The sequence below is a fragment of the Geobacter sp. SVR genome, assembly GCF_016865365.1.
Lineage (GTDB): Bacteria > Desulfobacterota > Desulfuromonadia > Geobacterales > Pseudopelobacteraceae > Pelotalea.
Window position 1 is genome coordinate 1,021,024 of the sequence record NZ_AP024469.1, and the last position, 115,343, is coordinate 1,136,366.

A 115,343-nucleotide genomic window follows, 5' to 3' on the forward strand; every position below is an offset into this window, starting at 1 on the left:
AGCGAAGCATGGGTGACAAAATATGGATCATGTATTTAGACCTTACCTTGGCATTAGCTGGGAGTGTATCCGCAGTGGAACAACCAGACGGAATTGGGACGCCCTCCTCGCTCTCAGAGATTGAACACTACGCGCGACTTTGCTACAAATATTTCGATTTCGGTTGGGAGATATTTCATCCTTTTGAGTGGCTGACAATATATCTTTGCCGGCATCGTGGACTTTCAGCTATTCAGCCAGATACACTTCTATCTGCGGCAGAGGCAGCCGAAACGCTGGGACACGACTTCTCAATATTTCCCTAAAATGCTAACATTCTATCCCCTATGCAAGCAAACCTTGGTAATCAAAGAGACAGACTAAACCGTGTGCGGTTGCTTTGTCACAGGCATACCCTATGAGGAACTGAAGCAGATTTTCGACCTTATCGAAAGTTCCACCCGTACTGAATCGCGTTACAACGTTGCACTTTACTCAGCAGGTTACAGTTGTCCGCAGTATGGAGAAGGCAGATACCCTCTAACGCGACCTTTTTTCAATTCCATTCAAGTCACAACAGCGGATTAAACCAGGAGAGTCTATGATTAAAATCACGCGAGTCAATAGCATAAACCAGCCATATATTTTCTGTGATATATGTGGCGAGAAAATCACTGTAGCCGGTATGGGCACGGCTTTGAATGAATATGACGAAAAAGGCAATTCAGTGGTTGAAGTTATGTATGCGCATAAGGGCAATTGCTTTAAGGAAGCTGAGAAAAGGCTTACTGCTAAATATGGCTCTATTCCGCAATGGCATGAACTTGATAAATTTTTGACCTGGTTACTACAAAATTCAGGCATTTCGCCGGAGCGCTTGCGTGAATTGGCACAGGACGACATGTGACCTTGCGTTTGTAGCAACCTGATAGACTATTTGCGGTAATCTACGTGGATCTTATGCTTGGCAACCGGACGGGTTTAGTAGAGTCGTTTTAGAAACTATCAGACAATCCATTCTTTCCAATGATCTTGAGATGGTCAAGATTTCGGTCTTCTATTTGCTTGAAGCAGTAACGAATCCTGAGATCATTTCCTGCCTCTCGAATATCTATGCAATCATGCTTGAACACTTTTTGACCTCCTACGACGACTTTATCCGCAGCCTTATGGAAAATATCCGTATGTGTCTTGAGGTTCCAACCGGCATATCTATAATTACTATTGACGAGCAAATGGACATGATAACGATCCGGAAATTCGATACTAGGGTGCTCTTCAAAAAAGGCATAACCTTCCATATGGTCATCTCGTTTTAAGTAATCCGGTCCAAAGATCATCTTGTTGTGTTTTTTGATAAATCGACTGGTGTATTTGCATCTGTGAAAATAGGACATAGTTAAAGGAAAAGTCAGGGTCATAAACAAGTAATACGGCCTATCCCTATAAACCAGTTCCTTATATGCCTGCGTCATCTTTTTGTAGGGGTTTGCCTGATCTGCTTCAGTAAATATTTGATCTCGATAACATGGCATCTGGATGTTGAATCGCTGAAAGCCCACCTTAGCTCGCACATCACTCTGTGTCTCTGATTTTAGCTTAAGCTGTTTTGCCATGTTACAACCCTCTCTTAAAATGGTGTGTAGGTACACAAAGCAACAGTTTATCCAGTTAGTTAGGCAGTTAAATATCTAAACTAAAATTCAGTTGGTCTAATGGTAGCTGGTTGTATTACTCTCCATTGTCATCATGACTTTTAAGTTTATATGTTTAAATGCCTAATTAACTAATTGATCTAAAATATTGAACGAAAGTGATTATTTAATGGCATATGGTTAAATGTGTAATGACTGATTTATAGTGACCTATTGGCAATATTCTTCTATCTAGAAAGCATATTTTTTGCTTTCTAGTGGTACTATTTGACCCGTGGATGAATAAATGAATGCTACACGATGGTAAGACAACATTTATTGGTTACACCCTTATGTATAATACTATTTACAGAACTACCTTCTAGTTGCTAGCCACTTATAAATTATTATTATCAGAATTTTACTCACCAGCGCATTGCAGGTTCAAAATGTGACTTGAAATGACTCGCATTCCTATTGTTCTATGCGGTCTTCGATCCAGCGCTCGATATCAGAACGCCTATACCCTATCGAATGCCGAGTAAGGCGAATCTTTTGAACAAATTTCCCCTCCTGTTCGAGCCGCCAGATTGTAGTCCTTGATAATCCAGTAAATTTTTGCAGGTCGCGTGGACGAATTATTTCACCAAGAGCATACGCCCTATGAATTTCTCTCGACATATAAACCTCACTGATTAGTTTCATATGTACATTATTACAGAAGTCATTTTGATGCCTCGAAATGGGACATTTAAATTGCAAATTGAATGATAGATGAGGCAAAAGGCAAAAATCAGGCGTTAAATATATGAACCGTAAAATTACTGAATAAAATATATGCAGAGTGATTTTATACAAAATTTCACATTTATATTTTTTCGGAACTTAAACATATGAACCGCATATATTATGTGTTATGTGATTTCCTATGAAAAAAATTGACGCCAGAAAGCTGAATCCTGAAGCCCAACAAAAATTACGCAAACGACTCATTCGTCTTCGGGAAAAAGGTATGAGCAACCAGCTTGCAGCTCAAACGGTTGGGATCAGCGAGACCAGAGCTAGCTCGATTTGGCAACTCTATTGGAAGGGTGAAAGCGATATTCTCAAGGTAAAACATCGAGGTCGAAAGCTTGGAGAGCATAGACTGTTGACTCCAAAAGAGGAGAGAACAGTCCAAAAAATTCTGCTGAACAAGACACCTGACCAGCTTGATTTGGGTTGTAATTTGTGGACAAGAGAAGCAATCCGCTTGACTATTACTCAGGAGGCTGGCGTCGAAGTATCACTCCGAGCAATTACAGAATATCTGGAACGTTGGGGCTTTACACCTCAGATGCCTACAAAGGGCATAAACAAGCTGAGTAGGAGAGAATTGCTGAAATGGCGCAAAACGGAATACCCAAGCATTGTGGATAAATCTCAGGAAGAAGGGGCAGAAATTCACTGGCTCGATTTTGACAGGATATGCATCGGCAGCAAAGATCAAATAGCTGAAGCTGAAATCAATACAGCCAAAGGGAATATTTACAGAATATCTTCCCTAACCAATCGGAAAACAGGCCGTTTCATGCTGTATCAGGAGGAAATGACCATAAGCCTTTTACGCAACTTTCTATCAAGATTGTTTAAGGATCGTAATCGAAAAATATTTCTTATCTCATACAACCACCACGTGCTCCATAAAGTACTTCCCATTCGTGGTGTAGGAAATTTTACCAATAAGTATGAGCTTTTCTGTCTGCCATCGACGTTGCCGGAGCACAATCCGGAATAAAATGTGAGCCTTAGATTGAAATGCTATACCAGGATTTAACCATGCAGAGCCTTCATAGCAGTTTCCGGTTCACGGTCAAATATAGTCAGAAGCGCAGCTGCCGCACCGGTAGGGCTACGCCGGTGCTGCTCCCAATTTTGCAAGGTTTTTACCTTCACACCAATCATTGCGGCGAACATGGCTTGTGACAGCCCCGTTTTTTCGCGCACGGCCTTCACGTCAGGTGACTCGACAGTGAATACTCTTGATGGCATCATTTCGCCTTTGGCAATCGCAACGGCTTCTTTCATACTTTTGTGTAATTGGTCAAATAATTCTTTATCCATGACGTTCCAACTCCTTCACTAATGACTTGAGTATGGCTACCTGCTCCGGCTCAAGATTCTCTTTCTTTGCCTTGGCGTATGCCAGCAGCATGTAAATTTTATCCCTGGATGTCTGCCAATAGTAAATGAGGCGGGCACCGCCCCGCTTGCCCGTGCCGGGCAGCGCGAAGCGAAGCTTACGAATCCCACCGCCGCCTTGAATCAAGTCGCCTAATTGCGGGTTCTTAGCAATATCGTCTTGGAGAAGGCGGTAATCATCATCGGGCAACATAGTTGCTATCAGCTTTGTGAATACTGGGGTCTCGATAAATTCCATGCTTATTCTATTATCCGCCATTGGCGGATAAAGTCAAGTTCGTTTTCTATTTTGCTTTGTCAAGATTGACTGGCATCAGCTTGGGGTTCTGTGACTGTAACGATGCTTATCAGCTTTTGCTCCCACATTTCAAGAGCCTTCTGTTTTTCTTTGTCATAACGATACAGATTATAAACCTTAATAATTCCCTGTTTTGAGTGGTTCAGGACAGCATCAATCACTTCATCCATTTCGCCCGATTCGGCCATGAAGCTTGCAGCCGTCCGCCTAAGATCATGGGGGGTGAATGTAGTGATTCCCAGTGTAGTCAAACCATCCTCTGATTCATTGCGCTTTAATGCCTTACTGAAAGAATGGCGCTCAATTGGCTTATCCTTTTTGAGGTGTGGGCATGGAAATATGTAGCCGCAATATTCCTTCTCCTCTGATACCTTTCTCGAAATATTGTCTTCCCGAGCTTTTCTAGCCTCAGCTCTTTTTTGAGCTGCCTTAGCCTCCACAATGGCCTTGGCAATGATTTCACGAGCGAGGGGAGACAAATATACTCGGTGCGCTTTCTTATTCTTCGATCTGTCGGCAGGGATAGTCCACCAGTTACCGTCAATCTCCTTGGTATGCATTCCAGAGACCTCGCCGGGCCTTTGTGCTGTTAACAGAATTAATTTGATTGCGTGGCGAACTTCAACGGTCATCGAAGCATCAGGGTTATCAAGCGAGTTCCAGAAGGTTTTGATTTCTGCTGCACTTAGAACGCGGTCTTTTGCTGTGATTGCGGCAGGCGCCTTTACCCCAAGGCATGGGGATATTTTTAATCGATCCTTTTCGACTGCCCAATTGAACATCTTGCGGATGATCTTGAATATGTTGTTTGCGGTCTGAGGGCTGCCACGATCAACAACTTTATCCAATAGATCGTTAACGTGCCTTTTCGTTATGTCCTGAGCTTTCCTCTTTCCCCATGCGGGATAAACCTCTTTCTCAAGAATGCGCTGATCTTCCAGCCAGCTCTTTTTATTTGCCATGGCATGACGTTCAATATATTCTTCGGCAAGTTTTTTGACCGTAGGAGCAGCCTCAAGTTCGATCTTTTTATCTTCTTCAACTGTTGCCGGGTTTTTACCGCTGGCGAACACTTGCCAATGCCTTTCAAGTTCTCTTGACGCGTCGGCAAGACTCATGGTCGGATACTTCCCCAGGGGGAGAAAGCACCGCTTTCCTTCAAAGCGATAAATGAAAAACCAGCTCTTCGTGCCGGATGGGTATTTCTGGCTTGCCGGGTATACGCAAATTGCGAAGCCATGCCTGCCGTTACTCATATCTCCGTGAATATAATATTTAGAATCCCGAGGCTTCAGGTTCTTTATGGCAGTGTCAGTCAACTTCATGTCCAGACAAGACCCAAGTCACTTTCTGTAAAAAGTGACTTCAAAAGTGACTTCAATGGCCTGGATTCGGACGGAATCAACAGGAGTTATTTGAAACAACATTACGACATAATGTGCTGTTTTTCAATATAAATTACGATACTTAAGCGATATGATTGAAACCGGTTTGGAATACATGAAACAGTAAATACATTTAACTCCTAAGGAAGGGGTCGGACGTTCGAATCGTCTCGGGGACGCCAACCTTTATTGAAATTGAGTACCTCGTGAGGGGTACTCAATTTCTTTTTTTGGGCCGCAAGTTTCACAGCCCCTGCCAGCGGCACACGCCCACCCGTTATCTTCACGTGGTCCTCGTTCAACACAATCTTGCTCACGAGCAGTTGCAGTAATTCTTTGGTGGTGGAGCGCGACGTGTCCAGCAATTGCTGCCGAAGCAGCGAGCAGAACGTGGCGATCTCCGCCTTGTCGATGGAATCCGTCAGCGCTTGGGGCGATTGCTCATAGACGGCGATGCGGCTTGTTATGTCCGACTCTTGCTGCTTGAGTTTGGCCAGGTTCTCCCGGAACACATCATCCAACTCAATGCCGTTTTCGATGGCTCTATAGACATTGGCCAGCCGGAAGCGCACTGCTTCCAGCTGTTTTGTCAGGTCCGACAGTGTTGCCCCTTTCCCATTGTTTTGTCGCCGTTCGGCCAAATGTGCCGCCACCCGTTCCGGCGTAAAGACGCGATCAGCCAGCATCTCAAGGATAGCTTGATCCAGTTTTTCCATTGGTGCCGGACGGGATGTGCATAGGTCCAGGTGTTTTTTGATGCGGGTGGAGCATTTGTAATAGTGATACAAGTTCCGTTTACCTGTTGCTGCGATCATTCGGGCGCCGCACACACCGCACTTCAGAATCGAGGTCAGCAACCGAGGGGACGACACCAGGCGGGGATGGGACATTGCCGGGCTGCGCTGCTTCAGCTTCTTTACCGCCAAATCAAACACATCCGGGTCAATGATCGCCTCGATAGTTGTCCGCACCCACTCTCCCTCTGGCTTCTCCGTGCCGCTTTTCCAGTGGATCTGATTGAAGAGCCGTTCTCCACGGTAGATAGGGTTGGTTAGGACATGATGGATCGTGGTCGTGCTCCAGGCGTGGTCCCGGCGCAGCACTTGCCGACCGTTCAGCTGTGACGCCACGCCCTTGAGCCCGCCGCTCCCCTCGATATACAGAGAGAAAATGGACCGCACCACCTCCGCCTCTTTCTGATTCACCACCAACCGCTTTTTGGGCTTCTTGTGCCCGATGATTTCCACCTCTTCCACGTCGAAACCGAAAGGGGGCTGCGATCCATTGTGGAATCCCTGCTTGGCGTTTTCCCGCATCGCCCGCAGAGTGTGCTTCGAATTCTCCAGGCTCGAAAACTCGTCGAACATGGCGATCACCCGCCTAGTCAACTCGCCGCTGTGGTCATCGGCAGTGAGTTGAGTGATGGAGATCAGGACGACAGCGTTTTTGCGCAGTTTCCGCTCATAGCTGCACAAACTGATCTGATCGCGGAAAAACCTGGATAGGCTATGGACGATGATAGCGTCGTAGGGCCTGTGGGAGTCGCACGCTTCGCCGATCATCTCTTGGAACTCCGGGCGGCGGTCATCCATGGCACTGGCCCCCGGCTCAATGAACTCCCGCACCACTTCATATCCGTTTTGCTCACACCAAGAGCGCATGGAACTCAACTGGTCGGGGATCGACAGATCGGCCTGGGCCTGCTTCCCCGTCGACACGCGAGCGTAAAGGGCGGCTTTCTTCATTGTTCTTCCTCCTTCCTACGGTCCGCTGTGGCGGCCCGATCACGTAGCAAATCATCAATACAGCGGCGCACAATGGACAGTTCGGTTAAAGAGATGTAGCGGTCAAGATGGTCCAATCCTTCAACTATCAACACATACTCGCCCTGCGACTTGCTGCTGGGCCTGTTTGTTTTAACCTTCATAACTGGAGTCCTGTTCCGCGACAGGTTCCAGTTAAAGTGATATGGAGTACCGCCCCCCGATGGGACAGCCCCTATGTCGAACTCAATCTACACTGAATAAAGGTTCATTGGAATTTTGGGACGAATGGCATGCCTGGTGGCACATGAACATTGATTGTACTGCTCCATGATAGAGGATCATTGGCCAGGAAAAGAGTAGGATATATCTGTTGGTATAATCCAAACTAGGACCTCCTTCGGCAATTCTGGCCGACGGTATTATAGTTTAGAAATTGATGATTTATGAATTTTGGGATGCTGGATTTTGAGGCGGGAAGGGAGGCGCTAAAAACGCCTGTATCTCTGCGGATTGATAGATCACTATTATGACATGGCGTTCGATGAACCTGTCGCGTGACATGGACGCCATGTGCTCACAAAATCACCAGATTGTCTGGCTGGTCCCCCGAAGGGTTCCGCAACGCTGGGCTGCGGTTGAATGATACGAATCGCACCCTATCCCCGTCAAAACCAAAAAGCAATAGCAAAAGCGAACTTCGGTTATTTTTTTAAAAATTGTCACCCGTTAAGTTGACGAGTCATTGTAATAGGCCTATTGGCCCCTGCGGGGGGGGGGCGTCGTTGGTGTTTTTAAGATCTAAAGGTGCAATTCATTTGCGCGTCCAGTCAATTTTGCCAGTTAACCAGAGGGTCGACCAACATTGTTGAAAAGTAAGGTTACTGGTACATACTGCAAAAGGTAATCCTACCACGAGCGCTGCGCCACCAGCAATTCGGATCATCCAGAACACTACTGTCCGGTAGGCTTCCCATGCCGGTGTATGGACATGAAGGGTAGCTATTGCCAGTCCCATGAGAAGGATAGCTGCTATCCCCGCCCCAAGTATTGTCTTAACCATTCTGTTCATCTTTCCCCCTCTTATTCTTCGTACCAGATATTTCCGGGGAATCTGCTGAATATGGGATCAAGGTAAATGTTGAATTTGTCGTTGTCTTCGGAGTGGGTAGCCCGTGCTTTCCCTTCCATGCGAGTATACGGTGTGGTAACGGCCAAGAGGATGCCCCCGACGATGACCAGCGCGAATACCCCGGCAACCACTCCTGCAAGCGCGTCGCTGAAGGTGAATGCTGCGAACCCGCCGAAAAGAACCGCTGCGGTGATCGTTCCAAGTATTGTTTTAAAAGTTCTATTCATTTCCGATCCTCTTGATGTTCAAGTGGCTTTATCTCCATTTATTGTAGGCGTGTTGAATTTGTACCATATATTATACGTAAAGTAAAGATATTTACGTCTATATATACGTTTAAATCCCTTCAATTGCCAGCCATCTTGTGCTGGGAGGGATGTGCATGCAGACGGTAAATGAGATGTTGGGGCTACGGATTCGGGAGCAACGAAAAAGAAAGGGCCTGAATCAGGAACAACTGGCGGAAAAACTTGGGATTGACCAAAAACATATGAGCAAAATCGAGCTCGGGAAAAGCTATCCTTCCCTCGATAGGCTGATTAGAATAAGCGAAGTACTGCAAGTTCCTTTGCCCCGCCTCTTCGAGTTTCAGCACTTGGCCGATGCTGGAGATTTAGAAAAACAGATCTGTGACATGGTACAGATGCTGAGCGAAACCGATCAGCGTCGGCTATACAAAATCGTGAAGGCGTTTTTGGACTGAATGTTCCCCCCGCAAAGTCCCTAACAGCCTCTATTCAAAGGCAGTATCTTCAGCCAACGCAAACGTTCTCCAAAACCTCAGCAGTTCAGGTGGTTGGCTGCGGTGGCATCATATTTCCCCATTGTTGTCAATAGTGAAAGCAGCGATATATTATATAGTTATGTAAAAAACCGCTGGACATTCCCCCTTGGGCATGGTATCCATCATGCATCTCCATCTATCCCGAAAGGGAACTGCCGCTTGCGGCATCCAGCCTGTCTCCAGGCTTCCAAGTTCTCGTTTAGTACGTTCATCTTGAACGCAAGGTGTTACTTTATCCGATGATCCCCTGTCAGGCGCCTTAAGCGCTTGGACTCCTCCGACTCACCTGTCCTCCATTTTTCGCATCTACCATCTCAGCGCAGGAAATGTTTTGATGTGGATTTGGGGCGTCTCTTGATTCAAGCCGTAAGGCTTAGCAGAAGACGAACCCCGTTCGCCCTTGTCCGCCGCGCACTGGACGACTTCTTCCGCATTCAGATAGATCGTGGCGATCTCAAAGACGAATGAAAACGGCACCTCGACGGTGCCGTTTCATGGCTTTTCATAGCTTGTTCAGGTATTCGAAGGTGGACGCTGCCCTTTCTCATGAAGTTCAAATTTTTTCTCGTTAGTAAAACTCCCTCTTGATTATCGATATAAATAGGTATTTATTTCAGTAAGATACAGAATCGCGAACTTATATATAAGAATTTGGTCGCGAAGCGTCCATGCAGTGGTTGTATTTGGGTGCGCAGCACCCATGCCTTGAATTCAGTCTTCTTGGTTTTTGATGATAAAGGGTCTTCCCGCCTGAAGCATTTAATCCCTTGCTAACAAAATGTGTGTGTACAGCCACAATCACCCGGATCTAGCCAATCAGGGAAAAGATGTGGTGCATGGTCGTTACTACCGGGTTGCCAACCTGGCACATAGACCATGCGGGTGTCGCGCAGTGCAACGAGAGTTGCTCGCTGCGTGGCGATGGGGGCTGTCCTCTGTAATGGGGGCTTCTACCCACTGGTAAAGCTGTGTCTGGGCGACGCGGAAATTGTGCCTCGGCGGCTAGTTCGAGGTGCACGACATATGCGAAGCGGTGTAAATCCGCTCTGCGGGACGTGGGTAACCACGTAACGCCAGACCTGGCGGGGGAGCTTGAAATAAGTAATTATTTCAAGTAAATAGCTCAACCCGTTAAGGCCCGTGCCAATGCTGCACGGCCAAAGCGCCCATGAGGGTGCAACCAGGTGAGACGACAGGAAGAGGTTAGGCCAAACCGCGATGAAATTCACGAGTATCCCAAATTTGCCGGGATTGTCGGCAAAAAGTAAGGGGGGACTTCCAGATTCGCCCCCGTGCCTCGCGGCACACAATCGTGAATGGAGCAGCCTGATCCTGCCGTTGACGCATATGTCTAACGCGGAAAAGACCGACCGGGTCATCGAAAGATGGCTGCGAGGTCTGATTAGCGCGAATCAGTACCTTTGAAGGGAACGGGCAGGGCAGTCCGTTCCCGTTGTCCTGCCGAGTGGCATCGGCAGCAGTAAGGACGAGGGAAAGTTCGCACCTTTGTACACACATGTTTTGGGGCTTGGCCGCCCCTCCGTGTCCGCGAGCCGCTTGGTTCGTGAATAGGGAGGTGCGGCCTAACTTGGGCCGGAAGGCTCACGTCGACCGTGCCGCATTCCAACCGGGAGGTGATGGTATGCGGTATCAAGCGGCAGACTGGCAGGGATACGTACAACAGATTGTTAATTTGATGGGACACGGATATCAGGATTACTGTCTCGTCAAACTGCCAATGAAGAAACAGGCGGAATGGGGGACAATTGACCAGAGAATCGCGGGGAAGTACTGTGCTGATTTGGGGAAGGACAAACGGTACCGGCGGCAGTTGAAAGGACTGGCGAACTATGCGTATCTACGGTGGGAAGATGCCGCCGTGATTCTACGTACGAATGGCGAGCCATTGCCAACCACGGACCGCTTTGTATCTCTCCACGATAAACCGTTACAAGTCCGCGTTGGGGAATCAACCGTCCTTAAAGTCGTCCCGGCATCACACAAGGGGCGCAAGGTCACGGTGTACCTCGCTAAGGACAAGTATCGGGAAATCAAGGCCGGACTTCTGGATAACGTTCGACATCGGCAACTGGATGTCCTGCATGGAGCGTTCTCGCGCCTTGACGGTTTACCACCATACGCCGGTATCGTGCGCCAGAAGGCAGAGCTTGTAACGGCCATAGTTTTGGAAGGCAAGCGTCATGGTCTGAAACTGTGCCGCAAGGATTTTCCGTTTCGGACCAAGCGTCGCAATAAGCCGGTGTTTGCCGAAGATCAATGTGGCCAGGCACAAGCTTCCGCCGGCACATGACGGGAGATGTGCGTCCTTTTCATAAAACAAGACCCGCTTTTCTGGGGGGGGGGTGTTATTGTCCCGCAAAGTCCATTGGCGTTAAGATGTTTGTGACCCGAAAGGGTCATCAAAGAGATAGGCCATGGCGACAAAGACAAATTGGGCCATTACTGCCAGATGAACCTGAAAATAAAAGAACCCCCCGACGGAATTGATGCCGCCAGGGGGTTTTCTGTTTCTAGGGTGGAGGTCGTGCCGGCAGATGGCGGTGCTAAGCTGACGCGCTACGCTTGTCTCCTGGACCTTTTAATGCAACGATGAAGCTATTGAATTAAAGGTCCAGGGGTATCTGAAATTGAGACACTACCCCACGACAGACAATATTGATAAATTATGCCGCTTTTTTTGGTTGCAGCGTTGACAAGCTGATGGAGTACGTGCCGGATGAGGAGGTTGCCGGGCGGACAATCGACTAATCATTTCTAATGAATATTTTTTAGAAAAATTAAATAGTTAGCCCATACATTTTATTGACATCTAATAGTCAATTTGTTACTCAAGGTAATGCATTTTTAATGTGCCGCCCCCTGGAGGGATGATGTATGGTCTTGAGTAGGAATAATTGAATGCCCCGCATTCCGGTAACGGAATCCGGGGTTTTTGCGTTCAGGACCGAATATTCGAAGATGCGATCCCAACCACAAAATAGGACCGGCCAAGCCGGTCAATTCAGTCACCGTTGATGAGGTTATGTAATTGAGCGATTCCACCGAGGCCGATCACCGCGCGCGCTCCAACTTTGTTCAAGGATGTGTGCAGCAATCACCTGATTCCGATGTCGCGTCATCCGTATTCCCCAGAAAGCCGCCCAAGAGAATCGTACAGTTTTGGAACGACCTGGACCGTTTGCCTGGAGACGTTAGAGATTGTCTCGAATCATGGAGAACGGTTGAGGAGCAAGGCTTTGAATTAGTCTTATTCGACGAGAGCAAAGCAGGAGAGTTTATTCACCGAAAACTGGGGCCCCGTTACAAGAACGCGTACGACAAATGCTATCATCCAGCAATGCAGTCTGACTTTTTTCGGCTCTGCTATATCCTCGTGGAGGGTGGGTGCTATGTGGATGCGGACGATGTTTATCATGGCCATGCTATCCAACATCTCTTCAACGATGGGCGACTAAAAATTCAGCCTCTATGCTACGACATGTCAACACATGGAATGGTGTCGCCATCAGCATTCACTAAACCGGGGGTAAACGACCCGAACTGGATATTTTACTTTAATAACAACCCACTTATTGCAGGTCGAGCACACCCCATCATAGAACTGGCACTTGCAAGAGCTACGTTAGCTCTTGAGCGTGATATTGCGGACGAGCTGCCAGACATCCAGTCGACAACCGGACCCGGAAACCTGACCAAAACAATTTTCGATACTGCAATAAAGAACGACGAGACAAGGAAAACTTTGGTTGTCCTCTGCGATTGGGAAAATATTGCTACCAGCAAATGGCCTCTCAGCTATAGGAACGACGAAAGGAACTGGAGACTCTCGGACCGAAGGGAATATCGACGATCTATCCTACAAAACGACAAGGGAGATGCATGAACCTCAGCAGACCCTTACTAGCACCTTCGAAACTTCTGTATGGAATCGCTATGAGATGTCGAAGGCTACTGCCAAGGCAAATCTCTCGGACATTCGGCTTCTCCAGCCCAGGGGAAGGACCTAAGATTGAGCGGATCTATGTCATCAATCTAGATCGCCAGCCAGCTCGTTTGGCCGAGATGGAACAGGAGCTAAGACACGTTTTGAATTGGTCTGGAGTTGAACTTTGGAACCTTACTGAGCGATCTGCTGCCGTCGATGCTAATCACTTTATGCTGGAACCGCTAAAAGATGCCGACATCGATCCAAGTTACACTCTCGGTGAACAGCTCTTCGTCGAGCCCCAACCGCTAGCTCTCCCCACCCGACTAGAACTCAATTCTCCGATCCAAATGAGTCGACCTGAGATTGCAGTCGCTCGCTCACACATCAACGTCTGGCGACAGGTGGCGGCGAGTAATCATGAGTACGCTCTCGTCCTAGAGGACGATGTGTGGTTTCGATCCGGGTTTGCCTCACATCTGGACCAGGCGTGGGGTGAAATCGAGGCCAAAGGCGACAGGAAAAGCAATTTCGACATTCTCTATTTGTCTTACGAGGAGGTAAAACACGGCGCCCCGAAGACCTTCCTCTCAAGTAATGTGTTCCGCCCACTGCGCGGGCTCTGGCATCTGTCCGGGTACGTTATTTCGCGCGAAGGCGCTGAGAAGCTCCTTCGACTCCTCCCTTGTCGGGGACCAGTGGATCTATGGATAAATCACCAGTTCAAAGTTCTGGATGTACACGCGACAAGACGGTCTATCATCAGCCAGCGACGAGATTTTAGCTCCACTAACTCATATTCAATACTTCCCTCACTCACGAAAATTGGCGCTATCACCAGTGAGGGTGCATCCTTGTTCCACGTTCGCCCAAGTGAGCGGCCTGTGTTTGCATTTGGGCCAGGAAGTTCTGGCCTTTCATCACTTGCAATGGCCCTGTCAATGCTCGGATACAGATGTTGCAGCGATCTCCAAACGCTCCCAAGTCCTGAATTTGAGATGCTCCTTACAGGAAGAGGTGATCGAGTTTTTGATGCATATGTTAACATCGGGTCTTTGAGGGGGGAGGTCCGGGCCCTCAGAGAGCGTTACCCTCAGGCTAAATTCATTGTCACCACTAGCAAGATTGAAGTTACAGATGAAGACGATTTTAAAATTCTAGATGATCTCAATGGTGCTGATATCGCCGTACTTCATTTAGAGTCATTCAATAAATGGCAGATTGTTTGCGAGCACCTCAGAAGCGCACCGCCAGCTTGTGCCTTCCCTGAGTTTGCTGACCTTGGACAGAGACAGCTCCTCTGCGGAACCATTGAAGCGGACGCGGTCCTGAACTGCGAGACGCCTAAACGTGATAAGTCGCCATGGGTTGTTGAGCCACGTCAGTGGTGGCAAGGTATTCGTTCCGTCCCGATAGAAGGGGGATCACCTATCACTACAGCTCCCGTTAGAGCAAGCGACTGTTTAAAATTTCTCGATACAAGACTTTGGCTTCTTCGAAATGATACCTTCACGGGCAATCTGGCGTTGTTTCGTCCCTCAAACATCGAATTCCGTTCTGGGCTCGGGGCTGCGCTCAATATCAAAAAGGAATCCTTAGGTGTTCGAGAATATAGCGCTGCATCGTTAACCAGTCGCGACCGATACCTATTCGGAAGATTTGAGGCAACCATTAAGGCGTCGAACGTACCTGGTGTGGTTACCGGTTTTTTTCTCCATCGCGATTCACCGAGGCAGGAAATTGATATTGAAATTGCGGGAAATCGAACAGATCGTCTCTTGGTCAATGTCTTTTACAATCCTGGTGACGAAGGCGCGAAGTTTGACTATGGATATAGAGGTGCACCAAGCTATATCGACCTTGGCTTTGACGCAGCTGAATCTTACCATCGGTTCGCTATAGAATGGGGTCCGTGCGAGATTCGCTGGTATGTTGACAATCGTCTGGTTCATAGGCGCGCTGATTGGGAACCCACGCCAATTCCCCACCTTCCAATGGCCCTCCATGTAAACGCTTGGCCATCTCGTTCCAAAGAACTTGCTGGTAGGCTAACCAACCGACGACTCCCAACAACAACTTTCATAAGATCAATCACGCTGGAAGCGAATCGACACCGGAGGTCTCTATCATTATGAATATTCTCTCCTATAACCCCGGTCATGACGGTGCAATCGCCTACCTGAAGGATGCTCAATTGCTGTTTTCTATTGAGGCAGAGAAGAACTCGAACTACCGATACTCACCTATATCCAGTCCTGACGTGTTCAACGCTCTTGGTGAACTCGACGAAATCCCCGACGTCATTTGTACAGGTGGTTGGTGGCCACGCGACCACTACGACTATTTACACGGGTCGAATGTTCATGTCGGGTACCGCGGCATGACGAAGAGCGACGTCATCGTAGACAAACGGCGCCTATTAGGAAGGCCAGTCCACTATTTCTCGTCTTCTCACGAGCGGTCGCACTTACTTTGCGCTTTCGGCATGTCAAGTCTACCGAAAGGGACTCCATGCTATGCGTTGGTATGGGAAGGGGCGATAGGCGCTTTCTACGAGATCGATTCCGAACTGAACATAACACTGCTTGCCGATGTCCTGAATCAAGTGGGGAATCGCTATGCCCTACTCTACGGCTTAGCCGATCCAACCTTTCCTAAGGATGGACCCTATCCTTGCTTCGAGTACGCAGGTAAGCTCATGGCCTTGGCCTCATTTTCAAATCGCAACACGCCTTCAGCCGAAGAAAGGAAACTTCTCGATTTTCTACTGGACAGTCCGTACCGAGAACTGAGCGCGTACGAAGGCCTTGAAAGTTCGAGATACTACAACGTGGGGGTGGATGATCCGGAATTTCGCAACTTCGCTGGTATTTTTAGCGACAAGATCTTTGATGTTTTTTATCAATTCGCGAAAACGAACATGAAAAAAAGAATGCCGCTAATCATCGCAGGTGGGTGTGGCCTAAATTGTGACTGGAATACCAAATGGAAGGAATCAGGCCTTTTCCCCGAGGTTTTCGTGCCGCCTGTTGCAAATGATTCAGGTTCTGCGATCGGGACGGCGATCGACGCCCAGTTCCACTTTACTGGAAACCCAAAGATCGATTGGAACGTCTATTCAGGGCTTGGCTTCGATACGGCAGGAGCTTTCGATATGGCGATGTATGATCTCTGCGAGGCTGATAATGAAAGGATTGCCGACATGTTAGCCAATGACCTAATTCTGGGATGGGTGAGCGGCAAATATGAAATCGGCCCTCGGGCATTGGGCAACCGTTCAATTCTCGCCGCACCATTCCAAGAAAGCACCAGAACGCGGTTGAATGAGATAAAGCAGCGCGAGCAATTCCGTCCGATTGCTCCTGTTTGCTTGGAAGAAGATGCTGCGCGGTGGTTTGGCTGCGACCACGCGAGTCCGCATATGCTTTATACATATAGAGCAAGAACGGATGCGCTAGCGGCTGTTACTCACGTGAATAAGACTGCCCGCATTCAGACAGTGTCATCTGCGACCAACCGAAGCTTGTACAACTTGCTCATCGCATTCAAGGCGCGTACTGGTTACGGCGTCTTGTGCAATACCTCGCTGAACTTCAATGGTAAAGGATTTATAAACAAGATAGATGATCTTTCATCATATGTCGTAAAGCATAATTTGGATGGCTTTGTTGTTGAAGGGCGAAGCTATATCTTGAAGTCGTCGAGGCGTTATCAGGCATACTTAGGCATGAGCAGCCTTTAGGGGGCGCCCTTCATATATTCACATTTGAGGAAGAGAGAGATTCAAGTGATTAATCCATTTACTGTTGACGGGGGCTAATGTGGGAATCTTGAGCTTTCTATTCGGCCAAAAGAACGTCCAAGACGGGGCTAGCAAGGTGGCTACAGGTCATGCGGGAAACAAAGACATTTCATTTATAGGTGGCATTGCTGAAATCAAGTCTATTGATTTCATGGGGGAATATCAAAAGTCTCCTTCTGGAGAATGGGTAATCTGTTGGGCAGATTCTGATAGAGAGGACTCCCGAGGAGGTTATCGGGATAGCGGGTATGGCTCATTCGTACTCTACAACTTCGTTGAGAACAGGATATTCGCCAAGGGAAGATTGGAGCGACCGAATCACGGCTCCGTTTCGGATAAGGGCACTTTCTCGCTGGAGGATTGGCTATTTGGTGGTGGTCTGAATGGCGTCTTCTGTGCCTTTACTCCTACAGGAGAAATCATATGCAAAAAGAAATTTGAGGCCAATCTGTTAAATAGTGCCATTTCAAACGATGGTACCATGGCAATTTGTCAAACAGCGAATAACCCCAAGGGAGATGACGGAAACTTGCTCACGGCTTTCGACCTGGAAAGAAAGACCGAATTGTTTTCGATTCACCCTGAAACAGGTTGGGCCAACGAGTATGAGTTTAATGAGAAGGAGAAACAGTTCATCATTGTTCAGAAGGATATCGGTAAATTCTCCTACGACAAGACGGGAAATCTTCTCGATAAAGACCACTTTGAGACCACTAGGTTGACCTGCAAGAAATATGACATGATTCTGTTCACTGCAGAGGATGTACTGAAGCGGGAAACCGTACCGAAGGAACACGTTGAGTTGGTTCTTAAATCTATTCTCAATGCTAGAAATCTAGGAGCTGATAAGGATCATGGATGGAAGGCGATGGCCCTTAAACTTCAAGGGATTGCCCTTGAGGCGTTAGGTAGGAATAAAGAAGCGCTTGAGGTGTACGACGAAGCTTTGAGCATCAATCCAAAGGTTGGGGTAAAACGCAAAGCTGACAGTATTAGGAAAAAAGTCATTTAAATAATAATCGTATCGAATGCTTTAAACGTGAAGTCGCAAGAGAATTTCGGTTTAATGTGCTTAATGATATCGGTCCAGCTCTCGCTGACGTATCAGTATATAAAGCAGACCAATTATTCAACATGCGATGCATGTGCTTTTGGCAATGCTCGAAATTGAACCGAAATACAACCTGGTATAGAGATGAGGGTCTAAGTAATAGAGGTAGATATTGTGGAATTACAGTTTGGAAAGCTCTTGATGAAATTCGTATCAGGCTTGAAGATGAAGAAGACTGTAAAAACAATGCCATATGCGGAGGTGAGCAATTAATTGAAATACATACCATTATATAAGGACTTAACTGAAGAATCTGAAATTTGTCACTTCTGTAAAAGACCTTTGAGGTCATTAAAGGTATGGGTTCTTCAGGAGTCAATTTCTAAAGTGATTGTTTACTCAGGGCCGAACTGTGCAGAAAAGAATATTGATCCTGCCACAACCCTTAAGGATTTGCCTGATCTGACAAAGTTTACATCTTCGGCAGCTGGCGGCCCTGGGGGAAGTGGCGGAAGTGGTAGTTCTGGTAGCCATGCTTCTGATAGGAAAAGGGCTATTGAATATCTTGTGTTACGTGAAGAGAAGCTTGTCAGTAGCTTTAATACTAGTTACACCGTGTTAAAAGCTTATTATAACAAAATGCAAACCACTGAGCTCACTGATGAGGAAATCAAACACATAAATATTATCGAGTCCCATGCTCCTCAAGCCCTGAAGCTTACACAACTGCAGAAGTGTTACAATTACAACTTTTGGTTAGAGGTTGGTATCAAACGACTTGGCCCCCAGGATAATGGTTATCTAAAAGGTATCCGTGACATTCTCATAAAAAATCACGATATTCCAGCTGATAAATTGAAAGCCACGAACAAGTGGCTGAAGAACATTGATGGCGTCCCGCAACTAAAATAGGATTAATGTATTGAGAAGCGGACTCTTGAGCTTGACTCGTGAGGACTGACAAAGGCATGACTTATAAGATAATTATGCAAGTTGTAGAGGAAACTCAGGCGGGATTTCATCGCGGACGCAAAAAATAATTATAAAGTCACCTATGCTGGAGAGAAAGGTAAACCTTTAGATTGGCCCAAAAACTGGCCGGCCTGCTTTGTGACGTTGTGGAGTTGGGGTGTGGTTACCTTTTATGGCGTTAGTAATTCAACGTGTGAGGTGTGCGATGTCGAATAAACTTCTGATAGTGTTTTTACCATTTTTTCTGCTGGTCTCAAGTGCAATCGCAGAAGATGCAACTGGCAAAGTAACGCCTGAAATCTTGAGATGCGTGGTTAAGCTGGAAACCAATCCTGACGCAAGTGGAAAATACGAACGTGGCACAGGCTTTTTCGTTTCAGAATCAGTTTCACGGGGAGGCAAGCAAACTCGTAGAACATTTTTAGTGACCAACAAACATATGGTGGGTGACTGGACGTGGAGCTCTCCAGTTATTAAAAATTACAAGGATTATATAAATGCTATTGTATACACAGTCCACCCTATTGAAGGGAAATATTACAAAAAGCTTAGAGTCAATATAAAGGAAAGGGATAATAATTTAAATCATATATTAAGAATACATCCCAACCCTAATATAGATGTTGTTATTTTTGACTTGACAGAAGAAATAGATAAAACAGATGATTTAAATATAAGATCGTTTGATGTTAGCTATTTGATGCCATTTTATAGTATCAGCGATCAACTTATCGGTATTGGAGATCAAGTTTTTGCATTAGGTTACCCATTTGGCATATCGTCGGTTAAACATAATTTTCCCATAGCTAAATCCGGATATATAGCTTCAATTCCTAGTGAACCCTTTTACTCACAAGTCTTAATTGATGAAGATTCTGATCAACCTGTAATAAAACGCGTTGCTGCAGATATTACAGTAATCGATGGGCTTATCGTTCCAGGGAACAGTGGCGGTCCAGTCATTTTAGCGAATGAATTGAAATCACGTAGAGATCCGAAAACAAACCAAGTACAATTTTCTTCAAAGCAAACTGAAAATTATATTATTGGCATAGTTTCGTACGGGTTTAGCGGGTCCGGGCTCAGTTTTGTATTTAGCACAGATTACATCCGCTCCTTGATAGAGACATACATAGAAGAAAAGTTTCCTGTACCCAGACTAAAACTCATAAATGACCCTAGCAATTTAAGTAATCGTGATGACTAAATGGTTGACCGGAGAAATGTAGCGAAGTCGGAGCGTCTGACTGGATGAGGTTTTCAGGTAGCTCCAGCAGACTCGAAGGCTCGCTAAGTGAGGTAAAGATGGAATTACGAGAATGGGAAATTTGGCATACGTATTCTAGCACCTTGAGAGCTCGTGAGATCCATCTAGAATCCTTAGCCGAAATGCTTGTTCATGAAGGCGTGGCCCAGACAGTTCTTCATCGAGATGGACTTACATTTTGGCGTGGGAATGAGAGAGTGGGAAGAGGTACGACTGATGTAAATATTAATTCTACTGGAGTAATGGCAGAGATTAAATTTCAACCAGAGAACGATCAACAGCCTGAACTTTCCGGGTTTGCTCGGGAAGCCTGGTATCAAGCATCCCATTTTAGATTTAATGAAAAGCGAATCTTTCACCCCGATTCCGATTTGCCACCTCCATATGTCAGAGTTTATCTTGGGCAGTGTAATCTCGTGAACGAAGAAGAAGATACGTGCATTCGTATTTATCCAGTAGTTGTTATCTATGAAACGGGTGTAATTCTAGTCGAATTCCGAACAATTTCGCCTGACCGCGCCATTGAGGTGTCAGATTTCATTAGTGGCGCTATAAATCTGTTTCAGTATGGCTTTCAAAGAATCGAATGTTCTCCTGGTCTTGTGCGACTCGCCTCAAGAGTTTGGTACCACTCTCACCCACGTTGGCGTCTATATCATCGCGCAACGTTACTTTTTCTTGAACGAGGACATGATATCGCGGTCAAACACAATTCGAGAATTGACGATGAAGGTGATTTTGAGTTCGAGTTGGCTCCACTTCCAAATGCAGGTGAGGAAGAACGTTTAGATTCATTTGCCTTAACGATAATGCACGTGATTGCATACCTGGCAATTATGCCTCGCAAAGGATTCAGCTTTCTTTTCCGCGGACAGAAAGCGCTTCCGGGAATTGGAGATTACTGGGTCGGAAGGCCTCACATTTATCTAATAGATTTCGAAGGACAGAAAGAAACATCAGAAGAAAATCTTAAGGCTCACCATAAAGTTTTTGCTTCAATACTGGCACGAATCGAATTTCAGGACCACGAGATACCAGACCATCTTATGCCGGAAGACAGTAGGATTTTTTCAGACTACAATGCCTTCATTAACAAGGAAGCGTCGCTTTGGGTGTGGTCCCTTAGCGGGAAGCGGCGCCAGGGACAATGGGCAGATCAGAATCGTGGACACCTAATCTATGAACGTCAAGCGACGATGGAATTGCTGGAATACGGTTACATGTTGCATCACCGTGTCTTGGAAAAGGCGATGGAACTTTCGCGCTCTATGGATGTCTTGGACGCTCGCGAGGATCTTCTCGCTTTGGATGCCCGTATAGACCGTATCAGCGCGTTTGGAGAAATACGCCAACTTCTTTCGACAGGATGGAGTCGGTTTGGGGTGAAGGGGATTAGAAGGCAAATTAACGAAGCCCTGGCTGTCAGGGGACAGAAGGCGGCAACCAAGGAGCAAGTTATTGCTCAAGCACTTACGACTCGGCTGGCAATTGTCTTCGGTCTGGTCGCGGTGCCCGCTTTAGCAAGTCAGGTGCTGGAGCCATTGTGGGGGTGGTTGGACTTACCTCGCCCTGCAGACAAAAGTGCATTTATGACTATGTTAAATTTACTCGCTCTTACCGGTGTAGGTGCCATAGTTTCTGTTTCTTTTAGGAGACGGAGCTTCAATTAGATGGTTTACGGAATCCCTCAAGGAAATGTAAGTGAGATTCGGAGAATTGGAGGGAAACCCGATCGGATAGTGAAACACACAGGGGCCTGCCCTTGGCATGAGACAATGTTCCACTGCAACAGATATGCTCTAAACTACTAACCTATTAAATTAACATCAATTTCCCAGTACTCATTTTTATTTGCGCTGGGACGCCAGATTTCAAAAAGGTCACTTTTCTGCAGAGAAGTGGCCTTTTCCTTTAGTGCATCGTTTGAATCTACAATGATATCAAAGTGTTTTCTGAAAATAGGCGCCAGTTCACCACCCACTCAAAAAAGGTTCGAGTACACCGAATTGAGCAATCTGCGTTTTTCGGCCGGGTTTCTGTGCGGAGTAAAGACTAGCTGTTAGGGAGCTACGCACGGTTCTCAAGGGCAAGATCGGCGTATATTCGCTTGAGACGGCTCATTTCCGCTTCCATCTCCTTCATCCGCTTGAGATCGGAAGTCTCCATGCCGCTGTACTTCGACTTCCAGTTGTTAATAAGTGGCGTTGCTGATTCCTGCTTGCGGCAAACATCTTTGCCCTGCATGCCGGGCTCGGTGAAACGGGCTTTCTGTATTGGGCAACCTCCTGGCGCTTTAGAATGCCAGAAAGCCCCACTTTTTTTCATGTCTCATTATTGGGGAAGCTTACGACTCCATTTCCGATACGCGATAAGATCCTGCACTGTAACCACCGGAAGACCGTGGTGCCGTGCAAATTTCATGATCTCGGGCAGTCGGGCCATGCTGCCGTCAGGATTGGTCAGTTCACACAGCACACCGTACGGTTTCAGCCCTGCCAGCCGCATCAGGTCCACCGTCGCCTCGGTGTGTCCGGGGCGTTCCAGCACACCGCCGGGACGGGCTCGGAGCGGGAAGACGTGTCCCGGACGGCGCAGGTCTGAGGGACTGGCATGGTCGGCCACAGCGGCCGCGATCGTTGCCACTCGATCCGCAGCGGAGACACCGGTTGTGACCCCTTCTGCCGCCTCGATAGAAACGGTAAAGGCCGTCTGGAACCGGCTGTTGTTCTCCTCTACCATCATGGGGAGCTCCAGTGCCCTGACCTTTTCATCAGTCAGACAGAGACAGACGATGCCGCTGCAGTCGCGAATCAGCATGGCCATCTGGGCCGTGGTGAGGGATTCGGCGGCAAAGATCAGGTCACCTTCGTTCTCCCGCTCCTCGTCATCGGTTACGAGGACGCCGTTGCCGCCGCACAGGGAAGCAAGCGCCCGCTCAACTCGTTCAAGTGAGTGTGCTGCAAGAGGGTGATGCATGGTAGAGCCTCCAGAAGATTGAAGTGGCTTACCGACATCAGGGCGGACGGACGCTCCGCGCACGGATGTGCGCAGAGCGCCGGACAGGGGAATGGTTCCAGAGGGAAAAACCGCTGTCCTATCCTCTTTCATCCGGACTGTACCGTCGGCTCCGGCATTTCACCGGATCTGCTGGCCTTTCCCATACCGGGAAAGCGCTTGCGGGCTCTCCGGCGCACGCCGGAATACCGCCGGTGGGGAATTGCACCCCGCCCCGAGGATAAGTAGCCCCATCTATAGATGAACCGCATGAAGCTGTCAAGCAGCCGCTCTGAAAGAGCACGGCGGATCGGATGGAAAGCGGGGTGTCAACGCCTAGGGTAACTTGCCAAATCAACGCCTGAGAACAAGATTCGGCTGAGAAGAAAGGAGTCCTTGGAGAGTAGCAAGAATCAACGGCCGTTGACGGATGTTCAGCCGGACTTTGTTTTTCTGAAACGAGAGTTGGCACATCAAGATATCGGCAGGGCTAAGGCTAAGTGGCGGGGATCGGTATGGCAAGATTTGCTTGTTCGTTGTCATTGCATGGGAGACAGTGATCTGCCAATATCCTAGATAATTTACTTATCTGGGACAGCCCCAAATAAAATGACCTCGCCGCCCCCTCAGCCAAGAACTGCTGCAGCAGCTACCACATTCCTGATTCCGCTCCGAGTAAAAAGCGCTCTCGTCTCCTAATACCTGTCACTACTCAAAGTAATATTTTTCCAGCCGTCAAATTTCAACATCAACTACTATAGTTGTTTTTGCAGTCTCTCAGTAACCACGTATCCGTTGCCGTGGCATATATCACATCATCCATGCCCCGGAGGGGGGTGTCAGCATGTGGGGTATGGAACGTTGAGCCGAAAGTTCGAAGTGCGTTGACTAGGGGACGCCAGTAAAATCAAAGGGTTCAGCGTATATAAAAGCTGAACCCTTTTTACGTGACCCTTTGCGTGACCCCTTTTTCGGACATGCCACTTTTTTGGGTCAACTGGTGGTTCACCATGCGAACTTTCTGTGGCGATCCTTCATCCAATATTCCGGCGCAATGGTATTTAATTACTTCCGCGTAGATATCCCCAACGACCTATCCCATTACTTCCCTGTATCCGAAATCAAACGATCCCTGAAAACAAAAGACCTTGATGCTGCCAAGAAGAGGGAGATACGGAAAGCGATACTCGTTTTTTCTTATGCTCGTGCCGTTGCCAGTCTGAGGCAGGTCCCCCATGAGCGGCGGCGCGCTGACACCAACTGCGAGGAGGCCAACATCTCCCCTTAAATTGTAACGTGTCTTGTTGTCGTTATACTTAATAGCGGGATTTTTCGATGCCCGAACTTTCAAGGGAAGCAAAGATGATAATTATATTGGACCTGACTATTGTCTCAGCTATCAGAGATGCCACCAAGATAATCAAGATCGCTCGGTAATCGTATCCTGGAAATTTGGTCACTCAGACGGCGCCACCAGCTGCCTTTTTCCTGATTCTGATTGCCATGGTGCTGGCCTACCTGCTCGCGGTAGAAGGGATGAAGCGGGGGTTCTTCCATCACTTTGCCCTGGAGTGAAGTATCATCATATGACGAACAATCGACAAGGCATACATGGATCCATCGTTCGTCTGTTTAGCTTCTTACGGCGGGTGGCGCATGGATTTTTCCGTAATCAGGGGCTCTTGTTGTCCGGTGCCGTTGCCTATTACACCCTGTTGTCAATTGTGCCGTTGTCTATTCTCTCCCTCATTGTGCTGACGCATTTCATAGAAGAGCAACAGTTGATTCAAACCTTGTCCATCTACCTGGAGATGGTTATTCCCGGCTATGCGGCAACCTTGGCTGAACAGGTGCGGGAATTTCTCAAGCACCGCAATGTGGTCGGCATCCTAGGCTTCCTTGTCATGCTTTTTTTCAGTTCTACAGCGTTTACCACTCTCGAGAACTCCATGGCGGTGATCTTTTTTAAACAAGTAAGGATCAAACGCAGAAACTTTCTTATCTCCGCAATTATTCCGTATGCGTACATGCTATCAATGGGGCTGGGTATCGTGCTGGTGTCGGTTATTGTCGGCGCCATTGAGACGCTGGAAAGCAGGCATTTGACGATACTAGGCTGGAGCCTGAACCTTGACGGCGCTACCGGGGTGGCGCTGTACGTCCTGGGTATAGTTGGCGAGACGCTGATACTTACTTCCATCTATCTGGTGATGCCGCCGGTGCGCGTCCGGTTTCGCCACGCGCTCATCGGTGGAACAGTCACAACCGTTTTATGGGAGATCTCCCGCCGCGTCCTGATCTGGTATTACGCGGCCATCTCCATGGTAAATGTGATTTACGGTTCAATCGCCACTACAGTGGTGGCCCTTCTCAGCATAGAGGTCGTTGCGGGGATCCTGCTGCTGGGCGCACAGATCATTGTTGAGCTCGAGGACAAATGCACAGAGAAAGAGAAGTCTGGATTCAGGAGATGATTTTCACTTGCTTTGGCAGGGTTACGGTTCGTGAGCGCACTTTCGGTCGGGCGATATCATGTTAAAATTGACATTAAATCCGTCCGCTCGAAGAGACTCAAATGAAGATTCTACTCGTATATCCAAAATATCCAGATACGTACTGGAGCTTCCAATATGCATTGCCGTTCATAGGCAAAAGAGCGGTTTTTCCGCCGCTCGGACTCCTCACGGTGGCAGCTATGCTCCCGGCTCATTGGGAAATGAGGCTCATCGATCTGAACATCGGCTCGCTTTCGGACAGCGACTTGTTGTGGGCCGACTATGTTTTCGTAAGCGCGATGACGGTTCAAAGGGAGTCGACACAGGAGGTTCTGGGCAGATGCCGCGATCTGTCGGTCAAGACCGTGGCGGGCGGCCCGCTTTTCACTACTTGCCATGACGAATTCCCGGAGGTGAACCACCTCATTCTCGGTGAGGCGGAGAACACCTTGCCTCAGTTTCTGCAGGATCTTGAAGATAATGCACCGCAACGGCTATACCTGCCTGCCGGTCGCCCCGATATTTCAGCCACACCACTTCCCCGCTGGTCGCTCATCGACCTGAGGCAGTACGCTTCCATGAATATTCAATACTCCCGGGGATGTCCTTTCGACTGCGAGTTCTGTGACATTACTCAGCTGTTCGGCCAGCAACCCAGAACAAAAACGCCAGGCCAGGTGATCGCCGAGCTTGAAGCGCTCTATTCCAGGGGCTGGCGAGGTGGGGTCTTTTTCGTTGATGATAACTTCATCGGCGATAAACCGAAGCTCAAAGAGGACGTTCTTCCGGCCATGATCGCCTGGATGAAAGAGCGTGGTCATCCTTTCTTCTTTTATACCGAGGCCTCAATCAATCTTGCGGACGACCCTCTTTTAATGGAGTTGACGGTGGCAGCCGGGTTCCGGGAGGTGTTCATCGGCATTGAAAGCCCTGAAGAGAATTCGCTGCGGGAGACAGGCAAAGTCCAAAACCGGAACCGCGACCTTGTGGCATCGGTGTGGCGCATCCAGCGGGCAGGGCTGCAAGTGCAGGGCGGCTTTATCGTCGGTTTCGACAGTGATTCTCCGTCCATTTTCGATAAGCAGATCGACTTTATTCAAGAAAGCGGCATTGTCACCGCGATGGTGGGGATATTGATGGTCCTGCGGGGTACGAAGCTGCACGCCAGGCTCTCCAGCGAGGGAAGAATCATCGGCAGTTCCAACGGGAATAACACCGACACCTCGCTTAATTACGTTCCGCTGATGAACCCTCATGCCCTGATAACAGGGTATCAGCGCCTGGTCCGAACAATCTATTCCCCCGACCATTTCTATGCCCGTCTGTTGGCTTTCCTTAAAGAGTACCGGCTTTCGGGCCCATCGCCATTCGCCATGCTGCAGCGTCGGGACATCAGGGCTTTTTTCCATTCGATTTTTTATCTCGGAATTGTGGGGAAAGAGCGGCTGCATTACTGGAAGATCTTCTTCTGGTCACTCCTAAGGAAACCACGACTGCTCCCGCTGGCGATCACCATGACGATCTACGGTTTCCATTTTCGAACCGTTGCCGATCAAATATGCTCATCGGCCCCTGGCGGGCTGGATGAGATATGTCAAGTTGATAGCGGGGTTGCGCAACCAGAACAAAGCCAAAATTATCGACCTGAAAGGAGCAGAACATATGAAGAGCTGGTTGATTTTACCGATAATTCTGCTGGCGACAACTACCGCGTTTAGCGCTGAAACGTCGGATATTCTGGGTTTGTGGAAAACGGAAAAAGGCGATGTGCATCTGGAATTTTACCCCTGCGATCACTACTGTCCGGTTAATAATTGAATAAGTTCAACTGGTTATAGTCGAGAGTGCCAGCTTTCTGCTTGAGACCCTCTGTAACCAGTGATGAAATGGGCTTTTTCTCGAATAAGTTGACCTCAAGAATCTGTAGAAAAGTGTATAGCGAGCACGGAATACCGAGTCGTTTTTTGGCGATAGCCACGAGCAGGTACATGCAGAGCCCGACCCATATCTGGCTTTTAACAGCATTTTCGGATGTTCCGTAAAACTTCTTGAATCGCAGGTGCTGCTTGATCCACTTGAAGAACAGCTCCACCTGCCACCTCTGCTTGTAGACGTCAGCAACTGTCTTTGCCGGGATGTCAAAGTTGTTGGTTAGAAATACCAGACGTTTGTTTCGCTCTTTGTCAACATAGCTGACCCGGCGTAGCCGTTCTGGATATCCCTTCTTCGATTTTATCGTTACCAAGGTGATAACCTGGTCGGCCCGTATACCTGTTTCCTTATCTTTTGGTGCAGAGTAGAGGCGCTTGAATTTCAGGTTGTCTTTGGCCCTTATGACGAAGAATGCGCCCTGCTTATGAATTGCGAACAAGCGTGCATAATCAACATAGCCGCGATCCATGGTATAGATGGCATCTTCTTGAACCGGCATTCTGTCCAGCAACTTTACATCATTCACTTTGCCGGTGGTAATTGCTACGAATGTCGGGATTATTCCACGCAGGTCAATCAGCGTGTGCATCTTGACCGCTGCCTTGGTTTTCCGGAATTCGGCCCACGGAAACAACGTCAGGCAGAGATCAATAGTCGTAGAGTCAAAAGCAAATAGTGGTTGCTTCAATTCGATGGCAAGCGGATCACCCTTGTAAAGCTCTTGGGCAAGACCGATCAGGATCTGGCCAAAATCCTGAAAGATCCGCCAATCCCTGCGCTCGTTCGCATCGGCAAGCGTCGTGCGGGAGACATCACCACGAAATCCAATGTGGTAGAGTTTCTCCTGATGAGAGTTCAGACAGGTTTCAATGTCCCGCAAACTCTCACGCCCGGTCATCTGGGCATACGCCAGACAAAGAAACTGGTCGAATGTGGAAAAACTCTTGGCCCAGTACTCACCGCGATATCGGTGAACGCAGACATTGAACTCATGTCGTGGAAGATACTGAAGCAGTTGCCGAAAGACGGTATGGCCAGAGTTCATTGGTACCCTCCTGAGCTGTCAGGAAGGTACCACCCCGGAGCCCCGGGATGAATTCAAATCGAAAAAAGAACAATCGTGTCAAAGAACATTAATAATCAGGTGGTTAAGCCAGTACATTCGAAATTAACCGGACAGTAGTGCCCTGCGATGAGAAAATCTGCGGGAAGATAGTCTGGCTGAAGGAACCTGTCTATCTCGACAGCAAGGAGGGACCCGTAGGTACTGCTAAAGTAGATCAGAAAAATCCTGATCCGGCGCTCAGAAACCGTCCCATACTTGGGCTGGAGGTGATGAAACATGTCGCTCCTGCAGGTGAGGACATGTGGGAGGGGGGAGCCTGCTATGATCCTCAAAGCGGCAAAAGCTACAAGTGCAAGATGACACTGGTGCCACCTGATCGGCTCGAGATGCGGGGTTTTGTCGGCATTTCCCTGTTCGGAAGGGACTACGTCCTAGTCCGCTAGCTGATTCGGCCGGAAGGAGAACTGCATGGAAGGAGAAGCTGCTAACGAGCAGGTTTCAACCGGAATCCCGGGGCTTGACAATATCCTACGGTGGGACTGACAGTGGGTAAGCCGGCGCCCCCGGATCCGGAAAAACAACCTCGGCACTCCAATTTCTGGAGGAGCGAAAATATCATTGCAAAACTAATCGCGCTGAGGCAAGGGGAGACCATGCGCGAGCTGTGCAACGCCAAGGCGTGACATGATAACCGTTGCCCCTGGCATCAATCACAAAAACTGAATGAGCTTGACCATAGCCATGTTAGTGATTTTTGTCTGTAATCACTTGAAATTAAAACTTATTTCCCAGTTATCGGATTCATCGTCTCGGGGACGCCACTATCATAACTAGCTGATTCTGCTAGGCAAAAATAGAGCCATTCAACGCTAGGTATACAACTAGGTATACAGGAGTTGAGTGGCTTTGTCATATCCTACACACCTCATAAAGGTCAATAGCCGGTTTTACTACAAGATCAAAGTGCCGGCGGACCTGTCCCATCTGTTCCCCTGTAAGTTCATCAAGAAGGCATTACATATCAGCCGGTTACATGCGGCCAAAACTATGCTGACGAGCTATGAGTTCAAGACTCATATCCCGGAGTGAACTTTCCGCCATAAACAAAGCCCCTCTGAATCATCTTTTATGAATCAGGAGAGTTTAGGAAAACTAGGGGCGATTCAAAGTACTAATTTGCTAAGTTTTGCCACATTTGTGACACATGCCACAATGAAGTTTCGTTTCCTACAGAACATTCAAACTCAAAAAAAGCCTCCACTAGAATCCATTGCCCACAACACGTTGCCAGCTTACACCCATAGGGATAGTCACATTTGTGGCATTGCGCTCATGCACTTTTTTTGTCGGCTCTTTGATTGTAAGTTATCGTAATTACGATATTATTTTGTTTTTTCATGCTTCGGCATGCTTGCTGCTAACTATCGTTGCATATGACAGCGGGAAAAGCCGTACGGCATCACATAAGGAAATAATTAATAATTTCATACTCAAGCAGGGAGGAACATGCGGATGGCAAAGACGATCATGACAGCAGATGACTCAGCCAGTGTCAGACAGATGGTGAGTTTTGTTCTGAAACAGGCAGGATACGATGTGATCGAAGCGGTCGATGGCCGCGATGCTCTCAGCAAACTGGCTGGCACAAAGGTGGATATGATCATCACCGACCTGAACATGCCCAACCTCGACGGCATCAATCTGATCAAGGGAGCCCGGGCGCTTCCCTCCTGCAAATTCATACCGATCATCATGCTGACCACCGAATCACAGGATGCCAAAAAGCAGGAAGGCAAGGCTGCCGGAGCCACCGGCTGGATCGTCAAGCCGTTCAAGCCGGAACAGCTTCTAGCTGTGGTGAAGAAGGTGCTGTGACATTTGCTGAATTAAAGAACCATCAATGGAAATAAGGGGATATGTCATGGCTAGACACATTGCATTCGCGAATGAACTTACCATCAGCACCATCGGGGATATGGCCAACAGCATGCTGCATGCCCTGCAAGGGGGCCAGGAGGTAACGGTAAGCCTCACCGAAGTGGAGCGGATCGATTGCGCCGCACTTCAGGTCTTGGTGGCGGCAATGAAAGAGGCGGGAAAGAACGGCGTCACCATGACCTGTTCGATTCCGGCCTTCATAAAAACATATGCGGCATCGGTCGGAGTTGCCCTTTAAGGAAGTCAGGCCTGATACGGGCCTGTCTCCAGAGTTTGGCAACCGATGACGGGCGCCACAGATTATCCGTAGGAGGGGTTATGGATCTCAGAAGATTTCATGCGGCATTTATAGAAGAAGCGTCGGAACACATCGAGATCGTGGAAAACGGACTCATGCAACTGGAAAAAGCTCCTGACGATGCCGAGCTGTTGAATTCCATCTTCCGATCCGCTCATACCATCAAAGGATCGAGCGGCACTGTCGGATTGCCGGATATTTCCCGCTTCACCCACATCATGGAAGAGATTCTCGAATCCATGCGCGCGGGGGAGCTCAGGCCAGCCAGGGAGATGATCAGCACTCTGCTGGAGGCACTGGACATGATCAAGGAGATGGTCGCCGCCGTTGCCTCCGAAGAGCAGTTCCCCTTTGAGCGCTGCCACGATCTGATGTCTCGCATGAATGCCCTGCGAGGTTTGTCCCCGGCCGATGTTTCGGTAGAACAGGCGCCTGTTGCTGTTGTTGCTGGCGGCAGCAGAAACAGGTTCCTTATAAGGTTTACCCCACCGCAGAACCTCTTTCAGTGCGGCATGGATCCGGTCAAGTTTTTCGATGAGCTGCAGGAAATGGGTGAAATCAGCGAATTGACCTGCGAAACAGAACATGTCCCCCGGTTGTCAGAACTAAACTACGAAGAGCTTTACCTCAGATGGACATTCAGATTGACCACAGACCGCGGCGAACAGGCAATCCGGGAGGTTTTCGAGTTCATCGAGGATGACAGTGAGATCTCCGTTACCCCATTGCCGGAATCGGATCAGGATATCCCTCTGCTCGGCAAATTGCTGGTAGATGAGGGAGTGGTGGATGCCGAAGATGTCAGGGAGGCGCTCACCCAACAGAAGAAACTCGGCGAAATTCTGGTGGAGCAGGGTAAAACCAGCAGCGCAAAAGTTAACGGAGTATTGGACAAACAAGCTGCCCGCCAAGCTGATTCCTTCAAGAAAGCTGTTTCCACAAGCATCCGGGTCGATCTGAAAAAATTGGACCATCTGGTCAATCTGGTCGGGGAGATGGTGATCATCCATTCCATGTTCCATCAGGTGATGTACGGCCAGGCCGGTCAGGAGGACGAGCTCAGGGGTAACAATGCGGAGCGGATCGACACTATTTTTTCCCAGCTGCAGCGCATCGGCAAGGATATCCAGGAAGGGGCCATGGCTCTGCGCATGTTACCGGTCGGCGAGGTGTTCCAGCGTTTCACCAGGCTGGTCCGCGAACTGTCGTCAAGCAAGGGGAAGGATATCGAGCTGATCATCAGCGGTGAGGAAACCGAACTTGATAAAGGGGTGCTGGAAAAGATTGCCGACCCGCTGGTGCACCTGATCCGCAATTCCGTGGATCACGGGATCGAACCCCCCGATGAACGTGCCGCCGCCGGAAAACCCCGCCAGGCAACGGTGTATCTCATGGCCTATCAGATGGGGGATGCGGTTTATATTGATGTAAAGGACGACGGACGCGGTCTGGACAAGGAAAAGATCATCGCCAAGGCATTGGAGAAAGGTGTCATTCAAACTGCGGTGGGACTCTCTGATGATGATGCCCACAACCTGATCATGCTTCCCGGCTTCTCCACTGCCGACAGGATCACCGACATATCGGGACGCGGCGTGGGCATGGACGTGGTCAAGAAGAACATTGAAGCCTTGAACGGCACCGTTCAGATCAGGACCCGCAAGGGAGTCGGCACGACCATCTCCATCAGGCTGCCGCTCACTCTGGCCATCATCGATGGTCTGACCGTCGGGATCGGGGAAGAAGTCTACATCATTCCGATCACCTCAGTCATCGAATCCCTGCGCCCCGACCGAAAGGACGTCAATTCCGTCAGCGAGCAGGGAACAGTCGTCAACGTACGGGGCGAGTGCATTCCGCTGATCCGGCTGCACCGACTCCTTGATATATCCTGCCGCAAAACGGACCCTCGTGAGGGAATCGTGGTGGTCACCCAGCACGACAATAACAAGTATGGCTTTCTGGTGGACGAATTGCTGGGAGAACAGCAGATCGTCCTGAAAAATCTGGGTTCGGCTACCCCCAAGGTACGGGACATTGCCGGCGGCACTATCATGGGTGACGGCCGGGTAGCCCTGGTGCTCGATGTGGTGGGGATCGTCGCTGCAGCCCAACAGCAGCTACCGGTCCGGGGATCAGAGAAATAGAGAAGCAGACGGAGAAGGTACCTACACTGAAAACACAGAGGAGGGGAACATGAAACTGGGAATCGAAGGCAAATTGATAGCGGCATTTTTGGTGGCGAGCGCCATTACCCTGATCGTCGGCGTCACCGGTTTTTGGGGAGCCGGCAGGCTCGGAAGCTCTCTGGAGGAGGTGGCGGGCAACCGCACCCCGAGTATCCGGGGACTGGGCATCATGAATGAGGCACAGACATCGGTACTGCGAGCGGAGCGTTCACTGCTGCTCGAGGCTCCGGCCGATGTCCGGGAGCGGCTGCAAAAGCGGCTGGCCGATGCCTGGAAAAATGCCGACAAGGGGTGGAAGATCTACGAACCGCTACCTCAGACAAAGGAAGAGGAGAAGATTTGGAAGGAGTTCGTTGTCTCCTGGGATGCCTGGAAAAAGGATCACCAGGTGGTCGCGCAGCTGATCAACGAAGGGAAGCTTCAGGAGGCAAAGGCCTTGTCCTTCGGCGCCGCCAGCAAGTCGTTCAGCGCTGCCGAGGAACTGCTCGGCAAGGTAACCGACCTGAACGACAAGTATGCGCAGGATGAGTACCAGAGCGGGAAGAAATTGGTCAGTTTTGTCAAGATCCTTGCCATATCAATTACCGTGGCAGGTTTTGTCGTGGCGGTCATCCTCGGTATCGTCATCGCCCGCGGCATCAAGCGCCAACTCGGTGGCGAGCCTGAATACGTCAGCGAGATCGTGCACGAGATATCCCAGGGGAACCTGACGGTGGACGTGAAAACCCAGGCTAATGATACCGCCAGCATGCTCTTTAACATCAGGGAGATGGTCCAGGCCCTGCGTGACATTGCCGGCCAGTCGGTGGAGGCCGCCAACCAGGTGTCCATCGCAGCGGATCAAATCTCCGAGGCCAACCAGAGCTTTTCCCAGAAGATCACCGAGCAGGCTGCCTCGGTGGAGGAAACCACCGCCGCCATGGAAGAGATGGGTGCCTCCACCCGCAGCACCGCCGAGAACGCCCGCGAGGCCAACAGCCTGGCCCGCACCAGCAGGAGCGTGGCGGAAGAGGGCACCATGGTCATGGCCGACACCATCGCCGCCATGGCGGAGATCAATAAATCCTCCGCCAAAATCGCCAACATCTCCGACGTGATCGGCGAGATTGCCTTCCAGACCAATCTGCTGGCCCTGAACGCTGCCGTGGAGGCTGCCCGGGCTGGCGAGCACGGCAAGGGCTTTGCCGTGGTTGCCGCCGAAATCAGGAGCCTGGCCCAGCGTACCACTGCCTCTGCCAAGGAGATCACCGCCCTGATCGAGGACAGCGGTGAGAAGACCGGCAAAGGTGTGCAACTAGCCGAGGAGTTGAGCAAGAAGCTGAATGAGATTGTTACTGGGATTAAGAAGGTAACGGACCTGATGGACGAGGTGGCTGCCGCGGCCCAGGAGCAGTCCTCGGGGATCAACCAGGTGAACACGGCCATGGGTCAGGTGGACCAGACCACCCAGCAGAACGCCTCCCTGGTGGAGGAGACCTCCGCCTCTGCCGAGGAACTGGCGGCCCAGGCCAAGGCACTGCTGGACGTGGTCTCCTTCTTCCGTGTCGACGACAACCGTAAAAGTGCTCCGCGGACCGCCATCCGCCAGGAGCCGACAGCCACCAGGGTACTGGTGCAGAATGCGGGGGGGACAAGGAAGCTTTCTTCTCTCCGGCCGGCCCTGGCGACCGCATCTGCGCCGATAGCTGGAGCTGGACAGGGCGACTTCGCGGAGTTCTGAAGAGGCTGTCAAGCCGGAAAAAGACATATATTTCACTATGGAGGGCCATATGGCAGAGACAATTGAGAACAGAAACAGCAACAATGCCGGCCAAGCGGATTCGGGCCAGGAGTACGTGACCTTTACCTTGAACGACGAGCTCTATGCCTTTGACGCCTTGAATGTCCAGGAGATCATCGAGCTGACCGGCGTCACCAAGGTGCCCCATCTCCCCTCGTATCTGAAGGGGGTCATCAACCTGCGGGGCACCATCATTCCGGTGGTTGACCTGAAGGAAAAGTTCGGCATGCAGAGCGGTGAATACAAGAAGCATACCTGCATCATCGTGACAGAATTCTCCCGGGGAGTCATGGGACTGATCGTGGACACTGTCTCGGACATCCTCAACATGTCGCCTCGGGACATCTCGGCCGCCCCTGATTTCGGCGCTAGCATCAACACCGAGTTCATTGCAGGCATGGGCAAGACTGGAGACAACCTGGTGCTGGTGCTGGACGTGGATAAGGTGTTGAGCGTTGATGAGGCAATAGTGCTGGAGCAGGCTATCGGCGGACAGAATTCATAGGTCACTAAATCACCCAAAATATATCGGAGGTGCATACATGAACTGGTTTGCAAATCTTAAGCTGGGAACGAAACTGATCACAAGTTATATGGTGATCGCTCTGATCGCCGCATTCATCGGGCTGTTCGGCAATTATAAGCTACATAAGCTTGATGATGCAGACACCTTTCTCTACGAAAAAATGACTGTGCCCTTGGCGTACATGGCTGAAGTAACGCAAGGTTTCGAACGGACCGCATCCAACATCGCCTATGTGGGGTACGAAAAAAACGGGAAATACCTGAGCCATGTGGACGAAGCCGTAAAGGGCGTGAACGAGCATCTTGGGCTATACAAGAAAACCCTGATTGATGCCGAGGATGAGAAAAATTATAAGGACATGCTGGACCAATGGGGGGGGTGGACCAAGTATCTGGACAGGATGAAGGGGCTGGCCCAGGCCGGTAAGTATGACGAGATGGTGGCGCTGCACAACGGTGAGGGGAGCCAGCTTCGCAAGGATGTCCGAACGATCATTGAAAAGGTCAGCGATCTGAACGAAAAAACCGCCAAGGAAACTTCCAACAAGAACAGCGCCATGGCCAGACAAACGTCTCTGATGATCAACATCATTATCGCCATAGGTGTGCTGCTTGCCGTCGGAATAGGGCTATTCATCACACGGTACATCACCCGCCAGCTCGGCGGCGAACCCGTGTACGTCAGCGAGATCGTTCACGAGGTATCCCAGGGTAACCTGACTGTTGATGTCAAGACCCAAGCCAACGACACCACCAGCATGCTCTTCAACATCAGAGAGATGGTCCAGACCCTGCGGGAGATCGCCGGCCAGTCGGTGGAGGCTGCCAACCAGGTTTCCATTGCCGCGGACCAGATCTCCGAGGCCAACCAGAGCTTCTCCCAAAAAATCACCGAACAGGCCGCCTCGGTTGAGGAAACCACCGCCGCCATGGAGGAAATGGGGGCCTCGACCCGCAGCACCGCCGAGAACGCCCGGGAGGCCAACAGTCTGGCCCGCACCAGTCGTAGCGTGGCGGAAGAGGGGACCGCGGTCATGGCCGACACTATCTCCGCCATGTCCGAGATCAATAAATCCTCCGCCAAGATCGCCAACATCTCCGACGTAATCGGCGAGATAGCCTTCCAGACCAACCTTCTGGCCCTGAACGCGGCGGTTGAGGCTGCCCGCGCCGGTGAGCACGGCAAGGGCTTTGCGGTGGTTGCGGCAGAGATCAGAAGCCTTGCCCAGCGTACCACCGCTTCTGCCAAGGAGATCACAGCCCTGATCGAGGACAGCGGCGAGAAGACCGGTAAAGGGGTACAGCTGGCCGAGGAGTTGAGCAAGAAGCTGAATGAGATTGTTACTGGGATTAAGAAGGTAACGGACCTGATGGACGAGGTGGCGGCCGCTGCCCAGGAACAGTCTACTGGAATCAACCAGGTCAACACCGCCATGACACAGGTGGATCAGACCACCCAGCAGAACGCCTCTCTGGTGGAGGAGACCTCGGCCTCGGCCGAGGAACTGGCAGCCCAGGCCAAGGCGCTTCTGGACGTGGTTTCATTCTTCCGGGTAGACGACAACCGCAGAGCAGCACCCCGGACCATGATCCGCCAGGAGCCGGTCGTATCCAGGACTCTGGTGCAGGGTCCCGGCGACGCCACGAGGAAGTTCACCTCTTCGCGCCCGGCTCTGTCAGCCGTACCCACGCAGGCTGCTGCACAGGGCGATTTCTCGGAGTTTTGATCGGGAGAGACCTTGGCCACAGAGGGCACTGAGATGAAAACCAGGGCAGAAGCTGAAATCTATTTTCTCTGTGCCCTCTGTGGTTAACAGATGTTGAGATTTGGCAGAGACGCTTCAACAAAGCAAGCAACAGATACCGCAACAGGTGGAGACTATGTCAGAGACAGCCGTAAACGATACCCCGCTGATGACGGATGAACTGTTCCAGCTCTTTGCCAAGTTCATCTATGACTTCGCCGGAATCCGGCTCAGCGACCAGAAGAAAACCCTGATGGTGTCCCGCTTCCAGAAACGGTTGCGGGCGCTGGGGCTCTCCAGCTATCAGGAGTATTACAAGAGGGTCAAGGCGGACGAGGATGAAACCATCATCATGCTGAACTGCATCTCTACCAACACCACCAAATTTTTCAGGGAGAATCACCACTTCGAATACCTGAGGGATACGCTGATCCCCAGACTGGTTGAAAGCCGGTGCCAGCAGCGGGAGATTCGCATCTGGAGCGCGGGCTGTTCGACCGGTGAGGAACCCTACTCCATTGCCGTTAGTGTGAGCGAGGCACTGCGGGAGCGCTTCCCCAATGCCGATCCCGATGATCCCTTTTGCGGCTGGGACGTTAAGATATTGGCCAGCGACATCTCCACCAATGTCCTCGCATCGGCCCAGCGTGGCATATACAGTATGGAGCAGCTTCCCGACCGGCTGGCGCCGGATTTTCTGAGGCGGCATTTCCTCAAGGGTACCGAAGCCCTTACCGGCGCGTTTGCGGTCAAGGATTTCCTGAAGCAGGTAGTCAGGTTCAGACGGTTGAACCTCAAGGATGCCACCTATCCGTTCACCAAGAAGTTCGACCTTATCTTCTGCAGGAATGTCATGATTTATTTCGATGATCCCATGAAAAATCACGTGCTGAACATGTTCCACAGGAATCTCAGTGACGATGGTCATCTCTTTCTCGGACATTCGGAGACGATGTTCAACAATGCTCTGTTCAAACCGGTCGGCATCACGGTCTATCGCAGATTATGAAGCGGATCATTCTGAACATAGGCGAAGTGGCCGTGTCGAGGGAACCTGTCCTGCTGGAGACCATTTTGGGATCGTGTGTGGCGGTATGCCTGTGGGATGGAGAGCGTGGTATTGGGGGGCTTAACCATTATCTGCTCCCCAGCGAGCAAACGGGAACTCAAAAGTCCACCATTTATGGCGGTACGTCCATCGACACCTTGGTGGAACAGATAGTTCATCTGGGCGCCGATATCGGTGCGCTGCAAGCCTGGATATTCGGGGGAGGGGCGGTTATTGACGCATTGGATGGCGTTTTCAATATCGGTGACGGAAATATTTTGATAGCCCGGGAACGGTTGCGAATCTACGGGATTCCCATAGTCGGTGAGCATGTGAGAGATACGAGCGGCATCCGGGTCGCACTCAGGACTGCAACGGGCGAAATAACGGTACGCCCGCTTGGAAAGGATTCACAAGCCATTGCCGTCAAGGGGGGCGCAGCGGCATATCAGCAGGTGCAGCCATGCAAGACATGCATCGTATGCGGGAGTTGTATAAAGCCGATGAATCGAAGAAAGGGAACCCTGAAGAGATGACCGGATACGACGACACTTTGTATGTGCAACAGAATTCCGCAGCCATCCTCGCCTCATGGCAGGATTCGCTGATAAACCCGAGCGTCATACTCAGAACTCTGGCCGGCACAACCGAGGACGAGTTCCTGCATATTGGTTCCCAGATGCAGAATTTTTACCAACGTTCGTCAGACATTACCGCCATGGCCAATCAGCTGGTGGATGCGGTCACCGGCCAGCAGATACGGCTACTGATCGATCGTTTTCGCCAGATAATGGCTGACATGGAGATTTATCTATCCGGTGCACGCAGCCAGAACCACAATAGCTGTGAAACACTTGAGCGCATCCCTGTCCTGCTCGAACAGGTTTCCCAGCCACTGGAGAGCTTCCGGAAGATGACCAAAACCCTGCGCATGCTGGGTATCTCAACCAAGATAGAAAGTTCCCGACTTGGCGACATGGGAAACGGTTTTCAAACCCTGGCATTGGACGTGGAAAAACTGTCCGAGCTTGTCTGCCAGAAATCGGTGAATATCCTGGAGCACCGCCATCAACTGTCAAAAACGATAGCCGCCGACCTGCAGGTGGTCCATGCCAGCGAGACGGCCCAGAACAGGGATGTGAGCGACATACTCGCAAAGACCTCGCGCAATCTTGAAGAGTTGGAGGGCGTCAACACCCGTTGCGGCACGCTCGGCAATTTGATCTCGTCGATTTCGAGAGATGTCACCGCCAACATCAGCGAGGTGGTTTCATCGTTGCAGATGCACGACATGACGCGCCAACAGGTTGAACATATAGTAGGGGCAGTTGAGCTGCTTTCGGCAAACCTACGGGATTCGACCGGCATGGCATCAACCCGGGAAATCCATCGTAAATTGATTATCGAGGCCGGTGATGTGTGCGAACTGCAGTCGGCACAACTACGCTTTGCGACATCGGAATTGTCAACTGCCGTATGTTCCATCGTGGACAATTTGCGCGACGTTGCTGCCAAACAGGCGTCGATGGCTTCAGAAATACTTTCCACAACGGGTCTGGTCGATTCCGGTGGTGGTTCCTTCATGGAAGCTATGCATCGAGGCATGGACACCGTGACGGCAGTTTTGACCAACTGCGCCGAGTCGGAACGCGGCATGTCCGCGACTCTGTCCCATGTGGCGAACACCATGCAGGAGGTCACCGGTTTTGTGACGGATATCGAGTCCATAGGATCCGAAATCGGTTTGATCGCGCTCAATGCCCAGATCAAGGCCGCGCATACAGGTCGAGACGGAGCGGCCCTAGGGGTTTTGGCTGAGGCAATAAAGCGTCTGTCTGTTGATGCCATCATCCAAACCGATACGGTATCCCAGATCCTGTTGCAGATTAACCAATTCACGCAGCATCTGTTACAGGAGGCAACCGGAGGGTCTGAGCAGCTGTCCCGAATAGCTGCCATGGAAAAGGAAATGTCCAATATTTTATTGGAGCTGGAACATATCAACAACGCCCTGATGGAGTTGTTGCCCGGGCTCGGTTCAATGATAGGCGCACTGGCCGATGACATTGAGCGGGTAACTGTGGGCATTGATGTGCATGAACGGGCTCAGGGCATGGCTGAACAGGTTGTGACATGCCTGGACACCATTGTCGCAGCGTCAAGGGAACTGGAACCTGCCAGCTCGGAATTCAAGAACAATCTTCGGCATATGGAAGAGCATTACACCATGCAGAGTGAACGGCATATCCATGAGGCCATCGCCCGCAAACGTGGTGGTGGCTCGTTTGCGCCGAGTACGTATATTCCGGAGACAGAGGCGGCGGCTTGTGATGCGTCGGAGTTTGGCGCCAATGTGGATCTATTCTGAAATGTAGCTGCTGCAAACACGCGAGGAGATTCTATGGGCAGCAAGATAAAGGTACTCGTCATAGACGACTCGGCGGTCATCAGGGCGATACTGACGGAGATATTGAATGAGGCTGACGATATAGAAGTAGTCGGTTCGGCGGCTGACCCGATTTTTGCAAAAACCAAGATTACGAGCCTGCAGCCGGACGTCATTACCCTGGATGTGGAAATGCCGCGGATGGACGGCCTGACTTTCCTTGATGAACTGATGCATACCGACCCGCTGCCGGTAGTTATGGTGAGTTCCCTGACGCAAAAATCATGCGACACGACATTGCGCGCCCTGGAACTGGGAGCGGTCGACTATGTAACAAAGCCGACTGTCGATATTTCGGAAGGGATTGCGGATCTGGCCGGCGAGATTGTCAGGAAGGTGCGGATTGCCGCAAAAGCCAGGATCAGACGGCAAGCATTGCCCATAGTGCCTCCGGCTATTCCGATTGCAAGGCCCTTTTCCGCACTCGATACCAGACGGATGGCCACAACTGACAAACTGATTGCCATTGGTGCCTCCACCGGTGGGACCCAGGCGCTCACCGAGGTTATCATGGCACTGCCGGCATCGGTACCCGGTGTTGTCATTGTCCAGCATATGCCCCCTCTGTTCACCAAGTCATTTGCCAAACGTCTGAACGAGATGGCTCGAGTTACGGTCAAAGAGGCGGAGCATGGCGATAGAATCTCCCGTGGGACCGTATATGTTGCACCGGGCGGCAAGCACATGTCTGTTAGCCGAAGTGGTGCCATGTACCATATCGAACTGTCTGATGGGCCGGCTGTGAATTTTGTGAAGCCTGCTGTTGATGTTCTGTTCAGGTCGGTTGCAAAGTATGCAGGGAAAAATGCGGTGGGGGTGATTCTAACCGGCATGGGTGAAGATGGCGCCAGGGGCCTGAAAGAGATGCGGGAGCATGGCGCATTGACCTTTGCTCAGGACGAGGCCAGTTGCGTGGTATTCGGCATGCCGAAGAAGGCGATCGAAATGGGAGCCGTGGACCGGATACTGCCGCTGAACCTGGTGACGCGCAACATCATGGATGCTGTATAGAGGAGGATGCCAGATCATGACCACCGATACTACAAACAGGCAGACGGTGCTCATCGTGGATGACACCCCAGAGGACATCCGCGTGTTGATGGAAACCTTGCGCCATGAATACTCCATCATCGTTGTCACGGGCGGTGAACGTGCACTTCAATTGGCCCATGCAGAACCGGTCCCCGATATTATTCTCTTGGATGTCACTATGTCGGGGCTGGATGGCTATGAAATCTGCACATGGCTCAAGTCCTTTGAAAAGACAAATCCTATACCTGTACTGTTTATAAACGCCAAATCCCGGGAGGACGATGAATGTACTGGTCTGGAACTGGGAGCGGCTAATTACATCCGCAAGCCGTTTTATCCTGTAGTCTTAAAAGCCAGGATCAGAAACCTTCTGAATCAGAGGGGGCATTTGGATGGAAAGCGAAACCAGAGAATTACGGCTGTCCTTGGAAATAAACTACTGCCTTGCCACCATGAACCTACGTTGAGCACTGGTCGGAATTTACATCAAGGAAAATGAAAATGAACAACATCATTCGCAAGAATAAAGTTCTTATCGTTGACGACTCCAACGTAAACGTACAAGTGCTTATGGAAACATTGCGCGACGAGTATGCCATAATCGTTGCCACGAGTGGTCACAAGGCGCTGCAGATGGCTAACCTCGAACCGCGGCCCGATATCATCCTGCTGGATATCAATATGCCCGAAATGGACGGCTATGAAGTATGCAGGAAATTGAAATCCGATAGCGCCACCGAGTCAATTCCTATTATCTTCATCACGGCCTTGTCAGAGAAGGATGACGAGAAGAAAGGTCTGGAACTGGGAGCGGTTGACTACATAATCAAGCCGTTCAGTCCGGATTTGGTGAGGGCCAGGGTGCGCAATCACCTCGAATTAAAGCGGCATCGCGATTTTTGGGAAGACCTTGTCCAGGAGCGAACGAGCGAATTGGCCCTTGTTCAGGATGCGGCCATTTATGGCCTCGGTATCCTGGCCGAATACCGCGATCCGGAGACAGGTCAGCACATCCGCCGCACCCAGCTCTACATACGACTGCTGGCTGAACGTCTGAAAGATCATCCCCGCTTCAAGGAATACTTTGATCAGCACTCCATTCGCTCTCTCTATAACTCGGCACCGCTCCATGATATCGGCAAAGTCGGCGTGCCGGATCATATTTTGCGCAAACCGGGCCCTCTTACGGCAGATGAGTTCAACCAGATGAAACTGCATACCATTTATGGCCGCGACACGGTGTCGCGTATCGGTAAGCTTATGAAAGACGACAAAATATCTTCGTTCCTCAAGTGTGCCGAAGAAATTACCTACACTCATCATGAGCGATGGGACGGCACCGGTTACCATGGTTTAGCAGGGGACGAAATACCGGTTTCCGGTCGACTGATGGCTTTGGCGGATGTGTATGACGCTCTGGTCAGCAAACGGGTCTATAAGACCGCTTATGCCCACGAACAGGCTTTTATGATCATCACGCGGGGAGATGGCCGAACATCCCCCGGTCATTTCGATCCCGACGTTTTACAGGCGTTTGTTGATGTGCATGGGGATTTTCGCGAGATATCTCTTGAATACCAAGAGAGCGCTATCAAAGCACTTTCCACCGGATTGGTTTGTTCACAATGGTAAGTGCCATGTCAGAAGGGGCTTTGAAAGCCGCCTGGACTTGTTTTTCATGTTAAAAGGTGCCCCATCTGATGAGCTCCTAACAGCCAGATGGGTTGCCGTGCTCTTCTGGTCTTCCTGCGGGAGTGTTCATTCATTCCCAGGTTAATTTTCGAGCCTGTGACTTCTGGTGCTTCGCTTCCCTGCGGGCATCTTCTCGGTCCAATTTTTCAAGAACAATGAAGGTTGTTATGACACCCGAGCTGGAGCAACGATCGAGGTATCGGTCCGGCAGTGGGAATATTCTTATGGAGGCGTTTTAGAAGTGGTCATAACACGTAGGGTTATAACTGATTGCTTGGGTGAGTTGGTTTCACTCGGAAGCAAGCTTTTCTACACTTGCTGATTGGAGCGAGCAGCAGGAATGGTGGAATCGATTCGCCAAGTTGCACAATTTTGAAACAGGTTGGCGTACCACCTACCGAGGAGATCCGCTTTATTTTGCATTAATGTTGTTCCGATTTGTTATTGAGCGAGGCAAAACAAAGTAACTCGAACTACAATGTCGTCCATGAGGGTTCTTTATGCAAGGATGAAAAAGCTGGAACACCGACAGTGCTATAGCTGATTGCTGACCTCTTTGACTGTGACAGCGTATGTCTTCCCGCTTCCAATGATAGGAAGCAATTATTGGTTGATTAATGCCTGCATAATTCCGCGGATACATCTCCGCGTATTTTCAATATCAAAATTGTCCATGTGTCTAGTAAGACTTTCAAAGGAACCTTCCAGGCTGGTTCCCCGCAGATGCTCTCCCAACTGTTTGAGCGAATCCAGTGCCTGTACCATATCCTTTTCCAGCAATGACGATATCTCATTGGCCAGGCAGGTGGCTCTGGCCGTATCAATGGGCTTGTCAGGCCGCTGCAACGACACTGGAACGGCAGAGGGCCTCCCGAATGCCGCCTCAAGGCCGTTGAGCACAATAGCAAGACGGCCTTCGAATTCCACAAGAAGTTGTTCCCACACATCATATTCATCAGCATCCAACGCTTTTTCCAGATCCGCAGAGGAAGCCATCAGATCTTCAGCGCCGACGCTGCCGGCAATGGATTTCATGGAGTGAGCCATTCTTGCAGCCCCCTCTCTGTCGCCCGCGGCAAGTTTTTCCCTGATTTTAGTGCAGGTATCTTGCTTGGTATTGAGAAAGCGGAGCAACATCTCGCGGTAGAACTCTCGGTTGTTGTTCAGGCATTTCAACCCGGTCTCCATCACAATTCCCGGCAGTGTTGCCGGCAGGCGGACGTCGTCGGCCGGCAGTTCAGTCCGTTGGGGGGGCTGTTGTTCAGTCGGTTTCGCGGCAATCCATTTGGCCAATACCATATAAAACTCACGGGGATCTATTGGCTTGCTGATGTAGTCGCTCATGCCGGCATCAAGGCAACGTTTCCGGTCGTGGGTCATGGCATGGGCGGTCATGGCAATGACCGGCAAATGGTTGCATGCCGGTTCGGCCCGGATCAGCCGGGTGGCCTCCCAGCCGTCCATCACCGGCATCTGGAGATCCATCAGCACGGCATCGAACGATCCGCTCCGCGCGAGTTCAAGGGCTTCCCTGCCGTTCCCTGCTACCGTGACCTCCGCCCCTGCCGAGTTGATGAGACCGGTCGCCACCTGCTGATTAAAATCGTTGTCCTCCACCAGGAGCAGGTGCGCTCCCCGGAAATCGACGGAGTGAGCAGCCTTGAGCACGACACCCGGAAGGGGAACCTCCTTGCCGAACGCTGTCATGATGGCATCGAAGAGCGACGACGGGGAGACCGGTTTGGCCAGGTAGCCAGCAAAACCGTCGGCCTCGCCCCTGCTGCGCACCTCATCGTTACCATAGGCCGTGACCAGGATGATGGGGGGGCAGGGCGTGAGGGAACTGTTCCTGATCAGACGCGCCGTCTCGAACCCGTCCATATCCGGCATTTTCCAGTCGAGAAGCACCAGGTTAAAGGGGCGGGTGGCGCGTGCCGATTGGAGGGCATGCAGGGCCTCGGCTCCCGACGCCGCCAGGGTGGCCTCGAAGCCGAGCTTGGTGAGCTGTTCGGCAAAGATGTCGCGGGCAGCCGCACTGTCGTCAACAACCAGGACCCGCAGCTCGGGCACAGTCTCCGGATTCCGTGCCGTAGCGGCATCGCCGATACCGAAGGCCGCGGTGAAGAAGAATTCGCTCCCTTTGCCCGGTTCGGATTCCACCCAGATCTCGCCATCCATCAACGCCACAAGCTGACTACAGATGGCCAGCCCCAGGCCGGTTCCGCCATGGCGCCTCGTGCTTGACGTGTCGACCTGGGTGAAGGGGGTGAACAGGTTCGCAAGTTGCTCGGCGGTCATGCCGATACCGGTGTCCCGGACCGAGAAACGCAGGGTGATCCGCCCGTCGGTGCGGTCAGCCTGTTTTACGGTTACCAGGACGATCTCCCCCTGCTCCGTGAACTTGACCGCATTGCTGCAGAGGTTGATCAGTACCTGGCCGAGGCGCAGGGGATCGCCCACCAGCGCAGGCGGCACGTCGGGGGCAACGCTCAGCATGAACTCCAGCTCTTTTTCGTGGGTCTTCATGCCCACGACAGTAGTGACCTTGTCCAGCACCTCCTGGAGGATGAATTCGCCCTGCTCCATCTCCAGCTTGCCGGCCTCAATCTTGGAAAAGTCCAAAATGTCGTTGATGATTCCCAAAAGCGACTCGGCGGCAAACATGGCCTTGCCCAGGTACTCCATCTGTTTGGGGGTCAGCTCCGTTTGCAGGGCCAGGTGGATCATGCCGATCACGGCGTTCATCGGGGTGCGGATCTCATGGCTCATGTTGGTTAGAAACTCGCTCTTGGCACGGTCGGCGGCCTCGGCTGCGTCCCGGGCCTGGCCCAGATCCGCGTTACTGACCTCAAGCTGGCTGGTACGTTCCCGCACCCGCTGCTCAAGCTCCGTGTTCAAAGCCTCCAACTGCTTTTGTTTGACGGCCAATCCCTCTTCAATTCGTTTACCCTCAGTAATGTCACGAACGATCTCTATGGCGCCGGTTCGCCTCCCTTGCTTGTCATAAAGAGGCGCCGCAACCTCCCAGATATGAACGTCCTGCCGGCCATTGAGAGCGGCAACGGAGGATTCGGCATAGAGCACCTCCCCTTTGGATCGGACATATGCATACTTTTCTCCTGCTTCGGGATTGCCGGCATCAAGTGCATCGATCAGAGTTGGGCGACGTTCCCCATAGAATGCCACCCCATATTCGTAGTCCCCCTTGTCAATAACCAGGTTTTTCGCTACTCCGGTCAACTCTTCGATGGCATGGTTCCAGGCTACGACTCTCCCGGCGGTATCAGTAACGAACATTGCATCAGGGATGAATTCGATGATATCGTTCAGGCGGCTGTTGAGAATCTCCAGTTCTTTGCTGTTTTTCCTGACATATACCATGACAATTACGGACATGACGAAAATCACACATGTCAACACGCTGAACGCCAAAGAGGAATACTTCAGACTGCTCAAGGCGCTGTCTTCGGTCTGTTTGGCATGTTCATCGATCAAGCGCACCAGGTGGTCGATCTGTTGCCGGTGGGCACGATAACTGCGGGCAAGCGATGTCAGTAGTATCCGTCCCGCGGTGGTGCGATCTCCTTGCAACAGTGCCGGGAAAAACACCGTGAGGGCGTCATGGTAGAATTTCATTGCCGGTTCATAACTGTCCTCAAGGAGAATTTTCCTGATCTCTCCCTTGGGTAATTCCTTTTTCCAAAACTCATGACGCTCATCGAAATCTTTTTTCAATTTTTTGAATTCATCAAAATATCGCTGTATTTCAATGGGATCTTTTGAATCAACAGCCAGCTGTGTGATCAGATACGATTCGAGTATGTACATCGGAGGGGGTAAAACATCTGCGGCAAGATCTTTGTCCTGCATGATGCTTTTATAAATGGGACCGGTTACCCTCACATTATTGATGGTTTCCGTTGAAGCAACGTAGATTATGCCAATTCCCAGCAGGACAAATATGCTCATGAAAAACAGACGGGAATCTTTGCGCATAACGAGCTCCTGACTCAATTCAAATTCAACAGGGGTATCATTCCAATCTGAATCCGTATTCAGGCTACATCCATATCAGGCCACCTGCCTGATATTCTCACTCAGTTGATTCATGTCGACCGGTTTCTGGATGTAGTGCATCCCTTCCTCCACAATACCTCGCTGCGCCACAATATCGGCTATTCAAAGCTCATGATGGTATCGGTAAAGTCGTACTTAGTCCCTCTGCTATTTGAAGACGGACAGGCGCCCCAGCGCATCGGCTTCGCTCCGCAGCACCATCTCCTGGCTTGTACTCAATTCCATGAGCTTGACGGTCATGCCGTTATTGCTGTGTTTACTCATGGTCCGGATTATGTCGATGCACAGTCCTTTGGGCGTACCGTTCTCAAGATAGTTGATCGGAGGATAGCTCTTGTCGGCGGCAAACAGGATCGTCTGGCCGGAAGCAGCGGCCGTAGAATGCGGAAGGGCAAAGGAGAAGAACAACAAGATGAGGGGGAGAACAACGGCGCAGGGAGTCGCAGTTTCTGTCCCAAACCTGCCATTATGATCGAATCCCGATTGGCGCATGGTCTTACGTGAAGTCCTCCCGGGTTGATTGACTTGCTCAGGTAATCATCGTTCATGCCGGCATCGAGGCAACGCCGGTCCTGCGCCATGGTATGGGCCGCAAGACGAGAAATTAAAGGGATAGGGATAGGGTGGTACGCCGTACCAGCGAAATGCTATGAAACTAGTAGCTGCCCGATTTTATCATTAAGTTGCTTCATATCCAGCGGCTTTGAAATGAAATGCATTCCTGACTCGACAATCCCGCGCCGGGCGACCAGATCCGCAGTGTAGCCGGACATGAACAACACCTTGACCCCCGGCTTGATCGCCCTTATCCGCTCAACCATATCCCTGCCGTTTATTCCCGGCATTACCACGTCGGTCAGGATCAGATCAAAGGCTTCATTCTGTTCACAGAACGCAAGTGCCTTCTCCGGCGAGTCCGCCTGGATAACCGTATATCCTATCTCCTCCAGTAATCTGGTCGTAGACCAGAGAAGCATCTCCTCATCCTCAACCAGTAGTATCCTGCCTGTTCCGCTAAGCGGCGCAGTAGCCACAGTTTCCTCCGGCTCTGCTTCCTCACGCAAACGGGGGAGGTAAATCTTGAACACCGTACCCTGTCCTGGCTCGCTGTACACATTTATGAATCCATTGTTCTGTGTGACGATGCCGTAGACGGTAGCCAGGCCGAGACCGGTCCCCTTGCCAACTTCCTTGGTGGTGAAAAAGGGCTCGAAGATATGCTTGATGGTCTCACGCTCCATGCCGCAGCCGTTGTCGACTACGATCAACTGGACGAAATCGCCGGGGTGAGCATCGAGGTGATGATGGCTGTAATCATCGTTGATGCTCACATTGAGGGTTTCGATGGCTAGGGTGCCCCCTTCCGGCATGGCATCGCGGGCGTTGACCGAAAGGTTTATCAGTATCTGGTGCACTTGCGAGGGATCGATCATGACGGTCCAGAGGTTGCTGCCAGGCTTGAAGGTGAGCTTGACATCCTCGCCGATCAGCCGTCCCAAGTTTTTCTCGGACTCAAGAATCAGCATGTTGAGATTGATCGGTTTAGGCTCAATGACCTCTTTGCGGGAGAAGGCCAGAAGCTGGCGGGTGATCTTGGCTGAACGTTCCGCTGCCTGCGTTATCATCTCCAAGTTTCGCCGGAGATCCCCGTCTTCAGGAACCTTTAAAAGAGACAGGTTCGCAGTCCCCAATATGACGCTCAACATGTTGTTGAAGTCATGGGCGATGCCGCCTGCAAGCCGCCCGATGGACTCCATCTTTTGCGCCTGATGCAATTGGGATTCAAGTTTTAATTTCTCTTCCTCATGCTGTATTGTGGCGGTGATATCGGAATTGATACCGAGCATACGCTCCGCTGAGCCATCGACCCCTTTAATGACTAGTCCATTTGCTTTGATATGCTTCAAGTCTCCGTTCGGCAGCAGGATGCGAAATGTTGTGTCATAAACGTCGTCTCCGTTGAGTGCACCCTGATAGGCAGCTATAGTTGCGTCTTTGTCGTCAGGGTGCAATCGGTTGATCCACATGTCAATATCCATTGGATTCGATCCAGGTTTCGTTCCATACAGTTCGAACATCTGATCGTTCCAGATCATTATATTGTCTCTGACGTTCCACTCCCAAATACCGAGCTTCGCCGAGGAAGTTGCCAAGTGAAGACGCTGGGAAAGCTCCCGCATCTTTTTCAAGTCCTGATGGCTTTTCGTGATGTCTTTTCCAAAAACAGAGATTCCGAAAGTTTTATTGCCATTTGTCAACGGATTGAAACTCAACTCCAAGATCATGGTGCCATCGACAGTTACATACTCGGTGGTATAGCTTCCTTTTTCCAGTGCAGCGCGGTAAAAATCATGCCATGTTTGGATTTGTTCTTTCTTTGAAAAGAGAACATCAGGACACATGCCAATTTCAAGCCGAATACCCCTTGTTTTGAAAAAAACTTGTTCGATGCTTTTGTTGAAAGAGCATAATCCAAATGAACCTGATTCAACTGACCATATGAAATCGGTTGTGCTGTCGATGACTCCGTTCAGTAATGCCTGTGTTTCGGTAAGCGCTCCTTCCGCTTTTTTTCGTTCGGAAATCTCTTCTAACAGTTGTTGGTTTATGACTTCGAGGTCATCGCTGTGACGTTCCAGTGCCTGCATCGTTAGCGTTTCTTGCATCCTCCTTTTATAAAACATCCACGCAATGATAATTATGAAAAGTGTGAAACTGACCAACAGCAACAGCGCTATGGCAGCTTCTTTTTTCCAGGGGGAGAGGTAGTCCTGAGTACTTTGGGCAACGGAAACGTAGAAAGGGTAGCCGTCGACTTTGCGATAGCTGATAGTTCGCTCAATCTTGTCAAAGCCGGATATGGCGGTATACGACCCTGACTTCGGATCTTTTCGGATCATTTCGAGAGTTTTGGGGGAGAGCTGTTTTGAGCCGACCTGCTCGCGAACCGAGCGTTGGGGGTAACGGACCAGCAATCCTAGGTCTTGGTCACGAAAGGTAATGGACCCGCCTTGGCCGATATCGATGTGCAAAAGCAAATTAGAGAAGTAATCGACAAATCTGAGAGAACCGAACGCCACCCCCGCGAACGAGCCGTCCGGATTGCTAATCCGCTTGCATGCAAGGATCGACCATTCTTTGGTGATGCGACCCATTACCGGCTTCGAAATAACCAATCTGCTCCCTTGACTATGGAGCAGCCGAGAGAAATATTCGCGATCACTGATGTTGACCGGCTTCCCCGGTAGAAGTTTGGTTCCCCACCTGACGTTACCCGCCGCATTAGCCACCCAGATTTCTTCAAGTTCCGGGAATTGGGAATGTTGTTCTGCCATGTACTGATTCAATAAACGATCATTAATTTCATTGTTTTCCAACTGCCTCTCTGTTTCTCTGGCTAGGGAGTGCAGAGCAACGTCAATTTTGTTCAAAACACCTATTACGCTAATTTCGAGGGCTTGAGCAAGATTCTGTGTTGCGACAGAGGCTTGCGCCATGTACTGTTGATGATTTTGGTAAAGCGAAAACCCCACCAACGAATAAACGAAGATATTAACAAGCGAAACGAGGACAAATAACCGAGTAGCAAGTTGTTTTGATTGAGACATATTTGTTGCAGCCACAGAATTTTTGCCAAGAACTGGTTCCTGATCTGCGCCGTTCAACTTTGATTGCATAAAATCACCGGAAAATGAAGGGTTAAGTTCAATTTCAGGCGACTTTAACATAGTAAAATAAATTGTAAAAATGATTTTAATTATGGGACTTTGGCGGTTGTAATAAATGTGGCATGAATTTAAGCTGTTTTTTTCTTGCGGGTGAGACGATTGTTAAAAGCTGTTCGGGTTAGCCCCAGTAACGATGCCGCCACACCCTGATTGCCGTTTGCCAAGGCAAGCGCCCGCTCGGTAAGGAGCTCCCCAGCTTCCTTGAGTGTCGGAAAGCCCTGAAAGACCACGCATGTTTCTGATGTTAGAGCGGATGGCGATGGCGAGTCCTCAGGAGCGGTTCCCACTCCGATCTTATCCCTGAAGACCGCCAGGGAGAGCGGACCGGACGTGTGTTGGGCAACGGCATCATACACCATGGTTTGGAACTCGCGTACGTTGCCGGGGAAGGAATAGGTCGAGAGCAGGCTCACCAATGCTTCGGGATAGCGGGGTTTTTTCTTGTGTAGCTTTGTTGAAATGAACTCCAGGAAGTGTTCCAGAAGCAGGGGGATGTCCTCCCGCCGCTCCCGGAGCGGCGGAATGTGGCACACGTGTGCTCCAAGCCTGAAATAGAGATCGTTGCGGAATTCACCGGCAGCGATCATCGAGCGCAGATCCCGGTTGGTGGCGGCGATGATCCTGGTGGCGGAGCGTTTGGCCACATCAGAGCCAAGAGGATAGTATTCATGTTCCTGCAGCAGGCGGAGCATTTTGACCTGTGAAGCGGCATTCATGTCACCGATCTCATCCAGAAAAAGGGTGCCGTTTTCGGCGCGGGTGATGAATCCCTCCCGCGCCTGGTCAGCTCCGGTATATGCGCCTTTGCGATGACCGAAAAGGGAGTCGGAAAACATCAGGTCATCCAGGCCGGCGATGTTGACTGCCACGAAGTGCCCTTTTCTACCGCACAGGTCGTGAATAGCTTTGGCAAACAACTCCTTGCCCACCCCGGTTTCTCCGGTGACGAGCACCGGCTGGTCGGAGCAGGCCACCGATTCAAGGTACTGGAACAGGGCCCGCATCCGCTTGTTCTGGGTGACAATCGGCGCAAAGACCGCCTCGTGCTGTAATTCGCCGGTCAGCAGGTGTTGTCTCAGGGAATTGACCTCGCTCCGCAGCCGAAATACTTCCAGAGCTCGGGTCACACTGGTGATGAGCCGGCTCTTTTCGATCGGTTTCAACAGATAGTCGAAGGCCCCGCTCTTCATGCAGTCAACAGCCACTTCTATCGTATTGGCCGCTGTCACGATCAGCACCGGGACATTTGGATAGGAGTAGGTGATCTTCTGCAGGAGTTCCTGCCCGGTAATGCCGGGCATATGAAGATCAAGCACGACCAGAGACACCTCTACCGTTTCCAGAAACGGCATGACCCTGGTGCTGTCGCTGATGGTGTGGATCCGGGCAGTAACAGCCTTTTTCAGCATGATTGCGGTGCTGAACAGTATTTCTTCCTCATCGTCAACCAGAAGTATTGTCTGATGATTGACGGAATCCTTCGCAGTCATGCTTTCACCTCTTTAGAGTTGTTGGAAAACTTTCAGCGTGACGGTCGCGGTTGTTCCCGCTTCTGACTTGGAGGCAAACAGCAACGTTCCGTTATTCTCCCTCAGGAGCGACGTGGAGATATACAGTCCCAGTCCCGTACCGCCACTGTCACCTTTGGTGGTAAAAAAGGGTTCCGTCAGTTTTTCGAGCACCTCTGAGGGCATGCCGCACCCCTCATCCGTAACTGTTACGACAATATGCTTATTATCCTCGGTCAATGCAGTCTCTATACGAATCCCCCGGGTTTTGTCCGGTAGCGACTGCAAAGAATTCATGATCAGGTTGATCATCACCTGTTCTATCTGTTGGGCATTGCCCATGGCCATGGGCAACGCGTGTGCGGCTGCCAAATGGAAGTTCTCGCATTTCTTATTAATCTCATGATTGAGAATGGAGATGGCATCAAGGATTATCTTGTTGAGATCAAAGCAATCCTTCACACTGCCGGAGTCCTGCCGGGCGAAGTTTTTCAGCCGCTCGACGATATTTCTGATCCGAAGGGAACCATCCTTCAAGCCGGAGAATAAACGGGGTAAGATGCCACTAGCCTCGGAAAATTGAAAATCTCCCAGATTAAAATCTCCGTGTTCCCGATAGTATTCATCAAGGATCGGCATTGCGTCATGCCAGGCCTCGTCCAGCAGTTCGGTGTTGCGCATAATGAAATTATTGGGATTGTTGATTTCGTGGGCGATGCCGGATACGAGGAGCCCCAGCGACGACAGTTTGTCCGCCTGGATGAGCTTTACCTGAGTACGTTTAGCCTCCTCCTCAAGCTTGACCTTTTCGGTGATATCCTCCTTGATCGCCAGGAAATGGGAAATGGTGCCATTACTATCCCTGATTGCTGAAATAATGGCGTGCTCAAGAAGTATGTCCCCATTTTTCTTTCTATTGTAAAAATCCCCTTCCCACACATTTCCAGCCGAAATCGTTTCCCAAAGTTGCCTGTGCACCTGCGTGGATGTCTGGTCTGATTTCCAGATACGGGGATTCTGATGGAGAATCTCATCGGCGGTGTATCCTGTTGTATGGGTAAACTGGGGATTGACATATTCGATGCTACCGGAGGCGTCAGTGATAACGATGCTGACAGGACTCTGCGCAGCTACTTGCGAGAGCATGAGCAGTTCTTTGGTCCGTTCGCGTACCATTTCTTCCAGGGAATCCTGATAGCGCTTATTTTCACTGATAAGCCACTTTCGTTCCAAGACCCGCTGGATAACGACATCGAATGTGCTCAAATCCTGAACCGGTTTGACGATATAATCCCAGGCGCCGCTTCTGAGCGCCTCAACGGCATGCTGCACATCGGAGGAGCCGGACACTGCAATGACGGGCGTTTCCGGATATTCCCGCGCTATATACTCGATGACCTCTAAGCCACTCATTCCGGGCATTCGCAAATCGGTGAACACGAGATCCGGCTGTTCTTTTTGGATGATATCGATCCCTGTCCGGCCATCAGCGGCTTCGAGGACGGAGCAACCACTTTCCTCGATATACAGGCGCAAGGGCAGACGCTCTAATTCCTCGTCATCGATTATAAGAGCTGTTGTCGGACTAGCCATAACTTCTCCAAAAATTTTACGGCATGTATAACAGACAATCCATGATCCTGCAATGCTGCCCTATTTTAACAAAATTACTCTTAGAAATGCCAGTTTGGAAAGTAGTAAGGGGCGGAGATCAATCTTTATCTGATCAAATATTGAGGTTTATCCCAGTACTCATTTCATTATTGGGTGGGACGCCAAATTTCACAGGTCACTAAATGGCCTTTTTTCTTTGATACCCCATGTTGAAAACCGCAATGATATCATAAGGCTTTCTAAGATTTGCACCGTTTTGACACGTTTATCTGACTGAAGCGTCTGCTGGCTCTCTAAGAAGCTGACCAGTTACCGAACTCTATCCTGCCTGCGCACTTCGCCGTTGACTATGGGAGAAGCGGCATCACAGGTAGTAACGAAACAATAGATTGATTTGCAGTAATTAGAGTTATCCTATCAGCGCCTCCTTCCTTGATGGAAGGGTGAACCGAAAGAACAGATCAGCCATTCACTACCGGATTGAACCAACAACAGCGAGAACCGTATTCACGCATTCGGTCTTTTTTTGTTTGACCTGAACGGGTGGTAAGAACGCCGGTCTTCGCGCGCCAACGGGGCGGCCACGGGCAAAATCTGCTTTATATGATATGGCTAATGTGATATTGAGGGATGTATTCTGATCTCCCATGTTACTAAAATAAGAGAATTATTTTAATGCTTACCATCTAAATATCCATTTGAATTGCCGCGACACCCGCACCCCAAATTGCAGACCATATGGATATGACTCAAAGTGGCACTTGAGATATATGAAAACTATTTAATGTGTAGATAGAAGTGCTTGACAAAAAGGGCCAATCTGCGCCACTTCTAGGCGCAAGAATTATGCGCTATTCCAGGAGCGGATCCACATGACGAAAGAAAAATAAAATTAGTCCGGGAAATTGTAATCAAGTACAAGGCTAGAAGGCTGGAGACAGAAATCGAAGGCGAAAAAGTAACGGGCCCTGAAATGGTTGTTCAACTATTCAAGGACCTTCAGAATGAGACAAAAGAAAAGCTTATTGTCATAAACCTTGATAACGCGAACAAAATTTTATACTTCGAACTGGTTGCCATAGGCGGAGCCAATATCTGCCATGCACGACCGATAGAGATATTTAGAAGTTCATTTTTGACAAGCGCGGTATCGGCAATTGTGATCCATAATCACCCTTCCGGAAAGCCGACTCCAAGCGCTGCGGACAAAAACTTTACGAAAGACCTGCTCAAAGTAACTAACTTGATTGGGCTCAAGCTTCTCGATCACATAATTATCGGCTATGAAGGCTACTATTCCTTCACAGAAGCAGGAAAAATTACCAGGCAGTTTTAAAGTGGGAGGGAAACTGAGGGGGCAACTGCCGAGCCGTTAAAATGAAAGCTCCTCTTCCCAGTACCCAGATTTGTCTGCTGGGGAGCAAGGTGGACTCGAACCAGCAACACAAGCATAGATCAATGTTGCTGACTGTTCTTAAAAACGATATTTGTTTATAATTATCTGAAATTAAAACTTACTTCCCAGTTATCGAATTCATCGTCTCGGGGACGCCACTAATATTAAGCACTTACAATATGTTTTTTGTAAGTGCTTTTTTTATTTTTTGAAAAGAGTTGTACTTTGGTTGTACCTAGAGGTTACTGTGGATGAATTGACCAACTCAAAATTTATTAGCTTTTTGCTTCTTTGCTTTGTTCCCACTTCAAGGGCTAAATTATAAGCACAACGGACAAACTAAGCCAAGAGAATCTCCAGACGGAGAGAATTTATTGGCTAGGCTGGTTTTATTGTGGATTGGATTGATTTCACTGGCGTGAAGAGTAAAAACATTAGATTTATTGTTATTTGCTTTTAATAATATTATTGTGCTAATAAAAGTGTAGCAAATTGTGATCCTAATAAACAGGGGGCAAGATGAGAAATCTGATCATACTTTTGATTGCGATGGTATTGGCGGGATGTGGAGGAGGGGGGGGCGGAAACATAGCTGTGAAAGAAGGGGTTTTTGTTGACGCCCCGGTAGACGGTCTACATTACAAGACACTCACTCAGGAAGGCGAAACTTCAAGCGGTGGTAAATTCAAATATGTTGAGGGCGAAATCGTTACTTTCTCTGTAGGAGAGGTGACGCTAGGATCGCAGACCGCGAAGGCGGCAATGACACCGATTGATTTAGTTCCCGGCGCTGTTGATGCCACTCATCCTAAAGTCATAAATATTGTCCAACTACTTAAAGGCCTGGACGATAAGAGTGATGGCGCAAAAATAACGATTACGACGAATGCAAGAGCAAAGCTCACCTCTGCAAACTTCGGAGGCTATACTGATATCCAGAAAATACCCGGAGAGGCTGTTATAAGTACATTTGTTTCGACCAAACTGGGACTTGGCCACTCCATGCCTACAGCAGCGGAAGCGAAGGCCCATATTGATAACAGCATCGCTACTGCGTGCAAGGATTCATCAATGTCGCAAAGCATGTCGGTGGCATGCTGGGCAGTGGAAAACAAGGCCGCGTACGATAAAGCGGTTTTGCCATTCAATGATATTTATAGGCGGTGGAAGGATGCGGAGAGCCTCGCAAGTGTTACGCCGCGCATTGCTCTTCCGGAGCCGATTAGCAACTTGCAAAGGCTCCAGCGCGAAGCTGAAGTGCTCGTTGTTGGCAAATGCCTAGAGTCAGCAAAGGATAATTTGCGGTGGGGGATGAATTACATCAATATTGGTTACAACAGATTTTTGGGTAATTACGGCGATCATTCGTTGTATTTTGCCAACGGCTATGGATCTTTATCACAATATGAAAAGGATATAGCATATCAGCCGCTTTGCGATTATGCGCCATCAAGCGCTAACACGGTAAAACTCAAAATTAATCTCACTGGAATCGTGCCGGCATCTGCCAACATCGGCGGTGTGTATATTAAATTATCGCTCCCCGCAAATGTGATTCCTTCCTATGTTGCTGGCACACATGACGCAAGTAACTCTATTGAGCATCCTTGGGTTTTTAACAGTGTCGACAGTTTTGTTTTTGCTTATTTCATCTCAGCCACAACTGCGGCTCCCGGCACGATAGAAGTATACATGCAAAGCCAAGACGCCGGTGTAAACCAAGGTGGAGAGATAGCAACAATAACACTTAGGCTTATTAATGGTGCTGTGCCAGCAGCCACTAATTTCAGTATATCCGAGGTTCGAGTCGTAAATACCGATGGCGATGTTCTTGCGGGGGTTCATGCTGTTGTTGCTTCGGATACAAAGTAACAATTGAAGTGGACAATGGGTCGCCGACTTCATCCCACGAAGTACAAAACATCAGCCCGGTGAGCCAAATTGGTGTCAGATTCGGATTGTACAGGGAAAGGACGAAACATTGATTGAAACTGAGTACTTCACCCGAGGTACTCAGTTTTTTTTGTGCTGTAAGTTTATCGCGTCTGCTGGGATACGTCTCCACCCTTGATAGTACGCCGTCTCCACTCAGCACGACCTCCTTAATGAGCGACTGAAGATACTCCTTGCCGAACTGCATGGTCCCACCAGACTCCATCGCTGATTTTCTTGGACTGGATAGCTGGGGAGGTCAAGAGAAAGGTCATAAACTCTTCTTTTACGAGCTATTTTCATGATTGCAAGATGGCTGTAACGCTAGGAGGTTATGATTACTAACAAAAAGTGATAAGAGGAGATGACCTATGGATACTACTACGCTACAAGCCACCTGTCTTACCCGGACAGCAATTGATGCTCTGAAAAAGGCGTATGGCGAGTGTCCAAATTTGCCGGCCCGCCAATCCATCGCTACTGCATACGCGGCGATCACGTTGCTGAAATCCGCCATATGCAGAAGTGATGAGTACGATGAATCTATTGATGAAGATTTCGAACCCAGCGAATACTGCGCAGCAATCTGATTCAAATTCACATTGAAAAAGGAAGCACGTTTTTAAAAGGTCACTTCCCACAAGAGAAGTGACCTTTTGATGCTCGCCTTTTTACTGAAGGAGTGGAATGTGTGCGCAATAAGCAGGTGCGTTTTCAGTCGAAACCTGCTTGGAGTACAATAGAATTGCCACTGGGCGGCATCGTCAACCTGCGTAGTATAGAGTGGCCCGATCATCTGTTACGTAAGCTTTTGAAATCAACTGTTGTTGCTGGAAAAGTCTGACATAAATTTTTAAATTTTGAATGTGGTGATGCTGGGAGGCAAAAGATGAATCTTCGAACCAAAGTCAATGTTAGTGTCGCTGTCTTGTTTACGTTTGCCATTGTGGCGTTGATAACTGCGGCAGCAATCAGCTCGCGTAACAGTATTTCCGATCTGCTGAAAAACTCGCAAACGGCCCTCGCAAAAGGCAATGCTGTCAATATAAACGCCTGGGTGCTTGGCAAACAGGCTATGATCCAGGCAGGAGCCAGTGACCTGTCCAAGCGTTCAGGACAACCAAGGGAATACATTACTAGCCAGATCAAGATACTCAGCGCCGCCGGCGGTTTTCAGACCGTCTACCCCGGCTATGAGAATGGCCTGTTCATCTCTTCCGACGGCTGGATCCCTGATGCCGGCTGGGACCACAGAAAACGGCCCTGGTACGAAAAAGCCAGGACCGAGATGAAAGTAACCCAGACGGAGCCGTATGTGGATGCCCAGACAGGCAAGATGATCATCTCCTTCTGTGCACCGATCACCGAAGGAGGCACATTTTCCGGTGTGCTCAGTTCCGACATCCCGCTCGATTCAGTCGTGAAGCAGGTTCTCGACATCAGGATCGGTACCTCCGGCTATGCCTTCATCATGGACAAGGAGGGAAAGATTCTCATCCATCCGGACAAGGACTTGGTCCTCAAGAAAACCTTTCAGGAGGTAACCGGCGTATCCGACCTGGCAACACGGCTGAAGACCACCTCGTCAGGGAGCCTGGAGTACACAATAAAAGGGGTGGACAAGATCATGTCCTACTCCCAGATTCCCTCCACAGGATGGTACCTCAGCGCAACGGTAGACAAAAAGGAGATTTTCGCACCAGTCGTCAAACAGACCAGGACATTGGTGGCGCTGGGAGTATTATTCCTTGTGGCAGGCCTGCTGGTCATCATTCTGTTCGTCCGGAAACTCCTTGCCCCGCTCAGTTCCTTCTGCACCCGTGTGGCCGACATTGCGGAGGGGGAAGGCGATCTTACGCGAAGGCTGGATGGGGGAAATCGCAACGACGAGATAGGAATACTGGCCGGAAAACTGAATCAGTTTATCGAGAATGTCCATAGCATTATCGCCAAAATTTCCAGCACTTCACAAACACTGGCCGGCGAAGCGGAAAAACTGAACACGACTGCCTCGGGCATTTCCGTCGGCGCTGAAGAGGTGGCGAGCCAGACCGTTACCGTGGCTACCTCCAGCGAGGAGATGTCGGCGACGGCATCAGACATCGCCAACAACTGCCACCTGGCGGCTGACAGCGCCAGAAGTGTCGCCGCGAGCACCCAGGCCGGTTTCGCTGTGGTCACCAATACCGTCAACGGCATCCGCCAACGCGGCGAACAGACCCGCCAGAACGCCCGGGCCATATCGTCATTGGGCGAACGCTCCGAACAGATCGGCGTAATTGTCGGCACTATCGAAGACATTGCCGACCAGACCAATCTGTTGGCCCTCAATGCCGCCATTGAAGCGGCCCGTGCCGGTGAGCAGGGCCGGGGCTTCGCTGTAGTTGCCGACGAGGTACGTGCCCTGGCTGAACGAACCACCAAGGCAACCAAGGAAATCAGCGATATGATCCGAGCGATTCAGCAGGAGACCAGAAGCGCCATCATCTCCATGGAAGAAGGGGTGGAGGAGACGGAAAAGGGGGTCGAGGAAGCGGCCCAGATCGAAGGCTCTCTCCGCAGCATCCTTGAACAGGTAGATTCCGTTACCTCGCAGGTCAGCCAGATCGCTACCGCTGCCGAAGAGCAGACCGCCACCACCGGAGAGATCACCAGCAACATCCAGCGGGTTACTTCGGTGATTCAGGATACGGCCAGAGGTGCGCACGAAACGGCGGCAACCGCCCAGCAGTTGTCGGCACTCGCCCGGGATTTGCAGAATATTGTCGGCAATTTTAAGCTGTAGGAGTTGTCGTGGCAGGGGGGCCTTCAGCGCCGGCATTTTCCGATCAGGCGGCTGCCGTTTTCTCGGCAGCGACAAAACACCTTCTGGGAGTCCGCTATGCTCCGGTGGCGGTCGCTTCCCCGGTGGTGGCGGGAATCAACTACGCATTTTTCTGCAATGGCTCGGTCGTTTATCCCGGTGGCCCCAACGAGGCCTTCATCATCAAGATATATGCCCCGCCGCAAGGCGATCCGGTCATAAAGGGATCAACCGGGTGATGTGATCACAGCATGATTCGAACCTCCCTCCAGGGGCCGCCGATACAACAACGGGCTTGCAGCTTATTTGCTGCAAGCCCGTTTTAAAGGCGGCTTCACCTCTCCGTGCTCTCAAAGATATCCAGGCGGGATCCATAAACCGAAATATCGTCGATATTATCAACTTGTCAGCGGTGATGTCCTACGTTAGATTGTCGAGGCCAGCCATATGCTGCAAGGTGAGGTCGAAGCATGGCGGAAGTGAGCGCTCCCGGACATCGGGGGGCGAGCGCCGTGCCCGGATCTGATGCCTCTTTTCGAACAGGCCTTTTCAGTTCTTCACTGCCTAGGGGATATGAGATGACGGATCGGGGCATCGTCTTCAACATCCAGAAATATTCAATTTCCGATGGACCGGGTATCCGTACCACCCTCTTTCTGAAAGGATGTCCGGCCAGGTGCTGGTGGTGCCATAATCCGGAAAGCAAGTCCCCGCTGCCGGAGATGACCCAGGTGGAGGGACGCTGCCTCGCCTGCAATGAATGCGCCTTGGCTTGTCCGCAAGGGATCGCAGGATGCGGCGCGGATGCAGCCTGCCTGCTCTGCAACGAGTGCGCCGAGGCCTGCCCTTCCGGCGCGCGCCGTCTGGCCGGGAGGGAGATGACGGTGGCCGAGGTGCTGGCGGCGCTCTTGCAGGACCGGATCTTCTACGAGGAGTCGGGGGGAGGCGTTACCTTTTCGGGGGGAGAGCCCTTGTTCCAGTTCGGGTTCCTGAAGGCGCTCCTCGTGGGGTGCCGGGAGCGGGGCGTACGGACCGCAGTGGATACCGGCGGTTTTGCCCCCCGGGAACGGCTGCTGGAGATGGCACCGCTCGCCGATCTGATCCTCTACGATCTGAAGCTGATGGATGCCGAACGGCACCGGACCGCAGTGGGGCTGGACAATCAGGGGGTGCTGGAGAACCTGGCAGCGCTCGCCACGGTCCACGACAATATCTGGCTCCGCATCCCGATCATTCCCGGCGTCAACGACGATCGCGCCAATCTGGAGGCTAGCGCCCGCCTGGCGGCAAGCCTGCGGGACATACGTCAGGTGAACCTGCTCCCCTTTCACCGGACCTGGCACGGCAAGGTGCGCCAGTTGGGCAGGACGGTCGCAGATGACACCATTGCACCCCCCTCGCACGAGCGGATGGAGGAGTTGGCATCCATTTTCCGCCACAAGGGCCTGATCACCATCATAGGAGGATAGGGACATGACGGAAAGGACCCAGGAACTGCGCCGCAAAAGCCTGGAGGCCCGCCCGGCCGTTTCGGCCGAACGGGCGCTGTTGCTCACCGAATTCTACCGCGACAACGAGGGCAAATATTCGGTGCCGGTGATGCGCGCGCTCTCTTTCCTCCACATCTGCCGCCACAAGACCGTCTGGCTGGGGGAGGGGGAACTGATCGTGGGGGAGCGCGGTCCGCAGCCCAAGGCGGTTCCCACCTATCCCGAGCTGACCTGCCACAGTCTGGAGGACCTGCGCATCCTCGATTCCCGTCCCCTGACTAGCTATGACGTCCCAGCCGAGTGTATCGCTGCCTACGAGGAGACGGTGATACCCTTCTGGCGGGGGCGTTCCCTGCGGGACAGGATGTTCGGCGAGCTGGCGCCCGAATGGCACGAGGCCTACGCCGCCGGCATCTTCACCGAGTTCATGGAACAGCGGGCGCCGGGGCACACGGTTCTGGACGAGAAGCCCTTCCGGCGCGGCCTGCGGGATTTCAAGGACGACATCGCCGGTGAGATCGCGCGGCTCGATTTCGTGCACGACAGTGCTGCCTGGGAGAAGCGCGAACAGCTCAAGGCCATGGCGATCTCCTGCGACGCGGCCATACTCTTTGCCGAGCGGCATGCCGACCGGGCCGAAGAACTGGCAGCCCGGGAGGGCGATCCCCAGCGCAAGCGGGAGCTTGAGCGCATCGCCGCGGTCTGCCGGCGTGTACCGGCCCATGCGCCGCGCGATTTCCACGAGGCGCTTCAGGCCTACTGGTTCTGCCACCTGGCCATCATCACCGAACTGAACGGCTGGGATGCCATGAGCCCCGGCCACCTGGACCAGCATCTGCTGCCCTTCTACAACCAGGGCCTGGCCGACGGCTCCCTGTCGCGGGAATCGGCCCGAGAACTGCTGGAGTGCTTTTTCGTCAAGTTCAACAACCACCCGGCTCCCCCGAAAGTGGGGGTCACGGCGGCCGAGAGCGGCACCTACACCGATTTTGCCAACATCAACCTGGGAGGACTTCTGCCGGACGGCTCCGATGGTTCCAACGAGGTTTCCCATCTCCTGCTGGAGGTCATCGACGAGATGCACCTGCTCCAGCCGAGCAGCAACATCCAGCTCTCCCGCAAGTCTCCGGACGCCTTTCTCAGCCATGCCCTGCGGGTGATCAGGAACGGGTACGGCTTTCCTTCCATCTTCAATGCCGACAGCGTGGTGGAGGAACAGCTCCGCCAAGGCAAGAGCCTGGCAGATGCCCGGGCCGGCGGCTGCAGCGGCTGCGTGGAGGTGGGGGCCTTTGGCAAGGAAGCCTACATCCTGACCGGCTATTTCAACCTGGTGAAGTTGCTGGAGCTGGCGCTCAACAACGGTATCGATCCCAAAAGCGACCGGCAGTTGGGACCGGCCACCGGTGCTGCCGAGGATTTTGCCACCTTCGATGATCTCTACGCCGCTTTCGAGGCGCAGCTGCGGCATTTCATCGAGATCAAGATGGCCGGCAACCAGTTGATCGAACAGATCTACAGCCGCCTCATGCCGGCCCCGTTCCTGTCGGTGCTGATCGACGACTGCATCGCCACCGGCCGGGACTACAACGCCGGCGGGGCGCGCTACAACAATACCTTCATCCAGGGGGTGGGGATCGGCAGCATCACCGATTCCCTGGCAGCCGTCAAGGAACTGGTCTACGACTCGGGCCGTGTTGCGCTGCCGGACCTGGTGGCGTCCCTGAATGCCGATTTCGAAGGGCAGGAGCTGCTGCGCCAGCGGCTGCTCCACAAGACCCGCAAATTCGGCAATGACGACGACTTTGCCGACGACCTGATGCGACGGGTCTTCGAGAGCTTTTTCAGGGCCGTTGATGGCCGTCCCAACAGCAAAGGGGGGCAGTACCGGATCGAGATGCTCCCCACCACCTGCCATGTCTACTTCGGTTCGGTCACCGGCGCCACACCGGACGGCCGGAAGGCCGGTGCGCCGCTTTCTGAGGGAATTTCACCGGTCCAGGGGGCGGACCGCCAGGGACCGACCGCTGTCATCAAATCGGCCGGCAAGATGGACCACATCAGGACCGGCGGGACCCTGCTCAACATGAAGTTCGCCCCCTCCCTGCTGGAGGGGGAGCAGGGGATTGCCAAGATGGCCGGCCTGGTGCGCAGCTATTTCCGCATGGATGGACACCATGTCCAGTTCAACGTAGTACGGGCCGAAACGCTCCGCGCCGCCCAGGCCGATCCCGGCGCCTATCGGGACCTGATCGTGCGGGTGGCGGGCTATAGTGATTACTTCTGCGATCTGTCGCGGGAGCTGCAGGAGGAGATCATCATGCGCACCGAGCATGCTACCCTGTGACGCTCCGCAAAAACAGAGGTCAGGCTGAAATGCCTGACCCTTTAAACATTGTAGATGGAGGAGAGCCGGCCTGTTTTGGGGAAATTGACAAGGACCCGCTTACTCTCTCCAGTAGGCTATTGCCGGCCTGATCGTCAACAGGACTGCCGCAACCAGCACGATCCCGATATACGGTCTGACCCACTCATGAAAGTACGTGCCGGCAGACATGCCGAACAGGAAGCAGTACCACTTCAGGATGCTGATATCCCACCAGTTCCACACTTTTGTTCTCAACAGTTTCATATGAATCACCTTGTTCAAGTATAGCTCAACCGCAAATGCGCATACAGAGACACGTGCCGTCAGAAGAGCCAGTAGCGGTTTGCCCTTTACCTTGCTCCATAGTATCAACAAAAAGCTTTCTGTATAAGAATTCATGTGGTACAGGTGCCTTGTGCTTTCGGTAGGCCATACTTCGCCTACAAAGGCTTGTCTCATAATGATGATCGATGCTGAATACAATCTCCGGAGGTCTCGATGATGAAGCACATTGTAACGGCTGCAGTGTTGATTCTTCTGGGTAGTGCCAGTACGAGCTGCTTTGCGGCTGACAACAAGGACTCGGAAAAGGATTGGTGTCTGCTCAAAATCGAGAGTAAATGTTCCGGAACAACCACGTTGGACCTGAACGATAAAATCAGGCGCCTGAACACGGCCATTGACAAGGGAACGAGCGTTTACACTCCTGAAGAACTCGAACATTTGAAACATGTGCTTGAGGAAGCACTCTGGGCCGACTCCCTGTTGCGGGTGCGCTGACGTAAGCTCTGGCCGGGCGCCTGCCCGCGGAGCGAGTAGTACTATGAGACCATAAAAAATGGGGACTTGGCTGATGGCGGCCAGGTCCTCTTTTCATTGTAATTTCAATGAACACCTGCCTTGTCGCCGATCGTGAAGGCATTTTTCTGGAGCGGAGAGTGGCAATAGGCTAGTATGGGGAAGTATAACGAGATGAGTAGTACGACGAAAGGAAGAAAGAATGACGGTTGAAGAAGCGAATAACGTGCTGCGGGAGGCCGATCTACTGATCGGCGAGGCGGAGGTGGCGGCGGCCATCGGACGCATGGCAGAGGAGCTGACGCAGCGGCTGGCAGATGCCAATCCGGTGGTGTTCTGCGTCATGAACGGCGGGCTGATCTTTGCCGGACAGCTTTTGACCCGCCTGGTGTTTCCCCTGGAGGCGGCCTACCTGCATGCCACCCGTTACGGCCATGAAACCAGCGGCGGCCATTTGAACTGGATCGTCCGACCGCAGGCGGAGCTGCGAGGCAGGACTGTGCTGCTTTTGGATGATATTCTCGACGAGGGGGTTACCTTGGCGGCCATTGCCGACTACTGCCGCGCTCAGGGAGCAGCGGAGGTGTTGATGGCCGTGCTGGTGGACAAACGGCACGAGCGCAAGGTCTCCCCCGGCTTCCGGGCTGATGTTACCGGTATCGAAACCGAGGACCGTTTCCTGTTCGGTTACGGCCTCGACTACAAGGGCTACTGGCGCAATGCGCCGGGGATCTATGCCGTTAAGGGAGTTTAGATGAAACGCTTCTTTGCCTTCGAACATTACAAGACCAGCTATCGCCAGGAAACGCTGGCCGGCGTCACCACCTTCCTGACCATGGCCTACATCATCATCGTCAATCCGGCCATCCTTGAGAATGCCGGCATTCCCAAGGGCCCCTCGGTCACGGCCACCATCCTGGCCGCGGTCATCGGCACCGTGATCATGGCCCTCTGGGCGCGGCGACCCTTTGCCATCGCTCCCTACATGAGCGAGAACGCCTTCATTGCCTTCGTGGTGGTCAAGGTCATGGGGTATACCTGGCAGGTGGCCCTGGGGGCCGTCTTCATTGCAGGCGTGCTCTTCACGCTGCTGACGGTCTTCAAGGTACGTAGCTGGATGGCCGAGGCTATTCCCATGTCCCTCAAGGCCAGCTTTGCGGTGGGCATCGGCCTGTTCCTGACCTTCATCGGCCTGAACGAAACCGGTATGGTGACCCTGGGGGTTCCGGGGGCGCCGGTCAGGCTGGGCAACCTCTCCCAGCCGTCGGTCCTGCTGGCCATAGCCGGTTTCCTGCTGGTGGTGGTCCTGATGGCGCGCCGTGTCCGCGGCGCCTTGGTGATCGGCATCATCACCACCACCGTTGCCTCCATCGCCCTGGGGATCACCCCCGTGCCCAAAGAGTTCGTCAGCCTGCCCCCCTCCCTGGGGCCGATCCTCTTCAAGCTGGATATCGCCGGAGCCCTGTCTCCGCGCTTCTTCCCGGTGGTGATGGTGATATTCATCATGGCCTTCCTCGACACGGTCGGCACTCTGCTGGGACTCTCCATGCGGGCTGACCTGCTGGACGAGCGGGGCAACCTGCCGGAGATCGAAAAACCGATGCTGGCCGACGCCCTGGCCACCATGGCCGCCCCGATCCTGGGCACCACCACTACCGGCGCTTACATCGAATCGGCTGCAGGCATCGAGGAAGGGGGGCGCACCGGCTTTTCGGCACTGGTGGTGGCTGCCCTGTTCGCCCTGTCGCTATTCTTCGCTCCGCTTTTCACCATTGTCCCCCCGCACGCCTACGGCATTGCCCTGGTCGTGATCGGCTCCTTCATGATCCGTCCCATCACCCAGCTCGATTTCGATGATTTTACCGAATTGATCCCGGCCTTCCTGACCGTGGTGCTGATGATATTTACCTACAATATCGGCGTAGGCATGACAGCCGGAATGATCGCCCATGTTCTGCTCAAGCTCTTCACCGGCCGGGCACGGGAAGTGGCGGCCGGTATGTGGGTGCTGGCGCTCTTGTCCTTTTCGCTGTTCATCTTCATGCCTAAGCTGTGAGAGCGACAGGTGAACGGTTGCTGAAAACTGCTTCGCTGAAATTGAGTATCCCTCCAAGGGGTACTCAATTTTTTTGCCTGGCTCCGGCAGCAAGCAGTGATGCAGTCCCGGCACGCTGCGTGAACTTTCCGGCCGGTCTGGAACAGTCTTTCCCCGAAAAAATCGAGGCAGTATTGCAAACAGTTTACGAATGCAACGAATTAATGATATTTTGAACAGATTGCTCGAAGGCTTTTGAAGTGAAAAAACAAGGGGACGGGTCAGGCAGTGCCGCCGCCGTCTCACCCAGTCTTTTGACCAGAGGAGACCGGTATGGCCGATCCGCTTTTCGTGAAGGAGCCTTCTTCAGAGAGCCGCTTTGAAATAAAGCGTTATGGATATACCCTCATTCTGCAGGTATCTGCCGATGGCGTGGAGTGCGGCTGCTCCTATGAGCCGTCGGGAACGGGGGGGACGCCGCTGACGGGAGATGAACTGCAGTCATTCCTGACCCAGTTCAAGATCAACACGGGGATACTTCCCGAGGCGCAGGCCACCCTCCTGAATACCGCGGCCAGCGGCAAGGCCGTGGCTGAACTGGTTCTGGCGCGCGGCACGGAGATGGTTCCCGGGGAAGACGGACAGCTCGTGCTGGCCGTTTCAGACGCACTTTCCGGAGATGACGAAGAGCCGGAAGCGAACGAATCGGGAATCGTAAATTTGCGTAAAGTCCAGTCCTTTCTCAATGTGGAGGCGGGACAGCTTGTGGCGACGATTGTCGCTCCGGGACCGGGGCAGCCGGGGGTAACCGTCTTCGGCAAAGAGATTCCACCCGAACCGGGCAAGCCGATCCCACAGGCGCTTGGCCTGAATACGCGGCTGGATGAAGACGGCCGAAGCATCTTTGCCGAGGCCCCCGGCCGCGTGTGCGTCAAAGAGAGTGAGATTTCGGTCGAGGATGTGTACGAGATCGATGGCGATGTCGGTTTCAAGATCGGCAACATTCTCTTCAAAGGTTTTGTCGAGATCAAAGGGGACGTGCTGGATGGTTTTTCCGTCAAGACGACCGGCGGGCTGAAGGTGCACGGGATCATCGGCGCATGCACCATCGAGTCTGACGGAGACATCTCCTTCAGCGGCATGAACGGGCAGGGAACCGGCACCGTCACCTGCGGCGGTTCGGTTTCAGCCAATTACATCTACGATGCCTCGATCGAATGCGCCGGCGATCTCACGGTCGAAGTCGAGGTACGCAACGCTCAGATTCGCTGTCTGGGAGCGGTATGCGTCACCAAGGGGGGACTGTCGGGAGGAGAGTGCTTTGCCCTGGGAGGGATCGAGAGCGCCATTCTCGGCAACCTGGCCTCCCTGTACACCCGCATCGTGGCGGGCGTTCATTATCGCGACCAGGAAGAGTTGAACCTCCTCTTTCACGAACTGAAGCAGTTGATTGCGCAATATCAGTCCGCCTCCAAGGATGGGGGCGACGTAAAGGAATTCACGCGGCAGCGCGCCGCAATCTCCCAGCAAACCCAGCAGGTGCGCTCCAGATCCTATGAACGCAGCAATCCGAAGATCAACGTCCGGAAGGTACTCTACGAAGGGGTCAACATCACGCTCGGCAACATGAGCGAGAATGTCAAGGAAGCGCGCAAGGGGCCCCTATCGATCATCGAAAACACCTTAGAAGGGGGTTTTCGGTATCTCGGCCTGACTCCCCTGACGTTTCCGGCCCAGACGATCGAGCAGACGTTTATTCAACAGTATCAACTTGAACAGAAAAGGCAGAACCCAGCCTGAACGGAGAAGGTGCATGAAAGTTTTAATCGTAGATGATGTGGAAATAAACCGCGATCTGCTGGCCTCATTTCTGAATGGCCGCGCGGCCGTCGTTTCGGCGGCCAGCGGAGAGGAAGCGCTCACACTGGTGGAGCATGATCTGGCGGCTGGCAATCCTTTTGACCTGATCTGCATGGATATCGGTCTGCCCGGCATCAGCGGGCATACGGCCCTCAAGGCCATTCGCGAAATGGAGGCAGGCTATACGGGAGCCAGAGCCAAGGTCTTCATGGTTACCGCCAGCAGTTCCCCGGATGACATGCTCGATGCGCTGCTCGTAGGGGAGTGCGATGATTACCTGACCAAGCCGCTGATGAGGCAGAACTTCCTGGCGCTCCTCGACAAATACGGGCTGTCGGCCTGAAGCAGGTGCAGATATGAATGATATGACACATACGACAGGCGCGGCTTCCGGAACCGCAGGAATCGAATCTGACGCGGCATCGGCGACGGTACCCGAGGTCCCGGTGTTCGATCGGGCCGGGCTGGCGGAACGCCTGGGGGATGATGAACTGGTCGACATCTTCGTGGCAAAATTTCGGGCCGCCATTCCCGCCTATGTTGACGAACTCCGCTCTACGCTGGAGACCGCGAGCATTGACGCGGTGGCAGCTGTAGCCCACGCAGTCAAGGGGCTGGCAGCGAATATCGGAGCCGAGCAGGTGCATCAGGTAGCTGCCGCCATGGAGGTGGCAGCCCGCACCGGCGACACCGGCAGTTTGACTGCTCTGCATTCGCGCCTGCTTATGGCCTGCGAGATTTTTGCCCGGGAGACGTCCCCCTGACGGCGGTGCAACTACCATCAGCATCCGTCCCTGAAGCAGTTCCCCTCGGGGTCTTTCCTCCCCCTATCTACCTCCCCTCCCGGCAGTTCCCCTGCCTGCCCGTCATTAAGCTGGCTCTATCGGTCTTTTTACGAGAAACTTTAGTAGCTAACATTCAAGTGCCTGATATCAGGTGGAGATGAAGATGGCATATAAATTGCTTTTAGATTAGCGGCCGTTTAGCAAATGGTACCTGGAGCTGCACATGCCTCTGTTCAAATGGAAAGAGGAATATTCGGTGCATAATGATGATCTTGACCGGCATCATCAATATTTCATCGCCATTTTGAATGGGCTGTACGACAATTGTTTCGAAGCCAAACTGGATGACGTCGACAAAAAGATCGATGAGCTGCTGGAGACGGTCGGCTTCTACTTCTCAGCAGAAGAAGAATACATGAGGGAGTGCGGATATCCGGGGGTGGAAAATCATATTCAGGAACACCTCGTATTCAACCGGAAGATCCTCGAACTGCAGCAGACCTTCCGTGACAATCATCTGGAACTCACCAAGGAACTGATCATTTACCTGGGAAAATGGTTGCTCACCCACATGCTGAAGGAAGACCGGTATTATGCACTGAACACCGGTTCCGCAATGAACCAGTGAAAGCCCCCGCCCAGTACTCGTGAGACCGCCTGGCAGCATGCAGGGCGGTTTTTTTATGCACCCTCTCGGAACCATGACCGCCATACTGTTGATCGGCATACCGGCCTCCGGCAAAAGCACCTTCTACCGACAGCATTTTTTCGACAGCCACGTACGGATCAGCCTGGACATGCTGAAGACCCGTCATCGTGAAATGCTGCTGGTACAGGCCTGCCTGGCTGCGCGGCAACCATTCGTGGTGGATGATACCAATGCCACGCGCAGTGTACGGGCGCGTTTCATCGGTCCATCCCGGGAGGCTGGGTTTCAGGTGATCGGTTACTGCCTCGGTTTCGACGTGCAGGAGGCGCTGGAACGAAACCGGCAGCGGACAGGTGCGGCAAGGATACCCGATGCGGGGATTCGCGCGGCCGCCGCGAGAAAGGAACTGCCGACTTCGGAGGAGGGATTCGACCGGCTCTGGCATGTTCGCATGGACGGCTGCGGCGGGTTTATCATTGAAAAGTGGCGGGATTGAACGGAGCGCACGGAGTGATGTCGCCCCAATGACTGCCGTGGGCTGAGAAGGTGCCTCGGGGCGCTTACGTCCCGGTTCCGGGGCGCAGCCCCTCCCCTGACTGATGAAGGGGACGAGTTTTGCGCTGTTCGTCCTCGATCTGGTCCTTAATGTGGTTCAGTTCCGTTGGCGACAGCTGCCTCCGGGCCCGGGGGAAGATCAACTGCTCTTCCTTGTGCACGTGCTGGTTCACGGCGTACTCGAGGTCCGAGAAAAGCGCCTGCCAGGCCACCGATCCCTGTACCGTTTCCTGATCCACTTCAGCCAGCTGCTGCATAAGCTCTCTGATCGTGTCGTGCTCTGCCAGGGCGGAATGAACCAATTCCATCAAGCCGCTGAAACGCCGCAGGCGCAGGTAGAAGTAGCGCTCCTCGCTGTCGGCATGGATGGTGAAAGCCATCTCGAGCCGGCGGAGCAGTTCGGTCTTCTCCTCCGGGGATGCGGACTTCATCTGATCCAGCACCGTGCTCATCCCCCTGTGGTCGTGTCTCAGGGAGTCGAACAGGCCGACTCCCTTGTGTGTATGCTCCATGTTCGTGTTCGCCGTCATTCAGGTCTCCTTTGATCGGCACTCACCCCCGGCCGGAGAGGCCGTTTCTCCAAGCTTAACCAAGAACTCACCCTTTGCAAGCGCCCCGGGGCGGGGGACAGTCTCCGGGGCAACTCCTCCGGTTCGCGCGTGAACCGATCCTGAACCTTCGACATGATTGACATCGGGATGTTCCAATTTAAGCTTTTATACAGAGCGGGTTAACGCACGTCGAACGATCGGGAGGAATCATAATGAAAACCATACTTGCAGTTTTGTTTGCCCTGGTGCTTGCGCTGCCGGCTTTCGCACAGATGCACGGCTCCCCCGGTAAGGAACATGCGCCGGGGCAGGGGCACATGGAACAGGTCGGTCCCATGGACGGCATGGGAGGAGACATGATGGAGATGTGCCTGGAGCATGCCGATGACCTGGGGCTCAATCCCGAGCAGGTCAGGAAAATCAATGCCATTCATCGTGAGATGAAGAAAAAGCAGATCCGTTTCAAGGCGGATTGGAAGCTGGCTGAAATGGATCTGAAGGAAATCCTGGAGGTCCGGGATTTCGACATGAAGCGGGCCATGGCCGCTGTCCAGAAAATTTCGGATCTGAAGACCAGTCATCGCCTCGATATGCTCAAATCGGTGAAAGACCTCCGGCTCACCCTGACCGATGAGCAGTTTCAGGAGATGAGGAAAATGATGATGGCGCACGGCGGTTGCCGGGGATGCGGCAGGTAACCGATAAAGGATCTACCGGAACGTACAAGGGCTGCGCACCAAAATGCGCAGCCCTTGACGTTTCGGGATATTCCCGCCCGCCTATCCTGCGGCAGTTGCCCCCAAAGCCTGGCTCAGATCCTGGCCAGGGCTCGTAATCGGACCCAGATTGTAATTCTGCACGAGGAAATCCAGCACCCCCGGCGAGACATAGGCCGGCAGGGTGGGGCCCAGTTTGATGTTCCTGATACCAAGGTGCAGGAGCGTCAGCAGGATCACGTGCGCCTTCTGCTCATACCAGGAAAGGATCATGGACAGCGGCAGGTCGTTTACCCCGCAATTGAAGGCATTGGCCAGGGCCAAGGCAATGCGGACCGCCGAATAGGCGTCATTGCACTGCCCGACGTCGAGCAGCCGCGGAATGCCCCCGATGTCTCCGAATTCCAGCCGGTTGAAGCGGTTCTTGCCGCAGGCCAGAGTCAGGATCATGCAGTCCTTGGGCACTTGCTGGGCCAGGTCGGTGAAGTAATTCCTGCCCGGTTTGGCGCCGTCGCATCCGCCGATCAGGAAGAAGTGCCGGATGGCTCCGCTCTTGACCGCTTCAACCACCTGAGGAGCCACGGCAGTGACCGCCTCGTGGCCGAAGCCTACCATAATTTCCTGCCCCTGTTTCTCCGGCAGGTCAGGCAGTTGCAGCGCCTTTTCTATCAGGGGAGAGAAGTCGTAGCCCTCCAGGTGCGGGATGCCCGGCCAGGAGGTTTCCCCCCAGGTGAAGAGACGGTCGGTGTAGGATGGATCCGGACGCTGAATGCAGTTGGTGTTGAAGATGATCGCGCCGGAGAAATCGGGCAGTTCGCGGGTCTGATTCTGCCAGGCCCCGCCGAAATTGCCGGCGAAGTGGGGATATTTCCGCAGTCCGGGATAGCCGTTGGCCGGCAGCATTTCCCCATGGGTATAGACATTGATCCCCTTGCCCTCGCTCTGTTTGAGGATCTCCTCCAGCATCGGCAGGTCGTGTCCCGACACCACAATTCCCTTGCCCTTCCTGGTCCCGAGGCTGACCTTCATCGGCTGCGGAGGGGAGTAGCGCTCGGCGTGGCCGTCGTAGAGCAGCTCCATTGTCCGAAGATTGACCTTGCCGCACTCCAGGGACAGGGCCACGAAATCCTGCAGCGTCCGGGAGGGATCGGCAGTGGCGGCCAGGGCACGGTGAATGAAGGCATATATTTCATCATCCTCTTTTTCCATCTCCATGGCATGCCAGGCAAAGGCGCCCATCCCCATCAAGCCGTAGATAAGGATTTCGATGGTGGAAAGTGTATCGGCATCCTGATGCCAGGTCCTGACGCCGCAGCTTTTTCCCTGCGCTACGAGTCCCGGAATGTCGCCGGCCGGGACCCAGTTCTGGGGTGCGGCGGCATATCCCGGCGCAGATTGCGCGGATGCCTGGCGCTGCGCTTTTGCGAGCATGTCGCGGGCCTGCTCCTTTACCTGGTAACAGCGCTTCAGACGCCGGACAATGTCTTCGACGTCAAAGTTGACGTTGGTGACCCGGGTAAAGAGGCCGTCCAGCATGAAGCGGTCGATCCCGCGGTCTTTTGCCCCCAGCTCGCGCGCCTGGTGGGCATAGACGGCAATCCCCTGGAGACCATGTATCATCAGGTCCAGCAGGGCTGACACCTGCGGGTCCTTCCCGCAGACCCCTATTGTCTCGCATCCCTTGCCTTGGGCAGCCTGCTCGCACTGCCTGCAAAACATCGCCTGTTCCATGATCCGCTCCTTCATCTCTTGAAGATGGTTCCACCTGTGCAAAAGGTCGCCCAACGTGCGGAGGACGACCTTCCTGTTGTTTGCCGGTCAGAATGTTCTACATGCCTTTGCCGCCGGCTTTGCCTGTCTCGGCCCCCACCTTGGCGGCAGTGTCCCTGGCCAGTTGCAGATGCTGTTCGAGCACGGGCAGGGTCTTCCCGGCCCAGGCCTTCAGATCGGGATCCTTGACCTTCTGGGTGGCATCCTTGAAATCCTTGACGTCCTTGACATGGTCCTTGACCATCATTTTCATGTACTGCTTGTCGAAATCGGCACCCGAGAGCTTCTGCAGTTTGTCCAGCATCGACTTGTGCTTGGATTCCAGCCTGCTCGGCAGGTCTATCTGCTTCTGCTGGGCAAGCTGTTTCAATTCATCATTGGCCTTGCCATGATCCGTGACCATCTTTGAGCCGAAATCCTTGACCTGCTGCGATTGTGCCTTGGTCTGGGCGATCTCGCCGAGCTGAACCTCCAGCATGCCTCCGCTGGCCGCTTCCTTGATGAACTTCTTGTCCGCCGCTGCCATGTCCCCGCCGGCCGCAAAGCCGAGAGACGCGATGCTGCCGAATACAAGCATACCGATTATCACCAGAATCCAGTTCCGTGTGTGCATACAGTCTCCTCCGGGCCGGCGCAAGCCGGCGTCTGTCGTGTCGTGGTGTATGCCTTCTGATTAAAAAAGTAACTCGCAAACCGGCCTTGTCAAACCGTTTGACGGCTCACCCCGATGCCGGGGAGGCGGATGGCGGGGACGTCAGGATGAACACCGTGAGGGAGTTTCCCCGAAGGCGCTGCTCCGGCTTCGTCTCCCTCCGATGGCAGAATCGGCCAGGGGAGGGATCGACGGCAGCGGTTGGTGCGATAGACTTGTTACTCATATCGTTACGACCGTCGCCATGCCGGGCAAGACCGGAGGAAAGGAGTGCCTGTGGACGCACGCTCTGCCCAGACCACCACCATCTGCATGAGTTTTCGTGAAGCGGCCCTGGGGGTTGGTGCAACCATTCTGAGAGGAGCAGCCCCTACCGATCCTGTGCTCGATTTCGCATTGTCTACCGCTGCCGGATTCGCTTCCAGTCCGCGCCGCCTGGAATGTCGTTTTCTGTACGACGAACAGGGCAGCGCGCTGTTCGAGCGGATCACCGTCCAGCCGGAGTATTACCTGACCCGCACTGAAACGGAAATTCTGGCGGCTTCGGCCAAACGGATCCGGGAGATTACCGGGCCGGTGACCTTGGTGGAGCTCGGTTCGGGCTATTCGGTCAAGACCGAACACCTGCTGCGCGCCTGGTTGGCACGTGGCCGGCCGGTGCGCTACGTGCCGGTGGATGTCAGCGAAAGCGCCCTGTGGAGCGCTTGCCGCACCATTTCAGTCACCCATCCGGACGTCCAGGTAATCGGTGTCAATACCGAATATCCCGGTGCATTTCCGCTTTTCAGGGAGCTTTTCCCGGTGCTGGTCATGTTTCTGGGCAGCACGATCGGAAACTTCACCCCCCTGGAGAACACCGCGTTCCTGGAAGGCCTCTCCGCGGCACTGTCGCCGGGCGATTTTTTCCTGGTCGGACTTGACCTGGTCAAGGAGGCGCCGATAATCGAGGCCGCCTATAACGATGCAGCCGGAGTCACCGGAGAATTCACCCGCAATCTCTTCGCCAGGATGAACCGGGAACTGGGCAGTGGCATCGATCTCTCAGCGGTGCAGCATGACGCCCGCTACAACCCTGATAAGGAGCAGGTGGAAATCAAGGCGCTGTTCACGAGTCCGCAGGCCATTCGCATCAGGCAGCTGGAAGAAACCTTCCGGGTCAGCCGGGGGGAAACGGTGCGCACCGAAATCAGCCGTAAATTCCGCATCGACCGCTTTGTCCCCCAGTTGGAGGCATTCGGCTTTGCCACGGAAGACGTGTTCATCGACGATCAGGGCTGGTTCGCGCTGGTGCTGGCGCGACGGGTGCCGCTCAGGGCCGGAGGTACCGCTTGATGCCGGCTCCGATCCCCGAAGTGCGCCACGGGATGTGCGGTATATGTCCTGCCGGCTGTTTCGTCACCGTTACCCTCGAAAATGGCCATCTGGTACAGGTGGAGCCGCAGCAGGACCACCCTCTGGGGATGATCTGCCGCATCGGCCGCACATCGCCGCAGCTGGTCCATGACCCGGACCGGCTGCTCTATCCGCTGCGGCGTAAAGGACCCAAGGGGAACTACGATTTCGAACGGATCACCTGGGACCGGGCCTTTGAGATCATTGCAGAACGACTGGAAGGGATCAAAAAAGCACACGGCCCGGAGGCAGTGGCCATCTATACCGGCCGGGGGGGCTTCGACATGGCCCTGTGCGACCTGTTCCAGCCTGCCGGTGTGGCCGTTTCTTCGGCCTCCAGTGTCCTGTTCCCCTTCGGTTCCCCCAATACGCTGGGGGTAGGGGCGTTGTGCTATGTCTCCTTTGCCATGATCGCGCCCCATGTAACCATGGGGGAGATGCTGATCACCATGGAGACCGACCTGGAACAGGCCGGGCTGATCGTCCTGTGGGGGGCCAACCCGGCCACCGACTCTCCGCCGCTGGCTCATCGGCAGATCCTGCAGGCGCGCCGGCGGGGAGCCCAGGTAGTGGCGATCGATCCGCGCCGGGCCGAAACGGCCCGCGAGTCGGGGGCGGAGTGGATTCCGCTGCGCCCCGGCACTGACGGAGCCCTGGCCCTGGGCATGATCAACGTGCTGATCGAGGAGGAACTCTATGACGAGCAATTCGTACGCTCCTGGACCACAGGCTTCGAGGAGCTGCGGCAGTACGTGCAGCACTACCGACCCGAGGCGGTGCAGCAGATTACCGGCGTGCCACAGGAAGCGGTGCGGGACCTGGCCCGGCGGATCGCTTCCGCGCGCGGGGCCTGCCCGGTCATGTATACCGGCCTGGAATATTCGGACAGCGGCGTGCAGGCCATCCGCGCTGTCTTTACCCTGTGGGCCCTGGCAGGGCAGCTGGACGTGCCGGGAGGGCTCCTGTTCCGGATGAAGCAGAACGTCTTTCCCCAGAACCGCAGCGGACTGATCCCCAACCCGGACGTCAAAAAGGCGCTCGGGCGGGACCGCTTCCCGGTCTACAGCGCCTATCGCGGTGAATCGCATGCCATCGCGCTGCCCGACGCCGTGCTCCACGGCCGGCCCTATCCGATCCGCGCCCTGACTGTGCTGGGAGGATCGATCATCACTGCCTGGCCGGAACCGGAGCTGTGGCGCAGAACCTTTGCAGCCCTCGACTTCATGGTGACCATCAACCGCTATCACACCGCCGACTCGGCCTATGCCGACATCGTGCTGCCCGCCGCTACCGGCTACGAAACCACCTCCTACATGCGCTTCGGCCCACTCTTCAAGATCCGGGAGCAACTGGTGGCGCCCCAGGGAGAAGCGCGCAACGACTTCCTGATTCTGGCGGAACTGGCCCGGCGTCTGGGATACGGGCACCTCTACCCCCAGAGCGAAGAGGAGCTGCTGCGTTTTGCCCTGGAGGGCAGCGGCTTCACCTTGGAACAGGTGCGCGCATCCGGCGGAGAGGCGCGGGTCCCGACGGTGATGATGCAATATAAGAAATGGGAAAAGGGGCTTTTGAGGCCGGATAGCAAGGCGGGGTTCGATACCCCCAGCGGCCGCTTCGAGATCGCCTCGTCGCTCCTGGCAGAGCACGGTTACGACCCTTTGCCGGTCTATACCGAGCCGGCCGAAGGACCACTGGCAAATCCGGAGCTGGCCCGCCGCTATCCGCTGGTGTTCAATTCCGGCGCCCGGACCATGTACGATTTTCGCAGCCAGCATCATGGCCTGGCCGAGCTGGCCCAGGGGCATCCGGGCCCGACACTGACCATCAACAGCGCCGACGCAGCGGCGCGCGGCATAGCCGATGGGGACATGGTCTGGGTGAAGACGGCTCGGGGCAGGGCGCTTTTTACGGCGCGGCCGACCGGGGAGATCGTCCAGGGGGCGGTGGATGCAGCCATGGGAGGAGGCGGCCCGCTCGGTTCGGCCGAGTGGCAGGGATGCAATGTGAACGATCTGACCGACTTGGCCCGCTTCGATCCTATTTCGGGGTTTCCGATCTACAAGACCCTGCTGTGCCAGGTAGAAAAAGGGGAGGTGCAGGATTCCGCAAGCCCTGCAGCGGAGCGCGGGCAGAAGACATCAACCGGCAGGTGCGGCGATGAGGGCTGGTCCGTGTCATCCGAAATCGTGGCTGCGGTCGAGCCGGCGCGCCAGGTCTACCTGGACCACAATGCCACCACACCGGTGGCAACGGAGGTGCTGGAGGCGATGCTGCCGTTTCTGGGGGAGGCCTGCGGAAACCCCTCCAGCATCCATGGCACCGGCAACAGGGCCCGCACTGCTCTGGAAGGGGCGCGCAGGATGGTGGCCCAGGCCCTGAACTGCACCGCCCGCCGCGTGATCTTTACCGGCGGCGGGTCGGAGGCCGACAATCTGGCCATTCTCGGCCTGGCCCGCGCTTCGGACGGTTCCCGCCGGCACCTGATCGTCAGCAGCATCGAGCATCCGGCCGTGCTGGCCCCCTGCCGGTCGCTGGAGGCTGAGGGGTTCGAACTGACCCTGTTGCCCGTCGATCGCGAGGGGGTGGTGCAGCCGGCCAGCCTGGCCGGGGCATTGCGTCCCGAGACGCTGCTGGTGTCGGTGATGCTGGCCAACAACGAAACCGGGGCTGTGCAGCCGGTGCGCGAACTGGCCCGGCTCGCACACCAGGCAGGGGCCTTCTTCCATACCGATGCGGTGCAGGCTTTTGGCAAGCTGCCGATCGACGTCGAGGAACTGGGGGTGGATACGCTGGCAGTGTCGGCCCACAAGCTGCACGGACCGAAAGGGGTGGGAGCGCTGTACTTGCGCAAGGATCTGCCACTGGAGCCGTTGATCAGGGGAGGGGGGCAGGAGCGCGGCCTGCGGGCGGGAACCGAGAACGTTCCCGGTATCGTGGGGTTCGGCCGTGCGGTGGAGCTGGCCCTCCGCCGCCTGCATGGCGGGGAAGGAGACCGGATGGCTGCCCTGCGCGATCGGCTGGAGACGGGCATCTGCCGTTTGGTACCAGGTGCGCACAGAAACGGTCCGGCGCTGGAGCGCCTGTGCACGACACTGAACATGACCCTGCCGGAGATCCGGGGAGAATCGCTGGTGCTCTCCCTGGATCGTAAGGGGATCGCCTTTTCTTCGGGCTCGGCCTGCAAATCGGGCAATCCCGAGCCGTCCCACGCCCTGCTCGCCATGGGGCTCACCCCCGAGCAGGCGCATTGCTCGGTGCGCTTTTCCCTGGGGACCGGCACCAGCGAGGAAGAGATCGACTATGTGCTGGCTTCCTTGCAGGAGCTGCTGAGCGAAACTCGCGCCACGGTCCGTTTCGTCCCCTGCCGGTAGGCATGTTTAAAAGGTTGTTGAAAAACGGACATCTCGCCGCCGTCCTCGAAAGCCCCTTTGTGGTTTATGCCCTGCGGGGTACTACGCCTCCGCGGGGCTTCCTGCGGGTGCGACGATCTGCCCATTTTTGAACAACCTTGGAATTTCAACAGTCTGTTAATCCTTCTGAGGGTGACCAGCAGAAAAATTGTACCGGAGCCTGCCATGTTGCCCAAGCTGACCGCCGTGAACATGCCATCCTTGGTCACTACCCAGGCGTAGAGGGCGGTGATCAGCGAACCGATGCACCAGCCGCCGAAGGTGACCGGCGACAACGTCCCTCCATGGCTGTGGTCCCTCCAGGCCCTGATGATCTGCGGCAGGTAGAGCAGTGAGGCGATGATGCCGTTGACCGCGTACAGTGATTTGATGGTCAGCAGAACGTTCATGTGTTCCGATGATAAGGGCGTCCGCCTCGCATGTATGTGAGACCGGTCACAGGCACAGGGTGTGACGAAGAAAGAAACGGAACGCTGCCCTTTTATTCTTATGGAAAACGTAATTGACACTATGAAAAAGGGCAGTATATTTTAGAAAAAACGGAATCTCTCTCTGTAAAAGGCAAACTCAGGGTAACCTGGGGACGCAAAGCCACGGGTCCAGCGTGCTGGACAGCCGGGTTGTCGAAAAGAGGGCACTTTGCTTTCACGCCCTTCCAGCCTCCTGAGAAGGGCTTTTTTTGTCATGCCCGACCAGAACCGCGACCTGCAGAGAGAGGATGCTTGGGGGCATTATGAATACCACCATAATGGGTTCCGAAGATGCCGGCTCTTTGAGACGTAAGGCCGAGGAGCGGCTGCACCGGTCGGGAAAGCGCAGGGATGACCGTTATCAGGAGGAGGACCTGCAACTCCTGTTGCACGAACTCCAACTGCGGCAGATCGAACTGGAGATGCAGAGCGAGGAGGTCCGGCGTTCAAGGGCATTCGTGGATGAGATCCTGACGGAACACCTCGATTTCTACGACTCCGCCCCGGTCGGTTTTGTAACGTTGGACAGCAACTGGACCATAATCAACGCAAACGCCACTGCCTGCCGCCTGCTCGGGTTCAAACGTTTCAATCTGACTGGTTCCTGCTTTGAGGGATTTGTCACTGAAGAGACCCGCGATGAACTCTGTGAGCTGCTGAGGGTGGTGCTGCAGCCGACCGGCAGGGGGGCGGCGAATGTCCGGCTGGTTACAGGAGGGGGGGAACGGCTTCCCGTGAGGATCGAGGCTGCCATGTCGGTGTCGGGCAGGGAATGCCGCCTGGTACTGATCGATAGCCCCGTGCAGGGGCAGGAGGACCGCCGCTGGATGGCAGCGGAACTGGAACGGACTGCGGCCGAACTGGAGCGGGCCCGCGCCCTGGTCAAACATCTGCAGGAACTGGTGTCACAATGCGCCGGCGGCACCTGCGCCAGAAAACCCGGCCGCATTTCCGATTGAAGGCCGATTCTTTCCCCGTTTCCCTCTCATATGCCCCCGACTGATTGATGCGTGCAATTTCGGTGGTATAGTTGAGCGTAGTCCGGCGGTGCACATCCGTAACAGCCGGATTTCCCCCACATAGTATCGTTCCGGAGGCAAAAAGCATATGCGGATCAGACTTTTCGGCGTCGTGCTGCTGGTGGTGCTGTTCGTTTCAGGGTGTGCGAGTTATGCCCGCAATGTCGCCCTGATATACGAGCCGGTGCTTTCCGTACGTGGAGGTTCGGGCGATCTGTATATCGCCATTCCGGCCGACCAGCAGCTTTCGGCCGGAAGCGTCAAATGGGTGCTCGGCGATGTCAAGAATGACGACGGCAACAAGATCGATGAAATCTACAGCCCCCTGTCGCCTGCCCAGTTGCTGCAGAATGCCCTCAGTCAGGAGCTGAAGAGGGCGGGCTACGCCGTCATTCCGACAACCGTCCGTGCGGCAGCGCCGGTGAAAGAGGTCTTTCTGTCCCGTTCCGAAGTCACGGTTGACCAGGATGAGAGCTCCGTGGGGCTCAAGGCAACCTGCCGGATAGTGATGACGCTGGAAGTATCCAAAGGGGGGCAGCTGCTGAAAAAGGTCACCTATGAAACCCGTTACAGCGACACCAATATCAAGGACCGCGACTTGTTGGCCAAGTCCATCCTGCAGGAGACCCTTCAGGCGGTGATGCGCAAGGCGGTGCCGGAACTGATCGCGACGCTGGAGCAGTAGGCCCCCCGCTTTTCAAATCACTTCCGGTCGGATTACTTCTGGACCCACCGTCCGTTCTGAAGCTGCATCCACCACCCCGGTCTGGCCGCATCGCGCCGCGTTTCGGCATAGGTTGCGGCAGCCTTGCCCATCACCTGATCCAGCGCCCCTTTGCTTTCCTTCTGTTTTCCCAGCTTCAGGATAGCCTTGGCCATGCTGCCCACCAGCGTCTTGCGGCTCTGGTTCTCGGCAGCGATCATTCCTTCGTCCGCTGCGGAGAGTTTCGACTTGTCCCGCACCGTGACCAGCCCCTGATTGGTAAGGCCGACAGCCCCGCTGTCAAAGAGCGCCGTAAGCCGGGGCAGCCTCTGGCTCATCTCGGCATAGGCCTTGTTCACCTCGGGCATGTCGGCCATTTCGATTGCCAGCGTATCGGCCTCGCTCTCAGCGGCGGATGCCACGGAAACCAGCGAGAAGGAGCCCAGCTCCCGGAAAAGGCCGCTCTGCGGTTTGGGGGCCGGCGCCGCCTGCTCGTGCCCGGTCTGGTTCTCTCCGGCCCGTGGTTTTGCGCTCCCCTCTTTCAGGAGCATGTCGTCCAGCGACTTGTAGGCTTCCTTGGCTGCCTTCTCGGGGAAATAAACATTGACCGTGATGACCGCACACGCGGCAAACAGGCCGCATAACCACACCACCAGCCACTTCATGAGTCTTGTCTTCATTGCTACCTCCGTGGAATTTTCGTGCCCCGAAACCGCTGCGGCAACTCCCAGCTGCTGGGTCTCAGCGCTTTGCGGGACACATTTCGTCATTACCCTTTGCTTCATTCCTGCCATGTGAACCCTGTCTCCGGCGGCGTCTCGTCCGGCTTGTTCTCTCCGGCCACGGGTTGTCCCCCCATGGATGCGCGTCCGCGGGTCGCGGCCTCACCGATCGTGGTGAAGAGATGGTCCAGGGCGATCCTGTTCTGGGCAGGCGCGATTCCCACATTCAGGTCTTTCACCCCCAGCAGGTTGGTATGCAGGATATCGAGCGCATCGAATGACAGAAAGCCTTCCTTCAGGCTGGCTCTGATTTCGGCCCGGTCATACGGCCGGTCGTCGCGAAAGAAGAAGCCGCTCAGCTTTTGTCCTGACAAACGCTGAAGGAATTCCTTGCTGATCAGCATCCGTTCGTCACCCTCCTCCCGTGCCCAGAGATGGAGGAAGCCGGTCCAGGCTGCCTTGTCGCTCCCCTTGCCGCTCAGGCCGACGATGCCGTCCACCAGGCCGGAGATATAGCCGTCGATGCCGGGAAACTCCCTGCAGAGCCGTTTCAGGCTGAAGCCGTTGATCAGAAAATCGCCCCGGTAGGTCAGTCCACGATCCATTGCCAGCATGCCTCTGCCCAGGATACTTCCGCCGTAGAAAGAAGCCCCCAAAAGATCGACCCTGACCAGCCCTCCTGCAGATGAAGTGGAAAGTTCCACGTTATCCATCGCCAGGGCGCCGGCAGTGATCCTGGCGATCCGTACGCCCTGGGCCGGGGGAGTTGCACGCAGGCCCGCCAGGAGCCGGGAATAATTTTCCCGGGAAAAATCGGGATTACCGGTCGGCTTGCCGGCGGCACCTCCTGCCGGCTCCAGGGAAAAGGGCAGGGTGCCCTCCACACCGGTTACACTCACCTTTTGGGCCGGTGCTGCCAGGCGGACGCCATTCAGGTGCAGCGCTCCATTCAGCGCCGGCCGGCCGTCATGCAGCTCCAGGGTGCCGTCTGCGGCGATCCAGCCCTCTGCCTCGGCCTCCTGCAGGATGCGCGGCAGAACATTGGCAAAGGGATCGATGATGCCGGTCAGCAGAGTCCGGGGCATTGAGAAGAAAAAACGCCCCTGCCGCTGCCGGGAAAGCGGGTCTGTCAGCACTCCGCCCGCCTGCAGACGGAGCGTCTCACCGGCAGTTGCCAGCGCCCGCTCCAGTTCCAGTCGCTGCCCTTTGGTGTTGCCGGTCAGCTCGATGCCGGCATTGGCGACCACGGTCCTGCCGCCGCTCCCAGTGATGGTCAGGCCCCCTGCACCGAGAACGAACCGGCTGTCGAGCCCCTTGCCACCCGTGTAGCTGCCGCTCCAGGTCCCGTCGACGATCCCTCCGCTCGGCACGACGCCCCAGTCTTTGGGCACTAATCCAGCGATCATGGACATCTTTGCCTGTCGGAGCGTCAGGTTGAAATGGGAGCTGTCGGCCGGGGCAAAGGGCTGAAAGCCGATCTCCCCTTTGAGTTCCCCGTCCAGTAGGGTACCACCCAGCGCCGCCGTAGCGCCCGAACGGCCCAAGGTGCAGCGGATAACAGGGGCGGCCATCGGCATGCCCTGCCAGGCCACCTGTCCGGCCGTCAGATCGAGCTTCCCTTCCAGCCACGGTCCGTCGGAACCGGCCAGGAAGGCCCCTGCAAGCGTTCCGTTCAGCCCTTCCAGCGCCAGCGCACCATGGGTGGCCCTGCCGCCGGTCAGTTCGATGGTCAGAGGGTAGCGCACGGCCCCCCCCTCCGGTTGCGGCGCCGGAAGTCGGGCGGCCAGGCGGGCGATAGCGAGTGTCGTCTCGTCGGCCCGGAATCTGCCATTGGACAGGACCAGCGAGCCGTCTGCATAGCGGTAGGCAAAGTCTGCCTCCCCCTGCCGGCCGCCCAGAATCAGGCCGGCCATTCGCATGTTGCCGTCTACCGCCAGGTGTCCGCTATCCCGGGTCAGGTCGGCATCGGCCGTGCCGGTCGTGACGGTGAAACGTTGGCTGCCGCGTTCTCCCTGCACGGCTTCCAGCTGTACCCGCATCCGACCATGGAGATCCCGAAGATCAGCGCCGGCGGCCTGTAGCGATGCTCTGGCCGTTCCGGCAGCGAATCGTAGGCCCGATCGCTCCAGCAACGGATTGAGGGTTGCCACCGCCGTGGGCGGCATCGACAGCGCTACGCCGAAACGTTCCCGTGTCGCTGTGTCGAATGCCAACCGGCCGCGGACGGGGGCGCCTGCCAACCGTGCCGACAGGTTGTCGCTCCCCGCGGCCAGCGGCTGCAGTCGACGGGACAGCCTGACGGAAACGGGCGCCTCCAGTGCCTCCAGCAGCGCCGTACCCTGGCGGTCAGACACGCTCAGTCCCCCTTGGGCGAGAAAACCGTCCCCATCGTTCGAGACCCGGAGCGTGACGGTCAAGCTGTCGACAAGGTTGCGTCTGTCGTGTGACAGTCCGCCGTTGCGCAGCAGCAGGCTGCCCTGAAGAGAGGTGAGCCCTTGGCTATTCCCTGCGATCCTCAGCTCGGTTGTGGAGAGCTTTCCGCTGAGATCCAGTCGTTGGCGCCGGAACAGGGGCATCACCTGCGCCAGCGCTGCGAGATCGGCTTGCTCCAACGCCACGGCCGCGCTGAATTCGCGTTCGGTGCGGAGACGCTGTACGGTTCCCCGTGCCCTGAGCTGCAGAAACCGGTCGATCTGCAGGGAGAGGTCTTCCAGCCGCAATCTGTCGGTATGGAGATCATAGCTGCCCGACAGGTCCAGTCTGCCGGTCAGCGGCGCTGTCTGCCGGTCCCCGGTCATGGTGATCTTTCTGAACGCCAGGGATCCGCCGATGTTCAGGAGTCCCTGGCGTAGCCCCGCTTTCAGCCGGAGTTCCCCTTTTCCGTCGGCCACAGCCGAGAATCCCTTCAGTCCCAGCAACTGCGTCACCCCTGCGACCGAGAGGGGGGAGGAGGACAGGTTCAAGTCAAAAGCCGGCTCTTTTCCGCCACGGACCGTGCCGGTCAGCCTGTAACGGCCGTGGTCATGGTCCTCGAAGCCGAGTTCGATCCCGGAACTGCCGGAGCCCTTGCTGGACAGGTTACGAAGCTGCAGCCCGATACTGCTGGCGCCTTGCCCCTCAACCATGAGTGAGCCGTCGCTGATCGTGAGCTGGCGGATGAACAGCTCGTGGCCGCCTGCGGTCTTCGTGCCTGTCAGCGCCCGTTGCAGCTGAGCGAAATTCCAGGTGCCGGCACTGTCTTTGCGCAGATCCAGCCGGATCCCTTCCAGCGCGATCGTCCGGAAATCCGGCTTCCCGAGCAGCAGCGCACTCCATTCAGGCGCTATGGTGATCGAACGGGCAGACACCAGATTGCCGGCCGGGAATCCGGATGGATTGGCCAGCGCCACCCCACGAAGAATGATGGCCCCCGCTGTCGGCTCCACACCCGCAACGGTGACCTGCTGGTTCAGCCGATCAGTCAGCAGTCCGGACAACCATCTGGCCGCCAGGGGAGTGGCCAGGAAGAATTTCAGGCAGAAGAACAGTACGGCACAGGTGACCAGAATGGCAACCGTGCTTTTCAGCAGGAGCCTGCGGAGCACGTGCTTTCCGCTATTCGGATTGTTGCTGCTCAAGTCCCCAAAACCTCCGTGGGGAACTGTAACCCGAATCTCCGGCTTTGACAATATTCGGTCTGAATCCGTTTTTAGCTTGACACTGATGGTGAGATGGTTTATCTGTCTAAATCTTCTTTTGGAGATTGACCCGAGCGAATCACCCCCTCTTTGGTCGCCAAAAGAGGCACATTCAAAGATTTATCCGATTTGGCAGTGTAGCTCAGCTGGTTAGAGCAAGCGACTCATATTCGCTAGGTCCGGGGTTCGAATCCCTGCACTGCCACCACTCATAAAAAAAGCCCTCCAAGCCATTCGCGCCTGGAGGGCTTTTTCGTTGATGGGTAAGTACCATTGTTGCCGGGGCTACCGTACTGTTTTGTTTCTGAAATGGCTTGCTCCCTTTCAGTGAAACCCATCATGCGCGCATGACTTTTCAATTTTGCATCCTTCCCCTTCCCATCCACATGATGTATATCCTGGGTACGCATAGCCGTAGACCTCTGGCGCACATACACATAACACAAACAGGAGACGTCCCATGAGATACGTGACCCTCGGCAGAACCGGCCTGGCCGTTTCGGAAGTCGGATTCGGCTGCATCCCCATTATCCGTTTGTCCACAGATGATGCCGTAGCGGTGCTCCGGCACGCCTTTGACCGCGGGATCACCTTCTTCGATACGGCCAACGCCTATCGTGACAGCGAAGAGAAGATCGGAGCCGCCTTTGCCGGCATGCGCGACAAGGTGGTCCTTGCCACAAAAACGCTGCTGCGCGGGGCGGAAGGGGCGACGATGCATCTGGAAAACAGTCTGCGGATGTTGCGGACTGACCACCTCGACCTGTATCAGCTCCACCAGATCGCCCAGGAGAAAGACTGGCAGGAGGTGATGGGACCCTCGGGCGCGCTCGAAGCGGTCATGAAGGCCAAGGCGGAGGGCAAGGTCCGGCACGTGGGTGTGACGTCCCATAATCTGCAGATGGCGCTTACCTTGGTGAACAGCGGTCTGTTCGATACGATACAATTCCCCTTCAACCTCATCGAAGAGGGGGCCAAGGATGAACTGATCGGTGCGGCCCGGGACAGGGGCATGGGCTTTATCGTCATGAAGCCCTTCGGGGGCGGGGCGATCGACAATGCGGCCGTGGCCTTCAAATACCTGCGGGAGCACCCCGATGCGATCCCGATTCCCGGTTTTGAATCCATTGCGCAGGTGGACGAGGTGCTTTCCTTTTACGCCCGGCCCAATGTGGTCACCGGACAGGACCGGGAGGCCATGGAGCAGTATCGCGGCATGCTGGGCAAGAGCTTCTGTCGCCGTTGCGAGTATTGCCAACCCTGCCCCCGGGGGGTCATGATCACGCCGGCCATGGGGTATCCGATCGTGGCATCACGGATGTCGCCGGCCGTTGCCGTGCAATTCTCCCAAAAACCAATGGAAAGCGTACCGCTTTGCAACGAATGCGGCGCCTGCGTCGAACGCTGCCCCTACGAATTGCAGATCCCCGAAATGCTCAAGGCCAACCGTGCGCTCTACGAAAAACACCTGAGGGAGGCGCAGGCCTGAAGCCCGCACAGGCCTTGCTTTTTGGGGTTCTACCCCCTATACTTTCTCCTTCATAACCTTTCCGGCAAGGAGACCACGGTGATCGAAATCGATTTCGAAAAAATGGGGGGGCTGATTCCGGCGGTGATCCAGGATCATGCCAGCGGCGAAGTGCTGATGGTGGCTTTCATGGACAAAAAGACCCTGGACCTGACGCTGAAGGACGGCAAGACCTGGTTCTTCAGCCGCAGCCGCAACAAGTACTGGATGAAGGGTGAGGAGTCCGGCAATACCCAGGATGTGGTCGAGGTGCTGACCGACTGCGACGCCGACACCGTGGTGATCAAGGTCAAGCAGAACGGTCCGGCCGCCTGCCATACCGGCAACCGCAGCTGCTTCTACGTCAGGTGGGAGGATGGCCAGTGGGTGGAGCACAGCAACCCGCTCTTCGATCCGGACCAGGTCTACAAAAAGTCATAATCTTATCACGGAGGACACGGAGGGAAAAAAGGAGGAAATCGATCACCGGATAAGTGGTCGAGATGCAAAAAACTCCTGATGTGATTAAAAATTTGATTTTCTCCGCGTACCTCCGTGTCCTCTGTGTTCAAGCTTCTCAGAAAGGGCCTATTCCATGAGCAATGTATTGAACTTCGGTATTCCCAAAGGCAGCTTGGAAAACGCCACCGTCGAGCTGTTCAGGAAAGCCGGCTGGCAGGTCAGCATCTCCTCTCGCAGCTATTTCCCCGGCATCGACGACGCAGAGATGAACTGCAAGCTGATCCGGCCGCAGGAGATGGGCAAGTACGTCGAGCGCGCCACCATCGATGCCGGCATCGCCGGGCGCGACTGGGTACGCGAGAACGAGTCCGATGTGGTCGAAGTCTGCGAGATGGTCTATTCCAAGGTCTCGCGCCGTCCGGCCCGCTGGGTGCTGGTGGTTGCTGCGGACTCGCCGGTCAAGGGGCCGGAGGATCTGCGCGGGGCCACCATCTCCACCGAACTGGTCGGTTTCACCAAGCGCTACTTTGCCGAGCGGGGCATTCCGGTCACCGTGGAGTTCTCCTGGGGGGCCACCGAGGCCAAGGTGGTGGACGGCCTGTGCGACGCCATCGTCGAGGTAACCGAGACCGGCTCTACCATCAAGGCCAACGGTCTGCGGATCGTGTGCGACCTGATGGAGTCGGTGCCGGTGCTGATCGCCAACCGCGCCTCGTGGGAAGATCCCTGGAAGCGGGCCAAGATCGATCAGATCGCCACGCTGCTCAAGGCTTCACTGCAGGCCGAGGGCATGGTCGGCCTCAAGATGAACGCACCCTCCGACCGGGTCGAGGCGATCACCCGGGTGCTGCCCAGCCTGAACAACCCGACCGTGTCGCACCTGTACAATTCGGACTGGCTTTCCATCGAGAGCGTGCTGTCGGAGAAGGATGTCCGCCGGATCGTGCCCGATCTGATCAAGCTGGGTGCGCAGGGGATCATCGAATACCCCCTGAACAAAATCATTTAAAAGATCCAAGCAAAGGAGTCTGTCATGACCTGTACGCGAACCGGGGACAACTGCCGCTGCACCTACGAAGGCTGCAAATCGCGCGGCAACTGCTGCCAGTGCGTCGCCTATCACCGCGAGCGGGGCGAGGCCACTGGCTGCATGTTCACGCCGGCCGGCGAGAAGACCTACGACCGCTCGCTGAAAAACCTGATGCGCGACCGCGGGATCTCCTAGGGCTGTCCGCAGCGCCAGACCGTCCCGAGGGGCACTCAAATATCATGCTGACGTTTACCATTACCCCCCACGATCATTGCCGCCGGCTGGAAAGCCTCCTGCGCACCCTGATGCCGCAGGCCACGGCAGGCTATACCCGCAAACTGATCAGAAGCGGCGCCGCAAAGCTCAATGGTGCCGCCGGAGTCCCGGATATCTTTCTGTCCGCGGGCGACTGCGTCACCCTTAAGGAAAGCGCCGCCACAATCGCGCTTTTAAGCGAATGCCGTCCGGCGCTGGATATCCTGTACGAGGATGAGCGGATCGCGGTGGTCAACAAGCCCCCCGGCCTGCCGATGCACCGGACCGCCGAGCAGGAGCCCAACCTGGTGGAACTCGGCATGGTCTACATGGCGCAACGCAACACCCCGTGCAAGCTCTACCCGGTCAACAGGATCGACCGGGGCACGTCGGGGGTCGTCATCCTGGCCAAAAGTTCCTCTTCGGCCGGCATGTACGGCCGGCAGGTCAAGGAAATCGGACTGGACAAGCTCTATCTGGCGCTGGCAGCCGGGGAACCGGATGAAAGCGGGATGATCGCGATCCCTCTGGACGGCAAGGATTCGGAAACCCGCTACCGGGTTCTGGTGCGGGGAAAACGTTGCGCTCTGCTGGCGGTCACGCCTCTCAGCGGCCGCATGCACCAGATCAGGCGGCACCTTGAGAGTATCGGCGTTCCGGTGATGGGGGACAAGCGTTATGGCGGGGGAAAACTGGAGGATTACGACGGCTTTGCCCTGCACTCGTTTCGCACCATCATCGTGGGGCCGGAGGCGGGCGCCCAGGCTGTCTGTGCGCCGCTGCCGGCCGGATTGCTCGAACTCTGCGCCCGTTGTACCGGGGTGACTGAAGAGGGAATCGTGGCCGCCATAACGGCAGGACTGCCCGAAAACGGCAAGCCCCTCTAGTGTTTCCTGTTGATTCGCGGCCGGGTTTCGGCTACAAAAGGCCGTTATCATTATTTCATTGGAGGGATGGACATGAAGAATATCATTACCTTGACCGCCGCAACTCTCGTCAGTGCAGCCTTTGCTGCCGGCGCCCTGGCAGCGGATCCGCTGCAGAAGGTTGACAGCGCTCTCGACAAATCCGCCGCAGCCGTCGACAAAGCCTCCAAAAAGGAAGCGGACCTGAAGGCCAAGGCCGCCAAAAAAGAGGCCGATGCAAAAGGCAAGGCTGCCGAGACGAAAGAGAAGGCCAAGGCTACGACGAAAAAGGCCGAAGGCAAGGTTGCCGATGCCAAGCAGAAGAAGGAGGCTGCCGTAAAGGATGCCAAGGACCTCAAGGAAGCCGTTAAAAAAGATGCTCAGGACCTGAAAAAATAACCAGTGCCTGCACGTGCCCTTCCCGGAAGAGCCGCACCCTGGTGTGGCTCTTCTTGTTTCGTGGCGGCAGCGGAGCAGGACATTCCGACCAGCAGGAGGTCACACATGAATGAACAAACTATCTTCATCACCGGTGCATCGGCAGGATTCGGTGCGGCCTGCGCCCGCAGCTTTGCACGGCAGGGCAACCGCCTGATCCTGACCGCGCGCCGCATCGAGCCGCTGCTGGCGCTGCAGCAGGAACTGGCCGGCCGGGCCGAAATTCACATCATCCCGCTGGATGTGCGCGACCGCGAGGGCGTTCAAGGAGCAGTGGCAGGACTGCCGGAGCGTTTCCGGGAGGTGGATGTGCTGCTGAACAACGCCGGCCTGGCACTGGGGCTGGAAGGGGCCCAGGAGGCGCATCTGGACGACTGGGAAACCATGGTGGACACCAACATCAAGGGGCTGATGTACTGCACCCATGCCATTCTGCCCGGCATGGTGGCCCGCAATCGCGGGCACATCGTCAACATCGGTTCCACGGCCGGTGCCTGGCCCTATCCCGGGGGCAACGTCTACGGCGGCACCAAGGCTTTTGTGACCCAGTTTTCGCGCAACCTGCGCTGTGACCTGCTCGGCACCCGGGTGCGGGTGACCTGCATCCAGCCCGGCATGGCTGAGACCGACTTTTCCAAGGTGCGTTTCAAGGGGGATGAGGACCAGGCGGCCCGGGTGTACCAGGGCACAGAACCGCTGACTGCCGAGGATATCGCGGAAACGGTTGCGTGGGTGGTGAACCGGCCTGCCCATGTCAACATCAATACCTTGGAGCTGATGTCGATCGACCAGACCTGGGGACCGTTGGCAGTGCACCGGTCTGCCAAGGGGTAATGTGTTTCCATGCTTCACGGATTCAGGTGTGGAGAAGTGGAAACCTGAATCCGTGAAGCCTTCCAGCCTCCACTCGCTACCCATGCCTCTGCTCTTGCATTCCCGCATGTGAAGCATTTCATCGTAGATGAGGCGGCGCTGCCGGCATGAAACAGAGCCGGCGACGATCGAGCCCCGGCATGATGCTCACTCCGGTTTCCGTGCTTCACTTATTTAGGTGTGGATAAGTGGAAACCTGAAACCGTAAAGCCTTCCAGCCTCCACTCGCTACCCATGCCTCTGCTCTTGCATTTCCAATATGAGAAGCATTTCTTCGTAGGTGAGGCGGCGCTGCCGGCATAAAACAGAGCCGGCGACGATCGAGCCCCGGCATGACGCTCGCTCCGGCTTCCATGCTTCACTTATTTAGGTGTGGATAAGTGGAAGCCTGAATCCGTAAAGCCTTCCAGCCTCCATTCGCTACCCATGCCTCTGCTCTTGCATTTCCGATATGAGAAGTATTTCTTCGTAGGTGAAGCGGCGCTGTCGGTATTAACGGTGACAGCGACGATCGAGCCCGGCATGACGCTCACTCCTGCTTCCATGCTTTACGGATTCAGGCGTGATGATGTGTGCTGGGTTTTGTTTGCGCTGATCAGGCCTGCTCCTGCGGCACCAGCACCCCGGCACCCCTGATTCGGCCGCTCCGCAGGGCGTCCAGCGCCTGGTTGGCCTGCTCCAAGCTGAATACCTCCACTTCGGTGCGGATCGGTATCTGCGGGGCCAGTTGCAGGAATTCCTCGCCGTCGCGGCGGGTCAGGTTGCAGACCGATACTATGCTGCGCTCCTCCCACAGCAGTTCGTAGGGGAACGAGGGGATCGCGCTCATATGGATGCCGCCGCAGACCACCCCCCCTCCGGGACCGACCGCCTTGAGCGCTGCCGGCACCAGTTCCCCGGCCGGGGCGAAGATGATGGCCGCATCCAGCTCCACCGGCGGCCGTTCGAGGGCGTCTCCCGCCCAGCAGGCACCCATGTCCCGCGCAAAGGACTGACCCGCCTCATCCCCGGCCCGGGTGAAGGCGTACACTTCACGCCCTTGCCAGCATGCCACCTGGGTCACGATGTGCGCCGCGGCGCCGAAGCCGTAGATCCCCAACCGTTTGCCAGGCCCTGCCATACGCAGCGAACGGTAGCCGATCAGACCGGCGCACAGGAGCGGCGCAGCCTGGGTGGCCAGGTATCCCTCCGGAATGGTGAAACAGAAACGGGCATCGGCAGTGCAGTACTCGGCAAAGCCGCCGTCCTTCCGGTAGCCGGTGAACAGCGCATCCCGACAGAGATTCTCCCGTCCCGAGAGGCAGTAAGCGCACTCTCCGCAGGTCCCCCCCAGCCAGGGCACCCCAACTAGGTCCCCCGGTTCGAAGCCGGTAACCTCCGGTCCGCAGACCTCCACCTCCCCCACGATCTGGTGCCCCGGCACCAGCGGCAGCTTCGGCGCTGTCAGTTCGCCATCCACCACGTGCAGGTCGGTCCGGCAGATGCCGCAGGCCTGCACCTTCAGGAGCAGTTCTCCGGCCGCAGGCTTCGGGATCGCCAGCCTTTCGAGTTTCAGTGGCTGCCCGGCCCGCTCCAGCACCATCGCGTGCATCTGACTTTCATGGATCATGAGGTTTGGCTCCCGTGTGCTGCATTTACCTCTAAGAATACTGCCCCGATGCCGAATTTCAAATCCCGCCTCCTGAACCGCCGGTAGTTTTTCTGGACAGAAATCCGGGGCTTTGCTAGATGAATAGGCATGATACTCCTCATCAAGAAAATATTCGCCAGCTTTCTGCTGCCCCCCGGTTGCCTGATCCTGCTGCTGTTCGGCTGCGCCCTGGTTCACATCAGGCGCCGCGCGATTGGAACTGCCTGGTGGTTTCTCCTGCCGGCGCTGCTGTTGTGGATCCTGTCGACCACGTATGTGTCAACGGCGCTGCATGCCTCCCTGGAGCGTGGTTTTGGCATCCCTGCCCATCCCAGCGGAGATGTGATCGTGCTTTTGGGGGGAGGTGTGTACGACCGGGTAGCGGACCTGAGCGGCAGCGGCGCCCCCACCGAGCATATGCTAGCCCGGCTGGTTACGGCGGTGAGGCTGCAGCGCAGGCTGGGATTGCCGGTGCTGATCAGCGGCGGCGCGGTCTTTGCCGGCCGGACAGCCGAAGCGCCGGTGGCCAGGCGCTTTATGATCGATATGGGGGTGCCTCCTGACAGGATCCTGATCGAGGATAAAAGTCGCGACACCATCGAAAATGCGCTTTTCAGCAAAAAGGTGCTGGCGCGCGAGGGATTGAAGAAGCCGATCCTGGTCACCTCGGCCTTTCATATGCGCCGTTCGGTGGAGGCCTTTCGCAGGGCCGGCTTGGAGGTGACAGCGGTGCCATCATCATTGCGTACCGCCCCGGACCGCGCCATGGTGTGGGCCGACTGGCTCCCCGATAGCAGCAATCTGGAGGCGACCTCGGCCGCGCTGCGGGAATACCTGGGGCTGATCTATTACCGGCTGGCCGGAAAACGGGCGGCATGAGGCATCCTTCGGGTACTCCGGCTCCCGGAAGGAAAGAGGCCACCCGTGCAACAATCGCATTGACTGCATCGCGTTCCCGGTGATATGTTCGTCCTCTAACTTGTCAGATTTACAACATTTTCTTCGCAGTTGCCATCTTGTTACATCGGAGAGCGGATATGCAGACCAAGGTTGACGAAATCATCGGTCATTTCAACAAAATGCTGGTCGCCCATGTCGTCAAGGGGGTGACCGAGTTCCTGCTCAACTCCGATGAAAGTCTCAAGGTAAAACTGGATGGTAACCTGATCGAAAACGGCAAGGTGGTGATAACCAGGCCGCTGCTCGAAACCATCCTCAGAAAGATCATCGCGAACAACCAGAACAAAAGCATCGAGCAGGTGGAAAAAAAGGACTTCATGCTGGTATCGGGGGGTACACTCGAGTATGACGTGTACCTCGATACGCCCGAGGGGCAGCGCCTGAGGAGCTTCCGGTGCATTCCCATTGTCGCCGGAGACGACAGAATAGCGCTCACGCTGGAACTGGAACCCGAAATTGCCATCGGCTATCCGCAGGTGTTCAAGGTTGCGGAAATCGGGAGTGAGGAGCAGCTGGAGGCTTGGTACGACGATTTCACCACCAGGGTCCTGGCCATGGACAATCCCCGGCCCAAGGACATACTGCTGCAACCGAACAAGCTGAACCCGCACCTGATCGTCACCGGTGGGCTGAGGCCGATCACGGACGTGGAGTTCGCCACCGGCGTCACCGACCGGATCGCCCGTCTGCTGGTGAGGCTGTCGGACAATCCCGCGGTCATCGAGCAATTGGCCGGCAACAACGACCGCTTCGACAATCTCGATCTTGATATCGCCTACCGCACCAAGGCCGGCCGAAGGTTCAGGGTGAACATCGCCGATGTCTTCGACACTGAGGCGGAACATGGCTGCCTGATCACCATGAGGCTGCTGCCGGAAAGGCCTTTTACGGTCGAGGTGCTGAAGCTTCCGCGGATACTTTCCGATACGATCTTCAACCTCAAGATGGGGCTCGTGATCATCTCGGGCACCACCGGCAGCGGCAAATCGACCACCATGGGGGCCTTGATCGACCTGCTGCTCAAAAGCAAGAGCGTTAACCTGCTGACCATCGAGAATCCGATCGAGACCATCTTCCCCTCCATGCAGTATCCGAAATCCACGGTGAGCCAACGGGAGGTGGGCAAGCACACCCTCAGCCAGTCCAAGGCGATGCAGAGCGCGGTGCGCCAGACGCTGAACGTGGCCATGGTCGGCGAGATACGCAATGATCACGATGCCATGATGGCCATCGAACTGGCCCAGAGCGGGCATCTCATATTCGCCACACTGCATGCCGGCACCACCGGCGAATCGGTGGAGCGGATCGTGGAGATGTTCCCGGCGGAACATGCCAAAAAGGTCAGGGACCTGCTGTCAACCCATTACAAGATGGGTATCGCGCAAACCCTGGTCAAAGGGGTGCAGGGGCAGACCGAACTGGCCATGGAGATCTTCATTACCAATCCCGATGTCAAGGCACTGATCGCCAGGACCCAGAAGGCCGACCGCCAGTTCAGCATGCGCGAGATCATCGAGATGTACGCCGAGACCGGCTGCATGTCCTATGACCAGTGCCTGGTCAAGCTCTTCAATGAGGGTAAGATCAACGAGGACATCATGATGTTCAACTCCCCGGACAAGGACGCCCTGATCTACCGGCAGGGCAAGCTGGGGGTCAAGCTGAGCGCCAAGTGGGACCCGGTCGGAAGCACGCTCGACCAGGCCTTCGACGATTTTTCGGGGCTGGGCGCATCGGAGAAGATCTGACCTTCGCCGGAACATCGCTTCATTCCTGCTTTTGTTGCCATCTTATATCACCAAGGAGAACCGAATGCGCTTGATCAGCAATGGTACCAGGAAAACACTGGCAATGGTGCTGGCAGGGGGCAAAGGAGAACGTCTCAGCCCGCTGACCCTGACCAGGCCGAAACCGGGGGTTTCCTTCGGCGGCAAGTACAAGATCATCGATTTCGTGCTCAGCAACCTGTTCAATTCCGGCATCAAGCAGATCTACATCCTGACGCAGTACCGGGCCTATTCGCTGATGAAGCACATCCGCGAGTCTTGGGCCAAGTGGACCGGTCTGGGGGAGTTCATCGTGGCGATTTCCCCCGAGACCAGGAGCGAGAGCGAGGAGTGGTTCAAGGGGACCGCTGACGCCATCTACCAGTACCTGCGCTTCATCGAGAATTCCGACGCCGACTACGTGGCCATCTTCGGCGGCGATCACATCTACAAGATGGATGTCGGCCAGATGATCGAGTACCATTGCGAAAACGAAGCGGATATAACCATCGCGGCCCTGGAGGTGCCGGCCGAGGAGGCGCGGCGCTTCGGGGTCTTTTCGGTGGATGACCGGTCCCGGGTGACCGGGTTCAAGGAGAAACCGTCCGTACCGGTCAAGATTCCCGGCCGCGAGACCTGCTTCGCCTCCATGGGCAATTACATCTTTTCCACCAAGCGGCTGATCGAAGTGCTGCAGGAGGGCAAGAAGCGGCATGCCGACCTGGACTTCGGCAAGCATGTGATACCGATGATGCTTGCCCACGGCGACCGCGTGTTCGCCTACAACTTCAACGACAACGCGGTGCCGGACATGAAGCCCGAGGAGCGGGGCTACTGGAAGGATGTGGGCACGATCGACTCCTACTTCGAGGCAAACATGGATCTGATCCGTGTCGACCCGCAGCTCAACCTGTACAACTACAAATGGCCGATCCTGACCAACCAGGGCAACCTGCCGCCCGCCAAGACCGTCTTCGACAGCGACGGCCGTCGCGGCCAGAACCTGGATTCCTACGTCTGTGCCGGCTGCATCACCAGCGGCGGCACCGTGCGGCGCTCGATCATCGGGCCGCGCGGCAAGATCCACAGCTACAGCCTGGTGGAGGATTCGATCCTGTTCGAGAACGTCAGTGTCGGCCGGCACGCCAGGATCAGGCGGGCGATCATCGATAAGAACATCAGCATCCCCCCCCACACGGTAATCGGTTACGACCATGCGCAGGATCGCCGCAACGGCCATACCGTCACCGAATCGGGCATCGTGGTGGTATCGAAAATATGAACGCGCTCCATGCCCCGGGCGGCTGCGCATATTGCTTTCTCACCACCGTCAGTCATCTGTCGCTGATCCTGTTTACTTTTCCGGTTTCGCGACGGCAGTCCCCCTTAGCGATTCTCCCGTGATATTGCCATCTCCCACTCAACGCCGCTCCTTGCGCCTGTTCCTCTGCGCCCGCGGCGCCGCCACCATCGCCTACCAGATGGCCGGCGTGGCTGTGGGGTGGCAGGTGTACGACCTGACCAAGCGCCCCTTTGACCTGGGATTGGTAGGGCTGGTGCAGTTCATCCCCTCCCTGTTGCTGGTGCTGTACGTCGGGCATGCGGCCGACCGCTACGACCGGCGGCGGATCGTGTCGCTGGCGCAGTTGGCAGAGGCGGCCGCACTGGTGGGGCTGCTGCTGGCAACCCTGGTATTCGGTGTGAGCCGGGACACGATCCTGCTGTTCGTGTTTGCCCTCGGCATTGGCCGGGCCTTTGACTATTCCACCATGCAGACCCTGGTGCCGTCGCTGGTCGAACCCGAGGCTCTGCCCCGGGCCATGGCGGCCAGCGCCTCGGTCAAGCAGGCCGCCACCATTGCCGGGCCGCTCCTGGGAGGTCTGCTCTATCTGGCAGGCCCGGCGGCGGTCTACGGCACCAGTTGCCTGATGTTTCTGTTTTCGGCCGGCGCCCTGAGTTTCATCCGCATCAGGCAAACCATGGCAGTTCGCCAACCCGCCAGCCTGGCCACCCTGCTGGCCGGCATTACCTTCATCCGCGAAAATCCGGTAGTGCTGGGAGCCATCTCGCTGGACCTGTTCGCCGTGCTGCTCGGTGGCGCCACGGCGCTGCTGCCGATCTACGCCCGCGACATCCTCCTGGCCGGGCCGCAGGTGCTGGGGCTTCTGCGCGCTGCGCCGGCCCTGGGCGCATTGGCTGCCTCGCTCTATCTGGCCCGCCACCCCCTGGACGCGCGGGTCGGCCGGATCATGTTCGCGGCCGTGGCCTGCTTCGGCCTGATGACGGTCCTGTTCGCCCTGTCGCGTTCGGTGCCGCTGTCGTTTGCCGCGTTGTCCGTAATGGGGGCGGCCGACATGATCAGCGTGGTGATCCGCGCCTCGCTGGTGCAGCTGGAAACACCGGACGAGATGCGCGGCCGGGTCAGCGCCGTCAATGCCGTCTTCATCGGCACCTCCAACGAGCTGGGCGAGTTCGAGTCCGGCTTGACTGCGGCCTGGTTCGGAGCGGTGCCGGCCGCCATGCTGGGGGGCATCGGCACGCTGGTGGTGGTGCTGCTCTGGATGCGCCTCTTTCCGCAACTGCTCCAGCGCGAGCGGCTTCAGACCGGCTGAAGGCCGTTTCCCCGATCCGTTACCCTCTTGCAGGTCTCTTCCGATTAATGCTATTGATTTAAATGGAGTTTCGACACCGGTTCTCCGGCCGCACAGCCTGAACCCCTGGCCCTCCGCGCCTGCGCTGCAAGGCGTCTTCTGTATGGCAGGCTGCCTTGCAGCGGAGGACCGCCTGATAAAGCAGTCCCTGACGCAGAGCGGCAATGTGGCGCCGGTTCTTTCAGACACTTCCGACGTTCCGGCGCCATGGATGCAAAATCGCTGACAGAGCGGGCATTGCGCCCGATAGAGAAACCATGTACCTCGCCTTACCGACACAGACCGCACCCCCGATAGCTTCCCCATCCCCGGCCGGCCGTTTTAATACGCTCGTTCCACTGTGCCTCTTCATCCTGACGGCGCTGCTGCTAGTATGCTGGCTGTCCGCCGCGCCGGCAGCGGCAGCGGAAGCGAGCATGACGGAATGGCCTTCCCTGACCATCGGCGGCGACAGCAACTATCCCCCCTACGAATATCTGGATGCCAACGGCAAGCCGACCGGCTTCAACGTAGAACTGACCAGGGCGATTGCCGAGGTGATGGGCATGAATGTCAAGATCCGGCTCGGCCCTTGGGGAGACATGCGCAAGGCGCTCAACAGCGGTGAGATCGACATCCTGCAGGGCATGGCCTTTGCCGAGGACCGGGTCAGGGAAGTGGATTTCTCGCCCCCCCATGCCATCGTGTTCCAGTCCATCTGGACCAGGAAAGGGGAGGAGCTCCATTCGCTCAAGGAATTGGCCGGCAAAGAGGTAATCGTCATGCGCCAGAGCGTCATGCACGATTTCCTGCTGAAGAACAACCTGAATGCCTCCTATGTGCTGGTGGATTCCCTGGCCGATGCCTTGAAGCTGCTCTCTTCGGGCAAGCACGATGCGGCCCTGGTGGCCAAGCTGCCGGGGCAGTACCTGGTCAAGGAGCTGGGACTGACCAACATCGTGCCCCAGGCCCGGCCACTCCTGGCACAGAAATACGGCTACGCCGTGAAGAAGGGCAATGCCGAGCTGCTGGACGGCTTCAGCGAAGGGCTGGCGCTGTTGAAGCGCAACGGCCAGTTCCAGGCCATCCAGCAAAAATGGCTGGGGGTGCTGGATCCGCCGCGGGTACCGTGGGAGAGGGCCATACGCTACGGCGCCATGGTGGTGGTGCCGCTGCTGCTGATCCTGGGGGGAACGGTGATCTGGTCCCGGACCCTGCAGAAACGGGTCGAAGAACGGACCGAGGAACTGGCGCGGGAGGTGGCCGAGAAAGAACGGGCCCTGGAGGAGCTGCGCCTGCACCAGGACAAACTGGTGCAGGCCGACAAGCTGGCCTCGCTGGGGACGCTCCTGTCCGGCGTGGCCCACGAGATCAACAATCCCAATGCCCTGATCCTGCTGAACATGCCGCGTTTCATCGAGGCCTTTCAGGCCGGCCGCCCGATCCTGGAAGAGTACTACCAGCGCCACGGCGATTTCATGTTCGGCTGTCTGAAGTATTCCCGCATGAGGGAGGAACTGCCCCTCATGTTCGAGGAGACCGTCAACGGCGCCCGCCAGATCAGGCGCATCGTCAACGACCTGAAGGACTTCGCCCGCCGGGACGATGCCGGCAGCGACGGCACCTTCGATCTCAACGAAGCGGTGCGGGCCGCTGCCCGCCTGGTGGACAACACCATCAGGAAGACCACCAGTCATATGTCGCTCAATTACGCCGAACGGCTGCCGCAGGTGCGGGGCAGCGCCCAGCGCATCGAACAGGTGGTGGTTAACCTGTTGCTGAATGCCTGTCAGGCGCTGGATGAGAGCGACCAGCGCATCATTGTCGGCACCGGCTGCAGCGACACCGAGGTGCTGCTGACGGTGCAGGACGAAGGGCGCGGCATCGCCCCGGAGCACCTGCCGCAGTTGCTGGACCCCTTTTTCACAACCAAACGCGAGCAGGGGGGCACCGGGCTCGGCCTGTGGGTTTCGACCGGGATCGTCAGGGAGCATGGCGGCCGGCTGGAGTTCGCCCCGGCTACCCCCCGCGGTACGATCGTCACCGTGGCGCTGCCGATCGCTTCGTAATCAAGGAGACCATAGTGACTGAAACACGATACCCTGCCTTTGGCGTATTGCTGGTGGACGACGAGCCGGCCTGGCTGCGCAGCCTGGCCATGACCCTGGAGGGGCCCGGCGGCATCACCAATATCGTCACCTGCCAGGACAGCCGTCAGGTGCTGGCACTGCTCGATCAACAGGAGATCGGGGTAGTGCTGCTTGATCTGACCATGCCACACCTGTCCGGGGAGGACTTGCTGGAGCAGATCCAGGAGGTGCACCCCGAGCTGACGGTGATCGTACTGTCGGGGCTGAACCAGCTGGAGACGGCGGTGGCCTGCATGCGGCGGGGGGCCTTCGACTATCTGGTCAAGACGGTGGAGGAAGAGCGCATCCTGGACGCCGTGCGGCGGGCCGTGATGGTGCAGGAACTGCTGCACGAGAACCGCGAGATGCGCAGCCGGCTTTTGAGCGAGCGGCTGGAGCATCCCGAAGCCTTCAGCGCCATCGTTACCGGCAACCGCTCCATGCGGGCGATCTTCACCTACATCGAGGCAGTGGCCAAAGGGAGTCAGCCGCTGCTGATCACCGGCGAGAGCGGAGTGGGGAAGGAGCTGTTCGCCCGGGCGCTGCACAGTGTCAGCGGAGCTTCCGGGCCCCTGGTGGCGGTCAATGTGGCCGGGCTGGATGACAACGTCTTTGCCGATACCCTGTTCGGCCATGTGCGCGGGGCCTTCACCGGGGCGGACGAGGTGCGGCGCGGCATGATCGATCAGGCTGCCGAGGGGACGCTGTTCCTGGACGAGATCGGCGACCTGAGCCAGACGTCGCAGGTCAAGCTGCTGCGCCTGATCCAGGAGGGGGAGTACTATCCGCTGGGCAGCGACACTCCCCGCCGCTTGCGGGCCCGCATCGTGGTGGCCACCCACCGGGACCTGCCGGCCCGGCAGCGCGCCGGCCAGTTCCGCAGCGACCTGTACTACCGCCTGCGCGCCCATCACGTGCACATCCCGCCGCTGCGCGAGCGCAGGGACGACCTGCCGCTGCTGCTCGACCACTTCCTGGAGCAGGCCAGCCGTGAGTTCGGCAAAAAGCGCCCCACCTATGCCAAGGAGTTGCTGACGCTGCTCTCCAACTACGGTTTCCCCGGCAACCTGCGCGAGCTGAAGTCAATGGTCTACGACGCGGTCGGCGTCCACACCTCGCGCATGCTCTCCATGAACGCCTTCATCCACGCCATGGGGCTGCCGGATCAGGCCTCGTCCGAGGCGGAGGAGCCGCTAGCTGACATCAAAAATCCCTTCACCGCCTGCGAGGAGCTGCCCACCCTGGGGGAGGCCATCGACCTGCTGGTGACGGAGACCATGCGGCGCAGCGAGAACAACCAGACCCAGGCCGCCCGGATGCTCGGCATCTCCCAGCCGGCCTTGAGCAAGCGCTTGAAGTTGCGGGGGAAGTAGTTTCTGCATGGGGATGCGGTGAAAATAAGCCGCATAATGTTTGAAGGCCGGTCTGGCGGGTCACCCCTGACTAATACCATCCCACCCGAAAGAGTGGTTGTCATAAGATCTGTCCCGTGGCGGCTTTTTTGTTGGCGATGAGGAGTGGATGAAAACAATCGAAAGCTTGCTATGGTGGCAATTATGACCTATATTTGTCTCTAAAAATATAGCTTGATAGAGGTTGTATATGGAACGTCTCTACGCCCGTGCCTCGGTCAGCATCAGCGATCTCAAGAAGAACCCTTCCCGCGTCATTAACCAGTCCGAAGGCTCACCGGTGGCAATTCTCAACCACAACAAGCCGAGTGCCTATCTCATTCCCGCCGAGGCGTTCGAGGTGCTGATGGAGAAGCTTGAGGATTATGAAATGGGACGCTTGGTGAAAGAGCGGGAGAACGAACCGAGCGTCAAGGTTTCTCTCGATGAGCTATAGTACATGCAAGCTAAATAATAATTGACAATAAATGCAAGTGATATAAAAGTGGACATGCAGTAGCTGAAGTGAACTATGAATGGGAGCTTTGGTGGCTCATGCACCCCAAGGTAAATACACAAGATCTCTTTTTTAACAGACGACCAAAGGAGTTAGCGAAATTCCTTCCCGAGCTGAATATTTACGAAGAAAATGGAATTGGGCAAGAAGACGTTCACGAGAGAAATAGGGCAGAAAACCGTATCCAGGGGTTTTTTCCTGCCCAAGACAATGAGCGTGCTATTTGGCATGTCATTGAACAAGAGTTGACTCGCAGCAGAAACATTACCGAGTGGAGAGATTCTGGATCAGCTATCTTCACTTTTCAGCAAGACCTCCTGCAGCCTCGAATTCAAGGCATCGGCTCTGAAGGAGTGGCACAAGCTGGACGGGGGAATCAGGGCGCAGTTCAAGAAAAAGCTCGCCGAACGGCTTGATCGGCCACACGTCGAGTCCGCCCGGCTTTCCGGCATGGCGGACTGCTACAAGATCAAGTTGAAGAACGCAGGCTATCGACTGGTTTACCACGTTGATGACAATCGCATCGTGGTCATTGTCGTGGCAGTCGGCAAGCGGGAGAATTTTGCAGTATACCGGGCGGCATCGAAGCGAGTGGAGGAATAGGGGACAACGCCTTCTGACTCGCGAGACAGGAGGTGGCCTGCTTCTGGTTATTTATTTAACAAAGAGATATGAAAGCCGCTTGGAGGGGGCAGCCGAACCACGACTGCCCCCTCTTTGTTCGGAGTGCTGACGGCAGCGCGATTAAACGATCCTGCCATCCTTTACATGGATGATATTCTCCGCCGTTCTGGCAATTTCGTTATTGTGGGTCACGATCACGATGGTCTTCCCCTGTCGGTGAAGCGCCCGCAGGATTTCCATCACTTCCGCCTCCGATGCGGAGTCCAAATTCCCGGTCGGCTCGTCCATCAGCAGTATCTCCGGATCGTTGGCCAGGGCCCTGGCGATGGCGACCCGTTGCTGCTGGCCGCCGGAGAGTTGTGACGGTCTCGATCCCGCCTTGTCGGCCAGCCCCACCAGGGCCAGCAGCTCCAGCGCGCGTGCTGACTGCTGCTTTTCCGGTACCCCGGCCAGCATCATGGCGGTCTCGATGTTCTCCTGAGCCGTAAGTCCCTGCAACAGATTGAAAAACTGGAACACGAAGCCAACCTTGCCTCCCCGGAATTGGGCCAAGTCGCTGTTGTTAAGCGCGTTGATCTCCGTACCGTCGAGCCAGACCCGGCCTTTGCTGGGACGGTCCAGCCCCCCCAGCAGATGCATCAGGGTACTCTTGCCGTGGCCGGACGGCCCGATAATGCAGGTGAACGATCCCTTGGGGATCTCGAGCGTGACGCCATGGAGCGCAGAAGTGCGGATAGCTCCGGACACGTAGGTTTTGGCGGCGTTCTCGGTTCTGATGATGGCGTTATTCATAGCTGATAGCCTCCACCGGCGAAAGTCGCGCCGCCCGCCAGGCAGGGTAGAGCCCGGCGATGACGGCCACGATTGCCGAAAACAGAATTGAACCGATGATTACCTTCAGATCGATGGCGGCGCTGTGCCCGGACCCCTTGACCAGGGTTGTGAAGGCATTGTCGCTGATGTATGGCGCCACGGCCATGGAGGCGACCAGTCCGACCAGAACGCCGGCGACACCGCCGATGAACCCATAGAGCCCCGATTCCATGATAAAGGCCGTGAAGATGGTGCGCTGGTTGGCCCCCAGAGCCTGCAGGATGCCGATCTCGCGCTTCCGTTCGTAAGTGGCGGTCATCATGGTGTTGATGATGCCGAAGGCGGCTGCCAGCACCGATACCGCCGCAATCATTTGCAGGGTGATGTTGACCGACCCCACGATGGCCAGCACCGACTTGAGCATCTGCTTATCGGAGACCACCCCCAGTCCCACCGCCTCCCTGATCTGCTCGATATAGCTATCGGTCTGCGCCATATCGGCAACTTTGACGGCGGCATAGGAGACCCGGTCCACCGCCTTGAAGAGGCGCTGCGCCGTCGGCATGGTCAGAAAGATGGTGAAATCGTCCCTTCCGCCGGTCTCCTTGAGAATCCCGCGCACAGAGAGTTGTTCTCCACGCACCGTGATGATGGAGCCGGGCCGCAGCTTGAATTGTTCGGCAGCAGCAGCGCCCAGCACGGCACTGGCCTCATCGGGCGCGGTAAAGTACAGCCCTTCCTCGATCTTCCACCCCTTGAGCTTGTGCGTCTCCTCCGGCAGGACGCCATTGATGGAAACAGGCTTGTTGTTGATGGCCGTCTTTTGCGCCAGGAAGGGAATCACGGTCAGCCCCTTGATGGCGGAGATCTTCCCGATTTCCTCCATCGTGATGGTGGTGGGCATCTGGTCGCCGGTCAGGACGGACAGTTGCTCGTAACCACACGATCCCTTGGGAATGACCACCAGATTCGCCCCCAGGGACGATGTCTCGCGGTAAATCTCCTTTTTGAGGTTTCCCCCCATGGAGAAGAACGTGACAAACGAGGCAATGCCGATGGTGATGCCGAGCAGGGTGAACACGCATCTGCCGCGCCGGCGTGAGATATTGCTGAGCACGAGTTTGGTAAGAGTCATCTAGCCTCCGATCTTGTGGTTGCGGACCACCTTCACATTCTGGGCCGCAAACACCAAGCCGTCGGGGAGCGTGACGAAACTGCCGGTCACCTTCACCTCGTCACCGAGTACCGGCTGTGTTCCCTGATACTTGACCGGGATGAAGAGCTTGTTGCAACCGGGGGTCTTGCACTGAAGTTCCTTGACATCCATGATGCCGAAAATGGAGGGGTCCTGCTGGGACAGGCCCCCCATGATCCCGGTAATGGTGATCGTACCGGTGAACGACAGGGGATCGCCTCCCACGTCCCGCACATTGAGAGCTTTGGCATCTCCCATGCGCACGGCGATAAAGACGATGGCGGCAACAAATGCCACGGATACGGCTATGATGACGGGTTTTTTCATGGATCGAATCTCCTTTTGGTGAATTGCCGAAAACGATGGAACGCAGGTACCCGGGAACGGGAAAGCCCGCGAGGCCCTGAACGCGCCTATTCACGCGGCCATACGAGCGAATGTCCGTGACGTTGATCCTGCGGAGAGGAAACCGGCAGGCGACGGTCATGCCCGGTTGCCGCGTAGTACGGTTCCGGTGTTACGGTAATGGAATGATTCAGGGGTGTGTCAGCGGGTTTCGGGAGGGTATTCGATCGAGGCGATGTACTCGCGGGGGTGGTAATGCTGCAGAGAATCGGGATGGGGGATATCCGGAGCAAACGGTGCGGCAATGGCCGGAGTACCGGCAGCGACAATGGCGTTCTGACACGCTATGCAGCCGCACTCCGGTGTAGAGCAAGGGCTGGGGGTTTCGGCATCATCCTTCTTTTCACTATCGCAGCACATGTCGGCGCTGTCGTGGCTGATCAGGGCTGACGCGGTCGATGCGATCCCGCTCACGGCCAGCAGCATTGTCATGAGAATCATGAACGGGATTATGCGGATGCGGGATCTGACCATGAACGCCATGCTAGTAAAATGGCGGCAAGTATGTCAAGGATAAAGCCGGCTGATACGGCGCCGCGGCGTGCCGTGGCCTCGGTTTCCGTTCTCCCACGGGTGCGCCAGGAAACAATGAAGGTCCCGGCAAGGTCGCACCCAATACGAAAAAATCCGCATCACTCACGGAGGTCACATGTCGGCTAGTGCCTGGTTGTTTTTCATCGCGGCGGCAACGCTGGAGGTTGGCGGAGACGCGATCATCCGCAAGGGATTGAGAGGGGGCGCTCTGACCCAGATTGTTGCGGGATTCGTGATGCTGGGCTGCTACGGCTTGGCAGTCAACCTGGTTCGGTGGGATTTTTCCCGTCTGCTGGGGGTGTATGTGGCGGTGTTCGCCACCATTGGCGTGCTGTGCGGGCGCTTCGTGTTCCGGGAAAGCATACCGGGTTCCACCTGGCTGGGCCTGGCGGTCGTGATCCTGGGAGGATTGATCATCCAGTTCGGACAAGGGTTCAGGTCATAGGGTCACTGTCAGTACCTGCGACTGTTTTTGATTTCAGGGCGGGACTCTTCGTTTGTTCATATGTTTTAGGCCCTGAACAGGCATAACCATGGTTATTGCGATAACAATGGTTATGATTGTCGAAAGCGACCGTTTTCTCTAATGAAAGCTCCATTCTCACTGTTTCCCGTTTACCTGCAGGCTATACCACTTCCGTACACCATGTCGCCTCGATAAAACATCGTTAAGCCCCGCCGTTACGCGATTGTCACAAATATCTGCGTTCTTGGTACCACTCTTGCTGATACACTATTATGGTTCCTTAATACGGTTTAAGCTGGTTGTGGCGAATACCCGGGGAAAGGTGACGGCAATGAATCTGACGGATGTACGCATCAAGGAGATCATGGCGTTGAGCGGCGAGAGCTGCGGGCATGTCGAGCGGAACCGCGACTGGCTCCTGGCCAGCATGCACCCCTATTTTTTCGTTGCCATGAACGACGAGCCGGCGGCCCTGGCGACCCTGGCCCGCGAACTGGGGAGCCTGAAGCAGAACCGCCGCCTGATCCTGGCGGACCGCGAGAAAAGCACCATCCTGGCTCGCATCAACCAGCCCGGCTCGCTCTACGAGACACTGCGCACGATTCAGGAGCAGGAGATCTCCTACGCCATGATCGCCCATTCCGAGGCACCGGTGCCCGGCATGGAGCAGGAACTGGAGATCCAGCGCTTCGAGTTCGACCGCAAGAGCAACCGGCAGATCAACGACGCCGGCACGGTGAGCATTCCGGCCGGTATCCGCAGCCGGATCGTGGCGGCCCTGAAAGAAAGCTACCCCGGCTTCGAGCTGCGGGAGCTGGACCGGCTGCTGCGCATCATCTGGCTCAACAACGAGAACTATGTCCGCATCTCGCCCCCCCGGCGGGTGGCCCAACTGCTCTGGCTGTACCATCAGGGCAACGCCAACGGCGGGCTCTACCTGGATGTGGAGGAGCTCGACAGTGAGGCGGGGCAGGGGGAGTCACGGGTGCTGTTCGCTGTGGCCAACCCTCCCCAGCAGGACTTCCTGCTGCAGGTGATGGAGGTCTTCAACCGCCTGGACCTTGGAGTTCGACGGGCCTACTGCCTGACCGTCTCCAACGGTGTTCACCCCTACTTCCTGGGCACCTTCTACGTCAAGAGACGCGATCAGGCCGCGCTGCTGAAGGGCTCGGAGCTGTTCTGCCGTCTGCAGCAGGAGCTGTACAACACCCAGGTGCTGTCGACCTGGTCCACCACCTACCGCGAATTCGTCACCACCCGCGTCATGAGCGGCGAGGATGCCTCGCTGATCAACGCCATGATGGCCTTCTGCCACACCAACCTGGCCCACAATCACCCCGACCGTTTCAGTCGCGAGGAGGTGGTGAACGCCTTTTATCTGCATCCGGAGATCGCCCTTGAACTGGTGCGGCTGTTCCGGGTCAGGTTCCAGCCGGGGCCGGAGGAGCGCGAAGCGCTCTACGGCGATGTTCTGGCAACCACCACCCGGGCGGTGGAGGAGTACAACACCGGCCACCGCTACCTGGACGAGATCCGCCGTTCGATTTACCGCTGCGCGCTGCTCTTCATCCGCCATACCCTGAAAACCAACTTCTTCGTACCGGCCAAGCAGGCCCTGGCCTTTCGGCTCGACCCGGCCTACCTGACCGAACTGGGCACGGAATTCACGGCCGATCTGCCCCCTGCGCTCCCCTTCCGGGTGACCTTCTTCTTCGGCCGCTTCGGCTGCGGCTATCACGTGGGCTTCTCCGACATCGCCCGGGGGGGCTGGCGCACCATCATCGCCCGCAGCCGCGACGACTACACCACCAGCGCCAACACGCTCTTCCGCGAAGTCTATGTCCTGGCCAACACCCAGCACCTCAAGAACAAGGACATTTACGAGGGGGGCTCCAAGATGGTGGTGGTGCTGGATGCCTCAGACCTGAAGGAGCGGGAGCGCGACCTGGAGACCTGGCGGTTGTACAAGCTGCAGTACGGCTTTGCCAACGCTTTTCTGGACCTGTTCGTCACCAGCGACGGCGTGGCCAGCGATCCGAACGTGGTGGACTACTACCGCGAGGACGAGCCGATCGAGATCGGCCCGGACGAGAACATGCACGACAGCATGGTGGAGACCATTGCCCGGCTGTCGGTCAAGCGCGGCTACCTGCTGGGAATCGGCATCATCTCCAGCAAGCGGGTCGGCATCAACCACAAGGAGTACGGCGTCACCTCGGCGGGGGTGACGGCCTTTGCCGAGATCACCATGCAGGCCCAGGGGATCGACATCCGCCGCGACCCGTTCTCGGTCAAGTTTACCGGCGGCCCCAACGGCGACGTGGCCGGCAATGGCATGCGCCTGCTTTTGGAACGCTGTCCGCAGGTCAGATTCAGTCTGATCGTGGACGGTACGGCGGCCCTGGTTGATCCGACCGGAGCCGACCATGACGAACTGCGCCGGATCGTACTGAAAAACGATCTGGACGCTTTTGATCCCAAGCGCCTGAACCCGGGCGGCTTCATGCTTCTCCGCAGCGGCCGCCGCATGGAAGGGCTGCGGGAACTGTACCGCCGGGTGGAGCGTACCGCCGACGGACTCAAAGAGGAATGGATCTCCCTGGACGAATTCTCGCGCCAGTATGGCGAACTCGTCTTCACGGTGCCGGCCGATCTGTTTATCCCTGCCGGCGGGCGGCCGGAAACCATTGACCGCGATAACTGGCAGCAGTTCTTCCTGCCCGACGGCCGCCCCTCGTCGGCGGTGATCGTGGAGGGGGCCAACTCCTTCATCACCCCCGAGGCGCGCTGCGAGCTCCAGCGCCGGGGAGTGGTGATCATGCGCGACGCCTCGGCCAACAAGTGCGGCGTGATCTCCTCCTCCTACGAGATCATCGCCAACCTGCTGCTGACGGAGCGGGAGTTCCTGGACCACAAGGAGCGCTATGTGGCCGACGTGCTCGAAATCCTGGCCAAGCGGGCCGAGGACGAGGCGCGCCTGATCCTGCGCCGCCGCCGGGAGCCGGACTGCACTCTGCTGTACACCGAGATCTCCGACGCCATCAGCCAGGAGATCAACGCGCTCTACGCGCGTCTGTTCAAGTTCTTCCAGGGGCATCCCGAGCTGTGCCTGCAGCCCCTGTTCCGGCAGGCGATCCTCAACCACCTGCCGCGGCTGCTGCGCGAGACGCCGGCCTACCGCCAGCGCATCAAGCGACTGCCGGCCAAATACCTCTTCGCCATCCTGGCGGCAGAGATAGCCTCTTCGATGGTGTACCAGGGCAATCGCGAAGACGATTTCGCCGACCTGATCAAGGGGCACCTGCGCCGGAACCTGGCGTAAGGTCAGTGGATCCGCAATGAAAAATATCACCGGAGACAACGCTGTCACCGGTTAGACCCGAACGAGTGTACTGAACGCCAGCGAGGGCTTTCCGGCCGACGATTCGGGAGCAATAGCAACAACGCACCACATTAAAGGAGTAAGCATGATCAAGTTTACGGGAGTCAACAAGTGGTTCAAAAAGCTGCACGTGCTCAACAATATCGATCTGCACGTCAAGCAGGGTGAGGTGGTGGTGGTCTGCGGGCCGTCCGGCTCGGGCAAGTCGACCCTGATCCGCACCATCAACCAGCTGGAGCCGATTGAGCAGGGGAGCTTGGTGGTGGACGGCATGGACCTGTGCGACAAGAAGACCGACATCAACAAGCTCAGGGCAGAGGTCGGCTTCGTGTTCCAGCAGTTCAACCTCTATCCGCACCTTTCGACGCTGAGCAACATCACCCTGGCGCCGATGAAGATCCGCAAGATCTCCAGGAAAGAGGCCGAGGAGCAGGCCATGCAACTGCTGGAGCGGGTCGGCCTGGCCAACAAGCGCGACTCGTACCCGTCGCAGCTTTCCGGCGGCCAGCAGCAGCGCGTGGCCATTGCCCGCGCCCTGGCCATGAAGCCGCGTATCATGCTGTTCGACGAACCGACTTCGGCCCTTGATCCGGAGATGATCGGCGAGGTGCTGGCGGTCATGCAGGACCTGGCCAAGAGCGGCATGACCATGGTCTGCGTGACGCATGAAATGGGCTTTGCCCGCGAGGTGGCGGACCGGGTGGTGTTCATGGATCACGGCGTGATTCTGGAAGAGGCGCATCCGGAGGAGTTTTTCCGTAATCCGCAGCATGATCGGGCGAAGCAATTCCTGAAACAGCTGCTATCGCCCATGCATTGACAGGTCGCTGAAAAACAGCCATCTCGCCGCCGTCCTCGAAAGCCCCCTTGTGCGGCGTAGCGCTGCTACGCCTCCGCGAGGCTTTCTGCGGGTGCGACGATCTGACTATTTTTGAGCAACCTGAGTTTTGAATCAGATTACCATTACAAGACAAAAGGAGAGAAAACGCATGAAGAAACTGGCAACAATTGTAATGACCGCGCTGCTGGCGGGGGTGATGGCCAAGGCCGCTCTGGCCGGGGATACTCTGGCCGATGTGAAGAAGAAGGGTGTGCTGGTGGCTGGCGTGAAGGACTCGCTGCCCCCGTTCGGCTACATCGATGAGAAGAGCCGCCAGATCGTTGGCTATGACATCGATTTCATCAATGCCATTGCCAAGAAGCTGGGTGTCAAGGTCGAACTGAAGCCGGTCACCTCGGCCAGCCGCATGCCGCAGCTCCAGGAAGGGCACATCGATATCATTGCCGCCACCATGACCAAGAACCCTGAGCGGGCCAAGCAGATCGACTTCAGCCATACCTACTTCTTCACCGGCCAGAAGTTCATCACCAAAAAGGGCACCGTGCACAGCCTGAAAGACCTGGACGGCAAGAAGATCGGCACTGCCAAGGGTTCCACCTCGGAGCAGAACGTGAAAAAGGCCATCCCCACCGCCACCGTGCTCGCCTTTGACGACTATCCCCAGGCTTTCCTGGCCCTGCAGCAGGGTAAGGTGGCCGGCGTGACCACCGACGAGGCCATTCTGGCCGGCATTCTGGCCAAAGCCCCCAACAAGGCTCAGTTCGAGATCCCCAATGTCCAGATCTCCGACGAGCCCTACGGCCTCGGCATGCGCAAAGGCGACAAGAACTTCGTCGATTTCGTGAACAAGACCATTCTGGAAATGGAGAAATCCGGGGAAGCCAAGAAGATCTTCGAGAAGTGGTTCGGCCCCGGCACTCAGTTCCACCTCCAGCGTAACTTCAAAATCACTGCCGACAAATAAAGAAAATAAAGGCTTTTGCCACAGAGGACACAGAGAAAATCCGAACAAGTTTTTTAGAATCTCTGTGTACTCTGTGCCCTCTGTGGCCAGCCTTGACAGTCTTATTAGTTTGTAAGGAGTTTGCACAATGCTTTCTTATCAATTCGACTGGTCGATCGTCACCTCCGGCAAGTATTTCGATTGGCTCGTCTCCGGACTGGTAGTGACCCTGCAGATTTCGGCGGTTGGCATCGTTTGCTCGTTCCTGCTCGGGCTTTTGATCGCTGTTATGCGCATGAGCCATGTGCGGCCGGTGCGCTGGTTCGCCCATGCCTATCTGGAGTTTTTCCGCAATACCCCGCTGCTGGTGCAAATCTTTTTCTGGTACTTCGGCTCGTACAAGGTGCTGCCGCAGGTGGTCAACGACTGGCTGACCAGCACCAATTTCGAGTTCGCCGCAGCGGTGATCGCCCTGACCATCTACACCTCGGCCTTCATCGCCGAAGACATCCGCTCCGGCGTGCTGTCGATCCCCAAGGAGCAGTTGGAGGCGGCCAGAAGCGCCGGGTTCTCCTATCTGCGTTCCATGCAGTACATCATCCTGCCGCAGGCGGTGCGAATCACGGTACCGCCGCTGGTCAACCAGTTCCTCAACCTGGCCAAGAACTCCTCTCTTGCCATGACCATCGGAGTGGCGGAACTGACCTACCAGGCCCGGCAGGTGGAGAGCTACAGCTTCAAGGGCTTCGAGGCCTTCAGTGCCGCCACCTTGGTCTACCTGGTGCTGTCGGTTGTTATCACCGCGCTGGTGCATCAGTACAATGTGAGGGTGCTGAACCCTCACCGAGCTTAAATGGATAAATGCCGCTTTTACCCTGTTTCTGCGTAAGTCTTCGGGGTCTCTTGTGACTCGGCCGTTGGCCGCCCCCTGCGGGGCGCCTACGCGCTCCAATTCGCAAGCGAATTGTGCGGCGTCTAGTACGCACGGTCATCCTCGACAACCTTGATACAGGGCAAAATCATCATTTATTATCGTAATGGAGCATATAATGGACGGTTTTCTCAACTTTCAGGTCATTCTCGACAACTTTACCTATTTCATGATCGGCCGTTTTCCGGAAGGGCCGCTGGGGGGCATCGGCCTGACGCTGTACCTGGCGGTGGTCTCCTGCATCCTGTCCCTGTTCGGCGGCCTGATCCTCGGACTGCTGAGCATGGCCAAAAGCAGGCTGATCAACTATCCGGTCACCCTCCTGATCAATGCGGTGCGCGGCATGCCGCTCCTGATGGTCATCTTTTGGATGTATTTCCTGCTGCCGGCGCTGTTCGGCAAGGTGGCCGAAACCAATACGGTGATCATGGCCCTGACCATCTTTACTTCGGCCTACATGTCCCAGATCGTGCGGGCCGGGATCGAGGGCATTCCCAAAGGGCAGACCGAGGCGGCTCTTTCCACCGGGCTGAAGCCGTGGCAGGCGATGGTGTTCATCATCCTGCCCCAGGGGATGCGCAACATGATCCCCTCCTTCGTGAACCAGTTCGTATCGCTGATCAAGGATACCTCGCTGGCCTTCATCGTCGGCGTTTCCGAGCTGACCCATGTCGGCACTCAGATCAACAACCGCACCATGGCCTATCCGACCGAGATCTTCATCTTCATCGCGGTGGTCTACTTCATCCTCTGCTATATCTTCACCACTTTCTCCCGCTGGCTGGAGGGGCGCCTGGCTTGGCGTAAGGCGATCTGAAACGGTAAATGATGTGGTTGTATTGCACGGGGCCTGCGCGAGCAGGCCTTTTGCATTTGGGAGAGAAGGAAAGGGGAACAATCGGTCAAGCTGGGTGGACTGTCGTGGGGGCGCACCAAAGCATTGTGCCTGCGTGCCGCCCCCCACGCTTCAAAGATGCTCCTTTCGAAGATCATAACTTCAACCGCGGCGTGCCGCCTCTATTGCAGCAATGTCGATCTTTTTCATCTCCATCATCGCATCGAAAGCACGTTTGGCAGCGGCGGGGTCGGGATCGGTTATCGCTTCGGTCAGAGCGATCGGCGTAATCTGCCATGACACGCCCCATTTGTCCTGGCACCAGCCGCACGCGTTCTCTTCGCCACCATTGCCGACGATGGCGTTCCAGTAACGATCCGTTTCAGCCTGGTCAGCAGTTGCGACCTGAAACGAGAATGCCCAGTTGTGTTTGACCTCGGGGCCGCCATTGAGCCCAAGGCAGGGAATTCCCATCACCGTAAACTCGACCGTCAATACATCTCCTTTTTTTCCGGACGGAAAGTCTCCCGGCGCGAAGAGCACCGCGCCCACGGATGAATCGGGAAAGGTTTCGGCATAAAATCGCGCCGCGTCCTCGGCGCCGCCATCGTACCAAAGGCAAATCGTATTTTTTGCTTGCTTATTCATGTCGTCACTCCTGGTCTGGATTCTTAGAAACCGTGCGAGCCGACTCAGGCCGACAATGTCATACCGACAGTGTGCGCCCGACCTGGATTTCGGGGGAAACACCACGTTGACAAAAATTATATAGTGTCTATGACGTGTGTCTATGGCTGTGATCGTATGGCGGGGTGAAATGAGAAAAAACTTCAGGTGAATTTGCTTCAGAGGTGGAAGTCTCAACGAAGAGTCACTTTCAAAGGCTGACCCCAACATGAGCCCACATTTGGTATGGATCTCATTTGCCGCCGAAACGTCTTTTCGCTTGAGCCCTAGCCCTGGCCCGCTCGGTTTCTCGATCCCGCGGCATTGCCGTGGTGGAGAGCGAGTTCAGCAGCGTCTGTGCGGCAGCTCTCACCTGCTCGACGGCCAGATCAAAGGCCGCTTGATTCGCTTTCGAAGGTGTCTGGAAGCCGCTCAGCTTGCGGACGAACTGAAGCGCAGAGGCACGGATCTCCTCCTCGGTTGCGGGCGGGTCGAAGTTGAAGAGGGTTTTGATGTTGCGGCACATGGGCGTCTCCAGGGTTTCAACGGGTGTCGAGGAACACTAGCGCGTCAGCGCCTGCATGCTGCCGAGTGGATACTACATAAATATCTAAAGGGCGTCCCCGTGACCTTACCTTTTTGTGTCACGTAATTTATCTAATTGTTCCTTATAAAAAAGCAAATCCTGCTTTAATATATCTAACTGGTATTTAGCAGAATTGAACTTGTCACAATCTCTGGAAGAGGCATTATAAAAGTTTTTACCTTGATTGTACTCATTACATCGTTGTTCTGATTCCCCTAATATATTAATAACATCTTTTATTTGCGATCTTATATTTTCAATTTCTTTCTCAGCTTTCTGCTCTTTTCTATTATACTCAAAGTCAATATTTATATTCTTAAAACTAAGACTATCTGGTTGATTATTTACATTTTTATCAGCTACATTAATATTCACATCACCATTCACGTTATTAACATTTATTTCACCTGACTGAGTTGTTGTTACACTTTCGTTGCGGTTAGCAAATTGAAAATTAAATGTCTGCTCTCTGCCTTTATCAAGTGTTTTTAAAGTTTTAGCAAGTGCTGAAATATCATTTTTATTTAAATTACCTAGAGGAGAAACTATCCACTTTCTCGTTCCGCCGTTGATTCCAA

The 115,343-nt window shown here is 54.8% G+C and carries 102 protein-coding genes, 1 tRNA gene, 1 pseudogene and 2 riboswitches (2 of these 106 only partly in view); of the genes and pseudogenes, 73 read left to right on the forward strand and 31 right to left on the reverse strand.

Translation table 11 applies throughout. The features are described from left to right. A protein-coding gene (locus GSVR_RS04785) for an NB-ARC domain-containing protein (RefSeq protein WP_173195997.1) crosses the window boundary here: on the forward strand, nucleotides 1–305 show its end. 2,671 nt of this gene lie to the left of the window's left edge; the window shows 305 of its 2,976 coding nt (coding positions 2,672–2,976); its start codon lies off the left edge, out of view; the stop codon is at nucleotides 303–305. A 275-nt stretch (nucleotides 306–580) separates the two neighbouring features. After that, nucleotides 581–886 (forward strand): hypothetical protein, encoded by a 306-nt coding sequence (locus GSVR_RS04790; RefSeq protein ID WP_173195995.1) that lies wholly within the window; start codon nucleotides 581–583, stop codon nucleotides 884–886. Nucleotides 887–974: 88 nt separating this feature from the next. Here GSVR_RS04790 and GSVR_RS04795 read toward each other — a convergent pair whose 3' ends face one another. Then, nucleotides 975–1,595: a hypothetical protein gene (locus tag GSVR_RS04795; protein ID WP_173195993.1), complete on the reverse strand. Its 621-nt coding sequence runs from the start codon at nucleotides 1,593–1,595 to the stop codon at nucleotides 975–977. 492 nt (nucleotides 1,596–2,087) lie between these two features. Beyond that, entirely contained in the window at nucleotides 2,088–2,318 is a 231-nt protein-coding gene (locus GSVR_RS22330; protein WP_370552064.1) for a helix-turn-helix transcriptional regulator, read from the reverse strand. Between the two features lie 223 nt (nucleotides 2,319–2,541). On the opposite strand from GSVR_RS22330, the gene GSVR_RS04805 reads away from it, so the two are divergent. Further along, nucleotides 2,542–3,390, forward strand: coding sequence for a winged helix-turn-helix domain-containing protein (locus GSVR_RS04805; protein WP_173195989.1), 849 nt, complete (start codon nucleotides 2,542–2,544; stop codon nucleotides 3,388–3,390). A gap of 35 nt (nucleotides 3,391–3,425) precedes the next feature. Here the strand turns inward: GSVR_RS04805 and nadS are convergent, their stop codons facing one another. The 6 genes from nadS to GSVR_RS04835 all read right to left on the reverse strand — a co-directional run bounded on the left by nadS (nucleotide 3,426) and on the right by GSVR_RS04835 (nucleotide 8,599). After that, nucleotides 3,426–3,716, reverse strand: coding sequence for a NadS family protein (nadS, locus tag GSVR_RS04810; protein ID WP_173195987.1), 291 nt, complete (start codon nucleotides 3,714–3,716; stop codon nucleotides 3,426–3,428). After that, nucleotides 3,709–4,032: a type II toxin-antitoxin system RelE/ParE family toxin gene (locus tag GSVR_RS04815; RefSeq protein ID WP_173195985.1), complete on the reverse strand. Its 324-nt coding sequence runs from the start codon at nucleotides 4,030–4,032 to the stop codon at nucleotides 3,709–3,711. Before GSVR_RS04815 ends, nadS begins: the two co-directional genes overlap by 8 nt. Before the next feature lie 59 nt (nucleotides 4,033–4,091). Next, entirely contained in the window at nucleotides 4,092–5,417 is a 1,326-nt protein-coding gene (locus GSVR_RS04820; protein WP_173195983.1) for a site-specific integrase, read from the reverse strand. A gap of 200 nt (nucleotides 5,418–5,617) precedes the next feature. Further along, nucleotides 5,618–7,222: a recombinase family protein gene (locus tag GSVR_RS04825; protein WP_173195981.1), complete on the reverse strand. Its 1,605-nt coding sequence runs from the start codon at nucleotides 7,220–7,222 to the stop codon at nucleotides 5,618–5,620. Continuing rightward, the gene (locus GSVR_RS04830; RefSeq protein WP_173195979.1) at nucleotides 7,219–7,404 is read right to left on the reverse strand and encodes a hypothetical protein; all 186 of its coding nucleotides are present in this window, start codon (nucleotides 7,402–7,404) and stop codon (nucleotides 7,219–7,221) included. Before GSVR_RS04830 ends, GSVR_RS04825 begins: the two co-directional genes overlap by 4 nt. A gap of 919 nt (nucleotides 7,405–8,323) precedes the next feature. After that, nucleotides 8,324–8,599, reverse strand: a complete 276-nt coding sequence (locus tag GSVR_RS04835) for a hypothetical protein (RefSeq protein ID WP_173195977.1) — start codon at nucleotides 8,597–8,599, stop codon at nucleotides 8,324–8,326. 155 nt (nucleotides 8,600–8,754) lie between these two features. On the opposite strand from GSVR_RS04835, the gene GSVR_RS04840 reads away from it, so the two are divergent. The 9 genes from GSVR_RS04840 (at nucleotide 8,755) to GSVR_RS04880 (ending at nucleotide 21,864) form a co-directional block, all read left to right on the forward strand. Continuing rightward, nucleotides 8,755–9,075 carry a helix-turn-helix domain-containing protein gene (locus tag GSVR_RS04840; protein ID WP_173195975.1) on the forward strand — a complete coding sequence of 107 codons (321 nt, stop codon included), beginning with the start codon at nucleotides 8,755–8,757 and terminating at the stop codon, nucleotides 9,073–9,075. Between the two features lie 1,723 nt (nucleotides 9,076–10,798). Further along, entirely contained in the window at nucleotides 10,799–11,467 is a 669-nt protein-coding gene (locus GSVR_RS04845) for a hypothetical protein (RefSeq protein WP_173195973.1), read from the forward strand. Between the two features lie 738 nt (nucleotides 11,468–12,205). Next, nucleotides 12,206–13,060: a glycosyltransferase family 32 protein gene (locus tag GSVR_RS04850; RefSeq protein WP_173195971.1), complete on the forward strand. Its 855-nt coding sequence runs from the start codon at nucleotides 12,206–12,208 to the stop codon at nucleotides 13,058–13,060. Then, nucleotides 13,057–15,237 carry a family 16 glycosylhydrolase gene (locus tag GSVR_RS04855; RefSeq protein WP_173195969.1) on the forward strand — a complete coding sequence of 727 codons (2,181 nt, stop codon included), beginning with the start codon at nucleotides 13,057–13,059 and terminating at the stop codon, nucleotides 15,235–15,237. The genes GSVR_RS04850 and GSVR_RS04855 overlap by 4 nt, the downstream gene beginning before the upstream one ends. Further along, the gene (locus GSVR_RS04860; RefSeq protein ID WP_173195967.1) at nucleotides 15,234–16,844 is read left to right on the forward strand and encodes a carbamoyltransferase C-terminal domain-containing protein; all 1,611 of its coding nucleotides are present in this window, start codon (nucleotides 15,234–15,236) and stop codon (nucleotides 16,842–16,844) included. The genes GSVR_RS04855 and GSVR_RS04860 overlap by 4 nt, the downstream gene beginning before the upstream one ends. 79 nt (nucleotides 16,845–16,923) lie before the next feature. Next, the gene (locus GSVR_RS04865) at nucleotides 16,924–17,916 is read left to right on the forward strand and encodes a tetratricopeptide repeat protein (RefSeq protein WP_173195965.1); all 993 of its coding nucleotides are present in this window, start codon (nucleotides 16,924–16,926) and stop codon (nucleotides 17,914–17,916) included. 312 nt (nucleotides 17,917–18,228) lie between these two features. Further along, nucleotides 18,229–18,867 (forward strand): hypothetical protein, encoded by a 639-nt coding sequence (locus GSVR_RS04870; RefSeq protein WP_173195963.1) that lies wholly within the window; start codon nucleotides 18,229–18,231, stop codon nucleotides 18,865–18,867. Nucleotides 18,868–19,132: 265 nt separating this feature from the next. Further along, nucleotides 19,133–20,134 carry a trypsin-like peptidase domain-containing protein gene (locus GSVR_RS04875; protein WP_173195961.1) on the forward strand — a complete coding sequence of 334 codons (1,002 nt, stop codon included), beginning with the start codon at nucleotides 19,133–19,135 and terminating at the stop codon, nucleotides 20,132–20,134. A gap of 98 nt (nucleotides 20,135–20,232) precedes the next feature. Next, nucleotides 20,233–21,864, forward strand: coding sequence for a hypothetical protein (locus GSVR_RS04880; protein ID WP_173195959.1), 1,632 nt, complete (start codon nucleotides 20,233–20,235; stop codon nucleotides 21,862–21,864). 400 nt (nucleotides 21,865–22,264) lie between these two features. Here the strand turns inward: GSVR_RS04880 and GSVR_RS04885 are convergent. Together GSVR_RS04885 and ribB are read right to left on the reverse strand one after the other, a co-directional pair. Next, a pseudogene (locus GSVR_RS04885) lies at nucleotides 22,265–22,468 on the reverse strand (transposase); the annotation flags it as partial. A gap of 57 nt (nucleotides 22,469–22,525) precedes the next feature. Next, entirely contained in the window at nucleotides 22,526–23,170 is a 645-nt protein-coding gene (ribB, locus tag GSVR_RS04890; RefSeq protein WP_173195957.1) for a 3,4-dihydroxy-2-butanone-4-phosphate synthase, read from the reverse strand. A gap of 116 nt (nucleotides 23,171–23,286) precedes the next feature. After that, nucleotides 23,287–23,435, reverse strand: a riboswitch (FMN riboswitch). An 807-nt stretch (nucleotides 23,436–24,242) separates the two neighbouring features. On the opposite strand from ribB, the gene GSVR_RS22335 reads away from it, so the two are divergent. The 3 genes from GSVR_RS22335 to GSVR_RS04900 all read left to right on the forward strand — a co-directional run bounded on the left by GSVR_RS22335 (nucleotide 24,243) and on the right by GSVR_RS04900 (nucleotide 27,401). Further along, nucleotides 24,243–24,476: a DUF6538 domain-containing protein gene (locus GSVR_RS22335; protein WP_370552073.1), complete on the forward strand. Its 234-nt coding sequence runs from the start codon at nucleotides 24,243–24,245 to the stop codon at nucleotides 24,474–24,476. Between the two features lie 298 nt (nucleotides 24,477–24,774). Then, nucleotides 24,775–25,662, forward strand: a complete 888-nt coding sequence (locus GSVR_RS04895; protein ID WP_173195954.1) for a YihY/virulence factor BrkB family protein — start codon at nucleotides 24,775–24,777, stop codon at nucleotides 25,660–25,662. Between the two features lie 101 nt (nucleotides 25,663–25,763). Beyond that, nucleotides 25,764–27,401, forward strand: coding sequence for a B12-binding domain-containing radical SAM protein (locus GSVR_RS04900; protein ID WP_173195952.1), 1,638 nt, complete (start codon nucleotides 25,764–25,766; stop codon nucleotides 27,399–27,401). 89 nt (nucleotides 27,402–27,490) lie between these two features. Here the strand turns inward: GSVR_RS04900 and GSVR_RS04905 are convergent, their stop codons facing one another. Continuing rightward, on the reverse strand, nucleotides 27,491–28,660 hold the full coding sequence (locus tag GSVR_RS04905) for an IS4 family transposase (RefSeq protein ID WP_173202480.1): 1,170 nt from the start codon (nucleotides 28,658–28,660) through the stop codon (nucleotides 27,491–27,493). Between the two features lie 137 nt (nucleotides 28,661–28,797). On the opposite strand from GSVR_RS04905, the gene GSVR_RS04910 reads away from it, so the two are divergent. The 14 genes from GSVR_RS04910 (at nucleotide 28,798) to GSVR_RS04970 (ending at nucleotide 43,314) form a co-directional block, all read left to right on the forward strand. Further along, nucleotides 28,798–29,124 (forward strand): DUF2147 domain-containing protein, encoded by a 327-nt coding sequence (locus GSVR_RS04910; protein ID WP_173201578.1) that lies wholly within the window; start codon nucleotides 28,798–28,800, stop codon nucleotides 29,122–29,124. Nucleotides 29,125–29,581: 457 nt separating this feature from the next. Beyond that, a complete protein-coding gene (locus GSVR_RS22340; protein WP_370552065.1) occupies nucleotides 29,582–29,770 on the forward strand; it encodes a DUF6538 domain-containing protein in 189 nt (62 codons plus the stop codon). A 423-nt stretch (nucleotides 29,771–30,193) separates the two neighbouring features. Continuing rightward, complete coding sequence (locus tag GSVR_RS04915) at nucleotides 30,194–30,556, forward strand: response regulator (RefSeq protein WP_173201577.1); 363 nt, start codon at nucleotides 30,194–30,196, stop codon at nucleotides 30,554–30,556. A 46-nt stretch (nucleotides 30,557–30,602) separates the two neighbouring features. Continuing rightward, nucleotides 30,603–30,857: a lipid asymmetry maintenance protein MlaB gene (locus tag GSVR_RS04920; RefSeq protein ID WP_173201576.1), complete on the forward strand. Its 255-nt coding sequence runs from the start codon at nucleotides 30,603–30,605 to the stop codon at nucleotides 30,855–30,857. Between the two features lie 80 nt (nucleotides 30,858–30,937). Further along, nucleotides 30,938–33,064, forward strand: a complete 2,127-nt coding sequence (locus GSVR_RS04925) for a chemotaxis protein CheA (RefSeq protein ID WP_173201575.1) — start codon at nucleotides 30,938–30,940, stop codon at nucleotides 33,062–33,064. Between the two features lie 49 nt (nucleotides 33,065–33,113). Continuing rightward, nucleotides 33,114–34,826 (forward strand): methyl-accepting chemotaxis protein, encoded by a 1,713-nt coding sequence (locus tag GSVR_RS04930; RefSeq protein ID WP_173201574.1) that lies wholly within the window; start codon nucleotides 33,114–33,116, stop codon nucleotides 34,824–34,826. Nucleotides 34,827–34,875: 49 nt separating this feature from the next. Next, entirely contained in the window at nucleotides 34,876–35,391 is a 516-nt protein-coding gene (locus GSVR_RS04935; RefSeq protein WP_173201573.1) for a chemotaxis protein CheW, read from the forward strand. Nucleotides 35,392–35,428: 37 nt separating this feature from the next. Next, entirely contained in the window at nucleotides 35,429–37,138 is a 1,710-nt protein-coding gene (locus GSVR_RS04940; RefSeq protein WP_173201572.1) for a methyl-accepting chemotaxis protein, read from the forward strand. Nucleotides 37,139–37,292: 154 nt separating this feature from the next. Further along, the gene (locus GSVR_RS04945; RefSeq protein ID WP_173201571.1) at nucleotides 37,293–38,165 is read left to right on the forward strand and encodes a protein-glutamate O-methyltransferase CheR; all 873 of its coding nucleotides are present in this window, start codon (nucleotides 37,293–37,295) and stop codon (nucleotides 38,163–38,165) included. Beyond that, nucleotides 38,162–38,740, forward strand: coding sequence for a chemotaxis protein CheD (locus GSVR_RS04950; protein ID WP_173201570.1), 579 nt, complete (start codon nucleotides 38,162–38,164; stop codon nucleotides 38,738–38,740). The genes GSVR_RS04945 and GSVR_RS04950 overlap by 4 nt, the downstream gene beginning before the upstream one ends. After that, nucleotides 38,668–40,572 (forward strand): methyl-accepting chemotaxis protein, encoded by a 1,905-nt coding sequence (locus GSVR_RS04955; protein ID WP_173201569.1) that lies wholly within the window; start codon nucleotides 38,668–38,670, stop codon nucleotides 40,570–40,572. The genes GSVR_RS04950 and GSVR_RS04955 overlap by 73 nt, the downstream gene beginning before the upstream one ends. Nucleotides 40,573–40,605: 33 nt before the next feature. Further along, a complete protein-coding gene (locus tag GSVR_RS04960; RefSeq protein WP_173201568.1) occupies nucleotides 40,606–41,661 on the forward strand; it encodes a chemotaxis response regulator protein-glutamate methylesterase in 1,056 nt (351 codons plus the stop codon). A gap of 16 nt (nucleotides 41,662–41,677) precedes the next feature. Continuing rightward, complete coding sequence (locus tag GSVR_RS04965) at nucleotides 41,678–42,181, forward strand: response regulator (protein ID WP_173201566.1); 504 nt, start codon at nucleotides 41,678–41,680, stop codon at nucleotides 42,179–42,181. Nucleotides 42,182–42,183: 2 nt separating this feature from the next. Continuing rightward, nucleotides 42,184–43,314: a two-component system response regulator gene (locus GSVR_RS04970; protein ID WP_203978795.1), complete on the forward strand. Its 1,131-nt coding sequence runs from the start codon at nucleotides 42,184–42,186 to the stop codon at nucleotides 43,312–43,314. A gap of 663 nt (nucleotides 43,315–43,977) precedes the next feature. On the opposite strand, the gene GSVR_RS04975 is transcribed toward GSVR_RS04970, so the two are convergent. The 5 genes from GSVR_RS04975 to GSVR_RS04995 form a co-directional block, all read right to left on the reverse strand. After that, entirely contained in the window at nucleotides 43,978–47,010 is a 3,033-nt protein-coding gene (locus GSVR_RS04975; RefSeq protein ID WP_203978796.1) for a response regulator, read from the reverse strand. A 588-nt stretch (nucleotides 47,011–47,598) separates the two neighbouring features. Beyond that, entirely contained in the window at nucleotides 47,599–47,943 is a 345-nt protein-coding gene (locus tag GSVR_RS04980) for a hypothetical protein (RefSeq protein ID WP_173201560.1), read from the reverse strand. A 155-nt stretch (nucleotides 47,944–48,098) separates the two neighbouring features. Continuing rightward, the gene (locus GSVR_RS04985; protein WP_173201558.1) at nucleotides 48,099–51,128 is read right to left on the reverse strand and encodes a hybrid sensor histidine kinase/response regulator; all 3,030 of its coding nucleotides are present in this window, start codon (nucleotides 51,126–51,128) and stop codon (nucleotides 48,099–48,101) included. A 119-nt stretch (nucleotides 51,129–51,247) separates the two neighbouring features. Further along, nucleotides 51,248–52,669 carry a sigma-54 dependent transcriptional regulator gene (locus tag GSVR_RS04990; RefSeq protein WP_173201556.1) on the reverse strand — a complete coding sequence of 474 codons (1,422 nt, stop codon included), beginning with the start codon at nucleotides 52,667–52,669 and terminating at the stop codon, nucleotides 51,248–51,250. Between the two features lie 12 nt (nucleotides 52,670–52,681). Next, nucleotides 52,682–54,280, reverse strand: coding sequence for a response regulator (locus GSVR_RS04995; protein ID WP_173201554.1), 1,599 nt, complete (start codon nucleotides 54,278–54,280; stop codon nucleotides 52,682–52,684). 994 nt (nucleotides 54,281–55,274) lie between these two features. Here GSVR_RS04995 and GSVR_RS05000 point away from each other — a divergent pair. The 8 genes from GSVR_RS05000 to hypD all read left to right on the forward strand — a co-directional run bounded on the left by GSVR_RS05000 (nucleotide 55,275) and on the right by hypD (nucleotide 64,266). Further along, nucleotides 55,275–55,637 (forward strand): JAB domain-containing protein, encoded by a 363-nt coding sequence (locus GSVR_RS05000; protein WP_173201552.1) that lies wholly within the window; start codon nucleotides 55,275–55,277, stop codon nucleotides 55,635–55,637. Nucleotides 55,638–56,216: 579 nt separating this feature from the next. Continuing rightward, complete coding sequence (locus GSVR_RS05005) at nucleotides 56,217–57,569, forward strand: hypothetical protein (RefSeq protein ID WP_173201550.1); 1,353 nt, start codon at nucleotides 56,217–56,219, stop codon at nucleotides 57,567–57,569. A gap of 431 nt (nucleotides 57,570–58,000) precedes the next feature. Continuing rightward, nucleotides 58,001–58,219 carry a hypothetical protein gene (locus GSVR_RS05010; RefSeq protein ID WP_173201548.1) on the forward strand — a complete coding sequence of 73 codons (219 nt, stop codon included), beginning with the start codon at nucleotides 58,001–58,003 and terminating at the stop codon, nucleotides 58,217–58,219. A 101-nt stretch (nucleotides 58,220–58,320) separates the two neighbouring features. Further along, a complete protein-coding gene (locus tag GSVR_RS05015; RefSeq protein ID WP_173201546.1) occupies nucleotides 58,321–58,473 on the forward strand; it encodes a hypothetical protein in 153 nt (50 codons plus the stop codon). Nucleotides 58,474–58,518: 45 nt separating this feature from the next. After that, complete coding sequence (locus GSVR_RS05020) at nucleotides 58,519–60,414, forward strand: methyl-accepting chemotaxis protein (protein ID WP_173201544.1); 1,896 nt, start codon at nucleotides 58,519–58,521, stop codon at nucleotides 60,412–60,414. Nucleotides 60,415–60,422: 8 nt separating this feature from the next. Next, a complete protein-coding gene (locus tag GSVR_RS05025) occupies nucleotides 60,423–60,671 on the forward strand; it encodes a hypothetical protein (protein ID WP_173201543.1) in 249 nt (82 codons plus the stop codon). A 339-nt stretch (nucleotides 60,672–61,010) separates the two neighbouring features. Further along, nucleotides 61,011–61,901, forward strand: a complete 891-nt coding sequence (locus tag GSVR_RS05030; protein WP_173201541.1) for a glycyl-radical enzyme activating protein — start codon at nucleotides 61,011–61,013, stop codon at nucleotides 61,899–61,901. A gap of 4 nt (nucleotides 61,902–61,905) precedes the next feature. Further along, nucleotides 61,906–64,266: a trans-4-hydroxy-L-proline dehydratase gene (gene hypD, locus GSVR_RS05035; RefSeq protein ID WP_173201539.1), complete on the forward strand. Its 2,361-nt coding sequence runs from the start codon at nucleotides 61,906–61,908 to the stop codon at nucleotides 64,264–64,266. 99 nt (nucleotides 64,267–64,365) lie between these two features. Here the strand turns inward: hypD and GSVR_RS05040 are convergent, their stop codons facing one another. Continuing rightward, nucleotides 64,366–64,551 (reverse strand): hypothetical protein, encoded by a 186-nt coding sequence (locus GSVR_RS05040; protein WP_173201537.1) that lies wholly within the window; start codon nucleotides 64,549–64,551, stop codon nucleotides 64,366–64,368. Nucleotides 64,552–64,785: 234 nt separating this feature from the next. Between GSVR_RS05040 and GSVR_RS05045 the strand changes: the two genes are divergently transcribed. From GSVR_RS05045 to GSVR_RS05080, 8 genes are all read left to right on the forward strand, one after another. Next, complete coding sequence (locus GSVR_RS05045; protein WP_173201535.1) at nucleotides 64,786–65,067, forward strand: hypothetical protein; 282 nt, start codon at nucleotides 64,786–64,788, stop codon at nucleotides 65,065–65,067. A gap of 220 nt (nucleotides 65,068–65,287) precedes the next feature. After that, nucleotides 65,288–65,839: a hypoxanthine-guanine phosphoribosyltransferase gene (locus GSVR_RS05050; RefSeq protein WP_173201532.1), complete on the forward strand. Its 552-nt coding sequence runs from the start codon at nucleotides 65,288–65,290 to the stop codon at nucleotides 65,837–65,839. Beyond that, nucleotides 65,840–67,141: an NCS2 family permease gene (locus GSVR_RS05055; RefSeq protein ID WP_173201530.1), complete on the forward strand. Its 1,302-nt coding sequence runs from the start codon at nucleotides 65,840–65,842 to the stop codon at nucleotides 67,139–67,141. 312 nt (nucleotides 67,142–67,453) lie between these two features. Then, nucleotides 67,454–68,920 carry a DUF342 domain-containing protein gene (locus tag GSVR_RS05060; RefSeq protein ID WP_173201528.1) on the forward strand — a complete coding sequence of 489 codons (1,467 nt, stop codon included), beginning with the start codon at nucleotides 67,454–67,456 and terminating at the stop codon, nucleotides 68,918–68,920. A 13-nt stretch (nucleotides 68,921–68,933) separates the two neighbouring features. After that, entirely contained in the window at nucleotides 68,934–69,323 is a 390-nt protein-coding gene (locus GSVR_RS05065) for a response regulator (RefSeq protein WP_173201526.1), read from the forward strand. 13 nt (nucleotides 69,324–69,336) lie between these two features. Continuing rightward, on the forward strand, nucleotides 69,337–69,744 hold the full coding sequence (locus GSVR_RS05070; protein ID WP_173201525.1) for an Hpt domain-containing protein: 408 nt from the start codon (nucleotides 69,337–69,339) through the stop codon (nucleotides 69,742–69,744). 244 nt (nucleotides 69,745–69,988) lie between these two features. Further along, a complete protein-coding gene (locus tag GSVR_RS05075) occupies nucleotides 69,989–70,393 on the forward strand; it encodes a bacteriohemerythrin (RefSeq protein ID WP_173201523.1) in 405 nt (134 codons plus the stop codon). A 55-nt stretch (nucleotides 70,394–70,448) separates the two neighbouring features. Beyond that, the gene (locus GSVR_RS05080) at nucleotides 70,449–70,910 is read left to right on the forward strand and encodes an ATP-binding protein (protein ID WP_203978797.1); all 462 of its coding nucleotides are present in this window, start codon (nucleotides 70,449–70,451) and stop codon (nucleotides 70,908–70,910) included. A gap of 64 nt (nucleotides 70,911–70,974) precedes the next feature. Here the strand turns inward: GSVR_RS05080 and GSVR_RS05085 are convergent, their stop codons facing one another. Continuing rightward, nucleotides 70,975–71,499, reverse strand: a complete 525-nt coding sequence (locus GSVR_RS05085) for a hemerythrin domain-containing protein (protein WP_173201521.1) — start codon at nucleotides 71,497–71,499, stop codon at nucleotides 70,975–70,977. Nucleotides 71,500–71,732: 233 nt separating this feature from the next. On the opposite strand from GSVR_RS05085, the gene GSVR_RS05090 reads away from it, so the two are divergent. Beyond that, nucleotides 71,733–72,218: a Spy/CpxP family protein refolding chaperone gene (locus GSVR_RS05090; RefSeq protein WP_173201519.1), complete on the forward strand. Its 486-nt coding sequence runs from the start codon at nucleotides 71,733–71,735 to the stop codon at nucleotides 72,216–72,218. Nucleotides 72,219–72,299: 81 nt separating this feature from the next. Here GSVR_RS05090 and hcp read toward each other — a convergent pair whose 3' ends face one another. Beyond that, nucleotides 72,300–73,967 (reverse strand): hydroxylamine reductase, encoded by a 1,668-nt coding sequence (gene hcp, locus GSVR_RS05095; protein ID WP_173201517.1) that lies wholly within the window; start codon nucleotides 73,965–73,967, stop codon nucleotides 72,300–72,302. Between the two features lie 97 nt (nucleotides 73,968–74,064). Beyond that, nucleotides 74,065–74,619: a DUF4142 domain-containing protein gene (locus GSVR_RS05100; RefSeq protein WP_173201515.1), complete on the reverse strand. Its 555-nt coding sequence runs from the start codon at nucleotides 74,617–74,619 to the stop codon at nucleotides 74,065–74,067. Nucleotides 74,620–74,934: 315 nt separating this feature from the next. Here GSVR_RS05100 and egtD point away from each other — a divergent pair, with 315 nt between their 5' ends. Continuing rightward, a complete protein-coding gene (gene egtD, locus GSVR_RS05105) occupies nucleotides 74,935–75,990 on the forward strand; it encodes an L-histidine N(alpha)-methyltransferase (protein WP_239077459.1) in 1,056 nt (351 codons plus the stop codon). Continuing rightward, nucleotides 75,990–79,421: an IscS subfamily cysteine desulfurase gene (locus GSVR_RS05110; protein ID WP_173201513.1), complete on the forward strand. Its 3,432-nt coding sequence runs from the start codon at nucleotides 75,990–75,992 to the stop codon at nucleotides 79,419–79,421. The genes egtD and GSVR_RS05110 overlap by 1 nt, the downstream gene beginning before the upstream one ends. On the opposite strand, the gene GSVR_RS05115 is transcribed toward GSVR_RS05110, so the two are convergent. Next, complete coding sequence (locus GSVR_RS05115; RefSeq protein WP_173201511.1) at nucleotides 79,349–79,849, reverse strand: PQ-loop repeat-containing protein; 501 nt, start codon at nucleotides 79,847–79,849, stop codon at nucleotides 79,349–79,351. The genes GSVR_RS05110 and GSVR_RS05115 overlap by 73 nt on opposite strands. 161 nt (nucleotides 79,850–80,010) lie before the next feature. Then, a riboswitch (cyclic di-GMP riboswitch) is annotated at nucleotides 80,011–80,088 on the forward strand. A 105-nt stretch (nucleotides 80,089–80,193) separates the two neighbouring features. On the opposite strand from GSVR_RS05115, the gene GSVR_RS05120 reads away from it, so the two are divergent. Both GSVR_RS05120 and GSVR_RS05125 read left to right on the forward strand, forming a co-directional pair. Further along, a complete protein-coding gene (locus GSVR_RS05120; RefSeq protein ID WP_173201509.1) occupies nucleotides 80,194–80,889 on the forward strand; it encodes a PAS domain S-box protein in 696 nt (231 codons plus the stop codon). 148 nt (nucleotides 80,890–81,037) lie between these two features. Continuing rightward, on the forward strand, nucleotides 81,038–81,634 hold the full coding sequence (locus GSVR_RS05125) for a hypothetical protein (protein ID WP_173201507.1): 597 nt from the start codon (nucleotides 81,038–81,040) through the stop codon (nucleotides 81,632–81,634). 32 nt (nucleotides 81,635–81,666) lie between these two features. Here the strand turns inward: GSVR_RS05125 and GSVR_RS05130 are convergent, their stop codons facing one another. Both GSVR_RS05130 and GSVR_RS05135 read right to left on the reverse strand, forming a co-directional pair. After that, nucleotides 81,667–82,332, reverse strand: a complete 666-nt coding sequence (locus GSVR_RS05130; RefSeq protein ID WP_173201505.1) for a DUF1318 domain-containing protein — start codon at nucleotides 82,330–82,332, stop codon at nucleotides 81,667–81,669. A gap of 101 nt (nucleotides 82,333–82,433) precedes the next feature. Continuing rightward, entirely contained in the window at nucleotides 82,434–85,958 is a 3,525-nt protein-coding gene (locus tag GSVR_RS05135) for an AsmA family protein (protein ID WP_173201503.1), read from the reverse strand. Between the two features lie 224 nt (nucleotides 85,959–86,182). On the opposite strand from GSVR_RS05135, the gene GSVR_RS05140 reads away from it, so the two are divergent. The 8 genes from GSVR_RS05140 to GSVR_RS05175 all read left to right on the forward strand — a co-directional run bounded on the left by GSVR_RS05140 (nucleotide 86,183) and on the right by GSVR_RS05175 (nucleotide 91,482). Beyond that, nucleotides 86,183–86,259: transfer RNA gene (locus GSVR_RS05140), tRNA-Met, on the forward strand. Between the two features lie 252 nt (nucleotides 86,260–86,511). After that, entirely contained in the window at nucleotides 86,512–87,540 is a 1,029-nt protein-coding gene (locus GSVR_RS05145; RefSeq protein ID WP_173201501.1) for an aldo/keto reductase, read from the forward strand. Between the two features lie 78 nt (nucleotides 87,541–87,618). Next, the gene (gene hisI / locus GSVR_RS05150) at nucleotides 87,619–87,999 is read left to right on the forward strand and encodes a phosphoribosyl-AMP cyclohydrolase (RefSeq protein ID WP_173201499.1); all 381 of its coding nucleotides are present in this window, start codon (nucleotides 87,619–87,621) and stop codon (nucleotides 87,997–87,999) included. Nucleotides 88,000–88,153: 154 nt separating this feature from the next. Beyond that, nucleotides 88,154–89,029, forward strand: coding sequence for an ATP phosphoribosyltransferase (hisG, locus tag GSVR_RS05155; RefSeq protein ID WP_173201498.1), 876 nt, complete (start codon nucleotides 88,154–88,156; stop codon nucleotides 89,027–89,029). A 24-nt stretch (nucleotides 89,030–89,053) separates the two neighbouring features. After that, nucleotides 89,054–89,245, forward strand: coding sequence for a hypothetical protein (locus tag GSVR_RS05160; protein WP_173201496.1), 192 nt, complete (start codon nucleotides 89,054–89,056; stop codon nucleotides 89,243–89,245). Between the two features lie 44 nt (nucleotides 89,246–89,289). After that, a complete protein-coding gene (locus tag GSVR_RS05165; RefSeq protein ID WP_173201494.1) occupies nucleotides 89,290–90,192 on the forward strand; it encodes an RluA family pseudouridine synthase in 903 nt (300 codons plus the stop codon). Nucleotides 90,193–90,264: 72 nt separating this feature from the next. Further along, nucleotides 90,265–90,609, forward strand: a complete 345-nt coding sequence (locus tag GSVR_RS05170) for a hypothetical protein (protein WP_173201492.1) — start codon at nucleotides 90,265–90,267, stop codon at nucleotides 90,607–90,609. Nucleotides 90,610–90,714: 105 nt separating this feature from the next. Beyond that, nucleotides 90,715–91,482: an SDR family oxidoreductase gene (locus GSVR_RS05175; protein WP_173201490.1), complete on the forward strand. Its 768-nt coding sequence runs from the start codon at nucleotides 90,715–90,717 to the stop codon at nucleotides 91,480–91,482. A gap of 634 nt (nucleotides 91,483–92,116) precedes the next feature. Here GSVR_RS05175 and GSVR_RS05180 read toward each other — a convergent pair. Beyond that, complete coding sequence (locus tag GSVR_RS05180) at nucleotides 92,117–93,112, reverse strand: zinc-dependent alcohol dehydrogenase family protein (RefSeq protein WP_173201581.1); 996 nt, start codon at nucleotides 93,110–93,112, stop codon at nucleotides 92,117–92,119. A gap of 147 nt (nucleotides 93,113–93,259) precedes the next feature. Here GSVR_RS05180 and GSVR_RS05185 point away from each other — a divergent pair, with 147 nt between their 5' ends. The 9 genes from GSVR_RS05185 to GSVR_RS05220 all read left to right on the forward strand — a co-directional run bounded on the left by GSVR_RS05185 (nucleotide 93,260) and on the right by GSVR_RS05220 (nucleotide 103,147). After that, the gene (locus GSVR_RS05185) at nucleotides 93,260–94,030 is read left to right on the forward strand and encodes a YdcF family protein (protein ID WP_173201488.1); all 771 of its coding nucleotides are present in this window, start codon (nucleotides 93,260–93,262) and stop codon (nucleotides 94,028–94,030) included. 158 nt (nucleotides 94,031–94,188) lie between these two features. Then, a complete protein-coding gene (locus GSVR_RS05190; protein WP_173201486.1) occupies nucleotides 94,189–95,859 on the forward strand; it encodes a type IV pilus twitching motility protein PilT in 1,671 nt (556 codons plus the stop codon). A 46-nt stretch (nucleotides 95,860–95,905) separates the two neighbouring features. Beyond that, on the forward strand, nucleotides 95,906–97,159 hold the full coding sequence (gene glgC, locus GSVR_RS05195; RefSeq protein WP_370552074.1) for a glucose-1-phosphate adenylyltransferase: 1,254 nt from the start codon (nucleotides 95,906–95,908) through the stop codon (nucleotides 97,157–97,159). A gap of 118 nt (nucleotides 97,160–97,277) precedes the next feature. After that, complete coding sequence (locus GSVR_RS05200; RefSeq protein ID WP_239077461.1) at nucleotides 97,278–98,489, forward strand: MFS transporter; 1,212 nt, start codon at nucleotides 97,278–97,280, stop codon at nucleotides 98,487–98,489. Nucleotides 98,490–98,785: 296 nt separating this feature from the next. Further along, complete coding sequence (locus GSVR_RS22240; RefSeq protein WP_173201480.1) at nucleotides 98,786–100,576, forward strand: transporter substrate-binding domain-containing protein; 1,791 nt, start codon at nucleotides 98,786–98,788, stop codon at nucleotides 100,574–100,576. Between the two features lie 14 nt (nucleotides 100,577–100,590). Continuing rightward, nucleotides 100,591–102,009 carry a sigma-54 dependent transcriptional regulator gene (locus GSVR_RS05210; protein WP_173201478.1) on the forward strand — a complete coding sequence of 473 codons (1,419 nt, stop codon included), beginning with the start codon at nucleotides 100,591–100,593 and terminating at the stop codon, nucleotides 102,007–102,009. Nucleotides 102,010–102,238: 229 nt separating this feature from the next. Next, nucleotides 102,239–102,484 carry a type II toxin-antitoxin system Phd/YefM family antitoxin gene (locus GSVR_RS05215; protein WP_173201476.1) on the forward strand — a complete coding sequence of 82 codons (246 nt, stop codon included), beginning with the start codon at nucleotides 102,239–102,241 and terminating at the stop codon, nucleotides 102,482–102,484. Nucleotides 102,485–102,582: 98 nt separating this feature from the next. After that, nucleotides 102,583–102,960, forward strand: a complete 378-nt coding sequence (locus tag GSVR_RS21995; RefSeq protein WP_239077462.1) for a hypothetical protein — start codon at nucleotides 102,583–102,585, stop codon at nucleotides 102,958–102,960. Continuing rightward, entirely contained in the window at nucleotides 102,890–103,147 is a 258-nt protein-coding gene (locus GSVR_RS05220; RefSeq protein WP_239077534.1) for a type II toxin-antitoxin system RelE/ParE family toxin, read from the forward strand. The genes GSVR_RS21995 and GSVR_RS05220 overlap by 71 nt, the downstream gene beginning before the upstream one ends. Before the next feature lie 141 nt (nucleotides 103,148–103,288). Here GSVR_RS05220 and GSVR_RS05225 read toward each other — a convergent pair whose 3' ends face one another. From GSVR_RS05225 to GSVR_RS05240, 4 genes are all read right to left on the reverse strand, one after another. After that, complete coding sequence (locus GSVR_RS05225) at nucleotides 103,289–103,960, reverse strand: ABC transporter ATP-binding protein (RefSeq protein WP_173201474.1); 672 nt, start codon at nucleotides 103,958–103,960, stop codon at nucleotides 103,289–103,291. Continuing rightward, nucleotides 103,953–105,116 (reverse strand): ABC transporter permease, encoded by a 1,164-nt coding sequence (locus GSVR_RS05230; RefSeq protein WP_173201472.1) that lies wholly within the window; start codon nucleotides 105,114–105,116, stop codon nucleotides 103,953–103,955. Before GSVR_RS05230 ends, GSVR_RS05225 begins: the two co-directional genes overlap by 8 nt. Then, nucleotides 105,117–105,503: a hypothetical protein gene (locus GSVR_RS05235; RefSeq protein ID WP_173201470.1), complete on the reverse strand. Its 387-nt coding sequence runs from the start codon at nucleotides 105,501–105,503 to the stop codon at nucleotides 105,117–105,119. 219 nt (nucleotides 105,504–105,722) lie between these two features. After that, the gene (locus tag GSVR_RS05240; RefSeq protein WP_173201468.1) at nucleotides 105,723–106,055 is read right to left on the reverse strand and encodes a hypothetical protein; all 333 of its coding nucleotides are present in this window, start codon (nucleotides 106,053–106,055) and stop codon (nucleotides 105,723–105,725) included. 175 nt (nucleotides 106,056–106,230) lie between these two features. Here GSVR_RS05240 and GSVR_RS05245 point away from each other — a divergent pair, with 175 nt between their 5' ends. From GSVR_RS05245 to GSVR_RS05270, 6 genes are all read left to right on the forward strand, one after another. Continuing rightward, the gene (locus GSVR_RS05245; protein ID WP_173201466.1) at nucleotides 106,231–106,560 is read left to right on the forward strand and encodes a hypothetical protein; all 330 of its coding nucleotides are present in this window, start codon (nucleotides 106,231–106,233) and stop codon (nucleotides 106,558–106,560) included. Nucleotides 106,561–106,945: 385 nt separating this feature from the next. Beyond that, complete coding sequence (locus GSVR_RS05250) at nucleotides 106,946–109,903, forward strand: NAD-glutamate dehydrogenase domain-containing protein (RefSeq protein ID WP_239077535.1); 2,958 nt, start codon at nucleotides 106,946–106,948, stop codon at nucleotides 109,901–109,903. A gap of 145 nt (nucleotides 109,904–110,048) precedes the next feature. Further along, nucleotides 110,049–110,783: an amino acid ABC transporter ATP-binding protein gene (locus tag GSVR_RS05255; protein ID WP_173201462.1), complete on the forward strand. Its 735-nt coding sequence runs from the start codon at nucleotides 110,049–110,051 to the stop codon at nucleotides 110,781–110,783. 169 nt (nucleotides 110,784–110,952) lie between these two features. Beyond that, nucleotides 110,953–111,768 (forward strand): ABC transporter substrate-binding protein, encoded by an 816-nt coding sequence (locus GSVR_RS05260; protein WP_173201459.1) that lies wholly within the window; start codon nucleotides 110,953–110,955, stop codon nucleotides 111,766–111,768. Nucleotides 111,769–111,895: 127 nt separating this feature from the next. Beyond that, a complete protein-coding gene (locus GSVR_RS05265; protein ID WP_173201457.1) occupies nucleotides 111,896–112,600 on the forward strand; it encodes an amino acid ABC transporter permease in 705 nt (234 codons plus the stop codon). Nucleotides 112,601–112,796: 196 nt separating this feature from the next. After that, nucleotides 112,797–113,495, forward strand: a complete 699-nt coding sequence (locus GSVR_RS05270) for an amino acid ABC transporter permease (RefSeq protein WP_173201455.1) — start codon at nucleotides 112,797–112,799, stop codon at nucleotides 113,493–113,495. A 180-nt stretch (nucleotides 113,496–113,675) separates the two neighbouring features. Here the strand turns inward: GSVR_RS05270 and GSVR_RS05275 are convergent, their stop codons facing one another. From GSVR_RS05275 to GSVR_RS05285, 3 genes are all read right to left on the reverse strand, one after another. Further along, a complete protein-coding gene (locus GSVR_RS05275; protein ID WP_173201453.1) occupies nucleotides 113,676–114,161 on the reverse strand; it encodes a VOC family protein in 486 nt (161 codons plus the stop codon). Between the two features lie 271 nt (nucleotides 114,162–114,432). After that, nucleotides 114,433–114,705, reverse strand: a complete 273-nt coding sequence (locus tag GSVR_RS05280; RefSeq protein WP_173201451.1) for a DUF2277 domain-containing protein — start codon at nucleotides 114,703–114,705, stop codon at nucleotides 114,433–114,435. Between the two features lie 105 nt (nucleotides 114,706–114,810). Beyond that, on the reverse strand, nucleotides 114,811–115,343 hold the 3' portion of the coding sequence (locus GSVR_RS05285; RefSeq protein ID WP_173201449.1) for a hypothetical protein. The gene runs 217 nt beyond the window's last position; only the last 533 of its 750 coding nucleotides appear in the window; the start codon falls outside the window, past its right edge — the gene reads right to left on this strand; its stop codon occupies nucleotides 114,811–114,813.

Bases quoted from the DNA above. Each gene is read 5' to 3' on its own strand.
- GSVR_RS04860 (WP_173195967.1), top strand. From the start codon at position 15,234: ATGAATATTCTCTCCTATAACCCCGGTCATGACGGTGCAATCGCCTAC.
- hcp (WP_173201517.1), bottom strand. From the start codon at position 73,967: ATGGAACAGGCGATGTTTTGCAGGCAGTGCGAGCAGGCTGCCCAAGGC.
- GSVR_RS04975 (WP_203978796.1), bottom strand. From the start codon at position 47,010: ATGAAATTCTACCATGACGCCCTCACGGTGTTTTTCCCGGCACTGTTG.
- GSVR_RS04955 (WP_173201569.1), top strand. From the start codon at position 38,668: ATGCAAGACATGCATCGTATGCGGGAGTTGTATAAAGCCGATGAATCG.
- GSVR_RS04925 (WP_173201575.1), top strand. From the start codon at position 30,938: ATGGATCTCAGAAGATTTCATGCGGCATTTATAGAAGAAGCGTCGGAA.
- GSVR_RS04855 (WP_173195969.1), top strand. From the start codon at position 13,057: ATGAACCTCAGCAGACCCTTACTAGCACCTTCGAAACTTCTGTATGGA.
- GSVR_RS22240 (WP_173201480.1), top strand. From the start codon at position 98,786: ATGTACCTCGCCTTACCGACACAGACCGCACCCCCGATAGCTTCCCCA.
- GSVR_RS05245 (WP_173201466.1), top strand. From the start codon at position 106,231: ATGTCGGCTAGTGCCTGGTTGTTTTTCATCGCGGCGGCAACGCTGGAG.
- hisG (WP_173201498.1), top strand. From the start codon at position 88,154: ATGAGCAATGTATTGAACTTCGGTATTCCCAAAGGCAGCTTGGAAAAC.
- GSVR_RS05180 (WP_173201581.1), bottom strand. From the start codon at position 93,112: ATGCACGCGATGGTGCTGGAGCGGGCCGGGCAGCCACTGAAACTCGAA.
- GSVR_RS04845 (WP_173195973.1), top strand. From the start codon at position 10,799: ATGCGGTATCAAGCGGCAGACTGGCAGGGATACGTACAACAGATTGTT.
- GSVR_RS05085 (WP_173201521.1), bottom strand. From the start codon at position 71,499: ATGACGGCGAACACGAACATGGAGCATACACACAAGGGAGTCGGCCTG.
- GSVR_RS05005 (WP_173201550.1), top strand. From the start codon at position 56,217: ATGAGAAATCTGATCATACTTTTGATTGCGATGGTATTGGCGGGATGT.
- GSVR_RS05115 (WP_173201511.1), bottom strand. From the start codon at position 79,849: ATGAACGTTCTGCTGACCATCAAATCACTGTACGCGGTCAACGGCATC.
- GSVR_RS04970 (WP_203978795.1), top strand. From the start codon at position 42,184: ATGAACAACATCATTCGCAAGAATAAAGTTCTTATCGTTGACGACTCC.
- GSVR_RS04995 (WP_173201554.1), bottom strand. From the start codon at position 54,280: ATGGCTAGTCCGACAACAGCTCTTATAATCGATGACGAGGAATTAGAG.
- GSVR_RS05070 (WP_173201525.1), top strand. From the start codon at position 69,337: ATGAATGATATGACACATACGACAGGCGCGGCTTCCGGAACCGCAGGA.
- GSVR_RS04985 (WP_173201558.1), bottom strand. From the start codon at position 51,128: ATGCAATCAAAGTTGAACGGCGCAGATCAGGAACCAGTTCTTGGCAAA.
- GSVR_RS05010 (WP_173201548.1), top strand. From the start codon at position 58,001: ATGGATACTACTACGCTACAAGCCACCTGTCTTACCCGGACAGCAATT.
- GSVR_RS05030 (WP_173201541.1), top strand. From the start codon at position 61,011: ATGACGGATCGGGGCATCGTCTTCAACATCCAGAAATATTCAATTTCC.
- GSVR_RS05130 (WP_173201505.1), bottom strand. From the start codon at position 82,332: ATGAAGACAAGACTCATGAAGTGGCTGGTGGTGTGGTTATGCGGCCTG.
- GSVR_RS04830 (WP_173195979.1), bottom strand. From the start codon at position 7,404: ATGAAGGTTAAAACAAACAGGCCCAGCAGCAAGTCGCAGGGCGAGTAT.
- GSVR_RS22335 (WP_370552073.1), top strand. From the start codon at position 24,243: ATGGTATTTAATTACTTCCGCGTAGATATCCCCAACGACCTATCCCAT.
- GSVR_RS05055 (WP_173201530.1), top strand. From the start codon at position 65,840: ATGAAACGCTTCTTTGCCTTCGAACATTACAAGACCAGCTATCGCCAG.
- GSVR_RS05185 (WP_173201488.1), top strand. From the start codon at position 93,260: ATGATACTCCTCATCAAGAAAATATTCGCCAGCTTTCTGCTGCCCCCC.
- GSVR_RS04945 (WP_173201571.1), top strand. From the start codon at position 37,293: ATGTCAGAGACAGCCGTAAACGATACCCCGCTGATGACGGATGAACTG.
- GSVR_RS22330 (WP_370552064.1), bottom strand. From the start codon at position 2,318: ATGAAACTAATCAGTGAGGTTTATATGTCGAGAGAAATTCATAGGGCG.
- GSVR_RS05120 (WP_173201509.1), top strand. From the start codon at position 80,194: ATGAATACCACCATAATGGGTTCCGAAGATGCCGGCTCTTTGAGACGT.
- GSVR_RS04825 (WP_173195981.1), bottom strand. From the start codon at position 7,222: ATGAAGAAAGCCGCCCTTTACGCTCGCGTGTCGACGGGGAAGCAGGCC.
- GSVR_RS04840 (WP_173195975.1), top strand. From the start codon at position 8,755: ATGCAGACGGTAAATGAGATGTTGGGGCTACGGATTCGGGAGCAACGA.
- GSVR_RS05110 (WP_173201513.1), top strand. From the start codon at position 75,990: ATGCCGGCTCCGATCCCCGAAGTGCGCCACGGGATGTGCGGTATATGT.
- GSVR_RS21995 (WP_239077462.1), top strand. From the start codon at position 102,583: ATGCACCCCAAGGTAAATACACAAGATCTCTTTTTTAACAGACGACCA.
- GSVR_RS04880 (WP_173195959.1), top strand. From the start codon at position 20,233: ATGGAATTACGAGAATGGGAAATTTGGCATACGTATTCTAGCACCTTG.
- GSVR_RS04835 (WP_173195977.1), bottom strand. From the start codon at position 8,599: ATGAATAGAACTTTTAAAACAATACTTGGAACGATCACCGCAGCGGTT.
- GSVR_RS05260 (WP_173201459.1), top strand. From the start codon at position 110,953: ATGAAGAAACTGGCAACAATTGTAATGACCGCGCTGCTGGCGGGGGTG.
- GSVR_RS04950 (WP_173201570.1), top strand. From the start codon at position 38,162: ATGAAGCGGATCATTCTGAACATAGGCGAAGTGGCCGTGTCGAGGGAA.
- GSVR_RS05020 (WP_173201544.1), top strand. From the start codon at position 58,519: ATGAATCTTCGAACCAAAGTCAATGTTAGTGTCGCTGTCTTGTTTACG.
- GSVR_RS04805 (WP_173195989.1), top strand. From the start codon at position 2,542: ATGAAAAAAATTGACGCCAGAAAGCTGAATCCTGAAGCCCAACAAAAA.
- GSVR_RS04895 (WP_173195954.1), top strand. From the start codon at position 24,775: ATGACGAACAATCGACAAGGCATACATGGATCCATCGTTCGTCTGTTT.
- GSVR_RS04795 (WP_173195993.1), bottom strand. From the start codon at position 1,595: ATGGCAAAACAGCTTAAGCTAAAATCAGAGACACAGAGTGATGTGCGA.
- GSVR_RS05255 (WP_173201462.1), top strand. From the start codon at position 110,049: ATGATCAAGTTTACGGGAGTCAACAAGTGGTTCAAAAAGCTGCACGTG.
- GSVR_RS04875 (WP_173195961.1), top strand. From the start codon at position 19,133: ATGTCGAATAAACTTCTGATAGTGTTTTTACCATTTTTTCTGCTGGTC.
- GSVR_RS05065 (WP_173201526.1), top strand. From the start codon at position 68,934: ATGAAAGTTTTAATCGTAGATGATGTGGAAATAAACCGCGATCTGCTG.
- GSVR_RS05145 (WP_173201501.1), top strand. From the start codon at position 86,512: ATGAGATACGTGACCCTCGGCAGAACCGGCCTGGCCGTTTCGGAAGTC.
- GSVR_RS05040 (WP_173201537.1), bottom strand. From the start codon at position 64,551: ATGAAACTGTTGAGAACAAAAGTGTGGAACTGGTGGGATATCAGCATC.
- GSVR_RS04915 (WP_173201577.1), top strand. From the start codon at position 30,194: ATGGCAAAGACGATCATGACAGCAGATGACTCAGCCAGTGTCAGACAG.
- GSVR_RS05090 (WP_173201519.1), top strand. From the start codon at position 71,733: ATGAAAACCATACTTGCAGTTTTGTTTGCCCTGGTGCTTGCGCTGCCG.
- GSVR_RS05235 (WP_173201470.1), bottom strand. From the start codon at position 105,503: ATGAAAAAACCCGTCATCATAGCCGTATCCGTGGCATTTGTTGCCGCC.
- GSVR_RS05050 (WP_173201532.1), top strand. From the start codon at position 65,288: ATGACGGTTGAAGAAGCGAATAACGTGCTGCGGGAGGCCGATCTACTG.
- GSVR_RS05000 (WP_173201552.1), top strand. From the start codon at position 55,275: ATGGTTGTTCAACTATTCAAGGACCTTCAGAATGAGACAAAAGAAAAG.
- GSVR_RS05075 (WP_173201523.1), top strand. From the start codon at position 69,989: ATGCCTCTGTTCAAATGGAAAGAGGAATATTCGGTGCATAATGATGAT.
- GSVR_RS04980 (WP_173201560.1), bottom strand. From the start codon at position 47,943: ATGCGCCAATCGGGATTCGATCATAATGGCAGGTTTGGGACAGAAACT.
- hypD (WP_173201539.1), top strand. From the start codon at position 61,906: ATGACGGAAAGGACCCAGGAACTGCGCCGCAAAAGCCTGGAGGCCCGC.
- GSVR_RS05080 (WP_203978797.1), top strand. From the start codon at position 70,449: ATGCACCCTCTCGGAACCATGACCGCCATACTGTTGATCGGCATACCG.
- GSVR_RS05280 (WP_173201451.1), bottom strand. From the start codon at position 114,705: ATGTGCCGCAACATCAAAACCCTCTTCAACTTCGACCCGCCCGCAACC.
- GSVR_RS05170 (WP_173201492.1), top strand. From the start codon at position 90,265: ATGAAGAATATCATTACCTTGACCGCCGCAACTCTCGTCAGTGCAGCC.
- GSVR_RS04790 (WP_173195995.1), top strand. From the start codon at position 581: ATGATTAAAATCACGCGAGTCAATAGCATAAACCAGCCATATATTTTC.
- GSVR_RS05250 (WP_239077535.1), top strand. From the start codon at position 106,946: ATGGCGTTGAGCGGCGAGAGCTGCGGGCATGTCGAGCGGAACCGCGAC.
- GSVR_RS05215 (WP_173201476.1), top strand. From the start codon at position 102,239: ATGGAACGTCTCTACGCCCGTGCCTCGGTCAGCATCAGCGATCTCAAG.
- GSVR_RS04815 (WP_173195985.1), bottom strand. From the start codon at position 4,032: ATGGAATTTATCGAGACCCCAGTATTCACAAAGCTGATAGCAACTATG.
- GSVR_RS04905 (WP_173202480.1), bottom strand. From the start codon at position 28,660: ATGAACTCTGGCCATACCGTCTTTCGGCAACTGCTTCAGTATCTTCCA.
- GSVR_RS04935 (WP_173201573.1), top strand. From the start codon at position 34,876: ATGGCAGAGACAATTGAGAACAGAAACAGCAACAATGCCGGCCAAGCG.
- GSVR_RS04990 (WP_173201556.1), bottom strand. From the start codon at position 52,669: ATGACTGCGAAGGATTCCGTCAATCATCAGACAATACTTCTGGTTGAC.
- GSVR_RS05190 (WP_173201486.1), top strand. From the start codon at position 94,189: ATGCAGACCAAGGTTGACGAAATCATCGGTCATTTCAACAAAATGCTG.
- GSVR_RS05275 (WP_173201453.1), bottom strand. From the start codon at position 114,161: ATGAATAAGCAAGCAAAAAATACGATTTGCCTTTGGTACGATGGCGGC.
- GSVR_RS05270 (WP_173201455.1), top strand. From the start codon at position 112,797: ATGGACGGTTTTCTCAACTTTCAGGTCATTCTCGACAACTTTACCTAT.
- GSVR_RS04820 (WP_173195983.1), bottom strand. From the start codon at position 5,417: ATGAAGTTGACTGACACTGCCATAAAGAACCTGAAGCCTCGGGATTCT.
- GSVR_RS05160 (WP_173201496.1), top strand. From the start codon at position 89,054: ATGACCTGTACGCGAACCGGGGACAACTGCCGCTGCACCTACGAAGGC.
- GSVR_RS05265 (WP_173201457.1), top strand. From the start codon at position 111,896: ATGCTTTCTTATCAATTCGACTGGTCGATCGTCACCTCCGGCAAGTAT.
- GSVR_RS04920 (WP_173201576.1), top strand. From the start codon at position 30,603: ATGGCTAGACACATTGCATTCGCGAATGAACTTACCATCAGCACCATC.
- GSVR_RS05060 (WP_173201528.1), top strand. From the start codon at position 67,454: ATGGCCGATCCGCTTTTCGTGAAGGAGCCTTCTTCAGAGAGCCGCTTT.
- nadS (WP_173195987.1), bottom strand. From the start codon at position 3,716: ATGGATAAAGAATTATTTGACCAATTACACAAAAGTATGAAAGAAGCC.
- ribB (WP_173195957.1), bottom strand. From the start codon at position 23,170: ATGCATCACCCTCTTGCAGCACACTCACTTGAACGAGTTGAGCGGGCG.
- GSVR_RS05175 (WP_173201490.1), top strand. From the start codon at position 90,715: ATGAATGAACAAACTATCTTCATCACCGGTGCATCGGCAGGATTCGGT.
- GSVR_RS05045 (WP_173201535.1), top strand. From the start codon at position 64,786: ATGATGAAGCACATTGTAACGGCTGCAGTGTTGATTCTTCTGGGTAGT.
- GSVR_RS04930 (WP_173201574.1), top strand. From the start codon at position 33,114: ATGAAACTGGGAATCGAAGGCAAATTGATAGCGGCATTTTTGGTGGCG.
- GSVR_RS05100 (WP_173201515.1), bottom strand. From the start codon at position 74,619: ATGCACACACGGAACTGGATTCTGGTGATAATCGGTATGCTTGTATTC.
- GSVR_RS05125 (WP_173201507.1), top strand. From the start codon at position 81,038: ATGCGGATCAGACTTTTCGGCGTCGTGCTGCTGGTGGTGCTGTTCGTT.
- GSVR_RS05230 (WP_173201472.1), bottom strand. From the start codon at position 105,116: ATGACTCTTACCAAACTCGTGCTCAGCAATATCTCACGCCGGCGCGGC.
- GSVR_RS05165 (WP_173201494.1), top strand. From the start codon at position 89,290: ATGCTGACGTTTACCATTACCCCCCACGATCATTGCCGCCGGCTGGAA.
- GSVR_RS04940 (WP_173201572.1), top strand. From the start codon at position 35,429: ATGAACTGGTTTGCAAATCTTAAGCTGGGAACGAAACTGATCACAAGT.
- GSVR_RS04965 (WP_173201566.1), top strand. From the start codon at position 41,678: ATGACCACCGATACTACAAACAGGCAGACGGTGCTCATCGTGGATGAC.
- GSVR_RS04960 (WP_173201568.1), top strand. From the start codon at position 40,606: ATGGGCAGCAAGATAAAGGTACTCGTCATAGACGACTCGGCGGTCATC.
- GSVR_RS05225 (WP_173201474.1), bottom strand. From the start codon at position 103,960: ATGAATAACGCCATCATCAGAACCGAGAACGCCGCCAAAACCTACGTG.
- GSVR_RS05240 (WP_173201468.1), bottom strand. From the start codon at position 106,055: ATGGTCAGATCCCGCATCCGCATAATCCCGTTCATGATTCTCATGACA.
- GSVR_RS04900 (WP_173195952.1), top strand. From the start codon at position 25,764: ATGAAGATTCTACTCGTATATCCAAAATATCCAGATACGTACTGGAGC.